Annotated in this window: 77 protein-coding genes, 1 tRNA gene and 1 pseudogene (1 of these 79 running past the window's edge); 69 read left to right on the top strand and 10 right to left on the bottom strand. The window is 54.3% G+C overall.

What is annotated here, in order from left to right:
- The first annotated feature begins 171 nt into the window (after positions 1-171).
- The 9 genes and pseudogenes from ACI4OH_RS05945 (at position 172) to ACI4OH_RS05985 (ending at position 14216) form a co-directional block, all read left to right on the top strand.
- Positions 172-1452, top strand: coding sequence for an IS110 family RNA-guided transposase (locus ACI4OH_RS05945; RefSeq protein ID WP_435721414.1), 1281 nt, complete (start codon positions 172-174; stop codon positions 1450-1452).
- A 428-nt stretch (positions 1453-1880) separates the two neighbouring features.
- Complete coding sequence (locus tag ACI4OH_RS05950) at positions 1881-2519, top strand: IS607 family transposase (RefSeq protein WP_435721415.1); 639 nt, start codon at positions 1881-1883, stop codon at positions 2517-2519.
- Positions 2467-3723, top strand: coding sequence for an RNA-guided endonuclease InsQ/TnpB family protein (locus ACI4OH_RS05955; protein ID WP_435721416.1), 1257 nt, complete (start codon positions 2467-2469; stop codon positions 3721-3723). Before ACI4OH_RS05950 ends, ACI4OH_RS05955 begins: the two co-directional genes overlap by 53 nt.
- Positions 3724-3968: 245 nt before the next feature.
- Positions 3969-4604 (top strand): annotated as a pseudogene (locus ACI4OH_RS05960) (autotransporter outer membrane beta-barrel domain-containing protein); the annotation flags it as partial.
- 674 nt (positions 4605-5278) lie between these two features.
- Positions 5279-6145, top strand: a complete 867-nt coding sequence (locus ACI4OH_RS05965) for a MerR family transcriptional regulator (protein WP_435720980.1) — start codon at positions 5279-5281, stop codon at positions 6143-6145.
- Between the two features lie 229 nt (positions 6146-6374).
- A complete protein-coding gene (locus ACI4OH_RS05970; protein ID WP_435720981.1) occupies positions 6375-9803 on the top strand; it encodes an autotransporter outer membrane beta-barrel domain-containing protein in 3429 nt (1142 codons plus the stop codon).
- A gap of 401 nt (positions 9804-10204) precedes the next feature.
- Positions 10205-12529 carry an ESPR-type extended signal peptide-containing protein gene (locus ACI4OH_RS05975; RefSeq protein ID WP_439784390.1) on the top strand — a complete coding sequence of 775 codons (2325 nt, stop codon included), beginning with the start codon at positions 10205-10207 and terminating at the stop codon, positions 12527-12529.
- A gap of 216 nt (positions 12530-12745) precedes the next feature.
- A complete protein-coding gene (locus ACI4OH_RS05980) occupies positions 12746-13054 on the top strand; it encodes a UxaA family hydrolase (RefSeq protein WP_439784391.1) in 309 nt (102 codons plus the stop codon).
- Position 13055: 1 nt separating this feature from the next.
- On the top strand, positions 13056-14216 hold the full coding sequence (locus ACI4OH_RS05985; protein ID WP_439784392.1) for a UxaA family hydrolase: 1161 nt from the start codon (positions 13056-13058) through the stop codon (positions 14214-14216).
- A 126-nt stretch (positions 14217-14342) separates the two neighbouring features.
- On the opposite strand, the gene ACI4OH_RS05990 is transcribed toward ACI4OH_RS05985, so the two are convergent.
- Entirely contained in the window at positions 14343-15506 is a 1164-nt protein-coding gene (locus ACI4OH_RS05990; RefSeq protein ID WP_439784393.1) for an FprA family A-type flavoprotein, read from the bottom strand.
- A 233-nt stretch (positions 15507-15739) separates the two neighbouring features.
- On the opposite strand from ACI4OH_RS05990, the gene ACI4OH_RS05995 reads away from it, so the two are divergent.
- The 5 genes from ACI4OH_RS05995 (at position 15740) to nifJ (ending at position 25780) form a co-directional block, all read left to right on the top strand.
- Positions 15740-17017 carry an efflux RND transporter periplasmic adaptor subunit gene (locus tag ACI4OH_RS05995; RefSeq protein ID WP_439784394.1) on the top strand — a complete coding sequence of 426 codons (1278 nt, stop codon included), beginning with the start codon at positions 15740-15742 and terminating at the stop codon, positions 17015-17017.
- Positions 17014-20091: an efflux RND transporter permease subunit gene (locus ACI4OH_RS06000; protein ID WP_439784395.1), complete on the top strand. Its 3078-nt coding sequence runs from the start codon at positions 17014-17016 to the stop codon at positions 20089-20091. The genes ACI4OH_RS05995 and ACI4OH_RS06000 overlap by 4 nt, the downstream gene beginning before the upstream one ends.
- Positions 20092-20449: 358 nt before the next feature.
- Positions 20450-20526 (top strand) — tRNA-Pro (locus ACI4OH_RS06005).
- A 129-nt stretch (positions 20527-20655) separates the two neighbouring features.
- Positions 20656-22050: an amino acid permease gene (locus ACI4OH_RS06010; protein ID WP_432648242.1), complete on the top strand. Its 1395-nt coding sequence runs from the start codon at positions 20656-20658 to the stop codon at positions 22048-22050.
- Positions 22051-22255: 205 nt separating this feature from the next.
- Entirely contained in the window at positions 22256-25780 is a 3525-nt protein-coding gene (gene nifJ / locus ACI4OH_RS06015) for a pyruvate:ferredoxin (flavodoxin) oxidoreductase (RefSeq protein WP_439784396.1), read from the top strand.
- A 620-nt stretch (positions 25781-26400) separates the two neighbouring features.
- On the opposite strand, the gene ACI4OH_RS06020 is transcribed toward nifJ, so the two are convergent.
- Complete coding sequence (locus tag ACI4OH_RS06020; protein WP_432648213.1) at positions 26401-27192, bottom strand: ZIP family metal transporter; 792 nt, start codon at positions 27190-27192, stop codon at positions 26401-26403.
- 167 nt (positions 27193-27359) lie between these two features.
- Between ACI4OH_RS06020 and ACI4OH_RS06025 the strand changes: the two genes are divergently transcribed.
- The 5 genes from ACI4OH_RS06025 (at position 27360) to sdaAA (ending at position 33726) form a co-directional block, all read left to right on the top strand.
- Positions 27360-27977 (top strand): hypothetical protein, encoded by a 618-nt coding sequence (locus ACI4OH_RS06025; RefSeq protein WP_435720988.1) that lies wholly within the window; start codon positions 27360-27362, stop codon positions 27975-27977.
- 36 nt (positions 27978-28013) lie between these two features.
- Positions 28014-30929: an insulinase family protein gene (locus ACI4OH_RS06030; RefSeq protein WP_435720989.1), complete on the top strand. Its 2916-nt coding sequence runs from the start codon at positions 28014-28016 to the stop codon at positions 30927-30929.
- A gap of 189 nt (positions 30930-31118) precedes the next feature.
- The gene (gene dapA / locus ACI4OH_RS06035) at positions 31119-32006 is read left to right on the top strand and encodes a 4-hydroxy-tetrahydrodipicolinate synthase (RefSeq protein ID WP_435720990.1); all 888 of its coding nucleotides are present in this window, start codon (positions 31119-31121) and stop codon (positions 32004-32006) included.
- Positions 32007-32152: 146 nt separating this feature from the next.
- Positions 32153-32815, top strand: coding sequence for an L-serine ammonia-lyase, iron-sulfur-dependent subunit beta (gene sdaAB, locus ACI4OH_RS06040; RefSeq protein ID WP_439784397.1), 663 nt, complete (start codon positions 32153-32155; stop codon positions 32813-32815).
- Between the two features lie 32 nt (positions 32816-32847).
- Positions 32848-33726, top strand: a complete 879-nt coding sequence (gene sdaAA / locus ACI4OH_RS06045; protein ID WP_295633642.1) for an L-serine ammonia-lyase, iron-sulfur-dependent, subunit alpha — start codon at positions 32848-32850, stop codon at positions 33724-33726.
- A gap of 2110 nt (positions 33727-35836) precedes the next feature.
- Here the strand turns inward: sdaAA and ACI4OH_RS06050 are convergent.
- Positions 35837-36763 carry an HNH endonuclease gene (locus tag ACI4OH_RS06050; protein WP_439784398.1) on the bottom strand — a complete coding sequence of 309 codons (927 nt, stop codon included), beginning with the start codon at positions 36761-36763 and terminating at the stop codon, positions 35837-35839.
- 206 nt (positions 36764-36969) lie between these two features.
- On the opposite strand from ACI4OH_RS06050, the gene ACI4OH_RS06055 reads away from it, so the two are divergent.
- From ACI4OH_RS06055 to ACI4OH_RS06070, 4 genes are read left to right on the top strand one after another with little or no spacing between them, the layout of a single operon-like run.
- Positions 36970-37200: a hypothetical protein gene (locus tag ACI4OH_RS06055; protein WP_295713764.1), complete on the top strand. Its 231-nt coding sequence runs from the start codon at positions 36970-36972 to the stop codon at positions 37198-37200.
- Positions 37194-39050 (top strand): hypothetical protein, encoded by a 1857-nt coding sequence (locus tag ACI4OH_RS06060; RefSeq protein ID WP_439784399.1) that lies wholly within the window; start codon positions 37194-37196, stop codon positions 39048-39050. The genes ACI4OH_RS06055 and ACI4OH_RS06060 overlap by 7 nt, the downstream gene beginning before the upstream one ends.
- The gene (locus ACI4OH_RS06065) at positions 39037-39930 is read left to right on the top strand and encodes a hypothetical protein (RefSeq protein ID WP_439784400.1); all 894 of its coding nucleotides are present in this window, start codon (positions 39037-39039) and stop codon (positions 39928-39930) included. The genes ACI4OH_RS06060 and ACI4OH_RS06065 overlap by 14 nt, the downstream gene beginning before the upstream one ends.
- On the top strand, positions 39927-40757 hold the full coding sequence (locus ACI4OH_RS06070) for a DUF6339 family protein (protein ID WP_295713756.1): 831 nt from the start codon (positions 39927-39929) through the stop codon (positions 40755-40757). Before ACI4OH_RS06065 ends, ACI4OH_RS06070 begins: the two co-directional genes overlap by 4 nt.
- Positions 40758-40781: 24 nt before the next feature.
- Here ACI4OH_RS06070 and ACI4OH_RS06075 read toward each other — a convergent pair whose 3' ends face one another.
- Positions 40782-41339, bottom strand: a complete 558-nt coding sequence (locus ACI4OH_RS06075; protein ID WP_439784401.1) for a gamma carbonic anhydrase family protein — start codon at positions 41337-41339, stop codon at positions 40782-40784.
- Positions 41340-41424: 85 nt separating this feature from the next.
- Positions 41425-42276 carry a transglycosylase domain-containing protein gene (locus ACI4OH_RS06080; RefSeq protein ID WP_439784402.1) on the bottom strand — a complete coding sequence of 284 codons (852 nt, stop codon included), beginning with the start codon at positions 42274-42276 and terminating at the stop codon, positions 41425-41427.
- A 201-nt stretch (positions 42277-42477) separates the two neighbouring features.
- Here ACI4OH_RS06080 and argC point away from each other — a divergent pair, with 201 nt between their 5' ends.
- From argC to argH, 7 genes are all read left to right on the top strand, one after another.
- A complete protein-coding gene (argC, locus tag ACI4OH_RS06085; protein ID WP_439784403.1) occupies positions 42478-43512 on the top strand; it encodes an N-acetyl-gamma-glutamyl-phosphate reductase in 1035 nt (344 codons plus the stop codon).
- A gap of 65 nt (positions 43513-43577) precedes the next feature.
- The gene (gene argJ, locus ACI4OH_RS06090; RefSeq protein WP_435721002.1) at positions 43578-44789 is read left to right on the top strand and encodes a bifunctional glutamate N-acetyltransferase/amino-acid acetyltransferase ArgJ; all 1212 of its coding nucleotides are present in this window, start codon (positions 43578-43580) and stop codon (positions 44787-44789) included.
- A gap of 81 nt (positions 44790-44870) precedes the next feature.
- On the top strand, positions 44871-45758 hold the full coding sequence (gene argB / locus ACI4OH_RS06095) for an acetylglutamate kinase (protein WP_432647661.1): 888 nt from the start codon (positions 44871-44873) through the stop codon (positions 45756-45758).
- A 52-nt stretch (positions 45759-45810) separates the two neighbouring features.
- Positions 45811-47019, top strand: a complete 1209-nt coding sequence (locus tag ACI4OH_RS06100) for an acetylornithine transaminase (RefSeq protein WP_435721003.1) — start codon at positions 45811-45813, stop codon at positions 47017-47019.
- Positions 47020-47264: 245 nt separating this feature from the next.
- On the top strand, positions 47265-48197 hold the full coding sequence (gene argF / locus ACI4OH_RS06105; RefSeq protein ID WP_435721004.1) for an ornithine carbamoyltransferase: 933 nt from the start codon (positions 47265-47267) through the stop codon (positions 48195-48197).
- A 95-nt stretch (positions 48198-48292) separates the two neighbouring features.
- On the top strand, positions 48293-49501 hold the full coding sequence (locus tag ACI4OH_RS06110; RefSeq protein WP_432647658.1) for an argininosuccinate synthase: 1209 nt from the start codon (positions 48293-48295) through the stop codon (positions 49499-49501).
- The gene (gene argH, locus ACI4OH_RS06115) at positions 49501-50928 is read left to right on the top strand and encodes an argininosuccinate lyase (protein WP_432647657.1); all 1428 of its coding nucleotides are present in this window, start codon (positions 49501-49503) and stop codon (positions 50926-50928) included. The genes ACI4OH_RS06110 and argH overlap by 1 nt, the downstream gene beginning before the upstream one ends.
- Before the next feature lie 100 nt (positions 50929-51028).
- Here argH and ACI4OH_RS06120 read toward each other — a convergent pair whose 3' ends face one another.
- Entirely contained in the window at positions 51029-52213 is a 1185-nt protein-coding gene (locus ACI4OH_RS06120) for an SGNH/GDSL hydrolase family protein (protein WP_435721009.1), read from the bottom strand.
- Positions 52214-52474: 261 nt separating this feature from the next.
- On the opposite strand from ACI4OH_RS06120, the gene ACI4OH_RS06125 reads away from it, so the two are divergent.
- The 20 genes from ACI4OH_RS06125 (at position 52475) to ACI4OH_RS06220 (ending at position 89824) form a co-directional block, all read left to right on the top strand.
- Positions 52475-54328, top strand: a complete 1854-nt coding sequence (locus ACI4OH_RS06125) for an acyltransferase family protein (RefSeq protein WP_435721011.1) — start codon at positions 52475-52477, stop codon at positions 54326-54328.
- Between the two features lie 128 nt (positions 54329-54456).
- Positions 54457-55071, top strand: a complete 615-nt coding sequence (locus tag ACI4OH_RS06130; RefSeq protein ID WP_435721013.1) for a hypothetical protein — start codon at positions 54457-54459, stop codon at positions 55069-55071.
- 112 nt (positions 55072-55183) lie between these two features.
- Positions 55184-55432: a hypothetical protein gene (locus ACI4OH_RS06135; protein ID WP_432648110.1), complete on the top strand. Its 249-nt coding sequence runs from the start codon at positions 55184-55186 to the stop codon at positions 55430-55432.
- Between the two features lie 39 nt (positions 55433-55471).
- On the top strand, positions 55472-56302 hold the full coding sequence (locus ACI4OH_RS06140) for an HAD family hydrolase (protein ID WP_435721014.1): 831 nt from the start codon (positions 55472-55474) through the stop codon (positions 56300-56302).
- Between the two features lie 91 nt (positions 56303-56393).
- Positions 56394-57395 (top strand): ComEC/Rec2 family competence protein, encoded by a 1002-nt coding sequence (locus tag ACI4OH_RS06145; RefSeq protein WP_435721244.1) that lies wholly within the window; start codon positions 56394-56396, stop codon positions 57393-57395.
- The gene (locus ACI4OH_RS06150; protein ID WP_435721015.1) at positions 57392-57604 is read left to right on the top strand and encodes a DUF3006 domain-containing protein; all 213 of its coding nucleotides are present in this window, start codon (positions 57392-57394) and stop codon (positions 57602-57604) included. The genes ACI4OH_RS06145 and ACI4OH_RS06150 overlap by 4 nt, the downstream gene beginning before the upstream one ends.
- 73 nt (positions 57605-57677) lie before the next feature.
- Entirely contained in the window at positions 57678-58751 is a 1074-nt protein-coding gene (locus tag ACI4OH_RS06155; protein ID WP_435721016.1) for an N-acetylmuramoyl-L-alanine amidase family protein, read from the top strand.
- Between the two features lie 119 nt (positions 58752-58870).
- Positions 58871-59470: a GerMN domain-containing protein gene (locus ACI4OH_RS06160; protein WP_435721017.1), complete on the top strand. Its 600-nt coding sequence runs from the start codon at positions 58871-58873 to the stop codon at positions 59468-59470.
- 189 nt (positions 59471-59659) lie between these two features.
- On the top strand, positions 59660-60949 hold the full coding sequence (gene tig / locus ACI4OH_RS06165; RefSeq protein ID WP_432647967.1) for a trigger factor: 1290 nt from the start codon (positions 59660-59662) through the stop codon (positions 60947-60949).
- Positions 60950-60973: 24 nt separating this feature from the next.
- Entirely contained in the window at positions 60974-61597 is a 624-nt protein-coding gene (gene clpP, locus ACI4OH_RS06170) for an ATP-dependent Clp endopeptidase proteolytic subunit ClpP (protein WP_432647966.1), read from the top strand.
- Between the two features lie 11 nt (positions 61598-61608).
- Positions 61609-62889 carry an ATP-dependent Clp protease ATP-binding subunit ClpX gene (clpX, locus tag ACI4OH_RS06175; protein WP_439784404.1) on the top strand — a complete coding sequence of 427 codons (1281 nt, stop codon included), beginning with the start codon at positions 61609-61611 and terminating at the stop codon, positions 62887-62889.
- Between the two features lie 76 nt (positions 62890-62965).
- Positions 62966-65392 (top strand): endopeptidase La, encoded by a 2427-nt coding sequence (gene lon, locus ACI4OH_RS06180; protein WP_439784405.1) that lies wholly within the window; start codon positions 62966-62968, stop codon positions 65390-65392.
- Between the two features lie 13 nt (positions 65393-65405).
- The gene (gene yihA / locus ACI4OH_RS06185; protein ID WP_435721245.1) at positions 65406-66056 is read left to right on the top strand and encodes a ribosome biogenesis GTP-binding protein YihA/YsxC; all 651 of its coding nucleotides are present in this window, start codon (positions 65406-65408) and stop codon (positions 66054-66056) included.
- A 114-nt stretch (positions 66057-66170) separates the two neighbouring features.
- The gene (gene ahbA / locus ACI4OH_RS06190; RefSeq protein WP_435721019.1) at positions 66171-66626 is read left to right on the top strand and encodes a siroheme decarboxylase subunit alpha; all 456 of its coding nucleotides are present in this window, start codon (positions 66171-66173) and stop codon (positions 66624-66626) included.
- Positions 66627-66691: 65 nt separating this feature from the next.
- Complete coding sequence (gene ahbB / locus ACI4OH_RS06195; RefSeq protein WP_435721020.1) at positions 66692-67177, top strand: siroheme decarboxylase subunit beta; 486 nt, start codon at positions 66692-66694, stop codon at positions 67175-67177.
- Positions 67178-67327: 150 nt separating this feature from the next.
- A complete protein-coding gene (locus tag ACI4OH_RS06200) occupies positions 67328-68515 on the top strand; it encodes a pyridoxal phosphate-dependent aminotransferase (RefSeq protein WP_435721021.1) in 1188 nt (395 codons plus the stop codon).
- Positions 68516-68792: 277 nt separating this feature from the next.
- The gene (locus ACI4OH_RS06205; RefSeq protein WP_432647961.1) at positions 68793-69323 is read left to right on the top strand and encodes a CYTH domain-containing protein; all 531 of its coding nucleotides are present in this window, start codon (positions 68793-68795) and stop codon (positions 69321-69323) included.
- A 342-nt stretch (positions 69324-69665) separates the two neighbouring features.
- Positions 69666-71348, top strand: a complete 1683-nt coding sequence (locus ACI4OH_RS06210; protein ID WP_435721022.1) for a ShlB/FhaC/HecB family hemolysin secretion/activation protein — start codon at positions 69666-69668, stop codon at positions 71346-71348.
- Positions 71349-71362: 14 nt separating this feature from the next.
- Positions 71363-89353: a leukotoxin LktA family filamentous adhesin gene (locus ACI4OH_RS06215; protein ID WP_439784406.1), complete on the top strand. Its 17991-nt coding sequence runs from the start codon at positions 71363-71365 to the stop codon at positions 89351-89353.
- A 39-nt stretch (positions 89354-89392) separates the two neighbouring features.
- Positions 89393-89824, top strand: coding sequence for a YbjN domain-containing protein (locus ACI4OH_RS06220; RefSeq protein ID WP_435721025.1), 432 nt, complete (start codon positions 89393-89395; stop codon positions 89822-89824).
- 106 nt (positions 89825-89930) lie between these two features.
- On the opposite strand, the gene ACI4OH_RS06225 is transcribed toward ACI4OH_RS06220, so the two are convergent.
- A complete protein-coding gene (locus tag ACI4OH_RS06225; RefSeq protein WP_439784407.1) occupies positions 89931-91358 on the bottom strand; it encodes a radical SAM protein in 1428 nt (475 codons plus the stop codon).
- Between the two features lie 265 nt (positions 91359-91623).
- Positions 91624-91974: a winged helix-turn-helix transcriptional regulator gene (locus ACI4OH_RS06230; protein WP_432647076.1), complete on the bottom strand. Its 351-nt coding sequence runs from the start codon at positions 91972-91974 to the stop codon at positions 91624-91626.
- Positions 91975-92181: 207 nt separating this feature from the next.
- Here ACI4OH_RS06230 and ygiD point away from each other — a divergent pair, with 207 nt between their 5' ends.
- The 3 genes from ygiD (at position 92182) to ACI4OH_RS06245 (ending at position 94604) form a co-directional block, all read left to right on the top strand.
- Positions 92182-92958, top strand: coding sequence for a 4,5-DOPA-extradiol-dioxygenase (gene ygiD, locus ACI4OH_RS06235; protein ID WP_435721027.1), 777 nt, complete (start codon positions 92182-92184; stop codon positions 92956-92958).
- A 174-nt stretch (positions 92959-93132) separates the two neighbouring features.
- Complete coding sequence (locus ACI4OH_RS06240) at positions 93133-94170, top strand: alpha/beta hydrolase fold domain-containing protein (RefSeq protein ID WP_435721028.1); 1038 nt, start codon at positions 93133-93135, stop codon at positions 94168-94170.
- Between the two features lie 11 nt (positions 94171-94181).
- Positions 94182-94604, top strand: coding sequence for a MarR family winged helix-turn-helix transcriptional regulator (locus ACI4OH_RS06245; RefSeq protein WP_435721029.1), 423 nt, complete (start codon positions 94182-94184; stop codon positions 94602-94604).
- Between the two features lie 75 nt (positions 94605-94679).
- Here ACI4OH_RS06245 and ACI4OH_RS06250 read toward each other — a convergent pair whose 3' ends face one another.
- The gene (locus ACI4OH_RS06250; protein ID WP_439784408.1) at positions 94680-95711 is read right to left on the bottom strand and encodes an aldo/keto reductase; all 1032 of its coding nucleotides are present in this window, start codon (positions 95709-95711) and stop codon (positions 94680-94682) included.
- A gap of 187 nt (positions 95712-95898) precedes the next feature.
- On the opposite strand from ACI4OH_RS06250, the gene ACI4OH_RS06255 reads away from it, so the two are divergent.
- From ACI4OH_RS06255 to ACI4OH_RS06310, 12 genes are all read left to right on the top strand, one after another.
- Positions 95899-97110: an MFS transporter gene (locus tag ACI4OH_RS06255; protein WP_432647081.1), complete on the top strand. Its 1212-nt coding sequence runs from the start codon at positions 95899-95901 to the stop codon at positions 97108-97110.
- Between the two features lie 160 nt (positions 97111-97270).
- The gene (gene rimP / locus ACI4OH_RS06260) at positions 97271-97723 is read left to right on the top strand and encodes a ribosome maturation factor RimP (RefSeq protein WP_432647082.1); all 453 of its coding nucleotides are present in this window, start codon (positions 97271-97273) and stop codon (positions 97721-97723) included.
- Between the two features lie 48 nt (positions 97724-97771).
- Entirely contained in the window at positions 97772-98908 is a 1137-nt protein-coding gene (nusA, locus tag ACI4OH_RS06265; RefSeq protein WP_435721031.1) for a transcription termination factor NusA, read from the top strand.
- A gap of 9 nt (positions 98909-98917) precedes the next feature.
- A complete protein-coding gene (rnpM, locus tag ACI4OH_RS06270) occupies positions 98918-99196 on the top strand; it encodes an RNase P modulator RnpM (RefSeq protein WP_432647579.1) in 279 nt (92 codons plus the stop codon).
- Between the two features lie 3 nt (positions 99197-99199).
- Positions 99200-99517, top strand: coding sequence for a L7Ae/L30e/S12e/Gadd45 family ribosomal protein (locus ACI4OH_RS06275; RefSeq protein ID WP_435721032.1), 318 nt, complete (start codon positions 99200-99202; stop codon positions 99515-99517).
- A gap of 28 nt (positions 99518-99545) precedes the next feature.
- Entirely contained in the window at positions 99546-102041 is a 2496-nt protein-coding gene (gene infB, locus ACI4OH_RS06280) for a translation initiation factor IF-2 (RefSeq protein WP_435721033.1), read from the top strand.
- 61 nt (positions 102042-102102) lie between these two features.
- Positions 102103-102510: a 30S ribosome-binding factor RbfA gene (gene rbfA, locus ACI4OH_RS06285; RefSeq protein WP_432647582.1), complete on the top strand. Its 408-nt coding sequence runs from the start codon at positions 102103-102105 to the stop codon at positions 102508-102510.
- Position 102511: 1 nt separating this feature from the next.
- The gene (locus ACI4OH_RS06290; RefSeq protein ID WP_439784409.1) at positions 102512-103465 is read left to right on the top strand and encodes a DHH family phosphoesterase; all 954 of its coding nucleotides are present in this window, start codon (positions 102512-102514) and stop codon (positions 103463-103465) included.
- On the top strand, positions 103465-104367 hold the full coding sequence (gene truB / locus ACI4OH_RS06295; RefSeq protein WP_439784410.1) for a tRNA pseudouridine(55) synthase TruB: 903 nt from the start codon (positions 103465-103467) through the stop codon (positions 104365-104367). Before ACI4OH_RS06290 ends, truB begins: the two co-directional genes overlap by 1 nt.
- Positions 104368-104400: 33 nt before the next feature.
- Positions 104401-105333 (top strand): bifunctional riboflavin kinase/FAD synthetase, encoded by a 933-nt coding sequence (locus ACI4OH_RS06300; RefSeq protein WP_432647585.1) that lies wholly within the window; start codon positions 104401-104403, stop codon positions 105331-105333.
- Positions 105334-105469: 136 nt separating this feature from the next.
- Entirely contained in the window at positions 105470-105748 is a 279-nt protein-coding gene (rpsO, locus tag ACI4OH_RS06305) for a 30S ribosomal protein S15 (protein WP_432647586.1), read from the top strand.
- A 117-nt stretch (positions 105749-105865) separates the two neighbouring features.
- Positions 105866-107935 (top strand): polyribonucleotide nucleotidyltransferase, encoded by a 2070-nt coding sequence (locus ACI4OH_RS06310; protein WP_439784411.1) that lies wholly within the window; start codon positions 105866-105868, stop codon positions 107933-107935.
- A gap of 60 nt (positions 107936-107995) precedes the next feature.
- On the opposite strand, the gene ACI4OH_RS06315 is transcribed toward ACI4OH_RS06310, so the two are convergent.
- Positions 107996-108979 carry a site-specific integrase gene (locus ACI4OH_RS06315; protein WP_435721038.1) on the bottom strand — a complete coding sequence of 328 codons (984 nt, stop codon included), beginning with the start codon at positions 108977-108979 and terminating at the stop codon, positions 107996-107998.
- Between the two features lie 563 nt (positions 108980-109542).
- On the opposite strand from ACI4OH_RS06315, the gene ACI4OH_RS06320 reads away from it, so the two are divergent.
- The 4 genes from ACI4OH_RS06320 to ACI4OH_RS06335 all read left to right on the top strand — a co-directional run.
- Positions 109543-110994: an SGNH/GDSL hydrolase family protein gene (locus ACI4OH_RS06320; RefSeq protein WP_435721039.1), complete on the top strand. Its 1452-nt coding sequence runs from the start codon at positions 109543-109545 to the stop codon at positions 110992-110994.
- Between the two features lie 120 nt (positions 110995-111114).
- Complete coding sequence (locus tag ACI4OH_RS06325) at positions 111115-111804, top strand: hypothetical protein (protein WP_435721040.1); 690 nt, start codon at positions 111115-111117, stop codon at positions 111802-111804.
- 52 nt (positions 111805-111856) lie between these two features.
- Positions 111857-112546 (top strand): winged helix-turn-helix domain-containing protein, encoded by a 690-nt coding sequence (locus ACI4OH_RS06330; RefSeq protein WP_435721041.1) that lies wholly within the window; start codon positions 111857-111859, stop codon positions 112544-112546.
- A gap of 284 nt (positions 112547-112830) precedes the next feature.
- On the top strand, positions 112831-115343 hold the 5' portion of the coding sequence (locus tag ACI4OH_RS06335; RefSeq protein ID WP_439784412.1) for an ESPR-type extended signal peptide-containing protein. 8431 nt of this gene lie beyond the right edge of the window; 2513 of the gene's 10944 nt are visible here — the first part of the coding sequence; it begins with the start codon at positions 112831-112833; the stop codon falls past the right edge of the window.

Below are 115343 nucleotides of genomic sequence, written 5' to 3' on the forward strand. Positions count from 1 at the left end.
AAATAATAAAATTGAGAAATTTATTAAAATATGTTAAATTATATGATATAAGGAGCATTCCCGTTAAGATCAAATTCCAGGTTTGAGCAAAAAAGAAAACTCCCCTAAACTAGAGATATACACCGGGTCGTCAAAGCGCCCTAAAAAAATCTAGTTAGGAGAGTTTCCAATATGAATTGTACACAGAATCTCAAGATTAGTCAAATCAATAAAAGCACTTTAGTCGTCGGCATCGACATCGGATGCACCACGCATTACGCACGTACCTTCGACTGGCGCGGCAGAGAAATCGGCCGTGTGCTTAAATTCTACAATTGCCGGGATCAGTTCGAGCGTTTTCTCCGCTATATACGCGGATTGGCGCGTGAGAACGGCAAGACCAACATTCTCGTAGGAATGGAACCAACCGGCCATTACTGGTTTGCCTTGGGGCAGTTTCTCGAGGAACACAATATCACGCTTTGCATGGTCAATCCATATCATGTGAAGCAGACCAAGGAACTGGACGACAATAATCAGACAAAGAACGACCAGAAAGATCCTAAGGTCATTGCCAAGCTCGTCATTTCAGGGCGTTACAGTTATCCGTATGTCCCGAAAGGCATTTATGCGGATCTTCGCATCCTGAATACCATGCAGCTGAATTTAAATAAGGAACTTATCCGGTACAAAAATCAGCTGGCGAGGTGGTTCAATGTCTGGTTTCCGGAGTATCAGGAAGTTTTCAAGAATGTCGGGGCAAAAAGCAGCCTGCTGTTGCTTGAGAAGGTTTGCACGCCAGACGCTATCGAGGCGCTGGGCGCAGAGGGAATCAACGCAATCTGGCGGGAAAAGATCCGCGCGGTAGGTATGAAACGTGCTCAAAGACTGGTAGACGCCGCCAAAAGCAGCATCGGCCAGAAAGACGGACGCCGCTCGGCGGCATTTCAAATGAAAATGCTGCTGTCGGACTACCGCAAGGTACACAATCAACTGGAAGAGGTTATGGCAGAACTGGAAATGCTGTGTCAGCAGATTCCGGCAACCAAGCAGATGCTGGCCATCAAAGGGATTGGCGTCAGGACGGTTGTAGGATTTCTGGCTGAAGTGGGAGATATTAGACGTTTTCAATCACCGAAGCAAATCCAAAAGCTGGCAGGACTCGCTTTGAAAGAGAACAGCTCGGGAAAGCATCGGGGAGAAACCACCATCAGCAGGCGCGGCCGCGCCCGCCTCAGGACAGTTCTCTTTACCGCAGCAATCTCGCTTATCAGTAAAAACGAGGCTTATCAGAAGATACATCAACATTTCACGCAGCGGCTTCATAATCCGCTGAAAAAGAAACAGTCTGTCGTAGCTATTGGCTGCAAACTCATACGGATTTTCTACACATTGCTCAGTAAGGACGTCGCTTACGACGAAGAAAAGATGCTGAAAGATATTGTCTGGGAAAACGAATTGTTAGCAGCATAAGGGAACGCTCAAATATCTCTGTTTTCGGGTAAAACGTCCACCGTAAGGTGCCAGGAAGTAGAGCAGCACAACTGAAAGAGAAGAATCGGTAGCCAGATTTATTTCCATTAGAGCGCATAGCGACTCAGCAAAGGAGCATAATGGCACCCAGATATGGATAAGCGGAACGAAGGAATTTAGGACTCTGCCATGCAGATGATCCTGTTAGACATGGGAGGTACGTTGCCATAAAACGAAGGGGATTTTATCGGTCTTTGAAAAATCAAGGCAATGACGTTAGCTTTGCTGCGCCAAAAATCCCACTTACGCCGTGCAAATACGCCATTCATCCATATACGCAAGTTCTTCAATAAATATGCTGCTACGAAAAGCTGCGAAAACAGGAGATATTTGAAGAAATCTTAAGATTATATAGGGAGGTGAGTTGGATGCTTTCCAAAGATGTTCTTCGCATTCTTCAAGTATCGAGGCCGACTTTAACGAAATATGTCAAGACTGGTATCATCCGTGTCCATGTGATGCCAAATGGCCATTATGATTATAATGAACAGGATGTTTATAAATTTCTCAATAAGGACGTCAAACGCAGGACTTATATTTATGCCCGGGTATCCACCAAGAAGCAAAAGAAGGACCTTGAAAATCAACTGCAAATGCTGAAAGAGTTCTGCTTTGCTAACGGCTATACCATCAACGGTGTCTTTTCGGATATTGCCAGTGGCATCAGTTTTGAGCACCGGAAGAATTTTTTCAAGATGCTTGACGACGTGCTGGCAGGACGCGTAGAACGTGTTGTCATTACTTATAAAGATCGTCTGTCACGAGTAGGATATGAATTATTCTATTATCTATTTCAGAAATATAACTGCGACATCGTCGTTATGAACGAAGTCGGCTCAGAAGAACTTGACTCACAGGAAGTATTTGGAGAGATTGTCAGCTTGCTTCATTGTTATTCCATGAAGCTCTATTCCAGCCGCGGAAGACTGAATAAAATCAAGGAGGCGCTTGAAGATGAGCCGGCGAGCGGAACGCCATCGACTGAAAAAGAGCACCCCGTATTATGAAAAAATCCGGCAGTTCTGCCATTTGGCCAAGAATTTATACAACCATGGCAATTATCTGATTCGGAAGGAATTCATTGAAAACAGAAAATGGCTGCGTTATGGTGAGCTGGATGTTCTCTTGAAAAAAGATACGGAATATCCGGATTACCGTGCCATGCCGACGGCCCAATCTGCCCAGCAGACGCTTCGCCTGCTTGACCGAAATTGGAAATCCTTTTTCGCGGCCATCAAGGACTGGAAAGTACATCCCGAGAAATACAAGGGGCGTCCGAAGCTGCCAGCTTATAAGCGGAAAGATGGCCTTTCCTTGCTGATTATGACAAATCAGAACTGCAAGTTACGGGATGGATCTATTCAGTTTCCCCGGGTTTTCGGTGATTTTAAAGTCAAGCCTGTTTTCACGCAGCAGGAACATGCTGTCTTTCAGCAGGTGCGTTTTGTGCCAAGCGGCGACAGCATCATGATGGAAATCATTTATGATCTGCCCGATGTGCCACAGAAACAGGATAATGGCCGTTATGCATCGATTGATATCGGTGTCGACAATCTGGCGGCGATGGTCTTGAACGTCGGTCAGGCCCCATTCCTTTTCAAGGGGACGCCGCTGAAAGCCATCAATCAATATTACAATAAAAATCTGGCGAGAATGCGAAGTATCTGTGAGCGGATGAATGGACGCCATTCATCGAAGCGAATCACGCAGCTCACGGCAAAGCGGAATCGCAAGATCGAAGATTATCTGCATAAGGCCAGCAGGAAAGTCATTGAAATCTGTGACAGACACGATATTTCTATCTTGGTGATTGGTCAGAATAAAGGTTGGAAGCAGGAAGTATCCCTTGGCAAAAAGACGAATCAGCATTTCGTGCAGATTCCTTTTGCCAAATTCATTCAGATGCTGCAGTATAAGGCCGAATCGGCAGGCATCCAGGTCGTTATGACGGAAGAAAGCTATACCAGTGGTACATCCTTCCTTGACAACGAATGCCCAATAAAAGAATTCTACAATAAGAGCAGACGTGTGCATCGCGGCCTTTTTCGTGCTAACGACGGCCAAACAATCAATGCTGATGTCAATGGAGCTTTTCAAATTATGAAAAAAGTATTCCCGAACGTGAAGGCCGACGGGATAGAGGGCGCAGCGTCACGCCCAACTGTAGTAACATTTTTGATGAAAGAAAAGCACGGCCTTCGTCGTGCTTGACTTGAGAAACTGCGAACAGTAAAATTTATTAAAAATTTTATCTATAATGGATTTGATTTATAATAAATGTGACGTGACAGTGTCAGCCGCTGGGGAGCGGCTGAGGCCGCGGAAGGGGACTCCATCACGGTCAATGAAGTCAATGGCTGGGGCTCATCGGAGAAGGATCCGGTCCATCTGAAAGTCGGCACAAAGGATACGCAAAATGTCACCGTCCATAATTATTCTGCCGGGGAGTCGGACTTTCCTACACGCAGGGCAAGGGCAGCTATCTCGGCGGTTACAGCGATGTGACGGGCTGGGGTCTCGGCCTTTACGATACACGTGCCAAGAGTGACGGACAGTACCTTGACTTTGCCTTGCGGGGAACGCATCTGGAGGGAGAGCTTCACGGGGCTTACAGTCATGGCGAGAATCTCGACAATAACGGTTACACTTTTAGCATGGAATACGGCTGGAAGCATTCGTTCACGCCAAATAAGCAGGGCTGGTTTGTCGAGCCTCAGGCACAGATGACATTCGGCTGGCTCGATGGCGCGGACCTGACTTTGGCAAACGGCGTGCATTACCACGAAAACAACATCAAAAGCGCGGTCGGCAGGGCCGGGCTGCGCATCGGCTATGAAGGTGAGCAGGCCCAGTTCTTCGCCAAGGCCGACTGGTTCCACGAATTCGGCGGCAGCAGTCAGCTGCATCTTGCTGATGATGAAGGTCAGCTGCATCTCGATACCGACTATGGCGACAATTGGTTCGAATACGGCCTCGGCCTGACGGCGAACCTGACGAAGAACAGTCAGCTCTATGCCGACATCGAAAAGAGCAGCACGGGCTCCTACCATAAAAAATGGGGCTGGGATGCCGGCGTCCGCTGGAACTTCTAAAACAAAATCGATAGGGAAAACGCAAAACATGCAGGCACAGACACCTGCATGTTTTTTTTCATCGAAATAATGGATAAGACATCATCGCAATCGTTTTAGCATAGTGGTATTGCATATGTTATAGGATTTGCATATAATATATGGATGAAAAAACAAAAAGATTTCAAAAAAATGACATCATACAGGTACCTGTATATCGAATTCTTCTTGTTTTTTTTCGCAATTCTTGTGCTATAGCATAAAAGATAATAAAAAATAAATCATCTTCCAGATAAAAAGCTGTTAAAGTCATGTATTTGTCTGATTCTGAGGAATCGGCGGCAGCAGATTGACTCTAACCTTAGGACAGGGTTTATTCTGAAAGAGAAGTTAAACTAAGGGTTCATTTTTAAAAATAAATAGTTTTTAAACAACAACTCTGCAGCTGCTGCAGGAGCAGGCTGTCATGAACATAACAGAAGGCATCAAAATGGAAGAAAGAAAGGAACTTAGATTATGTATACCGTGGAAACACAAAAAGAACAAATGTGTGCGGGGGGGGGGTACTGACTTCATGAAATGTGCTGTCAGGATGCGCCGCCCCCGCCTCAGCACATGGTCGCAGCGCTTGCAACATTTGCATTCGAAGAATGCTGAGACTGGAACTTTTGTCATTTGATTGGGGAGGAATTACCATGAAAAATAATCGCTTATCCATCGGCCAGATGGCCAAACTGAACCACACGACGCTGGCTACGCTTCGTCTTTACGATAAAATGGGGCTGCTGTCACCGGCTTACACCAATCCGGAGACGGGCTACCGCTACTACGATGTCACGCAGTGCGCGACGTTCCATATGATTCAGAACAACAAGAACCTCAACATGAGCCTGAAGGAAATCAAGGCCATTCTCGACAAGAGTGACTTTCATTTTCTGCTGAAACTCTACCACGAAAAGATGGCAGCACTCGACAAGGAGTTCGAGGAACTCGAACGCAAACGCCGCACGCTGAAGAAAATCGCGGACTGGGCGGACTTTTATCAGCACCGTCCGCCTGTCGGCACCTTTTCCCTGCTTTATATGCCAGAACACTGCCTCTACAAGATGCCGGCCGACCGCAATTATTTTCAGGAGGATTTTGGCAGCTTCATCTACGGCTTGTCGCAGCTGGAGTCGCTCATGCAGAAAAATAATTTCCCGCTCGTGTATCTCTACACGGCCTTTATCTCGATGAAGCAGGACGAATTCCAGCAGGGCACTTATCGCGCGGAGGCGATCGGCATCCTGCTCGGCGAGGAATACCGGACGTGTCCGAACGTGGAAGTCAAAGAGAGCCGCATGAATGCCTGCGTCTACTTCGACGACTTCACCAAAGTGCACGAATACCTCGCCAAACTGAACAAATACTGCGAGCAGCAGCACTATAAAATCATCGGTGACGCCAGCTGCCGCATCGTCGGCACCCTCGACGTCCACGACTTCCGCCATCCGTCCGAGTACCTGTGCCTTCAGGTCCCGGTCGAAACACAGAGTGATCTTGACGTAAAAGCGAAGAACTGAATCCGTCCATCCTCACGGCAGAAAAACTGGCCTGATTCAAAGCATAAATAAGAAAAATAACAAAAGAGCAGTTTCCCTTTTGCGGGATGCTGCCCTTTTTTGTTTGTTTGCGGTCGATTCGCAATTGCAAAATGAAAGACGCCGCGTTGTTTGACCCTCATGCGGCAACAGGTCGTACGCTTAAATTAGCTTTAAGGCGACTTTAACATAAATGAGGGGGCGTTTGCGCATGAAACGCAGCGTGAAAATGAGGATTTTAGCGGGCATCGGTTTGATGGCCGTCACAGCGTGCTGGAGCGGGACGGAGGTCTATGCGGCGTATGACTCGGCCACGAATACGGATACGCTGACGAACAGTACTATCAGCGCCCATCCGGCGGTCCCTTTTAAAGAGGGCGATCTTTCTTCTTATGACCATCCTGACCGGAACCTGGTCATCAACTGGATCGACAATTCCCGTGCTGACGGTTCCGCCATCCGGAATGCCAATGTCAACGCAAAAAACATTGCCATCAATGCCGATTTTGAAGGGAATGAATGGACCGATAAGGGCATCATCAGCGATGGTAATTTTGAAACCCACGTTACGGCCAGTGGCGATATCACCATCAGGACTCATAATGATGCCGTACATACTGAAAATTACAATGGTAAGATGACGATCGATGGGTTCAAAAACCTGAATATCACCACTACGGGTGTCGGCTTTGGTGTCATGGATGCCGGCAACGGCGTTTTCATCAATGGCGGAGCGGGAAGTACGGTAAATATTTCCGCTCTGACAGGGGATCGTCCTGCCATTGGCGCTTCTTTAAATACCGAATTAGCTTATTGGGATCCTCAATACGCCATGGGCACAGGTATCACCATCAATGCAGATAAAATTATCCTTTCTTCCCCCAATGCCTCTGTTTTTGCCGGAATCGGCGAGAATCATGATTTTAAAGTCAATCTGAATGCGAAGACAGTGGATTTGACAGGTGGAATTTTTGCAGAGGGAGGAAGTACGGTATCCATCAACCCGGATATTGATGGAGTGGTCAAAATCACTTCTACGAAAGAGAACAATAGCAGCATTTCAGCCTCCAGTGATTATACTACAGGGAAAGTTACGAATGTCATCATCAATGGGAATAAAGGCGGCACAGCCCAGGTTTTAGGTGAAATCGAAGCAGATGATGCATGCGTTACTATCAATATGACCGGTGCGGGTTCTTATATCAAATCTACAGCAACCGGGAATACCAGTGAAGATAGTCTGGCGAAAGATGTGCTCCTTGCCAATGGAGACAACGCCAAGATTAAATTGGATTTTAGCGGTAACAATTCGCTGATTCGCGGAGATATGACTGCATCTACGGGTGGAGACTTGGATATCAAGGCATCGGGTAATAATTTCTCTATAGCTCGCACTTATACTTGGGATGAGCCTTTCCGCCACGGTGTCATACAGGCGGACAGAAAGGGAACAGCAAATCTCGTACTCACCGGCAATCATAATCGAATCGATGGCAGCTTAAAGGCATATTATAATGGCCAGATCAATCTGAAGATGTCAGGAGATGATGCCGTCTTCAATGGGAATATGTGGACAGAAATTGATACTCCTAAGGAATCGCCGCAACATTCACGTGATGACAATGCAGCTATTCATGCCGAATTTTCCGGTAAAAATGCCCAGATAAAAGGTGATATTGTATCGAGAGAAGGCCATAGCCAAATTACAGCCGGTTTTTCAGGAGAAAATGGGAGATTGACAGGGGATGCAAAGGCAATCGGTACTTTTACGATGAGTTACGACAGCCGTTATCCTAACAAACGTTTTTATACGCTCACTGACGATACCGTAACTAACCTCAACATGACTGGTGTGCATACTTCTCAGATTGGTAATCTGGTTGCAGAGGGAAACAACACATTGAATGCCAATTATACGGGACTGGGTTCCAGCCTTACGGGTAATGCTGATAACAAAGGCATCATGAACCTGACTTTCGATAATCAGTCCTCGATGACTGGCAATATGGCCAACGACACGATGAAATATGATGATGACAAAGGAACCTCCTTTGCTGGCCAGCTCAAAGCTGACTTCAACAACGGCTCTCATTGGACCGGTAATTTGACGAATAATTCTGGTACGACGAATGTCGGCTTTAATAATGATTCACTATGGACCGGCAATCTTTCCAGCACGTCTGGCACGGCTGCCATCAATCTGAACAATGGCAGTGTCTGGAACGGCGCTTCGTCTGGCAATGGCGATATTAATCTTACGAATGCTTCCCTTTGGAACGTGACGAAGGACAGCACGGCAAACAGTGTCAATCCTGATGGCAGCAGCGTGATTTCTCTTGCCGGTGCGGCGAAGAAGCTCGAAACGCAAAAGCTCGGGGGCACGGGCGGCACATTCCTGATGGACCTTTCCTATAAGAATAATGATGTCAACACCTACCGCAATGGCGGCGGTGACTTTGTCGTGGCACATGGCGGCACGGGCAGTGCCTACAACGTTTCCCTGACAAATAACAGCAGCGTCAATGGCATGACCGACGGCAGCAAGCTTTATTTTGCTTCGACTGCCGCGGATTCCTCGACGTTCCGCATGAATCAGTCCGTTCAGGTGGCAAACTACAACAAGATTTACAATAAGAACCTCATTGTCAAGAAAGAAACGGAAAACAGCGATTCTGACTTTAAGGGCTATGACGACTGGTTTCTGACGCCGGACAGTTCGAAGGGGAATGGCGGCAATACGATTAACCCCAATGGCATCGTGCCGGGCTCGGCTGCGAATGAGGCGTTTGCGCTCTGGCGCGATGACGACACGCTGCTCAAACGCCTCGGCGAACTCCGTTATCAGCAGCAGGACGAAGGCGTCTGGGCGCGCATGGTCAACAAACACCTCGAACGCGACGGCCATCATGCGTTCCACGGCAACTATAAGACCCTGCAGGTCGGCTACGACAAGAAAAAGACTACGGAGAGCGACGGCAATTGGTACTACGGCGGTGCCATCTCGCACCTCTGGGGCAATACGGGCTACACGGATGGCTATGGCTCCGAAAAATCCACGGACCTTTCGCTTTACGCCACGAACATCCGCCCGCACGGCCATTACCTTGACCTCATCGGCAGAGTCGGCCGCATCGACTCCGACTACAACACGAGTTACCGCGACCACGGCAAATTCGAGAACTGGGGCACAAGCATTGGCGCGGAATACGGCCGCAAAAAAATGCTTGACGGCGGCTGGAGCATTGAACCGCAGGCCCAGCTCACATATCATTACCTCTGGGGTGACGACTACACGACAGGCAACGGCGCGAAAGTCAGTCAGGACAACGCCGACAGCCTCGTCGGACGTCTCGGCTTCGTCCTCGGCAAGGACTTCAACGTCGGCACGCCAAATGTCGGCCGCGTTTACCTCAAAGCTTCCGTCCTGCACGACTTCCTCGGCAGCACAGGCAGCAGCATAACCGACGACCTCACCTACCGCGATGACGACGACCTCGGCGACACCTGGTACATCGCCGGCATCGGCACGAATATCCACTTCGGCAAAGATAACGAATTCTACTTCGACGCCGAACGAAACTTTAACGCTGATGTCAACATGAAATACCGCTTTAACGCCGGTCTTCGCTTTGGGTTTTAATAAGGTTTGAACATATTTGCTCGAGCCAGGCAATATCTTATAAAAAATTGTATAGATTATGAACAAGCAGCCGCTTTACAGACCATACTTTGTAAAACGGCTGCTTTGTTTATATGTCATCTAAAGACATGAACTAAAAATGAAACGTTTTATATTTGCGATAACCTTATCTCATGATACCGATAGAATAAAGAGATTGATTGACTTTATGTATTATAAATATTTTAATAATGTTTTGTACGAGTACACATGTGCACATATTATGGATAAAATAGTAAAAATAAAATGATATATTAATTGGCAATACATTAAGCCATCGTCATTGTTGTAATTTGACTCTCATCCAACGGCATGCCATATGCTTGATTTGTCTACAAGTCGTTTTTTAAGGGGGATGCCAGATGAACAAAGTTTATAAAGTCATCTACAGCAAGGCACGCCAATGCTATATCGTCGTGTCCGAACTGGCAAGAAATCATCATAAATCCGTCTCGAGCAACGGAGCTGTTGTCGGTAGCAACAAACTTAGTCGACTTCTCGTCGCTGCTCTTGCAGCTGGAACATTGACGTGGGGAATTTTGCCAAGTGACACATTTGCTGCAGATCCGGCCATCGTGACGGATGCAAAAGGGAATATCCTGAGTACGGATGCTAAAACAAAAGATGAAATTGCCGAAGATTCTGATAGTTTCCCACAAGGGAGTGGACAGAGCATTGCCATTGGCAAGGATGCCTATGCTTTCATGCAGGGTGGTAGTAAAGCACAAATGATGCTCTTCGGGGAAAAGAAAGCGACCGGCTCCATTGCCATTGGTGAAGGCGCCCAGGCCTTGTCTCAGGCCATTGCTATTGGCAACAGAGTTTATACAGGAGACTTGGGAGATGTAACCCTTTCAAAGTATAACAATGCTCTGAGTGGCGCCGGTGTTGGGTCTGTCCTTTTGGGCAGCAACAGCTATACCGGTGGTACCCTGAGTACCCTCATGGGTGACTATTCCATTATGTCGACGTCTTATCCCAACGGCAACAGCGCTGCTTATACGCAAAATGCAGGCGCTGTATCTATCGGCGCGCTGAACAGCATCGAATCCGCTACCTCTACAAATCCCACTTCCGGTATTGCTGACAGCATCGTCGGTCTGGCCAACCGGACCCAGAACGCCAATGGGGCGTTGGTTTATGGTGCCGGCAACGAAATTACCAATTCTATTGCAACGGCTGCTGCACCTAGCTTTGCTTCTTCTGCTAAAAAAGCCGCAAACGATTTAAGAGAATCTGTCAAAAACAATCCTGGCGGGGCTGCGCTGGCCATTGGCGGCGGCAATAAAATCGACAGGTCCATCCGGACACAGGTCATGGGCGTCAACAATGAAGTGACCGGCAGCTTGTATCACGAAGATGCGCAATACATCGATATTTTTGGGCATAAATTTGAAACCAGCCCCGAAGTCAATGAATATAGCAGCCAGTACAACATGGTAGATGGCTACAATAACAAAGTTTCCAATACCAACAATGCTTATGTTATTGGTACGAACAATACAATTTTAGGCAAGACTTTCTCGGCAGATACGAAAGATGGTACTTTGAGCAAAGCTGACCGCACCAAAGCCAAGGAAAGTGACAACCTGGTCATCATCGGTGACAATCACACCATGGGTAAGGATGTGAAGAACAACATTGTCATCGGTACTTCTGATAAAGCCCTCACCACTAGTGTTTCCAACGCTGTCCTGTTGGGGCACAATGCCGATGTCCAGAACGATGGTGGCGTGGCTGTGGGTGACAGTTCTGTTGCCTCTACTGACAAGGGTGCCGTGGGCTACGACTTGAAGGGCGAAGACCACAGCAGTGATACCACCGGTACCTGGAAATCCACGGCTGCCGCTGTTTCCGTAGGTGATACGACCAAAAATCTAACTCGCCAGATTACAGGCGTAGCGGCGGGCTCGAGTGATACCGATGCGGTCAATGTTGCTCAGTTGAAAAAAGCTATTTCAAGTGCTGCTGGAACGGTAAAGGATACCCGCAATACGGTAAAAGCTGGCGAAAATGTCACCTTAGATACCAAAGGAAATGATGATAGCGGTTATGAATACACGGTCAATGTCAAAGCAGACGGCAAGGTGGCATCTGGCGATACGAAGCTAATCAGCGGTGATACGGTGTACAATGAGACTCGCGTTCAGCAGGATGGCACGTATGTGAAGAAGGATAAGACCGCAGGCGAGAACCTGACGGCTCTCGATAATCAGGTCGCAAACAACACGCAGAACATCACGAATGTCAATGGCCGCGTCAATGACCTCGACAGCAAAGTCAACAAGGTCGGTGCTGGTGCGGCAGCTCTTGCGGCCCTGCATCCTCTTGACTTTGACCCGGATGACAAGTGGGATTTTGCGGTCGGCTACGGTAATTACCGCGATGCGAACAGCGTGGCGGTCGGCGCGTTCTACCGTCCGGATGAGGACACGATGTTCAGCCTCGGCACGAACTTTGGCAATGGCGAGAATATGATTAACGCCGGCATCAGCTTCAAGTTTGGCCAGAAGGGCAAGACCTCGAACAATCGTCTCGTGATTAACAAGGAAGTCACGGAACTGCGCGCGACGGTTTCCCGTCAGGACGAACAGCTCAAGAAGCAGGACAGCGAAATCAAAGAGCTCAAGGCCATGGTCAGCAAGCTTCTCGCCGATAAAGAAAATAAGGCAGAAGCTGCAAAATAAAATATTTTTGCGTAAGGCAAAGACGCGCAAAGGTCACATGGGAATTCCGTGTGGCCTTTTTTGTCATTTTTGACTGTCATGAAGGAAATGGATAGGGCTGAGGCGAAGTATGCTGAGTATGGGAAAAACCGATTGGTCTATCGGATTAGACGGCTTTTCTTTAAGCCAGAATCGTTTATGATGGAATTATTATGAGTCATCAGGAGAGTGAAAGAAATGGAGAGAAAAGCGGTTCTTTTGGATTTGAAGGACAATGTCGCGACCTGTACGGGCGAGGTCCGGACGGGGGACACGGTGGTGGCCGTGGGCGATGAGAAGGCTGAGGTTGTGGCGGCCGAGGATATTCCGATTTGGCATAAGATTGCGCTGCGGCCGATTGCGAAGGGCGAGGCTGTCATCAAGTACGGCGAGATGATTGGCGAGGCCGATCGAGATATCGCAAAAGGCGGCTGGGTGTCGCATGAAAATATCCACAGTGTGCCGCGCGATTATGCGAGTGAGTATATCTTGAAAGGGGATGCCTGAGATGGAATTTTATGGTTACCGCAGAAAAGAAGGCCGTCCGGGCATCCGCAATCATGTGCTGATTCTGCCGACCTGTGCCTGCGGCAGTGAGAGCTGCCGCATTGTCGCTTCGCAGGTGCGCGGGGCAGTCAACATCGTCTTTAACACGGGCTGCAGCGATGTCGCGGCGAATACGGCCATGAGCCAGAAGGTCCTGACGGGCTTTGCGCTCAATCCGAATGTCTACGGCGTCGTCATCATCGGCCTTGGCTGCGAGACAGTGCCGCATGCAAAGCTGCGCGAAAAAATCCAGGCCCTGACGTCAAAGCCAGTCGTATCTTTCGGCATTCAGGAAGAGGGCGGCACGCTCAAGACGATTGAAAAGGCCGTGCGGGCGGCAAGGGAGATGGCTGCGGAAGCCGGCATGCAGCAAAAGGAGCGCTTTGACATTTCAGAACTCCTAATGGGCATTGAGTGCGGCGGCAGCGATGCGACTTCGGGCATTGCCTCGAATCCGGCCGTGGGCAATCTCAGCGACCGACTCGTCGACCTTGGGGCTTCGACCATCATGAGCGAATCGATTGAATGGATTGGCGGGGAGCACGTGCTCGCGCGCCGCGCAGCCACGCCGGAGATTCACGACCAGATTATCCGCGTCTGCGAGGCTTACGAAAAGCATCTTCTCGCGGCCGGTCAGGACTGCCGTGCGGGCCAGCCGACGCCAGGAAATAAGGCCGGGGGCCTGTCGACCATTGACGAGAAAAGCCTTGGCTGCATCCGCAAGGGCGGTACACGTCCGATTGTTGAAGTATTGGAACAGGCGGAGCGTCCGACGAAACAGGGAGCCATTGTCATGGACACGGCCGGCTACGATATTTCTTCGGTGACGTCGATGGTGGCGGCGGGCTGTCAGGTTGTCATTTTCACGACGGGACGCGGCACGCCGACGGGCAATGCCATTGTGCCGGTTTTCAAGGTCACGGCCAACGCCCATACGTACAGCTGGATGGAAGACAATATGGACGCGGACCTTTCGCCAATCCTGAGCGGCGAAAAGACGATTGCTGAATCCGGCGCGATGCTGCTCGAGAACATCCACGACGTGGCCAATGGCCGCCTGACGAAGGCCGAGACCTACGGCTTCTCGGATATTGCCGTCGACCATGTCTGCCGTTTCGTTTAATATCGAAGCTATAAAAAGCCAGCCGCGCTGCTGTTTTCCTTTTCGGAGCAGCGGCGCGGCTGGCTTTTTCTTTTCTTTATTTGTTTATGTGCTGTTTAACTGCTTCCTATATATTAAGGAAGGAAATCAGCAGATGGAGTGGACGGCTTCGCGGAGTTTCTCTGCGGATTCTTTGTCCGGCGTGTTCAGAAGGCGCTGTTTGTCGAGAACGATTTCGCAGCCGGCGGCTTTGAGTTCGTCTTCGACAAGGCCGATGCTCTGGCCGCCCCAGCCGTAGGAGCCGAAGGCGAAGGCTTTGTGGCCTTTGGCCGTGAGGCCCTTGAGATAGCAGAGGAAGGAGGCAATGGTCGGCAGCATCTGGTTGTTGATGGTCGGCGAGCCGACGGCGAGGTATTCGCTCGTGAGGATATCCGTCATGATGTCGGACAGGGCGTTGGCCTTGATGTCATAGAATGTCGCCGGCACGCTTTTTTCCTCGAAGGCCTCGGTAATCGTGCGGGCCATCTTTTCCGTGGAATGCCACATCGTATCGAAGACGACGACGGCGCGCTTTTCGAGGACACCTGTCGACCATTTCTCGTAGAGGTCGTGGATTTCCTTGATATGGGAACGCCAGATGATGCCGTGGCCCGTCGCGATCATCTCGATGTCGAGGTTCTTGAGGTCCTTGAGGGCTTTCTGTGCCTGACGGCCATAGAGCATGAGGATGTTGGCGTAGTATTTCTTGGCCTCGTAGAAGAGCGTGCCGAGGTCGTTCTCATCGTCGAAGCGCTGGCTCGAAGCGAGATGCTGGCCAAAGGCGTCGTTCGAGAAGAGGATTTTTTCCTCAGGGCAGTAGGTGACCATGCTGTCCGGCCAATGCAGCATCGGCGTCGGCACGAACTGCAGCGTGCGTTTGCCGAGCGAAAGCGTGTCGCCGGCCTTGACGCCTTCGTACGGCAGCTCACCGTAGCGCGACTTCAGGCCTTTGAGGCCGTTCGGGATACTCGTGATGACTTTGGCATTCGGGCAGTGGGCCATCATGAAGGGCAGCGAACCCGAATGATCCGGCTCGACGTGGTTCGAGATGATGTAGTCGATTTTTGCCGGGTCGATGACGGACGAAACGCGCTCAAGGAGTTCTTCTTTAAACGGTTCCTTGACCGTATCAATCAAAGTGACTTTTTCATCGAGAATCAGATAAGCATTGTAGCTTGAGCCGCGGCTCGTCTCGTAGCCGTGGAAGCTGCGCATGGACCAGTCAATGGCGCCGACCCAGTAAATATCATCACGGATTTTAACTGCTTGCATGTTGATACCTCTTTCTTATGTTTATGACAAGTTCGCGACAGGCGAAAAGTTTGGCATAAATTTTCACATTATGCCTTTATTTTATATCGACTTCGCGCTCTTGTAAATATCGATTGTCACAATCCGGAAAATGATGTATCCTAAAATAAATTCATCTTTATTCGAATCGTTTTATATTTTCATCTGTAATGTGTAATAATTTGTAATGTGTAATAAAGGAAGGGAATAAGAATATGCGTCATCGATTTGCGCAGCTGGATAAAAGGCAGGTGCTTGCGGCAGGAGCTGTCTGCCTCGTACTTCTCGCTCTCGCGCTGCACACGTATTTTGGCAATGGCAGCCAGCAGAAAAAGAATGTCTCGCACGGCAAGCCGGTCGTGAAGGTCGTCACGGTCAATCGGGCCGATATGATGCGCCACATCGACCTTTCGGGGCAGACGGTCGCCGATGCCAATATCCCACTTGCGCCGAAGTACACGGGCCGCGTCACGGCCGTCAATGTCAAGCTCGGCGACGAGGTCAAAAAGGGCGAGGTCCTCGTGGTGCAGGACACGGGCGACCTTGACATCTCGATTGCCCAGAATGCGGCGGCTGCGGGCGCGGCACAGGCCGACGCGCGCGAGGCCACGGCGTCATATGATGCCAATTACCTCAAGGCGCGCAACGACCTTGAACTCGAGCAGAGCAAATACGAGCGCAATCAGTATCTTTTCTCGATTGGCGCGATTTCGCAGGACACACTCGACAAGGTCAAGCAGGAATACCTCGCGTCGAAGGCCGCGTTTGACATCCTCGCGGACCAGGTGCAGGGCGGCAGTGCCGCGAGCGTCGAATCGAAGCAGTATACGGCCGAAAAGTCAGAGCGCGCGACCGATGCTCTGCGCCATCAGCGAGAGGATATGTATTTAAGGGCCCCGCGTGACGGCATCATCGGCTACCGCAATGTCGAAGTCGGTGCGATTGTCTCGGCCGGCACGAAGGTCCTGTCGCTCGTCGACAACAGTCATATGAATGTCGACTGCACGCTTTCGGAAAACGACGCGGCCATCCTGAAGACGGGGCTGGCCGTCAAAGTCACGATTGACGCCATGGGCACGGACTACGACGGCGAAATCGTCTACGTGAGTCCGGCCATGGACGAATCGAGCAAGACGTATCAGGTGCGCATCGAGCTCGCGGACTCTGCCGACGACATCAAGGCCGGTCTCTTTGCCCATACGGCCATCGACATCCTGCAGCGCCGCGCGACCCTCTGCGTGCCAAAAGAAGCCGTGCTCTCGCGCAATGGCAAACAAACTGTCTTTGTCGTACGCCCTGACGGCACGGTCGAGGAGCGCGAAGTCAAAATCGGCCTGATGAACGATGCCGAGGAAGAGATTCTCGATGGCATTGAAGACGGCGATACGGTCGTCGTGACAAATCAGGACAAGCTGCAGGACGGCAAGTCCGTGGAGACGGAGCCGTATGAGGATGCGGACAAGTCGGATAAGTCAGATGGAGAAGAATCATGAATATCACGCGTTTATCCATCAAACGGCCCGTCGGCATCTCGATGATCGTGGCTTTTTTCGTTGTGCTCGGCCTTTACAGCTACTACCGCATCGGCGTGGAGCTGCTGCCGGCCCTCAATACGCCGTATGTCACGGTTACGGTCAAATATCCGGGGGCCAGTGCGGAGTCTGTCGAGCAGGAAGTCGTCAAGCCCGTCGAGGATGCTTTGGCGTCTGTTTCGGGCGTCAAGAAAATCACCTCGACCGCGAGCTACGAACGGGCGCGTGTGACGCTGGAACTCAATTTCGACACGAATGCCGACACGGCGGCCATCGACGCGAGCAAAAAAGTCGATGCCATCAAGAACAAACTGCCCGACGAGGCCGACTCACCCGTTGTCGTCAAGCGCGATTTAAACGCGACGCCGATTGTTGAGCTCGCGGTGCTGTCGAATCACAGTCTGGCCGACACGTATGCCGAGACCGACAATGTCTTTTCGGAAGTCCTGCAGCAGGCTGAAGGTGTCTCTGAAGTCGAGCTTCACGGCGGCCGCGATAAGGAAGTCGCCATCGATGTCGACCGCGACAAGATGGCCGCGTATAAATTGACCCTCGCGAAGATTTCCTCGGCCATCAAGAACGAAAATCAGCTCGTGCCGTCGGGCTCCGTCTTTACGGAGACGACAAAGTCCGACGTCCGCGTTGTCGCACAGTTCAAGAAGGCCTCGGATATCGAGAAAATCCAGGTCCAGAACACGGAAGGCAAGATGATTCCGCTGACTGCTGTCGCGACGGTCAAAGAAGGCGATGCCCGCGCGGAGCGCTACGGCCGCCTCAACGGCGAAGACGCCATCAATGTCCTGATTTATAAGAACAGCGATGCCAACGTCGTCGAGACCGCGGGCAATATCATGAAGAGCGTGGAAAAACTGCGCAAGACGTACCCCGACTATCAGTTTGTCGTCGTCTCGAACGATGCCGACTACGTGCAGAATTCCCTGCACAGCACGATGAATACGCTGATTGAGGGTCTGATTACGACGGGCCTTGTGCTGTTTTTCTTCCTGCGCGGCTGGCGTTCGACCGCGGCCGTCATGATTGCCATCCCGACTTCTTTGATTTCGACCTTTTTCGTCATGTACCTCTTCGGCTTCACCTTCAACATGATGTCGCTGATGGGCATGACGCTCTGTGTCGGCATCCTCGTCGATGACTCGATTGTCGTGCTCGAAAATATCGTGCGCCATCTGAAAATGGGCGAAAAGCCCGACGCGGCGGCGGAGAAGGGGCGTACGGAAATCGGCATGGCCGCGATTGCCATCACGCTCTGCGACGCCGCGGTTTTCATGCCGATTGCGTTCATGCAGGGCATGACGGGACAGTATTTCCGGCAGTTTGGCCTGACCATTGTCTTTGCGGGACTCTTCTCGCTGTTCGTCTCGTTCACCCTGACGCCGATGCTGGCTTCGCGCTTTTTCCGCAAAGGCTGGCATCCGGGCACGAGCCGTGTCTGGCAGTTTATGGACAATCTCGACAAAAAAGCACAGGATGCTTATGTCGCCGTTCTCGGCTGGAGCCTGCATCATCAGAAAAAACTGCTGCTCTCGATTCTCGCGGTGTTCGCGGCCGTCATTTCCCTCGTGCCGCTCGGCGCCGTCGGCATGGAGTACATGCCCCAGACCGATGAATCGAGCTTTACCGTGAACATTCAGGCTCCGGTCGGCGCGTCGCCTGAAGAGACGAACCGCGTGGCCAAAAAGATTGAAGGAAAACTCGCCGAACTGCCGGAAGTCAAATACTACATGACACAGGCGGGCGGCAGTACGGCCTACGAAGGCCGCATCAAGGTCAAACTCGTCGACCGCAAGGACCGCAGCCGCAGTGTCTGGCAGGTCGCCAACGACGTGCGCGAATTCGCCGCCGATATCAAGACCGCCGATGTGCGCGTCGCCGAGACGCAGACCAATGTCGCCGGTATCGCGGGCGGCGGCGGTGCGAGAAACGGCGGCGGTGCCCTGCAGATTGAACTGCGCAGCAGTAATCCGGACGACCTAGATGCCGCGGCCGAAAAGGCCATCAAGGTTTTGCAAAGCGACGTCAAGGGCATCACAGATGTCAACTCGTCCTATGTCGAAGGCATGCCGGAGCTGCGTCTGACCGTCAACCGCGAAAAATTAAAGGCCTACGGCACGTCCCTGCAGGACGTCGATACGGCCTTTTCCTCGGCCATCTCGGGCCTTTCGGCCGGCGAGCTCAAAAATGATGCAATGAATGGCGGTCAGGACACGGACATCAAAGTCCGCTTTAAGGACGCCGCGAGCTACAAAGCCTCCGACGTCGCGCGCGTGCCGCTCTCGGCCTCGGGCAAACTCATCTACCTCGGCGATGTTGCCGACATCAAGAACGGCAGGGGTCCCGTGAGCATCCGCCGCGTCGATAAACAGCGCTCCGTCGCCATCGGCGCAAACCTCAGCGGCCGCCCAATCGGCGACGTTACGAAGGATGTCAAAAAGGCCCTCAAAAAGGCCAATCTCGGCGACGACGTGACCTACCAGTTCAAGGGACAGGCCACAAAGATGAACGACACCTTCTCGGAGCTGCTTTCCGCGCTGTTTTTAGCCCTCGTCCTCATCTACATGCTGCTCGCCGTGCTCTACGAATCCGTCATCACGCCGTTCATCCGCATGTTCTCGCTGCCCCTCGGCCTCATTGGCTCGATTCTCCTGCTCTTCCTCACGCACAACACCTTGAATCTCTTCTCGATGATCGGTATCCTCGTCATGGACGGCATCGTCGCCAAAAACGGCACCCTGCTGATTGACTACACCCTGACCCTCATGGACAGGGGCAAGACTGCCCTCGAAGCCGTCATCGAAGCCGGCCGCGTCCGACTCAAGCCAATCTTCATGACGACGATTACCATGATGGTCGGCATGACCCCAATGGCCCTCTCCCTGACCCCGGGCTCCGAGTCCCGCGTCTCCATGGCCTGGGTCATCATCGGCGGCCTCCTGACCTCCACGGTATTCACACTTATCGTTATCCCGATTATTTTTCTTTTCTTTGCAAGACACACGAAGTCTAAACGTCTTTAAAAGAAAGATAGAGGTCACCCACGCGGAGAGCAAAGCGATTCCGCGCTCTTCTGTGCGAAGAAACCATGCGAAAAAGAGAAGGGGAGTACTACCTAGGCCGGAGGGCCCTATTTCGCCTGCAGGAGCGCAGTGATTGCCCGTAGGGATGGGGGCCAGACCGAGCCTGACGAGACACTGCGATGTAAGAACGCCGCAGCAGGCGGCGAAACACCTAAATATGCTAGCCAATCATGGCCTGCATTTAACGGAGCGACGAAGCCGAAATAGGGCCCTCCGGCCCTTCATCGATGTAAACTAGAATTTTTTTCGAAAAAAGCTTGCATCCCCCGCGTACTTCCTGTATAATAATTTCTGTTGTCGGGATGTGGCACAGTTTGGTAGCGCGCTTCGTTCGGGACGAAGAGGCCGCAGGTTCGAATCCTGTCATCCCGACCATTTATATAGGAAGTAAAAAGATCCGTCCGCTGTGACGGGTCTTTTTTGTATCTTTATATACCTTGCTGTAAACTCCTTTTAATGCTAAAATGTATATTTGTAAACCTCGGAAAGAAGGAGTGGATTCATTTGAACATTTTTCGTACCAAAAGCATTGCGGAATATCAGGAAGATGCCTCGAAATCGCATTTGAAACGTGCGATGGGCTCTCTTGATGTCACGCTTTTGGGCATCGGCGTCATCGTCGGCACGGGCATCTTCGTCCTGACGGGCGTGGCCGCGGCCAAATACGCGGGGCCGGCCCTCATGCTGTCATTCCTCATCGCGAGTATCGCCTGCGGCTTCGTCAGCATGGCGTACTCGGAGCTCGCCTCGATGGTGCCGGTCGCCGGCAGTGCCTATGCCTACGCCTATACCTCAGTCGGCGAATTTTTCGCGTGGCTCGTCGGCTGGAACCTCGTGCTCGAGTATTCCGTCGGTGCCAGTGCCGTCGCGGGCGGCTGGTCGGCCTATGTCGTCGGCCTTTTAAAGACCGCGGGCATCGAGCTGCCGGCGGCCTGGACTTCGGTGCCGGCTGACGGCGGCATCGTCAATCTGCCGGCCGTGCTCATCACGCTTTTCCTGACGTTCCTCTTGGTGCGCGGCGTGCGCGAAAGCGTCCGCGTCAACAAGATTCTCGTCGGCGTCAAGCTCGCGGCCATTTTCCTCTTCCTGTTCCTCGCGGCACCGTCTGTTGACCCGGCCAATTGGGAACCGTTCATGCCATTTGGTTTCCAGGGCGTTTCGGCCGGTGCTGCTGTCATCGTCTTTGCTTATCTCGGCGTTGACTCCATTGCGACGGCAGCGGAGGAGACGAAGAATCCGGCTCACGACATGCCGACTGGCATTATCGCATCTCTTGTCATCTGCACGGTTCTTTACATCGCCGTGACGGCCGTCATGACGGGCAATGTTCCGTACACGGAACTCGACAACGCGGAGCCTGTGGCCTTCGTCCTGCGTCAGCTTGGCTACCGCTTCGGCTCGGCCCTCGTCGGCACGGGCGCCATCGCGGGCCTCACGACGGTCCTGCTCGTCATGATGTACGCGCAGACGCGTGCTTTTTACGCGATGAGCCGCGACGGACTCATTCCAAAGTCCATCTGCAAGGTCCATTCGCGCTACGCAACGCCGCACCGCATCACGCTGATTGTCGGCATCGCCGTAGCGCTCATCAGCGGCTTTACGCCGATTAACGTCATCGCCGAGATGTGCAGTGTCGGCACGCTGTTTGCCTTCATCGTCTCGTCGGTCGGCGTCATGGTCATGCGCAAAAAATATCCGGACCTCGCGCGTCCGTTCCGCTGCCCGGCCATTTACGTCGTCGGCACGATGGCCATCCTGAGCTGCGCGTACATCATGTACAACCTCTCGTCGATGACCTGGGAGCGTTTCTGGGTATGGAGTGCTGTAGGCGTCCTGATTTATTTCCTCTACGGCGCGCGCCACAGCCGCGAGAACACGCAGCGGAATGGGGCAGAGTAACAGCGGGAATGTATTCTTGCTGTACAATTGACCTTATGCAGACCGATGTGAGGAATATTTCTTTACATTTTTTTACATAGCACATATAATAAAGCTTGATGGCATGTCCCTAATGCCACCAGGCTTTTCTATTATTCGTTATTTATGATAGAAAATTACCTATCTATAAATTAAAATCCAACATCAGAGGGGAGTATAACAAAACATGAGCAAAAAGATGAAAACCATGGACGGCAACACAGCTGCCGCCTACATCTCCTATGCTTTCACCGACGTTGCCGCGATCTACCCGATCACGCCGTCTTCGCCGATGGCCGAGCATGTAGATGAAATGGCTGCCAAGGGCGCCAAAAATCTTTTCGGCCAGAAAGTCAAGGTCATCGAGCTGCAGTCGGAGGCCGGCGCCGCAGGTGCTGTTCACGGCTCGCTGCAGGCCGGTGCACTGACGACGACGTACACCGCTTCTCAGGGCTTCCTGCTGATGATCCCGAATCTTTATAAGGTAGCCGGCGAACTGCTGCCGGGCGTTTTCCACGTTTCGGCCCGCGCACTCGCTGCCAATTCCCTGAATATTTTCGGCGACCATCAGGACGTCATGGCTGCCCGCCAGACTGGCTGCGCCATGCTCGCTGAGGCCAGCGTTCAGGAGGTCATGGACCTCTCGGCTGTCGCTCATCTCGTAGCCATCAAGGGCCGCGTGCCTTTCATCAACTTCTTTGATGGTTTCCGCACGTCGCACGAGATTCAGAAAATCGAAGTCGTCGACTACGATGACCTCGCTAAACTGCTCGACTGGGATGCCGTCAAGGCTTTCCGCCGCCGTTCCCTGAACCCGGATCATCCGGTCCTGCGCGGCTCGGCCACGAACCCGGATATCTACTTCCAGTCGCGTGAAGCTGCCAACAGCTACTACGACGCTCTGCCGGCCCTCGTCGAAGAGGCTATGGCTGACCTTGCCAAAGTCACGGGCCGCGAGCATCATCTCTTTGATTACTATGGTGCCAAAGATGCAGACCGCGTCATCATCGCCATGGGCTCCGTCTGCCAGACGGTACAGGAAACGGTCGATTATCTCAACAGCAAAGGCGAGAAAGTCGGTCTCCTGAACGTCCATCTCTATCGTCCGTTCTCCATCGAGCACTTCTTCAAGTTCCTGCCGAAGACGATTCAGAAAGTCGCCGTCCTCGACCACACGAAGGAACCGGGCTCCCTCGGCGAGCCGCTTTACCTCGATGTCAAGGCTGCGTTCTATCATTCCGATATGCATCCGACAATTATCGGCGGCCGCTTCGGCCTCGGCGGCAAGGACACGACGCCGGACCAGATTTTCGCGGTATTCGAAGAGCTCAAAAAGGACGCTCCGAAAGACGGCTTCACGATCGGCATCGACGACGATGTCACGCATACGAGCCTGACGCCGGCCCTTTCCGATGTCGACCTGACGCCGGAAGGCACGACGGCCTGCAAGTTCTGGGGCCTCGGCTCCGATGGTACGGTCGGTGCCAACAAGAGCGCCATCAAGATCATCGGTGATAAGACGGATATGTATGCACAGGCATACTTCGCTTATGACTCGAAAAAGTCGGGCGGCATCACGATGTCGCATCTGCGCTTCGGCAAATCCCCGATTACGAGCCCGTACCTCATCAACAAAGCCGACTTCATTTCCTGCTCGCAGCAGTCTTATGTTTATAAATATGACCTGCTCGCAGGCCTCAAGCAGGGCGGCAAGTTCCTGCTGAACACGGTCTGGAGCGATGAAGAGCTCACGAAGCACCTGCCGGCAGCCATGAAACGCTACATCGCGAAGAACAACATCGAGTTCTACACGGTCAACGCTGTGGCCATCGCCAAGGGCCTCGGCCTCGGCGGCCGCTTCAACATGGTCATGCAGTCCGCGTTCTTCAAGATCACGAATATCATTCCGATCGACAAGGCTGTGGAATACCTCAAGGAAGCCATTGTCACGTCGTATGGCAGAAAAGGCCAGAAGATTGTCGACATGAACAACGGCGCTGTCGACCAGGGTATCGAAGCCCTGCACCGCGTCAATGTACCGGCAGAGTGGGCTGACGCTCAGGATGAGCCGGAAGCAAAACGCGACCTGCCGGAGTTCATCACGGAAGTTCAGGAAGTCATGAACCGTCAGGAAGGCGACAAACTGCCGGTCTCGAAATTCGCCGGCGACCGCGCCGACGGCACGTATCCGCTCGGCGGCGCTGCTTACGAGAAGCGCGGCACGGCCATCAATGTGCCGGTCTGGAACACGGAGAAATGCATTGGCTGCAACAAGTGCTCCTATGTCTGCCCGCACGCTTCGATCCGTCCGGTCCTCACAACCGACGAAGAGCGCGACGCAGCTCCTGAGGGCTTCCCGTCCAAGGATGTCCGCACGGTCAAGAACTACCACTTCACGGTAGCCGTCTCCACGATGGACTGCCTCGGCTGCGGCAACTGCGCTCAGGTCTGCCCGGTCAAGGCCCTCGACATGACGCCGCTTGACGATGAGCTCAAGGCAAAACAGGCTTACTTCGACTACGGTGTCGACACGACGAAAGTCGCACCGAAGAAGAACCCGATGAAGAAGGAAACGGTCATTGGCTCGCAGTTTGAGCAGCCGCTGCTCGAGTTCTCGGGTGCCTGCGCCGGCTGCGGCGAGACGCCGTATGCCAAACTCATCACGCAGCTCTTCGGCGACCGCATGATGATCGCCAACGCCACGGGCTGCACGTCCATCTGGGGCGGTAGTGCTCCGGCTATGCCGTACACGACGAACGCCAAGGGCCACGGCCCGGCTTGGGACAACTCGCTGTTCGAGGATAATGCAGAGTTCGGTCTCGGCATGTTCCTCGGCACGGAGTCCGTACGCAACGGCCTCGCTGACGACGCGAAGAAGGCCCTCGAAGCCGGCCTCGGCAGTGCCGACCTGCAGGCTGCCCTGAATGAATGGGTTGAGAACCTCAACAACGGCAACGGCACGCGCGACCGCGCTGACCGACTCGAAGCTCTGCTCGCCGTAGAAAAGGGCGATGACGAGCTCCTGAACAAGCTCTACGAGAACCGCGACTACTTCGTCAAACGTTCGCAGTGGATCTTCGGCGGCGACGGCTGGGCTTACGATATCGGCTACGGCGGCGTCGACCATGTCCTCGCTTCGGGCGCCGATGTCAATGTCTTCGTCTTCGATACGGAGGTTTACTCCAACACGGGCGGCCAGGCCTCCAAGGCTACGCCGGCCGCAGCCATTGCACAGTTCGCTGCCACGGGCAAGAAGACGCGCAAAAAGGACCTCGGCATGATGGCCAGAACCTATGGCTATGTCTATGTTGCTCAGGTCGCTATGGGCGCTGACCAGAATCAGCTGCTCAAGGCCATCACGGAAGCAGAGGCATATCCGGGCCCGTCCCTCATCATCGCGTATGCACCGTGCATCAACCACGGCATCCGCAAGGGCATGGGCTGCAGCCAGCTCGAGGAAAAACTCGCTGTCGAGTGCGGCTATTGGGCAAATTACCGTTACAATCCGCAGCTCGTCGGCACGGACAAGAATCCGTTCAGCCTCGATTCGAAGGCTCCGGACTTCTCGAAGTTCCAGGAGTTCCTGATGGGCGAGAACCGCTACATCAACCTCAAGCGCTCCTTCCCGGAAGCTGCCGATGCACTCTTCGAGAAGACGCAGCATGATGCGGAAATCCGCTACAACAACTACAAAACGCTCGCAGGCAAATAATACTTGCCACGGCGCGTAAAGGCATAAAAAGAGACCTGTCTCACAGCGAGGCAGGTCTTTTTGCGTACAAGTTAAGTTTTTTAGTTTTTAAAAGGAAGTTCGTGGAAGAAAGACGGAGAGGACTGTCCAACGTTCCGCGTGGCCGGCTGCTAAACTTATTTTTTGCCCTTCAATTAATCCTTACGAAGGAGCTAAACGCGCTCCGCTTGAACGACGCTCCTTCGCAAGGGTTCTGGTCGGCAAAAAATAAGTTCTTCACGCAGGCGGCCAAAGCTCCACTTATGGCCAGCCCTCTCCTTACTTTCTCTGCACCAAGGCCCATAACCTAAAGTGACAGACAGCAAAAGATGAAAGGTAGAAATGAACTGAGGCGGGGGGACCCTATTCCGCCTGCAGGAGCGCAATGACTGCCGGCAGGCTGGGACCCAAATTTGTTTTTCTAAATACAGTGATGTGAGAACGCCGCGGCAGGCGGCGAAAAAACGAAGCAGGAAAAATCCTGCATGGGTCCCATTTAATGGAGCGACGAAGCCGAAATAGGGTCCCCCCGCCCCTTGCTGAAAGTATCTTTGGGCCGTCCTCCCCGTCTTTTTTGTGAGAAGTATCTTTGGGCCGTCTTTTTATCCTAAGATTGTGTCGAGCGCCATCATCAGTGTGAAGCCCACGGCGAAGGCGATGACGCCGATGTTGGAGTGGTGGCCGGCGCTCATTTCGGGGATGAGTTCTTCGACGACGACGTAGAGCATGGCGCCGGCGGCGAAGGCGAGCAGGTAGGGCAGCACAGGCACGACGAAGCTTGCTGCGACAATGGTCAAAGCGCCGCCAATTGGTTCGACGATGCCGGAGAGCGTGCCGAGGATGAAGGCCCGATGATGACCTTCGCCATTGGCTGCCAGCGGCAGCGAGATAATCGCGCCTTCGGGGAAGTTCTGGATGGCGATGCCGAGAGACAGCGCGAGGGCCGCGCCAATTGAGATTTCGGAGCCGCCCGTGAGCCAGCCGGCCAAGACGACGCCGACGGCCATGCCCTCGGGGATGTTATGAAGCGTCACGGCGAGGACGAGTTTGAGATTTTTCGACAGCGGACTCTCAGGGCCTTCGGCTTCCTCCGTGCCATCGCTGTTCTGATGAAGATGCGGGATGATGTGGTCGAGCAAGAGCAGAAAGAGCGTGCCGGCCCAGAAACCAGCAACAGCTGGCAAAGATGCATAAGCCCCCAGTTCGCTGCTTTCCTCCATGGCCGGAATCAAAAGACTCCAGACAGAAGCCGCGACCATGATGCCCGCCGCGAAGCCTGTAAAGGCCTTCTGCACGCGGTGGTCGAGCTCGCCGCGCAAGAGATACACACAGGCTGCGCCGAGCGTGGTGCCGATAAACGGGATGGCAAGTCCCTGAATGATTTCAATAGGCATGAAACATTCCCCCTTATAATATGATTTCTTTTGATATGATTTCTTTCCTTCATTAATTATACAGGATGGACAGGCAAAGGGAAAGAGGGAGAAAAGGGGAAGGATTGAGGGGAAATACCCATATGTGGTATAATATTGCTATGTGTTTCAAGCGGAGAGTGTGAGTCATGCCAAATCATAAAGAGAAGAAAACGAGGAATATTTTCACCGAGAAAACGGGCCTTGAGCAGGAAATCGTGCTCTTAAAGCAGAATCTTGATGAACAGGCGGCAAAATTAAAGGAATGCCGCAAGGAAATCGAGGACGCCATTGTCGCGCGCATCCGTTATCAGGAAGAAATCAAGGAACTGCGCGAGGAAAACAGGAACCTCAAAAAGAGACTCGCAGCCTACGAGCCGGAAATCCTTGCCGAAGAAGAAAAATCAGCGGGGGATGAGTCCGCGGCAGCAGAGCAGGCTGAAGAGACGGCAGAAGACGCCGACGGCCTGAGCCCTGCCGAGCGCGAGTTTTTTGAGACCTTCCGCATTTATGTGGTCGGCGGCACGGACAAGTGGCAGAAGAAAGCAGCCGAGGTTTTCCCAATGCTGCATTTTCTCGGCAATGAGAAGAATTTCGACCCGATGGCCCTGGCACAGGCGGACTACGTCGTCATCAACACGAACGCCGTCTCGCATGCCTGTACGGAGAAGGCCAAAAACGCCGCGCCAAAGTCGGCCGCCATCATCATGACGTCAAACAACAACCTGAACTTGCTGCGGCAGAAGCTGCTGGCCACGATGAGCTGAAAAATACCCATATACCCATATATAGGAGGATTTTTTATGGAAGAAAACACGATCATCCATGGTTTTAAATTACTCAAAAAAGACGAAGTCGCCGAGGTCGCTTCGACGGCTTATACCTTTGAACATGTGAAGAGCGGCGCGCGCCTGTTCTTCCTCAAGAATGACGATGACAACAAGGTCTTTTCAATTTCGTTCCGCACGCCGCCCGTCGATGATACGGGCGTGGCGCATATTGTCGAGCATTCGACGCTCTGCGGTTCGCGCAAATACCCGCTGAAGGAGCCGTTTGTCGAGCTCGTCAAGGGTTCCTTAAATACCTTCCTCAATGCCATGACGTATCCCGACAAGACGATGTATCCGGTCGCGAGCCGCAACGACAAGGATTTCCAGAACCTTATGGACGTCTACCTCGATGCCGTTTTTTACCCGAATATGCGCACAAATCCGCAGGTGCTCATGCAGGAGGGCTGGCATTACGAGATTGAAAAGCCCGAGGAACCCCTGCGCTACAGCGGTGTTGTCTACAATGAAATGAAGGGCGCTTTATCTTCGCCTGACGATTTGCTCGAAAGCCGCATCATGCATTCGCTGTACCCCGACACGACGTACGGCCATGAGTCGGGCGGCGACCCTGAGGCCATTCCGGACCTCACGCAGGAAAAATTCATCGCGTTCCATCAGAAATACTACCATCCGTCGAACAGCTACATCTACCTCTACGGCGACATGGACATCGAAGAAAAGCTCGCTTACCTCGACGGGGAGTATCTTTCCCACTTCGACCGCATCCCCGTGCCGTCGAAAATCGACCGCCAGCAGGAATTCGGCAGCCTGAAGCGCGAGACTGTGCCGTATCCGGTAAGCGCCGACGAAGGCACGGAAGAAAAGACGTTCCTCACGCTGAACTGGACGACAGGGGAGTCGCTTGACCCGAAGACCATGATGGGCCTTGAAATTCTCGAGCACGCCCTGCTGCGCACGCCGGCCGCACCTCTCAGAAAAGCTCTCGTCGACGCCAAGCTCGGCAAGGATGTCGACTCGATTTTCGAAAACGACATGCTGCAGCCGTTCTTCAGCATCATCATCAACAATTCAGAGGCAGACCGGCTCGACAAATTCTACCATCTGGCCATGACGAAGCTGCAGCAGCTCGCCGAAAACGGCATCGACCGCGAGCTTCTCGAAGCTTCCATCAACCTTATGGAATTCCGCCTGCGCGAAGCCGACTTCGGCTCGGCACCGAAGGGCTTGATTTACGGCATCCGCATCATGAAGAGCTGGCTCTACGGCGGCGACCCCGAGACGTATCTGCGCTATGAGGATTTGCTGCAGCAGATGAAAGAGGGCCTCACGAGCCGTTACTTTGAATCCCTCATTGAGGAATACTTCCTCGCGAACCCGCACCGCAGCCTTCTCGCGATGGTGCCGGACACGGAGCTCGCCGCCCGCCGCGAACAGGAGCAGGCGGAGAAACTCGCCAAGAAGAAGGCCTCGCTGAGCAAAGAGGAAATCGAGAAAATCATTGCCTCGACGCGCGCCCTCAAGGAGCGCCAGCAGAGCCCCGAGACGGAAGAGGCCTTAAAGACCATCCCCGTGCTCAAACTTTCGGATATCCGCAAAAAGTCGTATCCGCTGCCGCTCGACGTGCGCGAATTCGATGGCACGAAGGTGCTGTTCAGCGATGTCAACACGAACGGCATTGCTTATCTGAACCTTTACTTCGATGTCAGCAGCGTCGCGGAGGAAGAACTGCCGTATCTCTATCTCCTCAGTGAATTCATCGGCATGGTCGACACGAAGGAGCACACGTATGCCGAGCTCGCGAACCTGCGCAATCTGCACACGGGCGGCATGACGTCGGACGTCGTCGTCTACACGAAGAAGGACGAGCCCGACTCGATGGCGCCGAAACTCCGCATCAAGGCCAAGGCCCTCGTCAAGAAGCTGCCGGAGCTCATGAGCCTTCTGCAGGAAATCATGACGGAGAGCCAGTTCACGGACGAAAAGCGCCTGCGTGAGCTCATTGAACAGGAAGAGGCTTCGATTGAACTCAATCTGCAGCGTTCGGCAAATCAGATCATCGTTTCGCGTCTCGCTGCTTATCTTTCAAAGGCCGGACGCTACGCCGATGAAGGAGGCCTGCCGTTCTATCCGTTCCTCAAAGAATTTGCCGAGGACTTTGCTGGCAGCCTCAAGAAAATGCAGAATGTCTTCAAGACCCTGCTGCCGAAGGTCTTCAACCGTCAGAACCTCATCCTCAGCGTCACGCTGCAGGAAAAGGAGTACGAAGCCTTCACAAAGGCCTTTGCGCCGCTGCAGCAGGCCTTGTCCGACGAGAAATTCCCGGCAGCTGCCTACAATTGGGACATCAAGCCTTTAAACGAGGGCCTGACTTCCTCAAGCCGCGTTCAGTATGTCGGCAAGGCCGCGAACTTCCTGCGCCTCGGCTATCATTTCACGGGCAGCATGGCCGTCCTTGAAACCCTTTTGCGCTACGACTATTTCTGGACGAAAATCCGCGTGCAGGGCGGTGCCTACGGCGCGTTTACGGGCTTCAACCGCAACGGCTTCATGTACTTCGGTTCGTACCGCGACCCGAACCTCAAGGAGACCCTCGCTGTCTTCGACGGCACGGCCGACTATGCCGCCAATTTTGAAGCGTCGGAGCGCGAGATGGACAAATTCATCATCGGCACGATGAGCGGCGTCGATACGCCGATGACCCCGATGATGAAGGGCGACGCGGCCGCGACCTGCTATCTGCGCGGCATCACCGAGGCCGACCGCCAGCAGCGCCGCGATGAAATCCTCGCGACGCGCCAGCAGGACATTCGTGCGCTCGCACCGCTCATCGACGCCTGCATGAAAGAAAATGTCCTCTGCGTTTTCGGCAATGACGAGAAGATTGCCGAGGCCAAGGATGTCTTCGGGGCCATCAAACCCGCACTTTAAGCCATTTTGAGGGCTGCGGCAGGCATAAATGCAAGACAATTGTCCATTCAGGGAAACGTTGACTTTCCTGCGTGGACATGGGATAATGAAAGGGACATCATAAATTTAGTCAATGAATCCATGACTTCAGGGGCTGTGGGCAAAGCCAGGAGCTTAGCGGCATGGATTGCACGACAGGAGGCTTTTCTGATGAAGAAGACAATTTTCAAGGGTGCAGGTGTTGCCATCATCACGCCGTTTACGGAAGATGGTGTCAACTTTGAAGAACTCAGCCGTATCATTGAGGACCAGATCAAGGGCGGCACGGACGCAATCGTCATCACGGGCACGAGCGGTGAATCGGCCACGATGACGGATGAAGAGCATAAAGCAGCCATCAAATGCGCTGTCGACACGGTCAAGGGCCGTATCCCGGTCATTGCCGGCACGGGCTCGAACGAGACGTCTTATGCCATCCAGCTTTCCCAGTACGCAGAGAAAGTCGGCGCTGACGCCGTTCTCGTAGTTACGCCGTACTACAACAAATGCACGCAGAAAGGCCTGATTGCTCATTACAAGGCCATCGCTGAGAGCATCAACATCCCAATCGTGCTTTACGATGTACCGTCGCGCACGGGCGTCGGCATCCAGATTCCGACGTATGTCGAACTCTCCAAGATTCCGAACATCGTCGCTGTCAAAGAGGCCAATGGCGACCTCTCGAAGATCCTGCGCCTGCGCGCTGCCTGCGGCGACAACCTCGACGTTTACTCGGGCAACGACGACCAGATCGTGCCGATCCTTTCGCTCGGCGGCAAGGGCGTCATTTCCGTCCTTTCGAACGTCGCTCCGCGTGAGACGCACGATATGTGCCAGCTCTATTTCGACGGCAAGGCAGAGGAAGCCGGCAAGATGCAGGTTGCGTACACGGACCTCATCGATGCCCTGTTCTGCGAAGTCAACCCGATTCCTGTCAAAGTCGCCATGCGCAAGCTCGGTTATGCCGCAGGTCCGCTGCGCATGCCGCTCTGCGAGATGGAGCCGGCTCATGAGAAACAGCTCGAGGATGCTCTGCGCAACCACGGCCTGATTAAATAAGCCGCTTCACGCTGACGCGCAGTGCGTAAATTGAAATAGAAAAGTCTATCTGCAAAGCCTTTGGAACCACAAAGAGGTGTCTTTTGTCCGTTCCGAAGGCTTTGTGTTGTTATATATTATATAGAAGAAAATACGAGGAAAAATTTATGCATGGTGTTTTTGACATAGTCGGGCCGGTCATGATCGGTCCGTCGAGCTCGCATACGGCCGGGGCCGTGCGTCTCGGCCTGATGGCGCGCAAGATTTTAGGCGAACCGGCCGTCCGCGCCGACATCAATCTGCACGGCTCTTTCGCACAGACGTACCGCGGCCACGGCACGGACAAGGCCCTGATTGCAGGCATTTTGGGCTTTACGCCCGACGATGAACGCATCCGCGAGGCCCTGACGATTGCGAAAAAACAGGGGCTTGACTATCACTTTCAGAAAGTCCAGCTTGAGCAGGCCCATCCAAACACGGCGGTCATCCACCTCATTGGGGTGACGGGCCGCACAGCACGTGTGCGCGGTTCGTCGGTCGGCGGCGGCAACATCCGCATCACGAATATCGACGGCTACGAAGTCGAGCTTACGGGCATGTACCCCGCGCTCATCACGATTCATCACGACCGGCCGGGTGTCATCACGAAAGTCACGCAGGTGCTCGCGCGCTACGAGGTTAATATCGCCTTTATGCGCGTCTCACGCCACAGCCGTGGCGAAATGGCCATGATGATTCTGGAGCTCGACGAGCCGCTGTCGGACGAGGTGCTCGACGAATGCCGCGAGGTCTACGAAGTGGAGCATGCCTTCGCGATTCCGGCCATCTGACGCTATTTTAGAAAGAGAGTTTCGAGAGTCTTATGATTCAATTCAACTTTAATACCATTGCCGAGCTCATCGAGGCTGCCGAGACGCAGCGTCTGCCCATGCACGAAATCGTGCTGGCCCGCGAGATGCACGCTGCGCAGCGCACGCGCGAGGATATCCTTTCGGAGATGCAGCACAACTGGCAGGTCATGCAGGAGTCGATTGCGCGCGGCATCAAGAATACGGAAAAATCGGTCAGCGGCATGACGGGCGGCGACGCGAAAAAGCTCTATGCCTACCGTGAAAAAGGCTATCTTGGCGAATCTGCACTGGCGGCTGCGGCATATGCCGTAGGCATCAGTGAGGTCAATGCGGTCATGGGCCGCATCGTCGCGTGCCCGACGGCAGGCTCGTGTGGCATCGTGCCGGCGGCGCTCTACGCGGCGAAAAAACAGCGCGGCTTTGGGGATGAGGATATTGTCAAGGCCCTGCTGACGGCCGCAGGCATCGGCATGGTCGTCGACCAGAACGCCTCGATTGCCGGCGCTTCGGGCGGCTGTCAGGCGGAATGCGGCACAGCCGCGGGCATGGCGGCAGGAGCACTCGTCGAGCTCGCGGGCGGCACGCCGGCGAGGATTGGCGACGCCGTGGCCCTTGCCATCAAAAATCTTCTGGGGCTCGTCTGCGACCCCGTGGCAGGACTCGTCGAGGTGCCCTGCGTCAAACGCAACGGCTTCGCGACGGTCACGGCCCTGACCGCAGCCGACATGAGCCTGGCCGGCGTCAAGAGCGTCATTCCTGTCGACGAAGTCATCACCGCCATGAACGAAATCGGCCACGCCCTGCCAAAATCCCTGCGCGAAACCAGCGAAGCAGGGCTCGCGGTGACGCCGACGGCCAAGAAAATTGAGAAACGCGTGTATCCGGATTGAAGGGTGACAGCGTGGAAGAAAGGCGGAGAGGGCTGACCAACGCTCCGCATGGCCGGCTGCTAAACTTATTTTTTGCCTTTTAATGTATCCTTGCAGGGAGCTAAACGCGCTTTGCTTGAACGACGCTCCCTTGCAAGGGTCCTGGTCGGCAAAAAATAAGTTCTTAACGCAGGCGTCCAAGCTCTACTTATGGCCAGCCCTCTCCTTACTTCCTGGCGTCTGCAGGCGAAAATCATTTCCCCACCCAAAGTTACATGGAAGAACAATTTACATCGATGGCCAGCTCTCTCCTGGCTTTTTGTGTCGAAGTTTATTTTCACGTCGAGGCCGCACGTAAAAAAACCGTCCCCGCAGGGGAAGGTGGCGCGCAGCGCCGGAAGGGGTGTCGGGAGAATTGACTTGCAGGGGTGCAGCTTAAATGATATAATAATTATAGAAAGAAAAAGGCCACCGTAAGCGGTGCCCTCTGGTTAGTCAAAAAATGACCGCACTAGTTGGAAGCATTGGCGGTCATTTTTTTGTGCTTTTATCCTTGCCAAGGGTATAACCCAAGGAAAAACAAGCAATAGCAAGTCCGAGAATATTGCAAACGATATCGTAAACAGTACTTCCGTCCATGCGACATCCCTCCTTTCAGTTGGAATCATCTGCATGTGCAGAAGTCAAACCGTGGAGGGCATACAAAATCCCTCTATTCCAGAAAAACGGATTAGAGGGCAACCGCCTACCGTTGGTGGCCATCAGCGTTACATGGTAATGCTGATAAGATATTCTATCATGGAACATGTGGAGAAGACAAGGCATAAAATTTGGCCTTGTCTTTTGCTTTATGGCTGGAGAAAATGCGTGAAAGGCGGAGAGGGCTGGCAGGGAGTGACATATCGCAGGGGCGGGGAAACAATTTTCGGCTTCGGCGCTCTGCAAAAATGAGCCCCATGGAAGAAAGTCGGCAAAGAAAATTCGCCGCCTGCCGCGGCGTTCTGACAATGAGCAGCCAAGGGCGTAATTCTTAGGGCTCATCCCTGCGGGCAGATGCTCGCGCCTGCAGGCGAAAATCATTTCCCCGCCCAAAGTTACATAAAAGGACAATGTACATCGAAGGCCAGCCCTCTCCTGACTTTTTCGCGTCGAAGTTCATCTTTTCGCCAAGAGGCCGCACGTTAAAAAGCCGTCCCCGCAGGGGAAGGCGGCGCGCAGCGCCGGAAGGGGTGTCGGAAGAATGAACTTGCGAAGTGGCAGACCAAATGATATAATAAATGTAGAAAGAAAAAAGGCCACCGTAAGCGGTGCCCTCTAGTAAGTCAAAGAATGACCGCGTAGTTTGGGAAGATGGCGGTCATTTTTTTGTGCCTTTATCCTTACCAAGGGTATAACCCAGGGAAAAACAAGCAATGGCAAGTCCGAGAATATTGCAAACGATATCGTAAACAGTACTTCCGTCCATGCGACATCCCTCCTTTCAGTTGGAATCATCTGCATGTGCAGAAGTCAAACCGTGGAGGGCATACAAAATCCCTCTATTCCAGAAAAACGGATTAGAGGGCAACCGCCTACCGTTGGTGGCCATCAGCGTTACATGGTAATGCTGATAAGATATTCTATCATGGAACATGTGGAGAAGACAAGGCATAAAATTTGGCCTTGTCTTTTGCTTTATGGCTGGAGAAAATGCGTGAAAGGCGGAGAGGGCTGGCAGGGAGTGACATATCGCAGGGGCGGGGAAACAATTTTCGGCTTCGGCGCTCTGCAAAAATGAGCCCCATGGAAGAAAGTCGGCAAAGAAAATTCGCCGCCTGCCGCGGCGTTCTGACAATGAGCAGCCAAGGGCGTAATTCTTAGGGCTCATCCCTGCGGGCAGATGCTCGCGCCTGCAGGCGAAAATCATTTCCCCGCCCAAAGTTACATGGAAGAACAATTTGCATCGATGGCCAGCCCTCTCCTGACTTTTTCGCGTCGAAGCTTATTTTCACGTTGAGGCCGCACTCTGAAAAGCCTGCCCCACAGGGGAAGGTGGCGCGCAGCGCCGGAAGGGGTGTCGGAGATAAAGTGATTACAGACGAAAATTCCTGTCCAAAGCTAAATTTGCGTTGGGCAGGGATTTTTTTATGACTTATTGCTTGCGATTCTCGGCGATAATCTTTTTTAATTCTTCAAGTGACAAGGTGTGGTGCGGATCGCGGTGAATCATGCGGTGGCAGTTGCTGCAGAGGCAGATGAGGTCGGTTTCAGGGTTGACTTCCATTTCGCCATTGACTTCGTGCAATGGTTTGACATGATGGACTTCGATGAAGTCTTTGCCTTGTTCGCCATAGAATTTCTCAAAGTCAAAGCCACAGGCCATACATTTTGTACCGTGGATTTTTATCGCGGCGAGTCGGTTCTTGGGGCTGCGTTCGTATTTTGTCGAGTAGACGTAGGTCTTGCGGCCTTCGCGGATGGATTTGCCGTCGGGCTGTTCTTCTGAGGTATCTTGAAGTTCATTCTTATCAGCGGCGATTGTTTCAGGATGAAGAAAACTGAGCTGATAATGCGCATCATCCTGACGATAGAAACGGGCGGACTGTTTTTTCGTGCTCTGCCCCAGAGGGGCGAGTTTTTTCTGTAGTTCTGTACTCCAGAAGATGCGTACGCGGCCGAGCTTATGACGTTCTCGTTCCAGATGGGCTTGGTAGTCATGGCCATGGTAAGTCAGAATGATTTCGCGGCGTGTGCTGCGTTCCATGTCTTCTGCGCCAAAGAACCAAAATAAATCATAGGGAATTGTCGCGCCTTTGTATTTCCAGAACGACAAGTCGCAGTCTTTGAGCAGGACCTGTTCGCTGACGAGTTCCCAAGAATGATAGCGGCCGCGCTCATGACGGCTGTGAATAGCCTGATCGTAGAGCTGTTTGGACTCATTCTCATCAGGGATATCCATATGCCAGCGATAATCGTCAAATGAAGGTCCGTCGATGGCAAAATTGGGCTGTGTCATTGGGGAAACGGCGAATGGTTCCAGATGATGCAGGTAATTCTTCATTGCGTCCAGTAAAATCACATCTGTTCCTCCTTCCTGATAGTCATGGTGTTACTATTTCTTTCGCTGTCAGTCTTAAAATTCCTGCTAATTAAAAAATACCATATAAATACTTATATTGCCAATTATATACAATTATCTTGAAATATAGCGTATATGAGATTATAATATAATTATAATCTCATATACGCTATTACTTTGATTAAGAATATGAGGGAGAGGTACCCATGGCTGTGACAAATGAGATGAAACGAAGGGAACGTTTTTTATCCGTAGCAGAGAAACGCACGAACCGGATTCTGGAGGATCTTCGGCTGCTGGGGAACTGCGCGAATAAGTCAAATTACAGTTATACACCGGAAGAAGTCGAGAAGATGTTTCACAGCATAGAGGAAGAAGTCGACCATGTAAAGATGTTATTCCGACTGAATGAGGGAAAGAAGGAATTTAAATGGTGATAGACGGCAGAGCACATTGGCATTTTGTCAACAATAACAATGGGCCGGAAGATGGCATCAATGATTCTGCTATTGAAACCTTTTCCGGCAATCCGTTTGAATCGCTCGTAAGAGAGAGCATCCAGAATTCGCTTGACCAGCAGTGCGACGAAAGTCAGCCGGTCTCGATGGAGTTCTCGACTTTTCAGGTTAGCCCCACCGAATTGCCGGGGGTTGAGGAAATGAAGTCAATCCTCACAAGATGCGTGGATTATTGGCAGAAGGATAAAAGTGCGGTTGACTTTTTTGGGCAGGCCAGAGATATGCTTGATCAAGATATACAGGTCATGCGCATCAGTGATTTCAATACGACAGGTCTTGTCGGCGCAGAAAACGGCAGAAAAGGTACTCCTTGGTATAACTTAATTAAAGCACGCGGTACGTCTGTAAAGGATAATTCTTCGGCGGGCAGTTTTGGCATCGGCAAGGCTGCACCGTTTGCCTGCTCGTATCTGCGCACTGCGTTTTATGCTTCTCGTGTCGATGCGATTGATTCTTATATCGGTGTATCGCATTTGGCATCGTTTGAAGATACGGATGAGCGCGGTAATTCGTATACGACAGTCGGTACGGGCTATTATTCGGATTCCGCTGTCAATAATGCCATTTTGAAGCCTTTTCATTTAGGCGACTTCCAGCGTGATGAAAATGGCCTTGATATTTATGTCATTGGTCTGGAGCAGGATAAGCATCTGGAAGCAACCATGAAACTGGCGGTTTTGAAGTACTTTCTCATTACCATTTGGGAAGGCCGTTTGCGTGTCATAATCAACGGACAGGAAATCAATAAGGACAATCTGGGCCAGTATATCAGTGCCTTGGATGTGAAGAAGGAAAAAGACATTCGGGAGTATTATGACCTTTTGAATGCGCAGAAAAATTACGATGATGATATTCTCGAGATTCCACTCAACAGCGAGGAATATGGCAAAGAATTCGGCTTTGAAGATGGAGAATGTACGCTCCTTTTGAAGCGTGGTGACAATCTGAACCGCAAAATCATGATGACGCGTAAAACGGGTATGTGCCTGTTTGAAAAGGATCGAATCAGCAGCAGTATTTCGTTCACGGGCATCCTGCGCATCACTGGAGAGAATATGAACAAGAAGTTCAAGGATATGGAAGTCCCTTCACACGATGACTGGCAGCCAAAACGCTGTAAAGTGCATACGAGACAGTACGAAGAAATATGGACAGGTTTGAAACAGTACCTCAAAGCACAGGTCCTGAAACATTTTGGGACAAAGTCCACAGATACAATTGCGGCTTATGGCATGGATGAATTCTTCAACAATGAACAGAATCATGGCATTGAAGCAGAATTGACGAAACGCGCTCCTAAGGTTGCAAAAGTCAAGAAAACGAAGGTCCAGAAGAAGGAAAAAAGGGAATTGAAGCTTACACCTGATGATCAGGATGGTTCGTCAGTATCCGTACAGCTCCCAAAGAAACATAAAAAAGAGCCCAAGAAGATTGATCAGCGTGACCCACGCGGCCTTGCCTATAAATTCCGCAAGGATGTCCGCATGTGGCTGGGGGCAAAGTCAGTCGGAGAGGGGAGATATTCTGTCCGTTTCCAGTCTCCGGCAAGGGCAGCGTATGGCAAAGTTCGTTTTATCGGTGTGGCTGAGCATGGAAATTATGCCTTGAATCCCGAATCGGTACAATGCGAGCCGGAAAAGACTATCCTGCTTGACGAAAATAATCTGTATCTGCAGGGCATGAAGAAAGGCGACACGGTCGAAGTGAATTTCCAGATTCCGTATCATAAACCTATCATGATGGAGGTGGAATATTATGAAGCTAAGTAAGCATCTGACACCCTATCCCATTCTGAATCATGAAGATGATGACTACGTCAAGGGCAGCTTTGACTCAGTCGTGGAAGATGACTTGGAATTTGGCATGTTCACACTGCGTATCAAATATCTGCTGGACGAACCGGAACTGGCTAAACTCATCAAGGAAGGCAAAGCCTGTTTTTTGACGCATATAGAATGTACATTGACGGGCTACCGCCATTTCGTCGAGTCGCGGGAAGATGGAACAAGCGTGACAATTCCTACCTCTGAACTTGCAGATCAGGTGGAAATCAGCAGCTTCGTTGTCGCGGTGAAGGATATTGATGATTATAAGAATCCAGCGTTCAATGAACTCGGCTACGGCAAGAATGCATCGTTTCATATTGATGCAACAAATGTATTAGCTATCGGGGCGACGACGTATCAGCTGGATATAAAGCGCGGTCAGCAGGCTTATGAGTCCATCGGTGATATTATTGCGCTGAAAGCGATTGATTCGCCTAAGGATGATTTAAAAGTCAGCTTGGATCAGGACTGCATTTTCATTCAAGTCAATCGCGATATCTTCAATTTGTATGACCAGTATAAGAGTGCGAAGAAGTATACGATGATCAGCCTTCTGATTATGCCGGCTTTGACAAAAGCTCTCATCGAGATGCATAACAACGAGCAGACAGAAGATGGGACGGAAGGTCTTGAGTCGTATCAATGGTATCAGGTGATTCAGGATACATTGACTGCCAATGGCATCAGTGTGGCTGATATTTCGCTTGATCCGGGGGATACGAATTATGCCGGTGATCTGGCAGAGCGCATTTTCAGGATGCCGCTCTTGAAGGCTATGCAGGAATTAGCGGATCCAGAGGAAGAAGAGGCGGATGAAGAATGAAACTGCAATACATAACGGATGATGGTCTAGCTGACCTGAAAGGAAATTTCAAGCAGAATTTTTCGCTGTATTATCTGCCCAAAGATGGTGCGTATTTTCAGCAGCGTTTGGACGAAAAAGGCTGGCTTCAGGATACTGCAGTGGAAATCCGTCCTTTTGCACAGGATTTGCAGGTGACTTCGACTGCAGTTGATGATTTTCGGGAGAAAAAAGAAGCAGAAAAAGCAGATGACATTCACAATGCCATCTGCATTCATAAGGCGATGGTGAGTCTGCCGCCTTATCTGGCTGTTGACGAACATATCTGGGCAGCACTCACACATACAGTATTATTTGATTTTATCACGAGAAAACGCGCGGATATCTGGGAAGAGAAGAAAGTCGAGAAACAAAAGAAGGATATGTACAATTCGTTCTTCACGTTCACGCATAACGGCAAACGGCGCGGAACCTTTGTAAACTGCATTGCCAGTTTGTGGTGGGGCGCGCAGATGGTCTATGACAAGGGTCATAGGGAAGACCCTTACTGGCTGGTTCCTGACATCGCCCTTACAGGCTATCCCAGTACAATCGTGCTTTTTTCATCGAGCCGCATCATGACTAATAAGAACATCAGCCTTGGTTTGTTCCATGTGGTGCATGCTCTTCGCCAACAAGGTGTAAAAATCTCACGTCAGGATATAGTGGCGGGCATTCGCTACTTGAATCTTCTGGGTGGCATGTCTATTATTGACATGAAGCCGGAAAAAGAAATCGAAGAATTGATGCGGTCCTTTTATGAGGATTGGTTCGCTGAACAGGAGAAACATAAATTCTCGTTGACCTGAGAAAAAGTCGGCAAAGCTTTTCTATCAGATGATATTTTCCCCATGGTACGTTTCGCCGCCAAGCTCCGGTGCGAGGCCGTAGCCGACGGACCAGAGGGTTTTGTATTTGACGGCTTGGGCGTGGATGGCGGCGGCGCGGTCGATGGCCTTTTTGACCTTTCCAGGGATGCCGGTGACAAGGGAGTTGGGCGGGATGACGGCGTTTTCTTTGACGAGGGCGCCGGCGGCGATGATGGAGCCACTGCCGATGGTGGCTCCTGAGAGAACTGTGGCGTTCATGCCGATGAGGACGTTGTCTTCGACGGTGCAGGCGTGGACGATGGCGCCGTGGCCGATGGTTACGAAACGGCCGATGATGCACGGGCCGTTATCTTCGACGTGCAGGCAGGCCGTGTCCTGTACATTGGAGTAGGCGCCGATGCGGATAAAGCCGACGTCGCCGCGCACGACGGCCGCGGGCCAGATGCTCGCGTATTTTGCGACTTCGACGTCGCCGAGTACGACGGCACCGGGGGCGAGGAAGGCTTCGTCATCGATTTTCGGGGTGTGGCCCTGATAGGCCGTGCTGCTTAATGTGTACATAGGGGTTCCTTTCTATTATATAGAAGAAAAATGCGAAATGCATATAAGATGCAAAGAAAGACAAGACGCGGGGGTCTTGTCTTTTTTAGTGCGCTAAGTAAATGGGCTTGATTTTTGCGTCTTCGGCAATGCCCTTGTCGATGTAGCCGCAGTTCACCATGGCGTCGAGAACGACGAACTGGCGTTTTTTGGCCATCATGAAGTCGACGTACGGAGAGTAGAGGGACGGGGCGTTCGGGAGTCCTGCTAGCATGGCGGCTTCGGGCAGCTGCAGGTCGCGCGGTTTTTTGCCGAAGTAGCCTTCGGCGGCCGGTCCGATGCCGTAGTAGCTCGAGCCGTAGTAGATGGTGTTGAGGTACATTTCGAGGATTTCGTCCTTGGAGTAGCACCATTCCATGTCGAGGGCCAGCACGAATTCTTCGGCTTTGCGGCCAAAGGACTGTTCGTGGGAGAGAAAGAGGTTTTTGACGAGCTGCTGCGTGATGGTGCTCGCACCTTCTTCAATCTCGCCCGACTGCAGGTTGACGAGTGCTGCGCGCAGGATGCCTTCAAAGTCAAAGCCGTGATGGCTGTAAAAACGCTTGTCCTCGACGGCGACCACGGCCTGCTGCATGGAGTCGGGGATGTCTTCGAGCTTGACGTAATGGGGGTCGTGCTTGTTGACGCGGCTATTGACGGCGCGCTGCAGGAAGAGGACGCGCGAAAGGCGCTCGGACATTTTTGGATTTTCGGTTACGTTGTCACCCATTTCGTTGGCGGGGACGCTCTGCGTCGGCCGCGGCAGGAAGCCGCTGGCGTTTTGCCACGTATGGGCGGAGAAAATCGCGCTGCCTCCCGAGAGGAAAAAAGCGGCGCAAAAGATGATAATCAGTAAAAAAAGAAAGCGGATCAGCCGTTTCGGCGACCGCCGTCGTCTTCTCGTTGCCAAAAAAAACACTCCTTTGTCTTCCTATTATAACATGAGCCGTGTTTTTCGTCAGCTCAGCAGGGGGCCTTGGGCGCATTTTTCGGTTTTTGTAAGTTTTTTGTAAAAAACCGTGTAAATTTGTAAATTAGGGGTTGCAATATTATACATGGTAGTTGTATAATTATAACCATCAATCAAGAGAGAAGTCATTCCCGGAGGAGGAATTCAGATATGAAAGTCAGTGTCCTAGGTGCAACGGGATATGCGGGAGCGGAGCTTCTGCGCATCCTTTACAATCATCCAAAGGCTGAGGTCGTGCACATCACGTCGGAGAGCCATACGGATGAAAATATCACGGAGCTTTATCCGCATCTGCGAGGCCTTTACGATATGAAGCTCGAGAGCATGAAGGATATCGAGGCCATTGGCAAGGACAGTGACTTCGTCTTTATCGGTCTGCCGCATGGCCACGCGATGAAGGTGGGCAAGGCCCTTGAGAAGCTGCCCGTACGCATCATCGACCTCGGCGCCGATTACCGCTTCCGCGATACGTCGGTCTATGAGGCCTGGTACCATGTGCCGCACACGCATCCGGATGCCAAGAGGGTTTACGGGCTTGCCGAGCTCTACCGCGAGGAAATCCGCGATGCCAAGATCATCGGCAATGCCGGCTGCTTCACGACGGCGAGCATCCTTGCGCTTGCACCTCTTGCCCGTCAGCATCTCATCGATGTCAATACGATTATCGTCGATGCAAAGTCGGGTGTGTCGGGGGCAGGCCGTTCGCCGAAACAGGCCAACCACTTCCCGGAGCTCTACGATAATTTCCGTGCTTACAACGTGGCTCATCACCGACATACACCGGAAATCGAGCAGGCCGTCACGGACCTTTCGGGCGAAAAGACGGTCATCAACTTCACGCCGCATCTCGTGCCGATGTCGCGCGGCATTCTCGCCACGTGCTATGCGAGCCTCAAGGCTGATGTCACGCCGGAACTCGTCGATGCCGCATTCGAGAAGGCTTACAGCAAGGAACATTTCATCCGTCTGCTTGGCCGCGGCGGCTATCCGTCGACGAAGGAAGTCCGCGGCTCGAATTTCTGTGATATCGCTTGGCACATCGACGAACGCACGCACCGCGTGATTGTGCTCTCGGCCATTGACAACCTCGTCAAGGGCGCTGCCGGTCAGGCCGTGCAGAACTTCAACATCGCCTGCGGCTTTGATGAAAAGACGGGCCTTGACTTTGTGCCGATGTACCCATAATGCTCATAAATACACATAAGAAATCTCTCATATACAGTTGATAAATGCTAAGGAGGAAATCCACCATGGTCAATGAATTTGCAAATACGGCGGGCGTTACGTTCCCGCAGGGCTTTAAGGCCGCCGGTGTCAAAGCCGGCATCAAGAAGAGCGGCAACCTCGATGTCGCTGTGATTTACACGGAGAAAGAAGCCGTCGTCGCCGGTACGTTCACGCAGAACGCGGTCGCCGCAGCTCCTGTCTACGCTTCGAAGGCCGTCGTCGCTACCGGCACGGCACATGCCATTGTCGCCAATGCCGGCTGCGCTAATGCCTGCACGGGGGAACAGGGCGATAAGGACGCAAAGAAGACGCAGAAAATCGCCGCACAGGCGCTTGGCTGCGACCCTCTCGACGTCATCGTCGCTTCGACGGGCGTCATCGGCGTCAACCTGCCGATGGATAAGATGGAAAAAGGCGTGAACGAAGCCATCAAGGAGCTGTCAGAGAACGGCAGCAGCAATGCCAGCCACGCCATCATGACGACGGATACACATCCGAAGACAGCAGCTCTGGAAATCACGCTCGGCGGCAAGAACGTCCGCTTCGGCGTCATCGCGAAGGGCTCGGGCATGATTCAGCCGAACATGGCCACGATGCTCTGCTTCATCACGACGGATGCTGCGATTGACGGCAAGCTCGCCCAGAAGGCCCTGTCCGAAGTTGTCAACACGTCCTTCAATATGATTTCGATTGACGGCGATATGAGCACGAACGATATGGTCATCGTCATGGCCAACGGTGCTGCCGGCAACGAGAAGATCACGACGGAAAATGAAGATTACGAGACGTTCAAGGCCACGCTCGACAAGCTCTGCAAGGAATTTGCCAAGGAGATTGCCGATGACGGCGAGGGCGCGACGAAGTTCCTGACGATTCATGTCACGGGCACGAAGACTTTTGCAGATGCCAAGCAGATTGGCATGAGCGTCGCCAAGAGCCCGCTGGTCAAGACGGCGTTCTTCGGTGCTGACCCGAACTGGGGCCGTGTCATCTGTGCCGTCGGTTATGCCGGCGTGCCGATGGACCCCGAGAAAACCGTAGTCAAGTTCGGTGACATTCCGGTCTATGCACATGGTGTCGGTGCCGAGCACGATGATGAAGCTCTGGCAGACGTCATGGCCCAGCATGATATCACGATCAGCATTGACATGGGCGAAGGCGGGGAAGAGGCAACGGTCTGGACCTGCGACTTCTCTTACGAATACGTCAAGATCAACGGGGAGTATCACACCTAATAGGTACCCGCTGACTTCGAATCAGGGAATATATCGGGAGAATCGGGATATTCAATACGTTCAGGAAGGATGCTTTATAATATGACATTTACAGCCAAGGACAAAGCTGCCATCCTTGTCGAGGCTTTGCCGTACATCCAGGAGTTCTACGGCAAGACCATCGTCATAAAATACGGCGGCAACGCGATGATCAACGAAGACCTCAAGGAAAAAGTCATGCAGGATGTCGCTTTGATGAAATATGTCGGCATTCGTCCGGTCATTGTGCATGGCGGCGGTCCGGAGATCACGGGCTTTTTGAAGAAAGTCGGCAAGCAGTCGTCTTTTGTCGCCGGACTGCGCGTGACGGATGCAGAGACGGTCGAGATCGCCGAAATGGTGCTCGACGGCAAGGTCAATTCGGAAATTGTCAATCTGCTCAACGGACGCGGCGTGCGCGCCGTCGGGCTGTCGGGCAAGGACGCAGGGCTCATTCAGGCACAGAAGAAGCTCGCGACGGTCTACGAGGGTGACGAGAAGAAAAAAGTCGATATCGGCTATGTCGGCTCCGTGACGAAAATCAACGAGACGCTGATTGAGGACCTGCTCGACCAGGACTACGTGCCGGTCATCGCGCCAATCGGCGTCGGCGAGCACGGCGAAAGCTATAATATCAATGCCGACTATGTCGCGGCGGAAATCGCCGGTGCGCTGCACGCCGAGAAGCTCCTGCTGCTGACGGATGTCGAGGGCATCTACAAAGATTTCAACGACAAGTCGTCGTTCATCTCGACCCTGAACATGCACGAGGCCCGTCAGTACATCAAAGAGGGCATCATCAAGGGCGGCATGATCCCGAAAGTCGAGGCCTGCCTGACTTCTCTCGAAAAGGGCACGGGCAAGACGCATATCATCGACGGCCGCCTCGACCACTCGATTATCCTCGAGATCTTCACCTCACAGGGTATTGGCACACAGGTTGTGCATTGAGGCATTGAGGCATTAAGGCATACTCAGATAGAACAAGGACGTGAATATATATATGAAGGAAACGGATCAGGAAATATTCCAGAAAGACGCGCAGGATTATCTGCCGGTCTTCAATCGCTACAAGATTGTTCTTGACCATGGCGAAGGCGCGTATGTCTGGGATAACAACGGCAAGAAGTACCTCGACTTTTTAGGGGGCATTGCCGTCAATGTGCTCGGCCATGACTATAAACCTCTGGTCAAGGCCATCTCCGACCAGGCTGCCAAGCTCATTCATGTGTCAAATCTCTATTACACGCAGCCGCAGGCCGATGCTGCCGCGAAGCTCGTCAAGCTCAGCGGCCTCGATAAGGCGTTCTTCGGCAACTCCGGTGCAGAGGCCAATGAAGGTGCCATCAAGATTGCGCGCAAATACGCCCATCAGATCTCACCGGACAAATCCCAGATCATCACGGCCTGGGACAGCTTCCACGGCCGCACGATCGCGACGCTGACAGCTACGGGCCAGCCGAAGTATCATGAAGGCTTTGGTCCTCTGCCGGACGGCTTTGACTACGTGCATTACAATGACATCGAAGAGCTCGAAAGCATGATGAGCGACAAGACGGCTGCAGTCATGCTCGAGACGATTCAGGGCGAGGGCGGCGTCTACACGCCGGAGAAGGACTACTTGAAGAAAGTCCGCGCGCTCTGCGACAAATACGGTGCTCTGCTGATTTTCGATGAGATTCAGGCCGGCATCGGCCGCAGCGGCAAATTCTTCGCCTATGAGAAATACGGCGTCAAGCCGGATATCGTCACCCTGGCCAAAGGTCTCGCGGGCGGCGTGCCCATCGGCGCGTTCATCGTGACGGATGAAGTGGCCAAGGCATTCCATGCCGGCGACCACGGTACGACTTTTGGCGGCAATCCGTTGGCCTGCGCGGCAGCCAATGTCGTGCTCGACACGGTGCCGAAGGAAGAGTTCCTCGCTCATGTCGAGGAAGTCGGCAGTTACTTCAAGCAGCAGCTCCAGGAACTCCAGAAAAAACATCCGTCACTCATCACGGATGTCCGCGGCACGGGCCTGATCCTCGGCGCGGAGCTCAGTTCTGCGGAGCACGGCCGCGATATCGTCAACGACTGCCTCGCCGAAGGTGCCATCATCAACTGCACGGCCGGCAAGGTCCTGCGCTTTATCCCGCCGCTCATCATCACGAAGCAGCAGGTCGACACGGTCGTCCTGACGCTCGACGATGTACTGAACAAGTACGACAAATAAAAAATACTGCTAAACAAGAAAAAACAGCGAAAAGTAAGAATTACGGCGCCATTTCGGGCGCCGTTTTTCTATTATGCAAAAAAAGTTGAATATAAATGCAAAAAAAATGCATACCTACACTTCACAAGCGGACGATTATGCGGTATAATATAAACCATAGTTAAGAAAACGATATTTCGCGACTATGATTTCACTTTTATTTTTACTTTTATCGTTCCAGTAGTTCCACTATGGGAGGTCATCAAATGCTGAAAGGAAAAGATTTGTTATCCATCCACGAGCTTTCCGTGGATGAGGTACAGGAAATCCTGGCGCTCGCCAAGGAGCTCAAAGCAAAGCAGAAAGCCGGTGTCCCGCATAAAATTCTCGCGGGCAAGACGCTCGGCATGATTTTTGAGAAGTCCTCGACGCGAACGCGAGTATCCTTCGAGACGGGCATGTACCAGCTCGGCGGTCAGGCTCTTTTCCTTTCCAACCGCGACCTGCAGCTGGGACGAGGCGAGCCAATCCGCGATACGGCCCGCGTGCTCTCGCGCTACCTTGACGGCATCATGATCCGCACGTTCGGTCATGACAGAGTCGAGGAGCTCGCCAAATGGGCTGACATTCCGGTCATCAACGCTTTGACGGATCTTCTTCATCCGTGCCAGGTGCTCACCGACCTTTTGACGATTGAGGAGTACAAGGGCAAGAACCTCAAAGGCCTGAAGATGGCTTATGTTGGCGATGGCAACAACATGACGAACTCCTTCCTCTATGGCTGTGCCAAGGTCGGCATGACGTTCGTCGCTGCTACGCCGGAAAATTACCGTCCGAACGCCGAGGTTTACAAGAATGCACTCGAGGATGCCAAGGAGACGGGCGCGGAGCTCAGTCTTGTGACGGACCCGCACGAAGCCGTCAAGGATGCCGATATCGTCGTGACGGATACCTGGGCCAGCATGGGTCAGGAAGCCGAGCACGAAGAGCGCAAGAAGATCTTTGCACCGTATCAGGTCAACAAAGAGCTCCTGAAGGGCGCCGACAAACGCGTCATCGTCATGCACTGCCTGCCGGCTTACCGCGGCGAGGAGATCACGGAAGAGGTCCTCGAGGCCAACGCCAACGTCATCTTTGACGAAGCGGAGAACCGCCTGCACACGCAGAAGGCTATCATGGCTCTCTTGATGGCAGACTGAGCAGCTTAAAGTATTAGTGAATCAATGAATTTGTGAATTACCTTCCTTAATATAGTAGATATGGGGAAGGAGATATAGGAAAAGAGGTTATTATCATGGCTAAAGTCAACAAAGTCGTACTCGCATATTCCGGCGGTCTCGATACCTCCGTTATCATCCCTTGGCTCAAAGAGCATTATGATGGCTGCGAAGTCATTGCCTGCTGCGCCGATGTCGGTCAGGGCGATGAGCTCGATGTCGTCCATGACAAGGCACTGGCTTCCGGTGCTTCGAAGGTCTACATTGCCGACCTGAAGGAAGAATTCCTCAAAGAGTATGTCTGGCCGACGCTCAAGGCCGGTGCTGTTTACGAGGACAAGTACCTGCTCGGCACGTCGTTTGCACGTCCGGTCATTGCGAAGAAACTCGTTGAAATCGCCAAGAAAGAGGGCGCTGACGCCATTGCTCACGGCGCAACGGGCAAAGGCAACGACCAGGTCCGTTTCGAACTGACGGTCAAGGCTCTCGCACCGAACATGAAGATCATCGCTCCGTGGCGTGAATGGGACCTCGATTCGCGTTCCGCTGAGCTCGAATATGCTAAGAAGCACAACATTCCAATTTCCACGGGTGCTAAGACGTACTCGATGGACCGCAACATCTGGCATCTTTCCCATGAGGGTGCAGACCTCGAGGATCCGGCAAACGAGCCGCATGACAGCATGTTCCTGATCTCGAAGGCTCCGCAGGAAGCTCCGGACAAACCGGAATACGTCACGATTGACTTCGAGAAAGGCGAGCCAGTTGCCGTCAACGGCGAGAAACTCGGCCCTGTTGAACTGCTGACGAAACTCAACGAAATCGGTGCACGCAACGGCGTTGGCATCACGGATATCTGCGAGAACCGTCTGGTCGGCATGAAGTCCCGCGGCGTCTATGAGAACCCGGGCGGAGCCATCCTCTACTATGCACATCGTGAGCTCGAGTATCTCTGCCTCGACCGCATGACGTTCCACTTCAAACAGCACATTGCCATCCGTTACGGCGAGCTCGTCTATGACGGCATGTGGTTCTGCCAGCTCCGCGAAGCTCTCGCTGCTTTCGTCGACAGCACGCAGCAGACGGTCACGGGCACGGTCAAGGTCAAACTCTACAAGGGCAACATCATCTCCGCTGGCTCCAAGAGCCCGTATTCCCTCTACAGCAAGGAATATGTCACGTTCGAGCATGACGATGTTTACAACCAGGCCGATGCTACGGGCTTCATCAACCTCTTTGGCCTGCCGCTCAAGGTACGCGCCCTGATGCAGGAGAAGAACAAGTAATGAGCAAGGCTATGTGGGGAGGCCGTTTCTCCAAATCAACGGATGAAATGATCAACGAGTTCCAGGCCTCCATTAATTTCGATAAGCGCATGTACCACGAGGATATCGCTGGTTCCATCGCGCATGCGACGATGCTCGCGAAATGCGGCATCATCAGCGAAGAGGACCGCGATAAGATCATCGCGGGTCTCAAGGATATCCTGAAGCAGATTGAGGAGGGCAATTTCCAGTTCTCCGTCGACCTCGAAGATATCCACATGAACATCGAGAAACGCCTGACCGACGCCATCGGCGAAGCCGGCGGCCGCCTGCATACGGCGCGCAGCCGCAACGACCAGGTCGCACTTGACACGCATATGTACATCCGCCGCGAAGTCGTCGCCGTGCAGAAGGAAATCGAAAATCTGCAGCGCGCGCTCGTCGAGACGGCCGAAAAGTACAGCGATGTCATCATGCCGGGCTACACGCACTTGCAGCGCGCCCAGCCAATCCTCTTTTCGCATCATCTGCTCGCGTACTTTGGCATGCTCTCGCGTGACTTTGCCCGCTTCGAAGGCGTTTACAAGCGCGCGGACATCATGCCTTTGGGCGCCGGTGCTCTTGCCGGCACGACGTTCCCGATTGACCGTGAATTCGTGCAGAAACAGCTCAACTTCGAGAATATCTACACGAACAGCATGGATGCCGTCAGCGACCGCGACTACATCATGGAGTTCCTCGCTGCCGCTTCCATCCTCATGGTTCATCTGTCGCGCCTGTCGGAGGAGACAATCCTCTGGTGCAGCCGCGAGTTCCACTTCGTCGAGCTCGACGACGCACACTGCACGGGCTCCTCGATGATGCCGCAGAAGAAGAATCCGGATGTCTCCGAGCTCGTCCGCGGCAAGACGGGCCGCGTCATCGGCCATCTCATGGCCATGCTGACGACCGTCAAGGGCCTGCCGCTTGCCTACAACAAGGACCTGCAGGAAGACAAAGAAGGCATTTTTGACGCCATCGATACCGTCAAATTCAGCCTCGCCGTCTACGCGCAGCTGATTCGCGGCATGAAAGTCCGCAAGGAAGTCATGAAGAAGGCCGTTACGGAGGATTTCTCGAACGCGACCGACCTCGCCGACTACCTCGTCAAGAAGGGCATGCCGTTTAGAAAGGCCCATGCCGTTTCCGGACAGGCCGTGCATGACTGCATCGAGAAGGGCATCTACCTCGAGGACATGAGTCTTGAAGACTTCAAGAAGCTCTCGCCGCTCTTTGGTGAGGACATCAAGGAAGCCATCAGCCCCGAGACCTGCGTCAAAAACCGCAATTCGCTCGGCGGCACCTCGTACAAGCAGGTGGACATGCAGCTTGCCGCTGCCAAAGACCTGCTGAGCACGGAAGAAAAGATTTCCGACAAGGCTGCTGACAAGCAGATTCAGGTCAAATAAAACCTCTTTTCTCCAACAAAAATCCCTGATTCCATTCAATTGAAAGATTGAAAGGCGGAATCAGGGATTTTGTTTGTTTCCAATTCGTTTGTCAATTTGTTCAGGGGAAAAGAATTTTTGTGATTTGTGGGGCAAGGAAGGCCGCGAGCTTGGCAGAGCCTGCTTTGGTAGGATGCGTGCCGTCGCCGACGAAATCTTCGGCCTGCAGCAGGGGCTGCGGGATATTGAGGGGAATATAGGTGACAGGCAGGCCCTCGGCCGCGGCCTTTTGGCTGGCTTCTGCAATCCAGAGGCCAGCGAGCGGCGTAATCATGCTCGGTACGGGCTCCAGGCAGATAAGCGGAGCTTTGGGATTCATTTCGTGTACGGTATGAATGAGGTCAAGATAAGCTTTGACGTATTCCTGATGATAGGGGCGGCGCTTTTTGTCGCTGAAGTCATTTGTACCCATGGCGATGATGACGGCATCGACGGGGAGCTTTTCACTTTGCCAGAGAGTATTTTCCTTGACTTTTCTGCCGCCAAAGAAGGTCCAGCGGTATCGTTCTGCGGTATGGAGCCCCTTGTCGGGCCACGCGGCGCCCCAGTTGTGCACGACGCCCTCGCCGGATTTGGCGAGCACGCTGTAGTCGGCGTGGAGCAGGCGCGCGAGCTGCGGGGCAAAGGACATGGAGCCGTCTTCAATGTCGGCGTCATTTTTGCCGTGCTTTTTGCCGTCGTTGCGGAAACCGGCCGTGATGGAGTCGCCGATAAATTCAAGGCGCATTTTTTTCGTCGTGCTGAGACGGGGATTTGGCGATAAAGCCGGGAAAATTGACTTTGCCGCTGGTGCTGCTTTGGCAACAGCTGAGCCGCTTGAGTCGGTTAAATCGGTTAAGTCAGTCGAGTCAGTCGAGTCAGTCGAGTCGGTGACAAGGCCGTCAAAATGGCTGATGCCGTACAGGCCTTCGGTCGCGCGTTCAAGGCGCAGGGTATGGCGTCCGTCGGGCAGATTTTTGGCGAGCAGAGTTGGCTGGCCCTGCGCGGCACGGATTTTTTTCGGCTGCTGACCGTCAATCGTGATAAGCCAGCGGTTTTTCTCGTCGTGCAGTTTGGCGCTGACTTCCGTGCCGGTGAAATCTGCTTCGATATAGACGGCTCCCTGCGCCGCGGCGCGGCTGCCGTCTTTTTCCGCCTGCCAGCGGCCTTCGTAATGAAGGGCAGGGGAGTCTGCCGGAATTTCTGCGGCAAGGGCAGCAGCAGGCAGCAGCAGGCCTGCCGTGCAGAAGAGCATGATTTTCTTCAACAGGTTGTTTCGTTCCTTTTTCCGGGATTTTCCGAACTGTATCATCGTGCGTTGTTGTTCCTTCCTATTATAATAGATGTTCGTTCGCGTTTTCTTGCTTGTTTTTCATTTTGCGGCTTGCTTTTTCTCTCATAGTATTCTATATTATAAATTATATGTGTGAAGGCGCACGAAAACAAGTGCGCAGAAAATTTTCACAATAAAGAAAAATAAATGACATAAGATGCTAATAGATATGATAGATAATAGGGGTTGATTTTAGTGGCTTTATTTGGGAGGCCAACAGCCGGCAGGAAGCATATTGAGGGACTCGATGTACTGCGCACGCTGGCAATTGTCGGTGTCACGCTGTTTCACATGTTTCCGGACGGACTGCCCGGCGGCTATCTCGGCGTCTCGCTTTTCTTCGTGCTCACGGGCTTTTTGCTTGCCTATACGAGCAAGAGAAGCTGGCTTGAACACCGTTTCCGCGTCAAAAATTATTACTGGAAGCGCATCAAGCGCATCTATCCGTCGCTTTTAATCGTGCTTTTGACGACGATTGGTATTTTCTCGTTTGTCCTGCCGAAGGCCGTGGCAGCCGTCCGGCCGGAGTTTTTCTCCATCGTCTTTGGTTACAACAACTGGTGGCAGATTGCGCAGAACGCCGATTATTTCACGCGCCTGACGAATGCCTCGCCGTTTACGCATCTATGGTTCATGGGCATCGAGCTGCAGTATTACCTCATCTGGCCGGTGCTGTTTGCCCTTTACGCATTTCTTGATATTCTTGTCGGGCGCAGGGCAGGACTGGCCGTCATGGCGGTGCTGGCTCTCGGCTCGGCCGCCGTTATGCCGCTGATGTATGAGCCAAATATGGACGTCACGCGTCTTTATTATGGTACGGATACGCGTATTTACGCGCTGCTCTTCGGTGCCGTGCTCGGCCTTTGGTGGGTCGACAGGCCCGCGGGGCGTCTCTCTTCGTGGCAGACCGTGCTCTGTTATCTTGGCTGGCCTCTGCTGCTCGGCGTGACGATTGCCTCGTACTTCCTGCTGGACGGGCAGAATTCCTTCACGTATCAGGGCGGCATGCTGCTCATGACCGTTGTCTTCTGCCTGCTTTTGCTGCTGACGGCTGACAGCCGCCTGCTCATCGGCACGATGCTCGAGAGTCCCGCGCTTAAATGGCTCGGCTGGTTCGGCAAGCGGAGCTACGGCATTTATCTTTGGCAGTATCCGGTCATTTACCTCTTCGCGAAGATGGGCTGGATTCAGCTGCCGTATTACGCCGTACTCGAAATCGCCGCCATTCTGCTCCTGACCATCTGGTCGGACGCCCTTGCGAGTGTCATCACGACGCGCCGCCTGCCGGCCTTCAACGGCCATCATGTGGCCATGGCCTGCGCTTTTCTGCTGGCCTTTACGGTGCCGGGGCTGACATTTATGGGCTTTGGCAGCCATGCTGTCGTCGTCTCCGCTGAGCAGAAAGTCAGCGATACCGGAGAGCTGCAGGCAAGACTCGCGGCCAACAAGGCTGAAGAGCAGCAGGCAAATGATGCGGCCGCAGCTCAGACTGCTCCTGCAGCAGCCGATGGCAATGTCGATGACGCCAATGTCGACCTTTCGGGCGTGGCCTGCATCGGCGACTCCGTCATGCTCGGTTCCTCGGGGGATCTGCGCAAGGTGCTGCCGGGCTGCTACATCGACGCCGAGGTCTCGCGCTATGTCGGCGGCGGCCTGGACGCGGCGAAGGAACTCGATGCACAGGGACGTCTCGGCAAAAACGTCGTCATCGCGCTCGGCACGAACGGCCCGATTGCCGGCTACGAGAAATACGAAGTCCAGACGCGTGCTCTCTTAGAGTATCTCGGCCCCGACCGCCATATCTTCTGGGTCAATGTCTACTGTCCGGAACTCTCGTGGCAGCAGACGAACAACGATTACCTCGCGAACATGGTTCAGGAACATCCGAATGTCACGATTGTCGACTGGTACAGCCTGATTGCCCAGCATCCGGACTGGCTGTCGGGAGACGGCATCCACCCGAATGACCAGGGCACGGAGGCCTATGCAAAGCTCGTGCACGATACGATGGTCCGGACGCTTGCTGCTGACCATGACGCAGAGTCGTGAAACCGTGAAGACTGAAACATAAAATTGAAAAATAAAGGGGAAGGAAAGCTCATTATTTCAGGGGCTTTCCTTTACTTTTCAGAATCGCCGCTTATACTTTAAGCTAGATTTTAAAAGGAGTGATACTTATGCTGATGCTGATTCTTGTCCTTGGCGTCAACCTCGTCATCAGTTTTCTCAATGCGCGCAATGTCGGCCGCGTTTGGGCCGAATCAAAGGCTGTCGGCGGCTGGATTCGCCTGCTCGCCTGGTGCGGTGCCATCCAGTCGGCTGCGGGCTTTACGTTTGTCTACGCCGTAGTCGTCGGCTACATCGCCGTGAGCACGGGCTATCTGCCGCCCGCGATGCTCGGTGTCATGATGAACCTCATCTACCTCATGATCATCGTGCCGCTCATTGGCTCGGGCATTTTCATCACGATTCAGTCGTGGATTGCCTTTGCCCGCGACAAGTCGCTGTCGAATCTCGGTGTCGCAGGCTGGAACACCTTTGCTCAGGCTTACAACACGTACAACGCCATCCAGAGCTTTGGCCCGGCACTCGACAGTGTCCAGCAGGGGCTCGGCGGCCTGTTCTCGGGTGATGAGGACAGCGACAACTCGACGGCCCGCGTCATCCTGCTCGTCGCCATCGTGCTTCTCGCCGGTGTCCTGACGACTTCGGTCATCGTGCGCCGCTATGAGGCGAGCCTGCCGGTTTCGGAGGAAATCCGCCGCGGCACGCGCGACCTTGAGTACCGTTAAGCCATAAAATTTCATGTAACGGATTTTTCATCGAGGTTCCAAAACACTTGAATCCGACTCCAATCTCGAGTAGTATAGAAACAAGAATACACTAGAGATTGGGGTTTTTCATTTGTCTAAGAATCATATGAATAAAAATCTGCCGAAGCGCACAAATCAGCCGCAGGCCGGGGGGCCGAACAGCTGGCTCAAGCAGGCCATCAAGCCGATGGACATCATGATTGGCATTGCAGCCGTCTACATCTTTTATGCGACGGACTTTGACAACATGTCGACGTTTGACTTGATTTTCATCGTGACATTTGCCATCTGGTTCGTCCTGACGCTGGCGCGCTGTGTCATTTATTATCGGAAGTCCTGATATTTTTATCGTTCTTTTGGGGATTTAGGGGGAATGTCTGTGGAACAGCAGAACGAGCAGAACAAACAGAACAAACATAAAAAAGCCGTGTTCTTCGATATCGACGGCACGCTCATCAACATCATGACGGGGCAGACGCATATCGCGGAGCCCGTCAAAAAGGCCATCCGCGCCCTGCGCGCAGCGGGAAACTGCACGTTCATCGCGAGCGGCCGGCCCTATGTATATCTTGACCCGGAGCTCACACAGGAAGGGCTGTTCGACGGCTATGTGCTCATGAACGGCGCAGTCGTGCTGCTCGGCGACAAAGTCGTCTACAAGCAGCCGCTGCCGAAAAAGACGGTCGAGGAGATCACCGCACTTTCCGAGGAGCACGATGTCGAATACATTCTCGAGGGCACGCAGAATGTCTATCTGAAGCCCGAGTACAAGCTCACGGAAAACTTTTACCGCAGCATCGATGTCGACGTGACAAAATTCGTGCGCCATTACGACCTCAAGAAAATCGATGTGGCCAAGATGGAGTTTGCGTCGGAGGATGCGGGCGGCCACGGCCTCTTTGACAAACTTCTCGCATGGCCGGGGCTTACGGGCCTCATGGACCCGTACCATAAGAAGAATATGGAGCTCTATGCAGCGGATGTAACGAAAGGCTCGGGCATTCTGCATGCCCTGTCGTATCTCGGCATCCCCGTCAAAGACAGCTTTGCCTTTGGCGACGGGCTCAACGATATCGAGATGATGGAGACGGTCGGCACGAGCCTTGTCATGGGCAACGCGCGGCCGCAGCTCAAGGAAATCGCCGACCACGTCGTGCCGTCCGTCGACGACAACGGTGTGGCTGCCGGCATCCAGCAGTATCTGCTCTGATGCTCCTGCAAAAGCCTGAGCAGCATTTTAGTACATAAAGAAATTTGGTTTATTTGGTTTAGGGGGAACGATTTTGAGAAAGAAAATTGGCATGATTCTTGGCATCGTCATGCTGGCTGTGGCGGTCCTCGCCGGCTGCGGCAGCCAGACGTCATCCTCGTCCTCGTCTTCTTCATCGGCGGCCAGTGCGAAGTCTTCGTCAACGGCACAGGCGGGCAAGGATGTCACGATCAAGATGCTCAACGTCGGACAGGGGGATTCGATTCTCATTCAGACAGCCGAGCAGACGGTGCTCATCGATACGAGTGATGTCGATGAACGCGACAAATTCAAGCGCGAGCTCGACAAGGCCGGCGTCAAGAAAATCGACAAGGTCATCCTGACGCATCCTCATGCCGACCACATCGGCGGCATGGACGTGCTTTTAAAGGATTATCAGGTCGGCGAGGTCTACGACAACGGCCAGCCGTCCACGTCCAAGGTTTATCTCGGCTACATGAAACAGCTCAAAGCCAAGGGTATCAAGCGTCAGGCACTCAAGGCCGGCGATGTGCTCGATTTTGGCGGCGGCGTTTCGTTCAAGGTGTTCTATCCGACGCAGGAGCTCATCGACAAGGGCAGTCAGAAGGGCTACAAGCATGACCCGAACAACGAATCCGTTGTCGGCAAGCTCATCTACGGCGACTTCTCGATGCTGTTCACGGGCGATGCCGAGCAGCCGGTCGAGGAACAGCTCTTAAAGACGAATGCAGCGGACCTCAAGAGCACGATTTTGAAGTCCCCGCACCACGGCAGCAGCACGGGCTCTTCCGTGCCGTACCTCAAGGCCGTCTGGCCTGACGCTGTCCTGATTTCCTGCGGCGTGAACAACGATTACGGCCATCCGCACACGGACGTGCTCGCGCGCTATCTCGGCAAGAGCACCTACACAGACCGCCGCGACGGCTCGCAGAAGAAGACAAAGCTCGTCAAGAACGACAAGGGACAGACCTATAAGGGCAAAGTCTACGAGACCGACAAGAACGGCACGATTACTGTGACGACGAATGGCAAGGATTACAGCATCAAGGCAGAGGAAGGTGACGCACAATGACGATTTCCGCCTATGTTGACCGCTTTGAAGGCGACCTCGCCGTACTTTATCTCGGCGAAGACGACAATATGAAGAAAGTCAATTTCCCCAAGAGTTATCTGCCGGAGGGCGTCGGCGAGGGCGACTACCTGCGCCTCGACATCACTTATGACAAAGAAACCACGGAAAAAGCCGAGCAGGAAGCACTTGACCTGCTCAAAGACGATTGACAATTACTGACGATTATTGATGATTGACGAAATTCCCGATATCCCGTTTCTAACGTTTAAGGAGGAACTCTTTTTGTTCAGCAGAATATGCCGCATAGCAGCGGTATTTGCTATGCTCATTTCGTTTGCGGCTCTCTTCATGCCGCAGAACACCGAAGCTGCCAAACGCGAGGCCGTGCACAGCCTCAATTATTTCCAGTCGTATGAGACGACGGTCGACGGCCGCAAGGCCCTGCGCATCGAAATCGGCATGGACCGCGACAACGTGACGTACGATGTCACGACGCGTCCTTACCTGCAGAAGCAGCTCGTCATCGACCTCTCGAATACGGTGCCGGGCAAACTCAAGGCGAACTACGCGCCCAAGAGCAAGCTTTCCAAGGGCGTCCATATCCATGAGCTCGAAGCGCGTCATACGCAGGTGCTCATCGACTGTGCGAATCCGGTGCTTGACGGCAGCTATGCCGTCCATGCCGAGCCGGCCGACCGCAAGGCGAAAAAACCGTACCGCCTTGTCATTGACCTCTTCGCCTCGGGCGGTGTAAACAGCTCGTCTGAGCGTGTTGACGGCGTTCAGGGTCATTCCATCGTCATCGACCCGGGCCACGGCGGCAGCGATACGGGTGCCGTCGGTCCGACGGGCGTGACGGAAGCCTCGGTTACCCTCGGCGTCTCGAAGGACCTGCGCACGATTCTTGAAAATTCCGGTGCGCGCGTCACGATGACGCGTGACAGCGACCGCGATGTCTACGGCCCGTTCGCGACGGACCGTCAGGAGCTGCAGGCCCGCGTCAACGTCGGCGAATACACGCCGGGCGCAGAAATCTTCGTCTCGATTCACTGCAACGCCTTCTCAAATCCGGCATCGAACGGCATGGAGACGTACTATTATGCAGGTTCTTCCAAGGGCGAACGCCTCGCGACGCTCGTCAACGAGGAACTCGACAAAGCCGAAGGCCTGTTCAACCGCGGCGTCAAGACGGCAAACTTCTACGTCATCAAGCATTCGAGCATGCCGGCCACACTTGCCGAACTCGCCTTCATCACGAACCCGCACGAAGAACAGCTGCTCGCCAACAGCCAGTACCAGATGAAGCTCGCGACAGCTATCGCGCGTGCCATCGGCCGTTATTTCAGCGGCAACTGAGCAAAATCAGCAGGAAAAGTTGCTTACAACGCAGAATTCTTCCTACAATAACTAATAACAGCGAATGATGCTGAATAATGCTACGGATGCAATCGAAACAGAATAGGAGATGAAGCAGAATGAAAAAGTATTTGCGGTATATGCTGATGGGCATTGCCATTCTCGCTCTCGTCGTCGTGGCGGGCTGTGGCGGCAACTCGAACGGCAAAGGAGCAGCCGACAATGGCTCGTCCTCGTCCGTGCAGGCAGAAAACACGGCGCCGGCAAGCTCGGCAAGCTCGTCTTCGGGCGCGCAGAAGAAAGACCAGAAACTCACGATCAAGGTCTATTACCCGAACGACCAGGGCACGAAGCTCATCGCCGTCAAGCGCACGGTAACGCTCGACCAGCAGGAAAAATACACGGCAGCCATGGAATCCCTGATGGAAGGCACGACGGAGAAGGGCCAGACGAACATCATCCCAAAACAGGCCAAACTCAAGAGCGTCAAAGTCGAGAACGGCACGGCCACGGTTGACTTCTCGCAGGAACTCAAAAAGAACTTCGTCGGCGGCTCGACCGGTGAGACCATGCTCGTCGGCTCCATCGTCGACACCCTGACGGAATTCCCGGAAGTCAAGCAAGTCCAGATCCTCATCGAGGGCAAAAAAGTCGAAACCCTCGGCGGCCACATGGACCTCACCCAGCCGCTCACGCGCATGACGGATTTGCTCAAATAAGCTCTGCGTCAATCTTTATACAGTAAAATATTGATTTTTTGACTTTATGAGCCGCAAGTGCGCAGAAATCCTTGTATTTCTGCGCACTTTATGTTATGATAAAATCCATATGGCATGTTTTTGTGGCTGACCAAGCCGGAACTGGCCAATCAATATGCAATTAAATGATACAGGAGGTCATTTTACACAATGAAAGTTACGGTAGAAAATGGAGAGAACCAGCAGGTCACTCTGACGATTGAAGTCGAGGCAGCAGAAGTCAACAAGGCCGTTGAGCAGGCTTGCAAGCGCCTTGCAAACCGCGTCAATATCCCGGGTTTCCGCAAGGGCAAGGCTCCGCGCATGATCGTTGAGCGTCACGTTGGCAAGGATGCTGTCCTGCAGGAAGCTTTCGATATCGTTGCTCCGAAGGCCCTCAACAATGCTTTTGATGAGCAGAAGATCGAGCCGGTAACGCGTCCGAATGTTGACATCGTTACGCTCGAAGAGGGCAAGGACCTCGTCTTCAAGGCTACGGTTACGCCGCGTCCGGAAGTTAAACTCGGCGAATACAAGGGCCTTAAAGTAGAGAAGGCTGCCGTCAACATCACGGATGAGGATGTTGAGAAACAGCTCAAGACGTTCCAGGACCGTCAGGGCAAGCTCGTTGACGCTCCGGAAGGTGCAGAAGTCAAAGACGGCGACTTCACGACGCTCGATTTCAAGGGTTTTGTCGATGGCGAAGCTTTCGACGGCGGCGAAGGCAAGGATTATCCGCTGCAGATTGGTTCCAAGAGCTTCATCCCGGGCTTTGAGGATCAGCTCATCGGCGCTAAGATCGGTGAAGAGCGTGACGTCAACGTCAAGTTCCCGGAAGAGTACCATGCCAAAGAGCTCGCTGGCAAAGACGCTACGTTCAAATGCACGATCCGCAGCATCAAGACGAAAGAGCTGCCGGCTATCGATGACGAACTCGCTAAGAAAGTCAGCAAGTTCCAGACTCTTGACGAGCTCAAGGCTGACATCCGCAAGAACCTCGAAGAGAACGCAGAGCGCACGGCTGAGAACGACCAGAAGAGCGCTGCCATCGAGATGGCTACGAACAACATCACGGTTGACATCCCGGCTGTCATGATTGACAACCGCGTAACGGCCATGATTCAGGAAATGGCTATGCGCCTTGAGCAGCAGGGCATGAAGCTCGAGCAGTACCTGCAGTACGCCGGCACGGACATCGCCAAGATCCGCGAACAGTATCGCGAGACGGCTGAGAAGAACGTCAAGACGGATCTCATGCTCGAGGAAGTTGCCAAAGCTGAGAACATTAAAGTAGAAGGTAAAGATCTGGATGCTGAGGTCGCTGCTATGGCAGCTGCTTATGGCGCTACGCCGCAGCAGGTCCAGAAAATCATCAAAGAACAGGGCCGCATCGGCGATCTGGCTGCATCCGTACTCCGCAAGAAGACGGCACAGTTCATCATCGACAACATCGCTGAATAATCGCCCTGATATGGGGGTATACCTATGAGTTATGTACCAATGGTCGTAGAGCGTTCCAACACGGGTGAGCGCGCGTATGATATCTATTCGCGTCTTTTAAAGGACCGCATCATCTTTTTGGGCGGGCCGATTGACGACGCTGTCGCCAATACGGTCGTTGCACAGCTCTTGTTCCTTGAATCCGAAGATCCGGACAAGGACATCCATCTGTACATCAACAGCCCGGGCGGTGTCGTCACGGCAGGTCTGGCTATCTATGATACGATGCAGTACATCAAGCCGGATGTTTCGACGATTTGCATTGGTCAGGCTGCGAGCATGGGCGCACTGCTCCTTACGGCAGGTGCCAAAGGCAAGCGCTATGCGCTGCCGAATGCCCGCATCATGATTCATCAGCCGCTTGGCGGCGCACAGGGCCAGTCGACGGATATCCAGATTCAGGCGCGCGAGATTCAGCGCATCCGTGAAGTCATCAACGATATCCTCGTAGAGTCGACGGGCAAGGACCGCGAGACGGTCGTTGCCGATACGGAACGCGATAACTTCATGACGGCTGCAGAAGCCAAGGCTTATGGCCTCGTCGACGAAGTGATCACTCGTCCGGCAGGCTCTTCCAAGAAGGGTAAGAAGTCAGAAGCCAAGGCGTAAGAGGTGAGGTCATGTTGAAGTTTGGGGATGAAAAAGGCCAGCTCAAGTGCTCGTTCTGCGGCAAGACGCAGGACCAGGTGCGCAAGCTGGTAGCCGGTCCTGGTGTTTACATCTGTGATGAATGCATCGAGCTCTGCAACGAAATCATCGAAGAGGAATTCAACGACGATGTCGAGGTCGAGCTCAAGGACGTCCCAAAACCGAAGGACATCCGTGCAATCCTTGACCAGTACGTCATTGGACAGGACGAGGCTAAAAAGACCTTGTCCGTGGCTGTCTACAACCATTATAAACGCATCAATATGGGTCAGGGCAAAGCAGCGGAGGATGTGGAACTTGCAAAATCCAACATCCTCATGATTGGCCCGACGGGCAGCGGCAAGACGCTTTTGGCGCAGTCGCTCGCACGTATTCTCAACGTGCCGTTTGCCATCGCGGACGCGACGGCGCTGACGGAAGCCGGTTATGTCGGTGAAGACGTTGAGAATATCCTGTTGAAGCTCATTCAGGCCGCCGACTACGATGTCGAGAAGGCCGAGCGCGGCATCATCTACATCGATGAAATCGATAAGATTGCGCGCAAATCCGAGAATCCGTCCATCACGCGCGATGTGTCGGGCGAGGGCGTCCAGCAGGCGCTTTTAAAGATTCTCGAAGGAACGACGGCTTCCGTACCGCCGCAGGGCGGCCGCAAGCATCCACATCAGGAGCTCATCCAGATTGACACGACGAATATTCTCTTTATCTGCGGCGGTGCCTTTGACGGCATCGACAAGGTCATTGAGTCGCGTCTCGGTCAGAAGCAGATGGGCTTTGGTGCGCCGATTAAGTCGAAGCGCCAGAAGAGCATCGGTGATACGCTGCGCAAAGTGCTGCCGGAGGACCTCTTAAAAAGCGGCCTGATTCCGGAGTTCATCGGCCGTCTGCCTGTCGTCGTGACACTCGACGCGCTCGATGAAAACGCACTCGTGAACATCCTGACCCAGCCGAAGAACGCTCTCGTCAAGCAGTATCAGAAGCTCCTCGAACTCGACGGAGTCAAGCTGACGTTTGACGACGACGCCCTGCGCCAGATTGCCAAAGAGGCACTGAAGCGCAAGACAGGGGCCCGCGGCCTGCGCTCCATCATCGAGGGCATCATGCGCAATGTCATGTATGAAGTCCCCTCGATTGAAGGCGTGACGGCCTGCCGGGTGACGAAGGATGTCGTCACATCCAAGAAAGATCCGATCCTGACCATCGACGAAAAGGCGAAGGCCAAGAGTAAGGACGGAAAAGAAGAATCTGCCTGAGGCGGATTTTAGCAAGGCGCTGCCAAGGCAGCGCCTTGTATTTTATATAGATTTATTTGTTAAAGGAGGGAAAGATATGCCGGAAAAGAAGACATTGCCGCTTTTGCCGCTGCGCGGCATGGTGGTATTTCCCTATATGATCATTCATCTCGACGTCGGCCGTGAACGGTCGCTCGCGGCTCTCGAAAAAGCCATGGTCGGCGACCGCCGCATTATGCTGACGGCGCAGCGCGATGCCGACCAGGATGACCCGAAGCGCGAGGATATTTACCCGATTGGCACGGTCGTCTCCATCAGCCAGCTCATCAAGATGCCGGGAGGCACCGTCCGCGTGCTCGTCGAGGGCGAGAAACGCGCGGCCATCGAGGAATACCGTTCCCTGGATGATTACGACGAGGTCGATGTCGAGGTCTACACGGACCCGATTGATACATCCCTGCCGATGGAAGCCGCGACGCGTGCGGTCATCCACGAATTTGAAGAATGGGTCAAGATTTCGAGGAAGATTCCGGAGGAGACATTGGTCTCCGTTGCCATCATCGACGATGCCGGCCGTCTGGCTGACCTCATCGCGAGCCATTTGAACCTCAAGCTCGAGGTGCGTCAGGAGCTCATTGACTGCATCGATGTCAAGGAACGCCTGAAGAAACTCTACGAGGTCCTCGCGCGCGAGCTCGAAATCCTGCACATGGAGCAGAAAATCAACGTCAAGGTCCGCCAGAAGATGGACAAGATGCAGCGCGACTATTATCTGCGCGAACAGATGAAGGTCATTCGCAAGGAACTCGGCGACAAGGACGACATGGCCTCGGACATCGAGCTTTACCGCGAAAAACTAAGCGAGGGCAAATATCCGGACGAAGTCAAGAAGGCCGTGGAGCGCGAGCTGCATCGCCTTGAGAGCATGAACAGCATGAACACGGAGACAAGCGTCATCCGCAATTATGTCGAATGGCTCTTGGAGCTGCCGTGGGAAAAGGAATCGAAAGATACCGTCAGCATTGAGAAGGCCGCGAAAATCCTCGACCATGACCATTACGGCCTGAAGAAAGTTAAGGACCGCATCCTCGACTTCCTCGCCGTGCATCAGCTGGCAAAAGACAAGAGTGCGCCGATTCTCTGCCTCGTCGGTCCGCCGGGCGTCGGCAAGACGTCGCTGGCAGCCTCTGTCGCGAGAGCCACGGGGCGCAAATTCATCCGCGCCTCGCTCGGCGGCGTGCGCGATGAAGCCGAAATCCGCGGCCACCGCCGCACGTATGTCGGGGCCATGCCGGGCCGCATCATCGAAGGCATCCGCAACGCGGGCACGCGCAATCCGGTCTTTCTGTTGGATGAGGTCGACAAACTCTCGATGGATTACCACGGCGACCCGTCGTCGGCGCTTCTTGAGGTCCTCGACCCCGCTCAGAACAAGACGTTCAGCGACCATTTCATCGATATCCCGTTTGACCTTTCGAAGGTCTTCTGGATTGTCACGGCCAATGACCTCGGCAATATTCCGCGTCCGCTGCGCGACCGCATGGAAATCATCACGCTTTCGAGCTACACGGAATACGAGAAACTCGAAATTGCCAAGCGCTATCTCGTCGCGCGCCAGCGTGAAGAAAACGGCCTGACGGGCAAAGATGTCCACTTTGGCGCGGGCGTACTGCAGGAAATCATCGAGTACTACACGCGCGAGTCGGGTGTGCGCGAGCTCGAACGCCTGATTGGCCAGGTCTGCCGCAAGGCCGCACGCAAAATCGTCGAAGGTGCAGACAGGCCCATCCGCGTGACGAAGCACAATCTGCCGGACTTCCTCGGCCGTCTCAAATACCTCGAGACGAAGGCCGAGAAGGAGCCGCAGGTCGGCGTGGTCACGGGTATGGCCTGGACTGAAGTCGGCGGCGACATCCTGCCGACCGAAGTCACAGTCCTCAAGGGCAAGGGCAAACTCATCCTCACGGGCCAGCTCGGCGACGTCATGCAGGAATCGGCACAGGCCGGACTTTCCTACATCCGCAGCCGTGCCGACAAACTCGGCCTGCCCGAGGATTTCTACGAAAAAGATGATATCCACATCCATTTACCGGAAGGCGCCGTGCCGAAAGACGGTCCGTCGGCCGGCATCACGATGGCCACGGCCATGATTTCGGCCCTGACGGGCCGCAAAGTCCGCAGCGATGTCGCCATGACGGGGGAAATCACCCTGCGCGGCAACGTCCTGCCGATTGGCGGCCTCAAGGAAAAGGTGCTCGCAGCTTACCGCGAGGGCATGAAGACCATCATCCTGCCGCAGGAAAATGTCCGCGACATCGAGGACATCCCGAAGCCCGTGCGCGACAAACTCGAATTCGTGCCGGTCAAGCACATGGACGAAGTCCTGAAAGTCGCTTTGCTGCCGAGAGAAGATAACGAAGATAAAGAAACTCCAGAAGAGAAAAAAGCGGCCAAAACAGAGGCAAAAGAATCCGCAGAAAGTGCGGAGCAGGCAGATACAGCAAACAAAGAGGAAAGGGGCTGAGCTTATGCCGGAAATGCCAGAAAAAAAGGCGGTCGAAAGTGTCATCATCACGCAGGGCAAGTACATTGCCTCGGCTGTCAAAAAAGACCAGTACCCTGAGCGCGAACTGCCGGAGGTCGTCTTCATCGGGCGTTCCAATGTCGGCAAATCCTCGCTGATTAACTCTTTGACGCGTATCCGCGGCCTGGCGCGCGTTTCTTCCCAGCCGGGCAAGACGCAGACCATCAACTTCTTCGAGCTCACGGCCAAAATTCTCGACAAGGAGACGAACGAAGAAGCCATCCGCAAGGATTTTTACCTCGTCGACCTGCCGGGCTACGGCTATGCCAAGACGGGCAAGGAACGCCGCAAAATCTGGAAAAAATTCATCGACGAATACCTGTTGACCTCGCCGCAGCTGCAGTTTGTCTGTCAGCTTATCGATATCCGCCATGAGCCCATGGCCTCCGATATCGAGATGTTCAACTGGCTCGTCGGGAACAATATTCCGGTGCTCATCGTGGCGACAAAGGCCGACAAGCTCGGCAAAAACGCCCGCCAGAAGAATATCGCGGCCATCCGCCGCGCGCTCGGCGTCAAGGAGCTCTCCATCCTGCCGTATTCTTCCGTAAAAAATGAAGGGCGTTCAGATTTACTTGACGTCATACGGGATATTCTAGTATAATAAAGATAACGAAAGATGAATTGGATTCACGTTTCGCGTGAGTCCAATTTTTTTTAGAGCTGTGTACTTATATTATAGGAAGAAACGAGCAATTATATCATGGGGGAGAGCATCATGGAGCTGACATCGTTTGACAAGTCTTTGCTGAATCTGCTGCAGGGCAATCTGCCCGTCTGCAGCCGTCCGTTTGCGGCACTCGCTGAAAAACTCGGCACGACGGAAGAGCACGTGCTCGAACGTCTGCAGGTCCTGAAAAAAGAGGGGTATCTGCGCCGCATCGGCACGTTCTTCAATTCTGCGCGTCTCGGCTACAAGGGCACGCTCGTGGCCCTGCGCGTCGACCCGGACAAGATGAAGGCTGTCGCCGAGGCCATCAACCGCTATCCGGGGGCCACGCACAATTATGAGCGTGAGGGCCGCTACAATCTCTGGTTCACGCTGCTGACGCCGGCACTGGACAAGGAACGGGAAATCCTCAAGGAAGTCAAGGCTCTGCCAGGCGTGGAGAGCATGCTGAACCTCAAGGCTCAGAAAAAGTATAAGATCAACGTACAGTTTAAATTGGCCTGAGACGCAGCAGCTGCGGTCAGAAAGCAGAATCTGCAAATTTAAGAGAAGGGGAGTGTCAGCCTTTTATGGCAGAAGATACGGCAATGAATGAACTCGATAAAAAAATAGTCTGTGCCCTGCAGGGGGATTTTCCGCTCGTCGCAGAGCCGTATAAGGTACTGGCCGAAGAGGTCGGCATCAGCGAAGAACTCTTCCTCGAGCGCGTCAAGGCTTTGTCCGCGGAAAAGAAAATCCGCAAAATGGGCGCCGTGCTGCGCCACCGCGAAGTCGGCTTTTCGTCAAATGTCCTCGTCGCCTGGGAAGTGGACCCAAAGAGGCTTGACGAAGTCGCAAAGAAAATGGCGGAGTCACCGTCTGTATCCCACTGCTACGACCGCACGACGGCACCGGACTGGCCGTATAATCTCTACACCATGGTGCACGGCCACAGCCGCGAGGAATGCGAGAGCATCGTTGCAGGTCTGGCAAAAGAAACGCATGTCGAGAACCGCGCCATGCTCTACACGAAACATGAATGGAAAAAGGTTTCGATGAGGTACTTTCAGGAATAAAAGCATAACGATATTGAGAAAGGGCTGTCCTGCGGGGCAGCTCTTTTTTTTATCTTCATTTTGTGGTAAAATGTTAACTATGTTCAAGTCGGGAAGAACTATGTTTTTCCTATTTTACGATAACAATAACAGGGAAAAGGTGAATATCCTATGGTTTCTGAAAAAATGTATGAACTCGGCACAAAAAAGTCGACAATCCGCACGATTTTTGAATTCGGCCGCAAGCGCGCAGCCGAAGTAGGCGAGGAAAATATCTTTGACTTCAGTCTCGGCAATCCGAACGTGCCGACGCCGGAGTTTGTCAAGGACGCGGCCATCGACATCCTGCAGACGATGCCGCCCGAGGCCGTTCATGGCTATACGATTGCACCGGGCAATCCGCAGGTCCGCGAGACGCTCGCGCAGAGCATCAACGAACGCTTTGGCACGCATTTTGCCGGCAAGAACCTCTTTATGACGGCCGGTGCGGCTGCTGCCATCACAATCTGCTTCAAGGCCCTCTGTGAGGAAGGCGATGAATTTGTCACGTTCGCGCCGTTCTTCCCTGAATACCGCTGCTTTGTTGAGTCCGTCGGCGGCAAGCTCGTTGTCGTGCCGGCCCGCGTCGAGGATTTCCAGATTCAGTTCGACAAATTCGAGGCGCTTTTGACGCCGCACACGAAGGCCGTCATCGTCAACTCACCGAACAATCCGAGCGGTGCTGTTTACTCCGAAGAGACGATTAAGGAGCTCGCTTCCATCCTTACGCGCAAGGAAAAGGAATACGGCCATCCGATTTACATCATCTCCGATGAACCGTACCGCGAGATTGCCTATAAGGGCAACACGGTGCCGTACATTCCCCTTTATTACCGCGATACGCTCGTCTGCTACTCGTACAGCAAATCATTCTCGCTGCCGGGCGAACGCATTGGCTACATCGTCGTGCCGGATGAGCTTGAGGGCTCTGACGTCGTCTACGGTGCCATTGCCGGTGCTGCGCGCGTGCTCACACACGTCAACGCTCCGTCCCTCTGGCAGCTCGTCGTGGCCCGCTGTGCAGGCAAGCCGTCGGACATTTCGACGTACGAGAAAAATGGCAAAATGCTCTACGACGGCCTGATTGAGGCCGGCTTCACCTGTGTCAAGCCGCAGGGCGCGTTCTATCTTTTCCCGAAGGCACTTGAAGACGACGACTATGCGTTCTGTGAGCGCGCAAAGAAATACGACCTGCTGCTCGTACCGGGCACGGACTTTGGCTGCCCCGGTTATTTCCGCGCTGCCTACTGCATCAAGACGGATACAATCCGGCGTTCGCTGCCGCTGTTCAAGAAGCTGGCTGAGGAATACCGCCAGTAAGATGTCTCCTGCTTAGCTTCGGAGAAATCACTGCATATATTTTAAGGGAAAATGATTTTCTGACAGCAACAGGGAATCATTTTCTTTTTTTAAGAAAAATTAAGGAAAATATAAGGTGTTTTGTGTTAGAATATAAGACATGTTTGGGGAATATATAATACATATGTGTGACATATGCATGCGAAGGTGATAAGAGTATGGGTTTTGTTATTTTTCAGGTTGATGGCGCTTGCTGCAAAGCTGCCGGAGAGCTGCAAGGCAGAGGGGAGGCCCGCAGATGGAGATAGAACGCCAGTTTTTGATTGCGGTCATTCCCGTGCTGCCGCAGGAGTACGATTCCATCCTGCAGGGCTATGTATCCCTGCTGCCGGAAATCCGCATCCGGCAGGTCCGCAAACCGGACAACCAGGAATTTTTTTATTTGACGGTCAAACGCGGCAAGGGCCTCATGCGCGAGGAATGGGAGACCAAGATCTCTTCGCGCGAGTTTTCGCACCTTGTCGAGCGTCTCGAGCCCGACACGCTGTTCATTGAGAAACGGCGGTACTATCTGCCGCTTGATGATGGGCACGTCGCAGAGTTCCACCGCCATGAAGCCGCGCTCAAAGGGTTCAATTACGTTGAAGTGGAGTTTTCTTCCGAAGAAGAAGCAAACGCCTTTGAGCCGCCTGCATGGTTCGGACGCGAGGTCACGGAGGACCCGCGCTTTACCTACGGCCGTCTGGCCGCCGAAAACGGCATGGAATTAGCGAAAAAAATCATGGCTCAGCCGTATAACGACATTATGCCGGCAGAGGACGAAGAGTAAACGAATAGGGCTGCTGTCACAGCAGCATAAAGAAGAAAACCAGTTCTGAGATTTAAATCCTTGAAGTCTCAGGACTGGTTTTTTTTATTTTTTTACATTTGTAAAGGGATTTTAATGACAAATTTTATACATTTAAGGACGCATTTTACATGTTCGGTCTTGTTCTATTACGTTTTTCGGCAGGCCTTCATTTTTCTGCGATTGTAATATGTTATAATTAATTATAGCAGAAGAAGAATACGATTAAACTTGATGAAGAAATAAGAGCAAAAACGATATACGCAATACGGAGAAAGGGGCCCCGTTATGAGAGTCATGAAAGTTATGAGAGGATCTAAACGTTTGATTCGGCAAAAACACGGCCTTTGTCTGGCCGTTTCCCTGACGCTTTGTTCCCTGCCATGGATGACGGCCATGGCTTTTGCGGCACCTGCCGAGGGGAGCAGTGCACCGCCCTCGGTGCGTCCGGCGGGCTACAATGATTCCGGTGCGCAGCTCAGCCGCACGCGTTCGTACCTTGCTTATCAGCAGGCGAAGGAAAGACTGGCCAAGGAGCATGAAGGGGCCGTCCTTTCGGGACAGAACGATGCGGAGACGCAGCCGGGGGAGGACACCACCTTTACGCTCAAAAAAATTGAGATGACATCATCGGCCATCCTGACAGATGAAGAGCTTCAGTCCATTGAGCATCCGTATATTAATCAAAATATTTCCATAAAAGACCTCTATGCCATCCTCAGTGAAATCAATGCCCTCTATCAGAAAAAAGGATACATCACCTGCCGGGCCTTTCTCGGCGAACAGACCATCCATGACGGCGTCGTGCACATTGAGCTTTTGGAAGGGAAAACAGGAGAAGTCCGGCTCGAGGGAAATGACACGACGCGTCCCGATTATATCCGGAAGAGAATTTCCCTGCCGGAAGGCGGGATTGCCAATGTCCGTGAACTCAATAAGGAAATCCTGCGCTTCAACGCCACAAATGACGCCCAGCTGCACATCGCCCTGAAAGCCGGCACTAAGACCGGCACGACGGATTATATCATCACGGCGCGCGAGCCGCAGCAGCAGGTATTTGGCGTGGTCGCAGACAATGCGGGCTCGAAGTCGAGCGGCCTTTACCGCGGCGGTGTATTCTGGCAGGACCGCAGCCTGACTGGGAACCGCGATACCCTGTTCCTGAGTTCGATGTTCTCCCAGGGCACGAAATCGTTTGCCGCCGGCTATACGGCACCGATGAACCATCAGGGCAGCAAGATTGGCCTGAACTACAGCACGAACAGCGTGCATATCACGGATGGCCTTTTGGAGCCGCTTGAAGTCCGCGGCCATTCGTATGCCTATGACTTTTTCATGACGCATCCAGTCGTCACGAGTGAGACCGTGCGTTCGGAAATCGGGCTCGACTACGGCTATCAGCATTCGCGTACGGATTTTCTCGGCAATCCCTGGGTCGACGACACGGTGCAGACGCTGCAGGTCTTCTACGACCAGCTCGACTACGGCCGCTCAACCATCTGGTACCAGAAGCACGGCTATGCCATCGGCAAGTACCAGGATATCAATGGCGGGAACCGCGACTTCGGCAAATACAATTTCAACGGGCTTTTCCGCAAGCATTTTGACCACGGCCAGTCATGGAATATCCGTTTGGAAGGACAGCTCTCGAGCACGCAGTACCTGCCATCGGCCGATATGTTCTACATCGGCGGCCTCTACAGCGTCCGCGGCTATACGGAAAGCCTGCTCGGCGGGGATGGCGGCTTCTCGGGAAGCCTCGAATACGGCGTGCCCATCTCGAAGGACAAGCGCTATGAAACATTCTTCTTCCTCGATGGCGGCCGCGTCTGGGGCTCGAGTGCCTTCGGCGACCGCAGCCTTGTCGGTGCAGGCTTTGGCCTGCGCGGCAGTTTGAATGAACACGCTTATCTCAACGTCAGTCTGGGGTTCCCTCTGATTCGCACCATCAACGAGGAAGAGCAGAGCAGGGCCCGCGTCCATTTTTCGTTTAACAGTCAATTTTGACGGAGGATGCCATTATGAGCTACAATCGACAGTTCCAGCGCCGGAATGACCGCAATGAAATGAAAATGAAAATAAAAACGAGCGCGAAACGAAATGATACTCCCCTGACCCGCAAAGTCGTCGCAGCCGTTACGGCCCTCGGCTTTTTTGCCACGCCGTTTTCGGCGCCTGTGGCCCTGGCCGGCAAAATCACGGATTCGAGCGGGCATGATTATACGCCCAACAACAATGTATATGACATCTACGCCCAGAAATACAACAGCGATGGCAAGAACATCGCAGTGAACCAGTTCCAGAAATTCCAGCTCGATGCCAATAAGATTGCCAATATGTACTTCCGCACGGCAAAGGATGCAACAGAAGCAGCGAACCTGCTGAACTTCGTCGATACGCGCATCGACATCAACGGCACCTTGAACGCCATCCGCAACAAGCAGATTGGCGGCAATCTTTTCTTCCTGAGCCCCGAGGGCATGGTCGTGGGCAAGGGCGGCGTCATCAATACGGGCTCGCTCTATGTGATGGCTCCTTCCCTGACTCAGGATTATATGGATGCGGACCAGAGATCGTATAACATCTTAAAAGGAAATTTTGCAACAGGTGCTTACGGGAATACGGAACTTGAGGCCATCAAGAACGGGTCTGCCAATATCCGCATCAATCCCAGCGGCACCATCAGCGTGCTCGGCAAGATCAATGCCACAGATGAGGTGAAACTCTATGCCGGCAAGGTAGCTGTGGGCAAAAATCTGACTAAAGATACCATTGACGATACGGCTGCCGGCGGCATCGAAAAAGGAGCTGCCATCAATACGGGCATTACGGACTTCTCGCAGGTGGTGAAACTGACTGCGGAACAGCAGAAAGCGGCCGGACTGGATAAGCTTACGGCCACCCGGAACGGCAGCGGGGACGTGGTCCTCTCTGCCCGCTCCGACGCGGCCAACAGCCTGGACCAGGCATTTAATGACCTGGTGAATACTACCGGACTTTTGAAGAGCACGGACATCAACATCCCCAAGACCATTACGGCCAGCGTGGAAAACTATGGCACTGTGACGGCAAAAGGCGACGCCGCCCTGACCGCCAAAGCCACCAACGGCTATTTCAAGGAAGGGGACGAAACGTATTCCAGCAATGCCAGCGGCTTCGCCCAGACCGTGGCCAAAGTGGATGTACAGGGAAATGTGACGGCAGACGGCGCCGCAACGATGACGGCCACTGCCGACAATACCTATGTGGACAGCGGCAATTCCGTAACGGATCAGGCAGGCTCTTTCCTCAGTTATGCCACGCCAGTGGGTGCCAATGTGATGCTGCTCAAAAATGAAGCGAGCGTCACGGTAGGAAAAGATGCTGAAGTGACAGGCGCTTCTGTTAAGGCTGAGGCAGATGCCAATCTCGACGGTACAGCCGGCGTTGTGGCTTCCGGCAAGAAATACATCAAAAAAGTACCAAGTGCCATTCCTTCCACAGGGGTGAGCTATGCCCAGGTGGATAACAAGGCCACCGTCCAGATTGACGGCAAGGTGAAGGCCACGGGGAAAAATACCACAGACAGTGATAACAAAAAGCAAGAAGCCCTGCAGGTACAGGCCAAGGCCACTTCGTCCGTGACCAACAGTGCCAATGCGATTGTGAGCGCGGGTATGCTCGGAGCCGGTTCTTCCAGCGTTGTGGCCGCCGTGGCGGTGACGAACAGCGACAACAATGCCCAGATTAAAGTAAACGGCACGGCCGAAGCTGCAGAGGGCAGCGTGAAGATGGATGCCGCTGCTGAGCAGAGCCTCAATACATCGGCCGCAGCCCAGGCCCCGGATTCCACCGTAGGCGCGGCGGCCGTGGATGTCATGGTCCATGATGGCGATGCTTCCGTCAACGTGCAGGGCACGGTCAAGGGAAAAGAGGATGTGACCCTGACGGCCACGAACCATACGGCGGAAAATACCCACAGCGCCAACAACAACCTGGGACAGGGCAAATTCAAGGCCCAGCTCATGAAGGGCGTCATGAAGGCCGCCGACGTACAGGGCATCGTGGGCAAGGTCAAGGAAAATCCTCTGGTGAAGGACGCGTTGAGCAAGGCTTCCAAGAGTACGGACACGGCTGCGTCAAGCGGCTCCACAAGCTCCAAATCCCTGACGGATGCCCTTGGCAATACCCTGTCTGTCGGTGCGGCCATCACCGTGGCCGACGAAACGACCACGGCCAAGGTAAGTTTCGGCAAAAATTCTGTGACAGAAGCCACGAATGGCTCCCTCTCGGCAACGGCCAGCAATACGGTCTATGACACCTTACTGACCGCGAATGGCGTCACCAACAGTTTTAAGAATAAAGACAGCGATTCCGATACGGTGACCATCGCTGTGGGAACCGTGTTTGGCGGCATGAAGAATTCGGCCAGCGTCACGGTAGAAGACGGGACTAAAGACAAAAAGGCCCAGCTGAAGGCCGGCACAGACCTCTCCCTTACGACCACTTCCCGCATGGACTACAACCGGGTGACGGAGATTAAGAAGGGGCTCGATGAAAGCATCGCGGCCGTCAAATCGGCAGCTGCAGATATGAAGAACTGGGAAGAGATGGGCCAGCTTCCTGAACTCAAAGAACTCTATGATGAGCTGGTGACCTTGGAAGAGACCTTCGAGGGGATCAGCAAGACTTTCTATACGAACTATCTGAAGCATGCTCCGGACGGAACGAACCTCACAGCGGATGGGACAATCAACGAAGTGACGAACCTGGCGGCCACCAGCTGGAATCTGTACAACCAGTTTATGGAACTGCAGAACAAGGCTATGACTCTCTACCAGGATATCCAGGCCCAGGATCCGCTGCGCGCGGTCAAGGAAGAAGTACAGACGAAAATCACGAACCTGCTGACCAGCCCGATGGATGTGGTCAGTGCGTCCATGGAATATCTGAGCCCCAACAACTATGCCAATATCGCAGCCACGGCCTCGGCCAAGGGCGGCGAGGATACGGCAGCAGCCACGGCGGCTTCCGTCACCGTTTCGGATTTCAACTTCGACAGTCAGGTACAGGTGGGTAAAAATGCCCAGCTGACGGCCGGCGATACCCTGAACCTCAAAGCCGACGAAGCCATCAAAGATGTGACCATGACGGGCAAGAGCAAATTCTGGAAGAACGATGCGGCCACGGGCAAGTCGGACGGCGTGGGCCTTGGCGGCAGTTTCAATTATCAGGATTTTGACAACAACACGCTTGTCCAGGTGGGCAAAGGCGCGAGCCTGACCGCCGGAGATATGGCCCTTAAGAGCTCCTCCAACGTGTTCCATACGGGCGTCATGCTGTCTGCCGGCAAGGCGGACGGCTCGGCCATCAATGGCATGATGGCCCTGACAAGCAGCGACAGCTCGAACAAGGTGTTGGTGGATAAAGACGCCCTTTTGAAGGCCGTGAAGGATGATGCCAAGAATCACAAAGGCAGCATTGCCATCACGGGCTACAACAATACAAATGTAAATAATGCCATCCTGTCTTTGGCGGCTGGCAGCGGTGCGGCTGCAGCCGGCATGGCCGCGGCCGTGAACAACATTGATGTGACCAACCGGGCCGCCGTGGAAAATCTTTCCCCGGGCGATGATGACGACGACAAGGGCCAGATTGAAGCCGCTTCCCTCGATGTCAATGCGGAAACCACGGGCCTTTTAAACGCCGTCAGTGTGGCCGGCGGCGTGACCTCTGCAGGCACGGAGCCGGAAAAAGGCAAGACGGAAACGGGCGGCATGAGCAGCGTGGGCAACCTGTTCGGCAAGGTGACGAACCCTGTGGGGACCGTCACCTCGGCTGTGGGAACCGTCTCCAATAAGGTAAAAGACGCCATCACCTGGGTCAACACCGGCGGCAAGAGCCAGGGCGGCACAAAGACCCCTGTGCCCACGAAGTCGGACACGGCGCCTTCCTTCAGCCTGGCCGGGGCCGGAAGCCTTTCCCTGAATCTCGTGGACGATACCACGCAGGCCGTGGTGGATGGAGCCACGGTGAAACTGAATAACGACGGGGCCATGAACGTAGGTGCCCGTGATACGGCCTATGTAGGAGCCTACAGCGGCGGTGCGGCCATTTCCCTGCGCAAGGGCAAGAGCAATAAAGAGAGCACCAACGTGGCGTTCAGCGGCGCCGTGGGCATGAATTCTATCGACAACACCATTGAGGCCGCCGTAAAGAACAGCACCATTACGGGCGTGAAAAATCTTGACATCGAAGCCCTGAGCGGCGGCACGTCCGTGGCAGCCGGCACAGCCCTGGCCCTCACGAAGAGCAGTCAGCCCGGCAACAACTTTGCCGGCGGGGCTTCGGCTTCGGTGAATCTGATTGACAAGAATGTCAAGGCTTTGTCGGAAAACAACACGGTGACCGGCAAAGCGGCCACGGAAAAAGCAAAAGTCGATGTGACAGCCTACGAAAGCGACCTGCAGGTCACGGGCGGTGTCAATGCCGACGTGGCTATTGGCGGCGGTAACGCGGCTGGCGGCAGCCTGACCATAGCGAACATCAAGAACAATCTCGAAGCCGGCATTCACGGCGGTACGTATACCAACATCGGGGATGCCAAGGTACAGGGCCTGCTGGCTACCAAACAGATTTCGGCGGCCATTTCTGCCGGCGTAGCCGTGGGCGGCGGAGACAAGAATACGGACAACGCCTTCACGGGGGCCATGCTCTACAACGGACTGCACAATACGGTCAGTGCGAATATTTCGAATACTGCCAATATCACGGCGGATTCCATCGCCGTAAAGGCGCACGATACCACGAGCGGCTCGGATGAGGCCAAAGCGTACCAGGATAAGCTCGGGAATTACAAAGATAAAGAAACCATGCTCCAGAATGCGGGCATCGATACGGACGGTTCTTCCTATTATAAGACCTCCGACAGCAGCAATGGCCTGGATATGGCCGGAGAAACAGTGGATTTTGACGGCAATAAGGGCAGCCTGAGTGTGGGCGCCGCCTTTGTCGTGACCGGCTCCAAGGACAACGCGGCCGGCGCGGCCGTGAACGTGGCCAATCTCGACAATAATTTTACGGCCAAAATCGATGGTTCGGCCCTGACGGCAGATAGCATTACCGCTCAGGCTGAGGCAGACAGTTTGGCCGTGAACGTGACGGCCGGTGTGGCCGCCGGGGCCAAGGACTTCGGCGGGATGGGCAGCGTGACCTGGCAGGATCAGAATAATGCGATTCAGGCCCAGGTGACGGATTCTTCCCTGACCGCGGACAAGCTGAACGTGAATGCTTCCAACAATACTCAGGCTGTGAACGTGGCCGGCTCCGTGGCCTACGGCAAGACAGCAGGCATCGGCGCAGCCCTGGCCTATAATGGCCTGGACAATCACATCGGTGCCTACCTGGCCGGCGGCAGCGTAACGGCGAAAACGCCTGCTGCCGGTGTGAGTGTGGACGTCGAAGGTAAAAATACAGGAAAGATTTATGGTCTCGGGGCAGCCGTAGCCGCCAGCCAGAAGACAGCGGTAAATGGCACCGTCGTCGTGAACCACGGCGGCAGTGACACGGAAGCTGCTATTGGTGAAGTGCGCGCCGAAGGCGGGACGAATACGGCAAAAGCGACTGCGGTCTCTAGTGCCAAAGCCGTGACGGTAAAAGCCGAAAGCGACGATGTGCGGGTAGCGGCTGCCGGCAGTGTCAGCGGCAGCGGCAAAGTGGCCCTTGGCGGCGCCGTGGCCTACAACGATGTGGGCGGCGCGTCCACGAGTACGGCAAAAGCCAGCCAGAAGACCCGCGCAGCTATGACGAAGACTACGCTGACCAACGTGACCGGCGGAACTGCGTCCGTCGAGGCCGTCGATGGCTCGAAAATGACCACGGCAGCCTTTGGCGTCGGCGGTGCCGGCAAGGTGGCCGTCCAGGGCGCAGCAGCTACGGCTCTTGTAAACAAGGCCGTGACGGCCGAAGTGCAGGATTTCACGGTCGACAAAGACGCGGACAAAGGGGCCACTTTGTCGGTCAAGGCGGACAGCCAGAGCACGATCAGCAGCTTGGCCGTCGTCGGTGCCGGCGGCGGTGACTTTGCCGGCGGCGCCGGTGTCAGCGTGAACCGGATCAATCAGGATACGAAGGCCTCCATGAGCGGCAGCACAGTAAAAGACAAACATACCACCGTGCAGGCAGCCGGGAATTCGGCCATTACTTCCGTGGGTATCGGCGCGGCCGTGGCCGGTAAGGCAGCCCTGGCCGGCAACATTGCCGTAAACCAGATCGGTAATGATGTGAAAGCGGCCGTGACGGGCAGCACCCTGACGAGCAGCGGCAATATCGGCGTGCTGGCAGACGGCAAAGAAACCCTGACGAACTTTGCCGGAACCGTGAGCGGCGCGGCCGGAAATGCCGGACTCGGCATGGGCGTCAGCTACAATGCCATCACGGGCGATACGGAAAGCACCGTAGCGGGCAGCACGCTGGAGGCCAAAGGCCAGGAAAATGAGACAGTCGGCGACAAGCAGAAAGGCGTGGCCGTGACGGCTGCCGGTACGCATAACCTGCAGAGTGTGGCCCTGACGGCCGGCCTGGCAGGTTCCGACAATGTGGCCGTGGGCGCGGCCGGCACCGTGACGGTCAACAATATCGGCGGCACGACCCGGGCGGCGGTGACCGATACGGACATCAATAAAAATCTCGACAACAGCACGGCTGATGACGTGGCCGTGAAAGCCCAGGATGTGACGAAGAGTGAAAGCCATGTCGGCTCCCTTGCTGTGGGCATCGGCGCCGATGGCGGCGCCGGCGTCAGCGCGGCTTCGGATACCCTGATTTTGAGCCGTAAGACGGCCGCGGAACTCAGCGGCACGAAGCCGAAAAGAGCGACGACTGTCAACGGCCGGAACATTTCCGTAACCGCGGACCAGCAGTCTACGGTCGTCACCAACGCCGACGGCGTAGCCGGTGCCGGCGGTGTTTACGGGGCAGGTGCAGTCGCAGCAACGGCAGCGGCCACCAAACTGGACGGCTCCGTCTCGGCCACGATGAAAAATATCACCAGCAAGAACCATGGCCTGGAAATCTCGGCCAAGCACGACCATAAGACCACCCTCGTCAGTGCTTCGGCGGCGCTGTCGGCGGCTATGGTTTCCGGCGCCGTCGGTGCCGGCGTGGGTGTCGTGAACGATGACTTTACCACGAATGCAGAACTTATGGACAGCGATGTCAAGGCGGACAAGGCGGAAGGCCAGATAGGTTCTGGTTCCGTGAAAGTGGCAGCCGACAGCAGCACCTCTGTCACGACGGTCGTGGCTGGTGTGGCCGGTTCCATGGGTGCGGCCGCTGCGACGATTTCTGTCAACAATTTGAACAGCCAAACTTCGGCTGTGGTCAAAGACAGCCTCGTCAGTGCCGAGCAGGATTTCACCGTGGATGCCCATAACAAGGTGAATACGAAGTTCAACGCGGCCACGATCGGTGCGGGCGGCGCCGCCATTGCCACGGGCGTGGGCGTCAACACCATCGGCACGTCTACACTTGCCAAGGTGGAGGGCAGCACCGTAAATGCCAAGACGGCAGACATCAAGGCCCGGGAAGAACTGGATGTGGACCAGAATATCGTAGGCGCTACTGTAGGAGGCATGGGCCTCAATGCTAACGTGATGGTGACCTCCATCGGCACCAAACTGGCCGATACCTATGGCAGCAGCGCGGACAAGGGGGCTTCCTTTGATACCGCCGCTGTGCTGCAAAAGGCCAATACGGCCCTGGATTCCCAGCAGACGGCTACTACCGATGACACCACGGCCAGCAGCAAGGTGGTCAAGGACACCCTCCACAATACGGATACGGGTGTCGAGAGCAAAGATGCTTCTGGCGTAAGTGCATCTTCGGGCAAGAGCGATGCCAAAGGCACGCAGGCAGCGGTGACGGATTCTGCCATCACCACTGAGGATACGCTTGCTCTCAGTGCCAATCGTCAGACCGATGCGAAAATCACGGCGGCTGCGGCCAGCGTCTCGGGCTCTTTCGGACTCAGTGCCACCGTGGCCGTTTTGGACGCGAAGAAAGATGCCGGCGTCAGCATCAGCGGCAGTACGCTGCAGGCAGAAAATGTTCTTTCTGCAGAGGCTAATCAGAGCGGCAAGACAAGCATCGATGCTTATCAGGCCAATATCGCCGGCGTGGCGGCTGTCAGCGCCGCTTATGCCCAGAGCAGTTCCAGCGGCGCGACAAAAGTCGAAACCGTGGATTCTACGCTGACTTCCGACAGCAAAGATATCACCATGAAGGCAGCAGACGCCTCTCAGACGGCTTCGTCGGTCTACGGCGCGACGGCAGGCCTCGTGACGGCCGGAGCCCTTGTCTCCAAAGCCGATAACACGAGTGATACGAATCTTGCCATCAAGGGAAGTACGCTGAATATGGCTCAGGGAACGGCTGACCTGCAGGCCGATAAGGCCAATGTCGTGACGGCCAAAACGTACGGCGGTTCCTTCGGCCTTGTCGGTGCCAACGGCGTCGTCGCCCTGGCAAGCGATGAGGGTTCAAGCAAGATTCTCGTCAGCCAGAGCGGCAGCGGGAAAAACAGCACCTTTGCAGGTCAGACTGTAAATTTGCAGGCCACGACCCGTCCGGCCGTCACGGCGGAAACGGGCAGTCTCTCCGTCGCCCTTCTCGGCAGCGCCAGTGCGTCTGCGGCAACGGCCTCGGCAAAAGGCGGGGCCAGTGTCCAGGCAGATGACGGCACGACCTTTGATGTGGACAAGGCCGAAATCGCGGCCAGCGCCGAAAGTCAGAATGGAGAAAACAACAGCGAAGCCAAGGTCAAGGGCTTTGCAGCAGCCGGCCGCGGCACGGCCGTCGTCAATGCGGCAAAAGCCAATATGGACATCGATACGGATGTGACGCTGGGCAAAGTTTCCTTCAAAAAAGATAAGGGCACGGCTCTTAGCGTGACTTCGGCCAATACGACGCAGACCGCAGCCGATGCCCGCGGCATCACCGTCGGCGGCCTTTTTGCCAGCGGCACGAATCTGGCCTATACGGGAAGTGGTACGGAAAAAGACGCCAATACCTCGACGATTACTTTGACTGGAGACAAGACGCAGCTGAGGTCCCTGTCCGTCAATGCCAGCGGCACGACGCACAATGTGACCACGGCCGACGGCAGCGGCGGCGGTATGGTCAGCGGCGACCTGGCCGGTGCTGTGGACAACAAGACATATACCAATAGTAAAGTCACCCTCAAAGGCAGCTGGGATGTGGCCGGCGACGTGGACATCCAGTCGGCTCAGACGGATCATATGGACCTCAATGCTGACGCCACGAAGGCAGCCGTCGTCGGAGCCAGTGCCACCAAGGCGGACAACACGGCCAATGGTGCTGCTGATGTCGTATTGACGGGCAGTCAGGTCACCAGCGGCGGCACGCTCACGGCCAAGGCGGACAGCAAGGCTGACTTCGGCCAGAATAAGGCGTATGCCGTTGAAGGCAGCGGCTACGGCGGTGTCGCGGTGCAGGGCGCCAAGCTCAATAACACGGTGAGCCGCACGTCTACCGTAGATGTCAGCAATGCTTCTCTTACGAGCAGCGGCAGCCAGACCCTGGCAGCAGAGGCAGGCGGCAAAATCAATGCGGCCGGCTATATCAAAGCAGCCGGCGCCGGCGCGGCTACCTGGGTGGATGTGGACAACAACCTGACCAGCCGGAATACCATCACGACCGATGGGAAGACCTCCCTGCGCACGGATGCGGCGGACAGTGATATCACCCTCGCGGCTGCGGACGACTGGGATGTGACGGCCAAAGGTGTGGCTGATACCCAGGGCGGTGCCGTCGGTGGTGCTTCGTCGGATGTCAAGAACACCCTGCAGCGGACGAACAAAGTTGATGTCCAGGGCAAAGTCTACAGTCTGGGTGATGTCAATCTCTACGCAGGCAAAGACGCGAACGGCGCCATGGACAACCTGGACCTTAATGTCGAATCGGAAGCCTACAACAAGACGGCACTCTCTGTCGCTGTCCCGAAATTCAAGGATACCCTGACTCAGGCCAACCAGGTCATTGTCGGCAAGGACGCGGAAATCGCCGGTGTCCGTCACGTCAATGCCTATGCCGATGAAGCCGGCAAATACCTGCGCGAACAGTCCGTGAAGTACACCTGGTATCACAGCGATGCCAATGAAAACTTCACGAGCACGTCCGTGGGCAAGAAGTCCGACAGCATCAACGACAAGACGGATAACTATGTACAGATTGACGGCAAGGTGACGGCCGGCGCCCAGAACAAACAGAAAATCGTCATCGGCGGCTCGGGCCAGACGGTCATCCTCGACAAGGATGAACTGGCTGCTGTCAAAGCCGTCAAGGGACAGGAAAATGCCGTCCAGAGACCGACGATTGACGCTTCGAGCGGCATCGACACGTCGAAGATCCGTTATGCGCGCATCGATTATGCCAATGCCCTGATGACACGCTACTATGAACTGGCTAAATTGATCAGCCAGTACAGTGACAGCAAGGACCTGACGGCTCTGAAAGGCTACCAGGATGAGCAGACGCGCATCTATAATGAACTCAACGACCTCGGCCTTCTTTCCGAGGTAACCGGCCCGGACAACAAGACCTATCTGGTGCCTGTCCAGGGCCTTACGGTGGATACTATCGTCCTGCCGGATATCGTCGCTTCGGGCGGCAATATCACGGTGGAAGCAGGCAGCCTGAAGGGCGCCGGTACGCTGAAAGCCCAGGGCAGTCCGGAAGTCACCGTGGAGAACCATACGAATCTTTATATGAAAGTGGGAGATGTCAAGGCCGTCAATCCGGGCGGTGAAATCCATTACAACGGCCAGTCGCTGGCCAAGGACGCTGCTGCTGTTATTAAGAGTGGCAATCAGGACAAGGCTGCGGCCGTCAACCTGATGGTCAGCACCGATGCTGCCACCAGTGCCGGCGGCACGGTCACCATAAAGAGCGACTACGGCACGGCCGCCATCAAGGCGAAAATCGATGAAGTCGATGCCGATAATAATCCGACAGGCAAAAAAGTCGATGCCGAGCTCGTCCCGAAGGCCGATATCGAAATCAACGGCAATGTTGAAGCGGAAAACGGCGTCGTCACGGTAGAAGATAAGAACTACAATATTCTCCTGCAGGGCGAAGGCAGCCGCACGGCGGAAGTCAACGGCAAGGAAATCCACCTGACGGCCGGCAAGAGCATCAGCCAGGGCTTTACCCAGGGCATCGTCAACATCGGCGGCAACCCGGAAGAGTTGTACAAAGACAAGTATTTCAACAGCGAAGTCAATGAATTCAACAATGCTTATGGTTATGAAAATACATCCCGGGTCCATCGGGAAGACCGGACGCACGATGATGTACTCAACGGCAGCGGTTCGCGCATTGCCGGCGACAACATCTACATTAACGCGTCGGACATCAACGTCAACGGCCTGATTCAGAGCGGCTACGGCAAATACGAAGTCACCATTGACAGCGGCGTAACGCCGAAAGTCCAGCGTCTGCAGCACACCTGGAGACTTCTGGGCGGGCGGGATCTGTCGGACAATGTCGTTACGACCGGCACCTATTATCTTGTGCAGAAGGGCGGCAAGGTCCTGCAGACAGACGGTACCTATAAGTACCAGCCCGATGTCTACTACAATCCGTCGACGCAAAAACTCGTCATCCCCGATATTGATGCCCACGGCGGCAAGATTTATCTGAATGGCCGCATCTCCAGCACGGGCAATGGTAAAATCGTGGCCCTCGACGGTGCCTATGACATCAGTGTGACCAACAACACGAATACGGCTCTGCAGGTGGGCAAGCTCATCAGCAACAAGAGCGACGGCCTGATCAGCATAGCCGACTCCGCCAAGAACCAGGTCACGGAATACACCCGCGGCAGCACGGTGGTCAAGGACCTGACAAAATGGGATAAGACCACCGGTGACTGGAAGGTCCTCAGCAAGAGCGGGGCATCTTCTGTATACAATCCGCAGCAGAATCTGCGCTACAACTGGACCAGCGGCCAGAAGGTCACGACGAAGAAACATTATAAACATGATCATAAAGCCGGCCTCTGGGGAGCTGTCACGACGCTGAATGAAACAGAACTGGCTAAGTATGAACAGGAAATCACGCCGCAGGATATGGGGCATAATACCTTTACCAATGACAACGGCGTCTATATCGACACGAGCAGTCTCACAAATAAGGACAAACAGTATGTCTTTGTCTACGACAATGTGGTCCTGAACAATGACCGGACGCAGCCGGTCGTCACCAAGCGCTGGAAGACGGGCTTTTTGGGCTGGTTCCATTGGGAACGCACCGAATGGGATACCAATACGGGCACGGCCCAGCAGTATGTGGGCAGCGTCAAAGCGGACCACGGCATTAATATCGGCTTCCTCGGCAATCAGAATGGCAATTCGGCCATCAATGTGACGAGCAAGTCCGGTGTCACGCTGGCCGGCAAGATTCAGTCCAGCCAGAGCGGTACAGGTTCGACCATCGCCATCACTTCGCAGGAAGGTGCCATCAACCAGAATGGCGGCCTGCTCAAGGGTGACAATGTAAAGCTCAGTGCCAAAAACGGCCTGACGAATATTGCCGTCGAATCCCTTGGTGATACGGTACAGCTCGACGCGGTCAACACGGGCAGCGGCAATATGAACATCACCGTTGACGGTGCCTATGGCAAGGCGGGCCATGTCAATCTCGTTCAGGCGAAGAACGCAAATGGCGACGTCAGCCTGACTGTTTTGGGCAATCTGACCCAGAGCGGCACGGCTGCGGCAGTCGAGGGCAATCGCATTGACCTCGTGAGCCGGCAGGGAAGCATCGGCACGGATGCGGCAGCTTTGAAGGTGAAAACACCGGATATCGCTGATGACGCGCTGAACCCGCTTTCGAGCAGCGTCAACGTCACGGCCAAGAGCAATATCCATGTGGCAGAGGACAGCGACCTGCGCGTCGGCACCATCAAATCGACGGAAGGCGATGTGAAACTGACTGCGACGGGCAGCATCATCGATGCCCTGCCCAGCGGCGATACCATCGACCGCGGCAATACGGCAGCCCTCGTCCAGGGCTGGAAAGACCTAGGCCTGATCGAAGGCGATGGCCAGTACAAACAGAAACAGGCAGCAGACGTGGCTGAATACAAGGCCGGCGTCCAGTCTGAAATGGAACAGTATCTGAAGCTGAAGACTGCTTATGAAAATAATGAAAAAGCAGCCAAAAACGATGCCAACTATCAGGCTTTGAAAGAACGTTACGGCGATTATACGAGTGCTGACGACTACCTGGCAGGCAGCGAGACAGCCAAAAATCATCTGGCTGAGCTGCAGAAGGCCGGTGCGGGCTGGAGCGAAAATGAACTGCTCTATGCTATCAGCGACGCCATCGTCAATAAGCAGCAGGGCAGCACGGACACGGAGCTCAAGCAGGCCAACATCTCCGGCCGCAACATCACGCTCCAGGCTAAAAACGTCGGCTCGGACAAAGCGGCCGAAGATGTTCTGGTCAAGGATATTACCACGGATGCACGTCTCGATGACCTCAAGAAAGTCGTCAATGCCAATGTTTCGGATGTGGGCTATACCGCAAATGACAAGGGCGAGAAGGTGTTCCGCATCTACGGCAAGGTGCCGGTCGGCATCGAAGCCAAAGGTGAACTGAATGTCCAGTCCGACGGCAATATCTACGTGGCCGGCCGCACGTCCGGCGAGAACAAGGATACGGTCCTGAAGCTGGGCAAGGTAACGACCAACACGGGCGATATCCGCGTCCTTGGCAAAGCCGGCGTGACCAACTCCCTGACGGATGGCAGTGTCAACCTGAAGGGCAAGGACCTCATCCTCGAAGGCGGCAGTGCCGACATCGGTACGGTGGACAAGAAAATCGCCGTCGACCTGACGGGCAGCCTGTCTGCTCTGACGGATGGCAGCATGTATATGAGCAGCGTGGGCACCAATAATCTGCAGCTCACCGGCCTCTATGCCGGCAAAGATATGGTGCTCGATTCCAAGAAGGACATCATCATGAGTCCGAGTGCTTCTGAGCAGGCCTACCTCAATGCAGGCAGACTGCTTGACCTGAAGGCAGAGGGCGGCATTGGTGCAAAAGACAGCGCCATCCGCATCCTCGGCAATGGTGCCGCCGTCAACGCAGAGGCGAAAAATGGCGACATCTATCTGGCCGGCAAAAACAAGGCCGGAGAGACCGAAGGACTCCTGCTGCTCGGCAGCCTGAAGACTGTTCCTGGTCATACGGTTTCGGTAACTTCTGAGACCAGTCTGAGTCTCGGCCAGGATGACGAGGCATCGCCAATCGACAGCCAGGTGACGGCAGACACGGTGAACCTGTCCAGCGACAGGGACATCGACTTGGTCAAAGGCAGCTTGAAGGCGGCAAAGGCCATGGGCCTCAAGGCCGGCGGCCATATCAGCCAGACGGCGGCCCACAACATCGCAGCGCCGACAGCCAGTCTCGATGCCCAGAGTGGCATCGACCTCAACAGCGGTGCCGAACTGGATAATAATAAAGTCTTCAACGATTTCCAGACGGTCAGCGTGAAGAATGGTTCTGACCAGAGCGATGTTACGCTGGGCAATGGCGGCAGCAAAGATTTGACGGTTTCCTTCCTTAATAATACGCAGGCGAAAAACGTTGCCGTCCGCAATTACAAAAATGGTGCCGGTAATAACATGACCGTCAATGGGCCGTTGACAGCCACAGAAGGCATCAGCCTCGTCAACGACGAAGGCGACCTGAAGACCACAGGTGTACTGACAGTCGGCAGCGGCAGACTCCATGAAGATGCAGTCGGAGCTGTAGAAAACGAAGACATCTTGACCGGTGAGAAGATCGTTATGAACTCCACCGCAGGCATACTCAACAAAAAGAGTTTGATTTCTGACAATCAGGTGGAATTGACGGCGGTCAATGACATCGTCAATCAGGGCATCGTACAGGCCGGCACATATGTAAACATGACTTCCAACACGGGCTCCATCACCAATGCAGGCAGTGTCGAAGCCAAGAATGGCGGCGTCACGATGAATGCCAAGACGGACTTGCACAATGAGGATACCGTGAAAGCAGCGCAGGATGTCAGCCTGCAGTCCGGCACATCCATGACAAATGGCGGCGCTGTGACAGCTAATCAGGATATCACTATGAATGCGGGTACGACCCTGACCAACAGCGATCTTGCTGCAACAACAGGCAAAGTCGACCTGACATCGGCCGAAGCAATGCAGAATAAAGGCAGTGTCACGGCCGGTACGACGGTAGGCATGACCTCGACGAATGACAGCATCACGAATGAAGGTGCTGTCGAAGCTAAGGGCACCGACGTCACGATGAATGCTCATACGGATCTGCACAATGCGGATACCGTAAAAGCAGCGCAGGATGTCAGCCTGACTTCCGGCCAGGCCATGGCGAATGACAAGGCAGTTACGGCTGTCCGCGACATCACCATGAATGCCGGCACGACGCTGAATAACGGCGGCGACCTGACATCCACGAATGGTGCCATCAGCCTGACGGCTCAGAAGGGACTCCAGCAGAGCGGCAATGCCATGGCCGGTAGCAGCATCACGATGGAAAATCAGCAAGACGGCGACCTTGTCGTTACTGGCGATGTCCAAAGTGGCACTGCAACGATCATTAAGAATAACAATGGTGCCATCACGGTTGGTACGCAGGATAAGAAAGGCAGTGTCACAGCCGGCACAACGGCGTCCCTTAAGACGGCGAATGGCCCGGTTACGGTTTACGGTGATGTAGAAGGGAAGAAAGGAGCGATAGTCAAGACAGGACAGACTGGAAATATTGATATCGAAGGCAGCCTTAAAGCCAGCGAAAGCGGCGATGCTGAGGCACTTGCCAAAGATGGCAGTATCAAAGTCAACGGCCAGGTCGAGGCGGCGAATGGCAATGCCAAAATCCAGACGGAAAAGGGCACGGTCAGCGTAGCCGGCGCGATGACGGCCAGCGATGATGTGATGGCGCAGTCGCATGATGGCGATGTTACAGTCGACGGTACGATGACGGCAGGTCACGACCTCATAGCCAAGAGCAGCAAGGGTGATGTCCTTGTCAAAGGTCAGATGGATGCCGGAAATGACGCGACGGCGCAGTCCGACAACGGCAATGTTACGGTCGAAGGCCAGATGAAAGCGAACAACAATCTTCTGGCACAATCGACGAACGGTGATGCGACCATCAAGGGCGGCCTGATCAGCGGCAAAGCGACAAAAGCTTCGGCCGCAAATGGCAGCGTCCATATTGACGGCGATGTCCAGAGCGGCACTTCTGCGGAAATCACAGCTCAGGATGGCAATGTCGGTATTACGGGCCAGGTCACGGGCAATACGTCGGTACTGGCACAGGCCGCAAACGGCGATGTCACCATTGGCGGCAGCGTTACGGGCGGCACATCCGTCACGGCGCAGGCTACGGAAGGCAATGTCTCCATCGATGGCTCGGTTGAGTCGAAGACGGGCGACACGGTCCTTTCGGCGACGGACAGCAGGAAGCTTGATGAAAAAGGCAATGTCAGCGTCAAGGGCAGTCTGAAAGCGGCAGCTGATGCTTTGCTAAAGGCGGAAAATGGCGACATTAAAGTCGGCGGTCAGGCGACGGCAGGGAAAAATCTCCGCGCCGCAGTCTCTGGGTCCGGCAATATCGTCTTTGCTGGCACGGCTGAGGCAGCTGACAATCTGACTGCCGAGACGCAGCAGGGCGATATCACCTTCCAGGGCAGTGTACAGAGCGGTCAGGATTTGACTGCCAAGACAGCAGAAAAAGGCAATATCACCTTCCAGGGCAATGCGCAGAGCGGTCAGGACCTGATTGCCGGGACGGCCGAAGAAGGCAGCATTACCTTTGACGGTGCGGTAAGTGCCGGCCGTGACCTCGTGGCCGATGCGGAAAAGACTGGCTCCATCACGCTGCGTCGCGATGCTGCAGCAGACCGCAATGTTGACTTCCATACGAATGACGGCAATATCCTCTTTGCAGGCAGCGATGCAGGCAAGACAGAAGATATCCATCTGACGGCAGAGCAGGGCGATGTGAACATCCAGGTAACGGGTACAGGCGCCATCAAAGACGAACACACTGCCAGCAATGGCGACCGCGGTTTTGTCAACGCGACAAATGGCAACGTCAAAATCAAGCATGAAGGCACGGGCGATGTTGATCTCTACGGCCTCTATGCGAAAAAGGACGCTGCTGTCGAGCTCAAGAACGGCAGTCTCTACCTCGATAACATCGATGGCAATCTCGTGGCCATGTTTGTCCGCAATCCGTCTAAGACAATGGATGTCAGGCACGTCACGGCCGGTACAGAAATTGCCGTTTCGGGCTCGGACCTCGGTGTCGACGATATCATGCAGAGGGAAGGTTCTGACGGCGTGCTGACCATTACGCCAAACGGCGCGCGCGATGATATGCCGATTGAGAACCTTCGCATTGGTGATATCAAGAGCACGGGCGGCATCCGCTTCAACCATCTCTGGCTCAGAAATGGCAGTGTCAAAGTCAGCAAAGGCAAATTCCTGATCGACAAGCTGTATGTCCTGGATAAGGCCACGTTCAGCAATGGCGTCATGACGACGAATGTCTTCGGCACGGCACCTGTTTACGATAAAGCCGTCACGAGTGCGTATTGGGTCAATACGCGTCTCAATCGGCCGCAGGATGCCCTGCAGAACTGGCTGAGTTCCGCGCCTGACGCGGGCCGCTGGATGTTCCTGCGGTTCTACGGACAGGGAGATACGCAGCTTAGCAATGGCAATCTGCTTGACCTTGCCGACCACTATCATGTCTACCGTGAACGCTACACGGAAACCGATTGGATGCGTATGCTGCTGGATTCGGACCGTTATGCATTCTACCGCACGTATTATCATCCGGCGCTCTCGTATCACGACCGCTACGACCTTGTTGACCCGTCGGCATACATTTTTGCAGGGACAAAGAATATGACGCCGGCTGTCACGGTTGAGAGTGAAGCCTGAAAATAAGAGCAGGATGTTATAGGAGAAAAGGAGTATTTTATGAACAAAAAAGCAGAAGCATTCAAAGCCTATGTGGAAGAAAAGCATCCGCATGCATTCCAGCTTGAGGAAATCCCGGACGATGCCTATGAGACGGCCGTTTTTCGCTCCTTTGCAGAAATTAGCGGCAGCCGCCTGCCGGTAGCTGTCATCCTCGATACGAGCATCTATGCGATGATTCGCATTCTCATAGTACCGCATGCTGTACATGAAGGAAAGCGTGAGGAACTGTTAGAACAGCTCAACGCGTACAACAAGAAGTACAAGACGTGCAAGTATTATCTTGACGATGAAGAAAATATCGTACTCGATACCTGCATTCTCTGCGGTGAAGACACGGTGGACGGCGATCTCGTCTACACGATGTTCAGTGTTTTGCTGAAAGAGCTTGAGGAAGATTATCCGGAGCTTATGAAGCTTGTCTGGGCGTGAGTGACAAATCGATAGAATCGACCCTATATAATAGTAAGAAATGAAAAAAGCCAGCTTTCGGAATCTGTTCATGCAGAATCCAGAAGCTGGCTTTTTGTTGAATTGCTCAATTGCTGAGCGATTCTTCGGCTTCTTTTTCATTTTTTTCCTGAGCCTTTTTCTCTTCAATCTCATCCCAGAGTTTGTCGGCCTCAGGCTGCCATGCTTTGGCGTAGGCCTGACATTTTGCGCAGAGGTGCAGGGCCGATTCCGGCGACTGGAGGTCTGTCGATTTGGCACCGCTCTTTGCGACCATAGCAGCGAGGAACTGCGGGTTTTCGAGCATCGGGCAGGGGCGCAGATGGTTCGTGTTGAACGGCTGTTTCTCCTGATATTCGCGGAAAAGCGGCTGCTGCAGGCATTCGAGCAGGCTCTTGTCCTTGATGTTGGCACTCGAGTAGTGGATGAAGACACACGGTTCGACATCGCCATTCGGGTTGATGTGGCAGTATTCGCGGGCACCGGCTACGCAGCCATCGATGAACTGGCCGTCGTTCTGGAAGTCCATGGCAAAGATCGGTTTGCCGCCCTTGACGCTGCGGATTTCGCGGACGCGGTGCACCATGTAGGCGCGCTGTTCCGGCGTCGGCAGCAGGTCGAGCGAGGCGTCATTGCCAACGGGCATGTAGTGGAAGTACCAGGTGAACCAGGCACCTTTGTCGATGAGCATGTCAAGGAATTTATCCGACGTGACGGTGGCGATGTTCTTGCTCGTATAGCAGATGGACGTGCCGAAGACGATGCCGTGTTCGCGCAAGAGGTCCATGGCGTGCATGACTTTGTCGAAGTCGCCCTTGCCGCGGCGGCTGTCGTTGACTTCGCGGAAGCCCTCGATACTGATGGAGAAACTCAGGTTGCCGACTTCCGTGACCTCTTTGCAGAAATCTTCATCAATCAAGGTGCCGTTCGTGAAGGCGTGGAACTCGCAGTCCGGATGCTCGCGGCAGAGGCGGATGATATCATGCTTGCGTACGAGCGGTTCGCCGCCCGTCATCAGGTAGAAGTGGCAGCCGAGCTCTTTGCCTTCCGTGACAATTTTATTCATCGTATCGTACGAAAGGTTCAGCGTATGGCCGTATTCTGCAGCCCAGCAGCCGACACAATGCATATTGCAGGCACTCGTCGGGTCGAACAGGATGGCCCACGGAATATTGCAGTGGTATTTTTCCTTGGCAGCGTTGCGGGCGCGCAGACCGTAGAAGCCCGACTCAAAGCCGAGGTCCATGACGGCCGTTTTGACAATGTTCGGATTGAGCGTATCCAAAGCCTGGTTGACAAAATGCATCCACTTGCCGTCCTCTGCAATCAGGCGGCGTGCGTCTTCAAACGATTCTTTCTCAAAAAGGTCACCAAACAAATGCTCAAGCAGATAAGAAAGACGCGTCAACGTTTTTTTGCGGTCCTCTGGATCATGTTCCGTCATGATGTGGTCGACAAGGGCCTCAACCTCTTTCCTCGCGAGGCTGTGAACGATGTGATTTGTTACCTTAGTCATCACCAGTCAACTCCTTACACGCAAAACAGATAAAATCAAAGCTTTGCGAAAGAAGCGAAGGGGAAGCAGCGCTGTTTCTTGTTCGTTTTTTTCGTATAACTATATTATACTCCGATTAGTCAAAAAGTCGATGGTAAAAAGTCAAAAAATTAAAATTTTGGAGCCCTGCACAAATCTTTTGTACAAAACTCCAAAACAGAAAGATTATCAATTTTATTGTCTTTATCTTTATAATCAAGCGAGCGTCCGTGTCAATCCCTGTCCATTAGTGACGGTTGGCATGCAGATAGTCGATGTAGGCATTGCCCCAGTCGCGGATGCTGGCGAGGACGGGGGCGAATCGCTGCCCAATTTCTGTCAGGCTGTACTCGACGCGCGGCGGGACTTCGGGATAGACCGTACGGCTCACGATGCCCTCGCGTTCGAGGTATTTGAGCTGGGATGACAGCGTGGCGTGCGTGATCTGCAGCTCGCGTTCGAGTTCATTGAAGCGGCGCGTGCCCTGACTGAGTTCATGCAGTACGAGGATGGCCCATTTGCCCTGCAGGATTTTCTGCGAGGTTACAAAGGGGCAGACGCCAAAGAGCTCTTTTGTCTGTGTTGCCTGTTTTGTCATGATGGTTCCCCCATTATTCTCTCAATGTGCCAGTATCTTGGACTTTTGGCTGTTTGCTTGTTCCTGATATTACAGCAATACGCAAGTATTTCATACTTAGTCGCGAAAAATATCGTTCTTGTCATTATTGTAACGTATCCTTATAATATAGACAAGAGAGTAAGTACAAAAAATATACTTTTATGAAAAATAAAGGGGAGATACGCGATGAAGAGAATGCCAGCGATTTTTGTCGGCCACGGCAGTCCGATGATTGCCTTAGACCATAATGAACTGACGGAGACATATGGAAAACTAGGTCAGGCCGTTCTGGAAAAATTTGGCCGCCCGAAGGCTATTCTGATGATTTCGGCGCATTGGTACACGCGCGGCACGCTTGTGCAGAGTGCGGCAAAGCCGCGTCAGGTCTACGATATGTACGGTTTTCCAGAGGAACTCTATCAGCTGAAGTATGAGCCTTCGGGCTCGGCAGAGCTTACGAAAGAAGTGCAGAACATTCTCGGCGATGCTGTCGAAGTCGATGACAGCTGGGGCATTGACCACGGCACATGGAGCGTGCTCGTCCATATTTTCCCGCAGGCCGACATTCCCGTCGTGCAGCTCTCCGTCAACGGCCTTTTGAGCGACGAAGAGTCGTATGCCCTCGGCGAAAAGCTCGCCGTGCTGCGCGGCAAAGGCTATCTCGTCATGGGCAGCGGCAATGTCGTGCACAATCTGCGCGAAGTCGAGTGGGAAAATCCCCAGGGCTCGGCTGCTGCGGACCGCTTTGACGCGTATATCAAAGAGGCCGTCGAAAAACGCGATGATGAGAAAGTCATTTTCTATCATCAGCATCCAGACGCTTCGTACGCCGCGCCGACGCCCGACCATTATCTGCCGCTCCTCTATATCCTGGGGGCGAGCAGGGGCGAAAAGCCGTACGTATTCAACAACGTGCGCAATCTCGGCTCGATGGCCCTGACAGGCTATGCCTTTGGGCTTTGATATTTTGATACTATGATTTGCTGAAGACCCTCGTACGGTGATGTATCGTGCGGGAGTCTTTTTTTGCAGGGATTTGACAATGATACGATATCGTATTATACTAAAACCCATGAACGATACGTTAGCGTATTATTTCGGATCCTGTAGAGAAAATAAAAATGAGGTGCATATTGTATGAAGGGAAAAAAGAAATGGATGTCGCGCATGTTTTCGCTGGCTCTGCTCGGCTGCCTGGTGACGGGCGGGCAGGGGTTCGCGGCACCGGCTCCTGCCGCGAAAGTCAATGTCGACTCGTCCACGGCGAATCTGCCCAATAAAGTACAGAGCGAACGTCTGAAAGTCGACGTCAAGACGCCGCTGATTAACGAGATTTCGAATGTCGTCTACGAGCAGGTGCCGATGCGCGGCTATCCGAATGTCGCGATGAAGATGGATATTCTGCAGCCAAAAAGCAAGGAAAAACTGCCGGCCATCGTTTTTGTGACGGGCGGCGGCTTCATCAATGCCAATAAGGATAACGGTCTGCAGCTGCGCATGCATCTTGCCGAGTCCGGCTATGTCGTTTCGTCCATCGAATACCGCGTGGCGCCGACGGCGCGTTTCCCGGAGCCCCTCGAAGATGTCAAGGCGTCCATCCGCTACCTCAAGGCCAATGCGGATAAGTTCGGCATTGACCCCGACCGCGTCGGCATTGTCGGCGGCAGCGCGGGCGGCTACCTCACGGCCATGGCCGGCACGACGAGCGGCACGAAGACATTTGACAAGGGGGAGAACCTGGGTGTCGACAGCTCGGTTAAGGCTGCGGTCGACCTCTACGGCCTTTCGGACCTCACGCGCATTGGCGACGACTACGATGAAAATGTCAGGAAGGCGCATGCGTCGGCCGGGGCGACGGAAGCCCTCTGGGTCAACGGTTCGCCTGTATTCGGCGGCAAGGACGGCGGCATTCTAGAAAGCCGCGAAGCTGCGGAAAAGGCCAATCCGATTCACTACATCACGAAGAACAGCGCGCCGATGCTTTTGATGCACGGCACGGCCGATACGGTCGTCTCGCCGAGTCAGACGGACCTTTTGTTCCAGGCTCTGCAGAAAGAGGGCATTCCGTCGAAGCGCTATCTCGTCGAAGGGGCGGCCCATGGCGGCATTTACTGGAATCAGCAAGAAGTCCTCGACATCATCACGGACTTTTTTGACGGCTATCTGAAGAAATAAGGCAGGCACGCATGATTTTAGATAAAATGCTTGGCTACGCCATCTGCCGCGTGGCCCGCAAAATCCACTACCGCATCGACGAAATGTTTACGGCCTACGGCATCACGGTGGAGCAGTGGAGCGCACTCAAGACCATCGAGGAGCACGAGCAGGAGAATTTCTGTCAGAAGGACCTTGCCAAAAAGCTCGAGAAAAATCAAAATACCATCAAGACACTGGTGGCGCATCTGAGCAAAAAGGATTTTATCGAACGCTGCCCGGACCCCGATGACAGGCGCAATATGCTGCTGTTTACGACGAAAAAGGGACGGCAGCTCATCGAGGAGCTCTCGGCCCTCGACCAAAAGGCCAATCTTGAACTGCTGGAGGGACTGAGTGCCCGCGAGCGCGAAGATTTGAAACGGATTCTGGCTAAGCTCGAAAAAAATCTGTAAGCAAAAACAGCTTCGTCAAATGACGGAGCTGCTTTTTTCAAACGTTATTTTTAGGATTTTGGAATTGTCGGGTATTCAGCGAATCAGGCCCTGCACGCCGGGGGCGAGGGAGATTTTATTGATGAGCGCAAGCTCTTCTTCGCTAAATGAGGTGTTTTCGATGGCCTTGATGTTGTCGAGAATCTGCGCAGGCTTCGAGGCACCGATGAGGACGGTCGTGATGTCATCGTCCTTGAGGTCCCAGGCCAAAGCCATTTCGGCAAGCGTCTGACCGCGCTTTTCGGCAATTTCATTTAGCGCGCGGATGGCCGTGAGCTTTTCGGGCGTCAGGGATTTTTCCTTGAGGAAACGGCCGTCGCGGTGAATGCGGCTGTCCTCGGGGATGCCGTGCAGATAACGATTTGTCAGGAGGCCCTGACAGAGCGGGCTGAACGCGACAATGCCGAGGCCGAGGGCAGCCGACGTCTTTTTGAGGCCGTTTGCCTCAATCGTGCGGTCGAAAATCGAATAGCGGTTCTGATTGACGATAAAAGGCACTTTGAGCTCCCGCAGAATGGCCGTGGCCTTTTCGAGTGTCGGCCCGTCGTAATTGGAGAGACCGACATAAAGCGCCTTGCCGCTCCTGACAATCTGGCCGAGTGCGCCCATCGTCTCTTCAAGCGGTGTATGCGGGTCCATGCGGTGATGGTAGAAAATATCGACATAGTCGAGATGCATGCGCCTGAGGCTCTGGTCGAGGCTCGCAATTAAATATTTGCGGCTGCCCCAGTTGCCGTACGGCCCCGGCCACATATCGTAGCCCGCCTTTGTCGCGATGACGAGTTCGTCGCGGTAGGGGCGAAAGAGGTCGTCATAGAGCCTGCCAAAATTTTCTTCGGCACTGCCGTAAGCCGGCCCGTAATTATTCGCGAGGTCAAAATACGTAATGCCGTGGTCAAAGGCCGTCGTACAGAGAGCGCGCATATTGTCATAGGCTGCCGTATCGCCAAAATTATGCCAGAAACCCAGAGCGAGTCTGGGCAGGCAAAGCCCGCTCTGCCCGCAGTGCGGGTACTCCATCCTGTCGTAGCGCGAAGATGCTGCGGTATAAGTCTTTCGAACATCCATATATAGATGCCTCCCTTTTGTAGTCACTATCTGATTGATTCGTGGGAACAGCCGGATATTCCTGCTGTATCGCTTGATAAATATGTTCAAAGGCCTATAATAGATATTTATGTAGAGACATTGAGAAAATAAAAATAGAGAAATAAAAAACACGCTATATTGCTATATATTTAAGAAGGAAGATTGCATGCAGAGAGAAAAATTGTGGACGCCGGAATTTTTGGGCATGGGAGGGAGCAACCTGTTTCTCTTCATGTCCCAGTACATCATGGTCGCGGCCCTGCCGATTTTCATCATGGATACCCTGGGCGGCGGGGATATGGAGGCCGGCATGGCCATGACGGCCTTCCAGATTGGCGCGGTCTCCTGCCGGCCGTTCGCGGGCAAGCTCATCGACGCCGTCAACAAGCAGCGCCTGATGTTTTTTGCGACCATTGCCTTTTTCCTCGTGATGCTCGCTTTCAACTGGCTGCACTCTCTGCAGTCCATCTACGCGCTGCGCCTGCTGCACGGCTGCATTTTTGCCATCGCGACGACGGCCGCTGCGGCCATGGCCGCGCTCATACTGCCGGCTTCGCGCAAGGGCGAGGGCATCGGCTATTTTGCCATGTCAACGAATCTTGCAATGGTTGTAGGCCCCTTAGTCGGTCTTCTGCTCATCGGCAATTTTGGCGGCACGGCTCTTTTCCTCTTTGTGACGGGCCTTGCCGTGCTGACTTTTTTTGCGGCCAACGCCAAAAAACTGCCGCCTGACGTCATAAGTCCCGTGCCGCGCCACAAAAAGGGCTTTCATCTGACGGATTTCATCGAACCGCGCTCTCTGGCACCGGCCTTTTTAGGCGGCCTCGTCTTTTTCGCCTACGGCGGCGTGCTGACCTTTATCCCGCTTTACGCCAAAAGCCTTGGCCTGCAGGCGGAGACGAGTATTTTCTTCATGGTGTTTGCCTTTGTCATCATCCTGACGCGCCCGATTATCGGCCGTCTCTTCGACGAGAAGGGGCCGGACTGGACGGTCTATCCGGGCTTTGTCTTTTTCGCTTTGGGCATGATTTTCTTCAGTCAGGTTGAGACGCTTGTGGGGCTCTTAGGCTCTGCTGCCGTGCTCGGCATCGGCTTTGGCGCGCTTTCCCCGGCTTTCCAGACGCTTGCCGTGCAGCGCGCGCCGTCTTCGCGTGCCGGCGTCGCGACGGCCACGTATTTCTGGTTCCTTGACATCAGCGTGGGCCTTGCGGCAGCGTTTCTTGCCATCGTGGCCGCGCATTTTGGCTACGCCTTCATGTACGGCGCGGTCAGCACGGCCGTCATCGTCATCACGGCCGTCTGCTACTTCTTCTGGAGCCGCAGTCTGCCGAAAAAGGCAAATAGGGCGCAAAAAACGCAGAAAACGGAAAAGATGTGACTTTTTTCGCGATGCCATTTACAAGCCGTATCTTTTATGTTATCATGAAATAGTTAATTTAAGGTTGTTTTATGAAGAGTGGGTGCAAGCCCACTCTTTAATCTTATGTGCGAAAGGGAATGGGACAGTTGTCCCAGAGACTAAACTTGGGGGTGGATGTATGGCTAAACAGCAGGTCGAAGATGCCGTAGAGGCAATTGTACAGGAGCTGCTTAAGGGACAGGACACGATTGAGTTCGTCGATGTCGAGTACGTCAAGGAGCATGACTGGTATCTGCGCGTCTATATCGATAAGGAAGGCGGCATTGACATCGAGGATTGTCAGGCACTGAGCGAAAAGCTTGAGGAAGAGCTTGACAAGCGCGACGTCGTGCCGGATTCGTATATTTTGGAGGTTTCGTCACCGGGCATTGACCGCATTCTGCGCAAGCCGCGCGACTTTGCGCGCGAGCAGGGCAAGAAAGTCGACGTGACGCTCTACGCGCCGCGCGACGGCAAAAAGCTCATCGTGGGCGAGCTCACGGGCTTTGACGGCGAGGCCATCGAACTTGACGGCGCGGACAAGATTCCTTTGAAGGACGCCGCGCAGATCCGCCTGCACATCGATTTCTAACATTATAAATAAAGGGGCTTGCCCCCGTTCATTTGGGAGGATATAACTTTGGCAAGAAAAACGACGAAAGCGAAAGATAATGGTCAGGAATTCCTGACGACGCTTAGGGAACTCGGCAAGGAGAAGGGCATCGACGAAGAGGTGCTCTTCGAGGCCATCGAGGCTGCCCTGATCTCGGCCTATAAGCGCAATTTTGGCTCGGCACAGAATGTCCGCGTCACGCTTTCCAGAGAAACGGGCGCTTATCACGTCTATGCAATCAAGACGGTCGTCGAGGACCCTGTGGACGAAATCACGGAGATTTCGCTCGCACAGGCCCGCACGATTAAGCCGGACTATGAAGTCGGCGACGTCATCGAAATCGAAGTCACGCCGGCCAACTTCGGCCGCATCGCTGCGCAGACGGCAAAACAGGTCGTCGTCCAGCGCATCCGCGAGGCAGAGCGCGGCATCATCTATGAGGAATTCATGAGCCGTGAAGGCGACATCCTCACGGGCCTTGTCGAACGCGTCGAGAACCACAACGTCTACATCGACCTCGGCAAGACGGAAGCCGTGCTGACGCCGGCTGAACAGATCCCGACGGAGACGTATCAGCATGGCGACCGCATCAAGGCATATGTCGTCGAAGTCAAAAAGACGAACAAGGGACCGCAGATCGTCGTTTCGCGCACGCATCCGGGTCTCTTAAAGCGCCTGTTTGAGCTCGAAGTGCCAGAGATTCAGGAAGGCATTGTCGAGATCAAGTCCGTCGCCCGCGAGCCGGGCAACCGCTCGAAGATTGCCGTCTACTCGAAAGACGAAAATGTCGATCCGGTCGGCTCCTGCGTCGGCCATCGCGGCATGCGCGTCCAGTCGATTGTCGATGAACTCGGCAGCGAGAAAATCGATATCGTCAAATGGAGCGAGGATCCGGCGAAGTTCATTGCCAACGCCCTGAGCCCTGCCAAAGTTGTTTCCGTCGCCGTCAACGAAGCCGAAAAAGTTTCGCGCGTCGTCGTGCCGGACTATCAGCTCTCGCTTGCCATCGGCAAGGAAGGTCAGAACGCCCGCCTCGCCGCCAAGCTCACGGGCTGGAAGATTGACATCAAGAGCGAGTCGCAGGCTGCTGACGAAGAGCTCGATGAAAACATGCATGAAGTCGAAGTCACGGGGGATGAGTCCTTCACGGCTGAGGTGGAATAAGGTGGAATCATGAAGGTAAAGAAGATCCCACAGCGGCTTTGCCTGGGCTGCCAGGAAAGCCATCCAAAAAAAGATATGGTGCGCATCGTGCGCAGCCCCGAAGGCGAGTATTCCGTGGATTTCACGGGCAAGAAGCCGGGCCGCGGCGCGTACATCTGCCGCCAGCGCGAATGCTTTGACAAGGCCAAGAAAAGCCACGGCCTCGAGCGTTCGTTCAAAGCGCCGATTGAGGCTTCTGTCTACGATCTCCTCGAACAGGAATTGTTCGGGGGCAAAGATGAGGGCTGACATATGGCTGTTACCAAAGAGCAGCGCATCATGAATCTTTTGAGCATGGCCCAGCGCGCACGCCGGATTGTCTCCGGTGCGTTTGCGGTGGAGCAGGCTCTGAAGGCCCGTCAGGCCGTGCTCGTCCTGATGGCGGCAGATGCTTCTGCAGAATCCAAGAAAAATTACCAGATCTTAGCAGATCGATACAAGGTTCCCTATCTTGAGGGGCTTGACCGTGCCATGCTCGGTCAGTGTCTCGGCAAGGAGTACCGCGCAGTCGCAGCACTTCTCGATGAAGGTTTCGCGAAAAAACTGTGCGAGTTGATGAAGGAGCCATGAGTATGAAATAATAACCGGGGGTGGATTAATGTCCAAATACAGAGTTTTTGAGCTCGCCAAAGAGTTCAACACGGATAGCAAAGTAATTCTCGATATCCTCAAACGCAATAAATTCAAGGCCACGAATAATTTCTCAGGTGTCGGCGAAGAAGAGCGCACGGCCGTCAAGAATGCCCTGAGCAATAAGGGCGGCAAGGCCAAAGAAAGCAAGCCGCAGGCACCGGCTGCCCATGCAGCAGCTAATCCGGCCGAGAAAAAGACGGCCCAGAAGCCGGCTGAAAAGACACAGGCCGTAAAGCCGAATGCCAATAACAACAATAATAATGGCAATAACGGCAATAATGCACACCGCCATGAGGCTGCACACAATAACCGCGATAACCGCGACAGCCGCAATAACAATGGCAACAACGGCAATAACAATCGTGCTGCCGCTTCTGCAAACCGTCCGGCTCACAGCAACAACAATAACGGCAATAACGGCAATGGCGGCAATAATAACCGCAGTGACCGCAATAACGGCCGCAATGGCAATAATGGCGGCAATAACAGCCGCAACGACCGCCGCAATGGCCGCAATGAGCGCAATAACAGCCGCAATGACCGCAGCAACCGCTTCGGCGGACGCAATGACCGCCGCGGCAAGGGCCGCAACAATAAGCGCCAGCAGGCACCAAAGGTCGAAATCGCGCATCCGAAGCACATCAAGCTGCCGGAGACGATTGCCGTCAAGGACCTCGCTTCCAAGATGAGCTACACGGCTGCCGAAGTCGTCAAGAAGCTCTTCATGATGGGCGTCATGGCGACCATCAATCAGGAAATCGACTTCGATACGGCTGCTCTCGTCGCTTCGGAATTCGGCGTGACGTGTGAGGAACTGCCGCCAGAGGTAGACCCGACGGAAATTCCGGAAATCGAGGATGACCCGAAATCGCTGAAGCTCCGCCCGCCAGTCGTCACGGTCATGGGCCATGTCGACCACGGCAAGACGTCGCTTCTCGACTGCATCCGCAATACGCACGTCCAGACGCATGAGGCCGGCGGCATCACGCAGCACATCGGTGCTTATCAGGTCAACTGCAAGGGCAAGAAAATCGTCTTCCTCGACACGCCGGGTCATGAGGCTTTCACGGCCATGCGTGCCCGCGGCGCCCAGATCACGGATATCGCCGTCCTCGTCGTCGCTGCCGACGATGGCGTTATGCCGCAGACGATTGAGGCAATCCACCACGCAAAATCGGCTGGCGTGCCGATCATCGTTGCCATCAACAAGATCGATAAGCCGGGTGCCAATCCGGACCACGTCAAGCAGGAACTCATGGAGCAGGGTCTCGTGCCGGAGGAATACGGCGGAGACACGATCATGGTGCCAGTTTCGGCGAAGAAGCAGATCGGCATTGACGACCTCCTGGAGATGATTCTGCTCGTTGCCGAGGTCAAAGAGCTCAAGGCCAACCCGAACCGCGATGCCCGCGGCGTCATCGTCGAGGCCAAGCTCGATAAAGGCCGCGGCCCTGTCGCCACGGTCCTCGTTCAGAACGGTACGCTGCGCATTGGCGACTCCGTTGTCTGCGGCACGACGTACGGCAAGATCCGCGCCATGGTCAACGACCGCGGCGAGAACGTCAAGAAAGCCGGCCCGTCCGTACCAGTCGAGATCCTCGGCCTCAACGATGTGCCGGAAGCCGGCGATATCCTCGCCGTGCTCGAGGAGAAGCAGGCCCGTTCGATTGCCGAAGCACGCATCGAGCGCCAGCGCAACAACCTCATCAAGAGCAAGAAGGTCTCGCTTGACGACCTCTTCCATCAGATTCAGGAAGGCGACATCAAGGACCTCAATATTGTCATCAAGGCCGATGTTCAGGGCTCCGTCGAGGCTCTGTCGAGCTCGCTCTTAAAGCTCAACAAGAACGATGAAGTCCGTGTATCCATCGTCCATTCGGGCGTCGGCGCTGTCAACGAGTCCGATGTCATGCTGGCTTCGGCTTCCAACGCCCTGATTATCGCGTTCAATGTCCGCCCGGATGCCAATGCCCGCAAACTTGCGGACACGGAGAACATCGACATCCGCACGTACCGCGTCATCTACGATGCCATCAACGACGTCAAGGATGCCATGAGCGGCATGCTGAAGCCGAAGTACAAGGAAGTCATTCAGGGCCGCGTCGAGATTCGTCAGGTCATGAAGTTCTCGAAGGCCGTCGTAGCAGGCTCCTACGTACTCGAAGGCAAGATTTGCAACAATTCCAAGATCCGCATCATCCGCGACAACATCGAGATTTTCGATGGCGAGATCGACTCGCTGCGCCGCTTCAAGGATGAGGTCAAGGAAGTCAACGCAGGCTATGAGTGCGGCATCTCGGTGGTCAACTTCCGCGACTTCAAGGAAGGCGACATCATCGAGGCTTACACGATGGAAGAAGTCGCCACGACGATTGCCGATGCCAACAAGGCTGCCGCTAAGAAGCGCGAAGAGCAGGCAAAAGCCGCTGCAGCCAAGGCCAAGGAAGAGAAAAAAGACTGATTGATACGGATAACATTACGATAAAAGAGATAAAAGATACGATAAAAAAGGAGGGGAAGCCATGAGCCAGCTTCGCGTAGAAAAAGTACAGGAGCTCATGAAGCAGGAGGTCTCGGAGATCATTCTGCGGGAACTCAAGGACCCGCGCATCGGGTTCGTGACGGTCACGTCCGTCGAATGCACGGGCGACCTTCGGGAAGCCAAGATTTATGTCAGCCTGATGGGCAGTGAACAGCAGGTCAAGGACTGCTGGGCGGGACTCCAGAGCTCGCTCGGCTTCGTCCGCCGCGAAATCGGCAAGAGAATCCGCCTGCGCTTCACGCCGGAAATCTCGTTTGTCATTGATAAATCCCTCGATTACAGCGCTCATATCCAGGAGCTGCTGCTGAAAATCGAGGCCGAGGACAAGGCAAAAGAGCAGGCAAAGCCTGCAGAAGAAGCAGACGACAAACAGAAAGAAGAACATTGACATGATTGTAACATTGAGTGAAACGGCAGCCATCCTCGCCAGTGCTCAGCGTGTTGTCATCACGGCCCATGAGAATCCCGACGGCGATGCCATCGGGTCAAGTCTCGGGCTCATGCACATGCTGCGCAGCTTAGGCAAGGAAGCCTGCGTTCTGCTCGATGATGATATCCCGGCCATCTTTTCGGTGCTGCCGGGATATGATATTATTAGGAGACCGGACGAGAAAGAGCCCGTCGAAGCGGACCTTCTCGTCGTGCTCGACACCTCGACGGACCGCACGGGCTGTACGCTCGCGGCCGTCAAGGCAGAGCACCTTTTAAATATCGATCATCATCAGACGAATGATAATTCAGCAGAATACACTTATGTCGCCCCAGGCAGGGCGGCAACCGCCGAAATCATCTATGACCTCACGCGCGAACTGCCGGTCAAGCTGACGAAGGATATGGCCATGTGCATCTACACGGGCCTGGCGACGGATTCGGGCTTTTTCCGCTTCTCGAATACGACCTCGCATACGATGCGGGCCGCGGCGGAGATGCTCGACCATGGCGTGACGCCAAATGTCATCTCGGAAGCGCTGGAACAGAAGCCGTATCAGACGGTGCGCGACATCGGCGAGGCCATTGAAATGGCTGAACTCTTCGCGGACGGCCACGCGGCCGGCATCTTCCTCGACGAGGCGACGACGGCGCGCATGAAGTCGACGGAATCCTTTATCGGCATGATCCGCGTCATCGAAGGCGTGGACATCGCTGTTGTCATGAAGGCCAAGGAAAAGGAGCTCTGCCGCGTCAGCATGCGCTCGAAAGGCATTGACGTCAGCAAAATTGCCCTGCAGTTCGGCGGCGGCGGTCATACGCGCGCAGCCGGCTGCACGCTCCTGATGCCGTTTGAAGATGCCAAGCGCACCATCTGCGAGGCCATTTCGAAGGCCATCTGGGAGAATAAATAATGGCAGAGAAAAAAGCAGATGGCTTCCTTAATATATTGAAGCCGCCGGGCATGTCCTCGCACGATGTCATCGGCGCTGTGCGCAAAGTCCTAAAGATGAAGCGCGTCGGCCATGCCGGCACGCTCGACCCTGCGGCGGCCGGCGTTCTGCCAATTGCCACGGGGCAGGCGGCAAGGCTCATCGAGTACCTCGAACTCGCCGACAAGACGTACCGCGCGGAGCTGACGTTTGGCTTGGCGACGGACAGCGGCGACGATACGGGCGAAGTGACTGAAAGCGTCACGGATTTTACGATGCCGTCTAAGGAAGAAGTCATGGCAGCCCTGCAGAAATTTACGGGCGTCATTCGGCAGACGCCGCCTGCGCACTCGGCCATCAAAATCAATGGCAAAAGGGCCTGCGACCTTTTGCGTCAGGGCGTCGCGGTCGAAATTCCGTCGCGCGAAGTGACCATCCATGCCATAGACCTCATTGCCTACAAGCCCGGGAAGAAGAAAATCCTCATCGATGTCAAGTGTTCCAAAGGCACGTATATAAGGAGCCTCTGCCTTGACATTGGCGCGGCCCTCGGCCTGCCGGCCGTCATGAGCTTTCTCGTGCGCAGCCGTGTCGGCGATTTTTCGCTGACGGAGGCGCTGACGCTCGAAGAACTTCAGGAGAGAGGGGCAGAGGCCATCCTGCCGCCCGCGGAATTTTTGAATCACCTCGAGCGCTATGACCTCGACCCGAGCCGCGAAAAGGCCTTCTGCAACGGCCTCGGCACGGGCGAACGCCGCCGTGTGCCAAAGTCCGACACGCTGCGCGTCTACTGCGCGGGGGATTTTCTCGGCATCGGCCGCTATGACCGCAAAACGCAGGAAGTCATACCTGCCAAGGTCATTTTGCGTCAGGCCGGCCATTAAAGGCCTTTAGCCAAATATCAAGGAGGGCAATTTATGCAGTTTTATTCCAGGCTCACCGCTCTCAAACAGGAATATCCGCGCCTCGTCGTCGTGCTCGGCATGTTCGACGGCGTGCACATCGGCCATCGAAGCATCATCAGGCGGGCCGTGGAGCTCGCGCGCGAACACAATGGCAAATGCCTTGTCTTCACGTTCAGCAATCATCCGCTGTCCGTCGTCGCGCCGCAGTCGCTGCCGCCGCAGATTGCGAATAATCTGCTCAAAAAGCAGCTGATGGCGGAGCTCGGCGTCGATATTCTCATGGCCATCCCGTTCACGAAGGACCTCGCACGCCGTACGCCGGAAGAATTCATGGAGCTTCTGCGCGACTATTTCGCGCCGCGCGTCGTCGTGACGGGACCGAATTACACTTTTGGCAGCCGCGGCAAGGGCACACACCGCCTTTTGCAGCGTGCGGGCAGGGACTACGGCTTCCGCGCAGAGATTTGTCCGGCCGTACTTTTAGGCGGACGCCCTGTCAGCAGCACACGCATCCGCGCTCTGATTGACGAGGGAAACTTAAATGAGGCGGAAATCTGCCTCGGACGGCCGTTTACCGTGCTCGACCGCGTCATTCACGGCGACCGGCGCGGCCGCACGCTGGGCTTCCCGACGGCGAATCTCGCGATTCCCGATGCTCAGGTCATGCTGCCAAACGGCGTCTATGCCGCCAAAGTCATCCATGACGGCAGCATGTATGCGGGCCTTGCCAATATCGGCAACAACCCGACCTTTGAGGGCTGCAACCGCCGCATCGAGGTCAATATTCAGGATTTTTCGGAGGATATCTACGACCAGCTCATCGAGGTCCAGTTCCTGCAGAAAATCCGCGATGAAGAGAAATTTGCCTCGGTCGATGAACTCGTCGCGCAGATGCACAAGGACCGCGAGCGTGCCAAAGAAATCTGGCGCCGCACAGTGCAATAAAAGGCTTTACAAGCCCTGACGGCCTATGATATAATACCAGAAGTGCCAATTGGCAAAACCTCAGCCCAGATGGCGAAGAACTCCGACGTCTTCCTGGCTGATGGAGATTTACGATTTATTAGGAGGAAAACAAAACATGCTGACTCAGGAAGCAAAACAGGAAATCATGCAGAAGTATGCCGTTCATGAAGGTGACACGGGTTCGCCGGAAGTACAGATCGCTGTTCTTTCCGCTCGTATCGACTATCTGACGGAGCATCTCAAGCAGCATAAGAAGGACCATCATTCCCGTCGCGGTCTGCTGAAGATGGTCGGCCATCGCCGCCGCCTGCTCAGCTACCTCTACAAGACGGATATCGAGCGTTATCGTTCGATCATCTCGAAGCTTGGTCTGCGTTCCACGGTTGAGCGTTGATCGCTGACAAGCATCAGGAATGAGCCTGAAGCGGAAAGCGGGAGCAATCCCGCTTTTTTTTCTGGAAAATTTGACTAGGGCTTATATATAATGAAGGAAAGATTCAAGGAGGTACATATGAATCGCTTTGAGATGGAACTCGCCGGCCGTCCGCTTGTCATCGAGAACGGCAAGATGGCCAAGCAGGCGAATGGTGCCGTACTCGTGCGTTACGGCGATACGGTCGTGCTCGTGACGGCTACGGCTTCGGCCGAGCCGCGCGAGGGCGTGGACTTTTTCCCGCTGACGGTCGACTATGAAGAGAAGATGTACGCTGCCGGCAAGATTCCGGGCGGCTTCATCAAGCGCGAAGGCCGCCCGTCGAGCGAGGCCGTGCTGCGCGCACGCCTGATTGACCGCCCGATTCGTCCGCTGTTCCCGAAGGGCTTCCGCAATGACGTACAGATTGTCGCGACGGTCCTTTCCGTCGAGCAGGACAATGAGCCGGAGCTTGCGGCCATGCTCGGTGCTTCGTGCGCCCTGACGGTTTCCGATATCCCGTTTATGGGACCGATTGCCGGTGTGCGCGTCGGCCGCGTCAACGACGAATTCGTCATCAACCCGACGGAAGAGCAGCGCAAGGTCTCGACGTTGAACCTCACGGTTGCAGGCTCCCACGACGCCGTCATGATGGTCGAAGCCGGTGCCAACGAGCTGCCGGAAGATGTCATCCTCGATGCCATCCTGTTCGGCCATGAGGAAATCAAGCGCCTCGTCGAGTTCCAGCAGGGCATTCAGGCCACGTGCGGCAAGGAAAAAATGCAGCCGAAGCTCTTCCTCGTACCGGAAGAAATGGAAGAGGGCATCCGCGCTTATGCCAAGGAACGTCTCGACGCTGCTGTCCGCAATCCGGACAAGCTCGACCGCGATGCGCATATCGCCGACATCGCCGCCGATACGATGGAGCATTTCCTCGAACTCTACCCGGAGATGGACAAGGAAATCGGCATTGCCTTCCATGACCTCGAAAAATCCGTCGTGCGTCATATGATCACGCACGAGAAAATTCGTCCGGACGGCCGCGAAGTCGAAGAAGTCCGTCCGGTATCGTGCGAAGTCGGCCTGCTGCCGCGCACGCATGGCTCCGGCCTCTTTACGCGCGGTCAGACGCAGATTCTCACGGTCACGACGCTCGGCGCCCTCGGTGATGAGCAGGTCATCGATGGCCTTGGCCCTGAGACGACGAAGCATTACATCCATCATTACAACTTCCCGGGCTACAGCGTCGGCGAAGCCCGCCCGATGCGCAGCCCAGGCCGCCGCGAAATCGGCCATGGCGCCCTTGCGGAGCGCGCACTCGTGCCGGTCATCCCGTCCATCGAGGAGTTCCCGTACACGATTCGCCTCGTTTCCGAGGTCCTCGAGTCGAACGGTTCGAGCTCCATGGGTTCCGTCTGCGGCAGCACCCTGTCCCTCATGAATGCCGGCGTGCCCATTAAGCGCCCGGTCTCCGGCGTCGCCATGGGCCTCGTCAAGGAAGGGGACAAGTACACGATCCTCACCGACATTCAGGGCATGGAAGATGCCCTCGGCGACATGGATTTCAAAGTTGCCGGCACGACGGAAGGCATCACGGCCATCCAGATGGATATCAAGGTCGACGGCCTCTCGCGTGAGATTCTGTCTTCCGCCCTGCAGCAGGCAAAACGCGGCCGCGCGTTCATCCTCGGCAAGATGCTCGAATGCATCGACAAGCCGGCTGCGGACCTCTCGCCGTACGCACCGCGCGTCGAGACGATGAAAATCAAGGTTGACAAGATTCGCGACGTCATCGGCACGGGCGGCAAAGTCGTCAAGAAAATCATCGACGAGACCGGCGTACAGATTGACATCCACGAGGACGGCAATATCTTCATCACTTCGGCCGATGCAGAGGGCATGAATAAGGCCAAGGCCATGATTGAAGACATCGTGCGCGAAGTCGAAGTCGGACAGGTCTACACGGGCCGCGTCACGCGCCTGATGAAATTCGGCGCCTTCGTCGAGATCCTGCCGGGCAAGGAAGGCCTCTGCCACATCTCGCAGCTCGCCAAGCACCGCGTCGAAAAAGTCGAAGACGTCGTGCAGGTCGGCGACCAGCTGCAGGTCAAAGTCACGGAAATCGATGACAAGGGCCGCATCAATCTCAGCCATAAAGCCGTGCTTTAATCTGCAAGTTGCGGCTGTACATAAAAAGCGTTCTTCTCTTTGCGGGGAAGAACGCTTTTTTCATTTCTTGAACATCTTGTTCAGCGGATTTTCCTTGAAGATATTGCCCTGTTCGATGTAGCGGTGCACCATTTTTTCTGAATGATGACGCGTCTGCCGCATAATCGTCAGGGCGTCGACATCGTGCTGGGCCGCGCTTGTCGCAAAGCCGCGCCGGAGGCTGTGGCCCGCGAAGCTCGCGGGATTGAGCCCGGCAAGGCCCGCGTATTTCTTGACAATCAAGGCAACGGATTTATCCGTGAGCTGCGACTGACGCAGCGTATGGCTGCGCGTGAACGGCCGGAAGAGGGGGCCTGTATGGATGTCAGCGGCCGCAAGCCAGGCCCGGACGGCCCGCACGGCGCAGATTTCGGGGTCCGGTGCGTACGGCACGGCAATCTGCGCGCCGCGTCCTAATTGGTCGCTCTTTGACTGCGGCACGAGAATCACGAGGCCCTGCGACGTAAACGTCAGGTGCTCAATTTGGATGGCCACGAGCTCCGAGCGGCGGAACGCGCCGGCAAAGCCAAGGAAAATCAAAGCCCTGTCGCGCAAAGCGACGATGTCATCGCCAAAACAGTCCGCGAGCAGATACAGCGTCTCCATGAGAATCGGCGCCTTGCCCTGCTGGAATGTGCCCTTCTCGCGCCGAATCGCTTCCATCGCCGCGCGCACGAGATTGTCCTTTGCCGGATTGTTTTTGCCCTCGTAGCCGGCGGCCAGGTGATTCTCTGAAATCGCCGTCACGCGCCGCGCCACGGTATTGGCCTTGGCATCATCGGCGAGGTCATTGAGATAATTGACAATCGTCTCCGGCCGCGCCGGCAGATCCCGCTCATGATGATACGCGCACCAGTCCGAAAAATCACTCCAGTCCGCTGCATACGCCTTCAGCGTATTGTCCGCCTTCGACTTCACGAGACGGGCCTTGGCCTTTTCTGAAAGATGCGCATTCGTCTCAATGCGCTGATTCTTGAGCAGATAAAAATTCTTCTTGGGAGTCATGTATGTTCATCCTTTGTTGGTTGATGGTTATTTCTTATGATTTCGTCAGCAGATTTTAGATTACCGCGGCTTTTCGTGCAAACTTGGCGCCGGCGGGGGCTGCCTGACGCTCCGCGTGGCCGCTGGCTAAATTTATTTTTTGTCTTTTAAGGCATCCTTCGCAAGAGCTAAACGCACTTCGTTTGGACGACGCTCTTTCGAAGGGTTCTGGCGGACAAAAAATAAATTCTTCACGCCAGAGGCCAAAGCTCCGCTTACAGGCAGCCCCCGCCGGCTCACGTCCTCTTTTTGCTTGTGGAAGATTGACTTTTGTCAACCTTCCACAAGCAGTACGATACATTTTCATTGATGTTGGCGGTGCTGGATTGTAAGGCAGGAGAAGGGCGGCCCAATAAGTGAAGCTTCAGCCTGCTGCGCGGAACGTTTGGGCTGCCCTTCTCCTGCCGCCTTATTTGTACTACCTTTGTATACTTCACTTTTCCCTTCTATTATATGATGGAACTATGTTATAATGCAATTATTCCTAAATGCTGTATAATAAAGAAAGAAGGAAGGTGACTTCCATGAAATTTATGAAACGACGTTATGAACGCAAGTTAAGAGAAAAGATGAAATCGCATAAACATGTTACTGGCCTTTTGCTGGGGCTTTTGTGCCTGTTTGTGGTTCTTGGCGGGCTTTTGCTGACGACGCGGCAGGAGGCTTCTTCGCAGCTTTTGACGCCGCCGCCCGCAGGGCTCAGTGCGACGACAGCGGAGACGCCCATGTCGTATTCGCCGATTCTCACGTGGCAGACGGATGATGAGGCCGTCATGTACGAGATTGAGTTTTTTACGAAGAAGCCGGAGCATATCTCGAATTCAAAAATCTCGTCGCAGGCCGTTTTCCGCACGCGCAGTGTCTATCAGAATGCCTACAATGCTCCGCTTGAGGAATTTGCCGCCGACCAGCTCGGAAATCCAAATGAGCCGATTTACTGGCGCGTGCGCGCGATTGACTTCAACGGCACGCCGTATACGCCTTTTTCCGAGCTCGTGCCTCTCTACACCTCGCCGAGCCTGCCGCGCATGAATGCACCGGTGCTCACGGCGGAATACGGCGGCGAGAAGGGGGAGACGCTGCTTTATCCGGTTTATACGTGGATTGGACAGGCCAATGCGGCGAGCTACGAGGTCGATATTTACGCGGAAAATCCGGAGGTCAATCCCGAGGCTGAGCCCATCGAGACGCTGACAACGGATATGGCCGAAATCTACGACCCGCAGCCGCATTACGGCGATGCGCCTTTTTATTGGCGCGTGCGTTCGTTTGACGGCGCGGGGGAGCCCTTGGGTACCTGGTCCGAGGTGCGTTCGTTCCGCACGAATCCTGCTGACAACTGGCAGGTGGCCGTACTCGGCGACAGCATCAGCCACGGCGGTGGCCATTATTCGTACAGCCCTGCCGTCTTCTCGTTCAGCTGGCTCCATTATCTCGACTTCCCGAGCATCAATCTCTCGGAGAGCGGCGATACGAGCGGCATGACGGCCGAGCGCTTTGACCGCGATGTCCTGCCGTTCCATCCGGAGTATCTGCTCATCATGACGGGCAGCAACAGCCTGCGGGCCGGCGAAGACACGGACGCGGTCATCGCTGATATCGAGTCCATTCGCCAGCGCTGCCTTGAAAACGGCATCAAGCCGATTCTCCTGACACTGCCGGCCATCAACCCCGACAACATCGACCATGTTTTTCAGGAGCCGACAGCAGACGACTGGGAAGAGCGCTTTGAGGCCGTCAACGCCTATATCCGCACACATACGTACATTGACATGGCCATGGCCATTCCGACAAAAGACGGCCAGCTGCCCACGCAGTACGCCCTCGACGGTCTGCATCCGGACGCCAATGGCAAGGCCCTGATGGGCGCGTACGTCAATTCGGTCTGGCCGGAGGTCAAGGCCGCTGCGGACGAGGAGATGCAGGAATACCTCGACGCGCAGGCAGCCGCAGGCTCGGACGCTGGCGCAGAATGACGAATCCGGCTGGAAACGAACATCTGGCCCCTCTGGATTTGTCATGGTATATGTATTATAATGAAATGAGGGAAAGACAGAAGCCTTTCCCTCATTTCTTGATTTTGGAGGAAATTTTGCATGAAAGCATATCATAATCTTTTGGCTCTGGCCGCCGCCGGAGTCATCCTGTTCTCGCATGGGAATGTCTTTGCGGACGCGGACAGCGAGGCCGCGCAGATGGCCGCTGTCCCGGGTGACAGCTCCATCGCGGATACTTCAGAGGTCACGCAGGCTGCTGAGAATACGGCCGGCACCGCTGCTGAGACTGCCTCCGATACCGCCGACGCTGCGGAGACCGCGGGGGATACGCAGTCCGATGCGAATGCAGGCATGCCGAACCCGATGGTTCCCTACAATAGTTACACGGAGATGGCACAGGCCCTTGACTTTCATCCGCTTTATTTCCCTTTGAGCTCAGGCCTTGAGCTGCAGCAGCGCTTTATCATCGGCGGCAATGTTGCCGACCTTCGCTATGCCTCGCGCTACGGCCAGCCGGAAAAACGCGCGCAGTTCACCGTGCGCACGGCCGTGGCCGACCCCGACAGCATGACGGCCGAGACGCTCAGCGGCGTTTACGGCGCAAACTGGCAGACGCAGACGATTGGCGGCACGTCCGTGCAGATTGCCGAAGTCAGCGATTCTTCATTTGCCGCCTACTGGACGAAAGACGGCTTTGTCTTCTCCGTCGGGGCCGAAAATGTCAACCGCTGGGATTTCCTGCGTCAGGTGCGCGACAATCTCATCGACCTGACCGAGCATTATTATTGACTTTTCACTTGTTCCGGAACCCTGACTTTTGCAGAGAGGAAAGGATGATAAAATGCAGATCCTTGTCGTAGATGATGAAGCTTCCATACGGGAGCTGCTCGCGTTCAATCTTAAGAAAAACGGCTACGAGGTCGAGACGGCCGCCGACGGCCGCGAAGCCCTCGCCAAGGCGCCCAAAGCCGACCTCGTGCTTCTCGACATCATGCTGCCCGAGATTGACGGCCTCGAAGTCTGCCGCCGTCTCAAGTCAAGTCCGCAGACAAATGGCATTCCCATCATCATGCTGACGGCCAAAGCCGAAGAAATCGACCGTGTGCTCGGGCTCGAGATGGGTGCCGATGACTATGTCGTCAAACCATTTTCCATGCGCGAGCTCATCGCGCGCGTCAAAGCCGTGCTGCGCCGCTCCCATCAGGACGACAAAGCAAAAGGGGAGGCACTCTCCATCGGCAGCCTGCGCATTGACTTTTCCTCGTATCAGGTCTGGCTGCACGATGAGCCCGTGGCCCTGACGCCAAAGGAATACGAGCTTTTGAAGCTCCTCGTGACAAATCCCGGCCGCGCCTTTTCACGCGATGAACTCTTAGAGCGCATCTGGGGCTACGAATACTACGGCGACACGCGCACAGTCGACGTCCACATCCGCCACCTGCGCGCCAAACTCGCCGCGGCCCCCGAAATCAGCGACGCCATCGAAACCGTCCGCGGCGTCGGCTATCGCTTCACCCGCAAAATTTCCTAATAAATAAACAGCCTTAAGAAGATGACTATTTTTGCAGTCATCTTCTTTTTTTTGACATAAAAGCAGGATTTTGCTCATAAAAGAACGAATTGTTCTATAAAGTTTGCTTAAAGACTCATTTGGTATGTATGGCAATATGCTTTTGCGTCAATAAGATTCTGATAGATACGTGACAGTTGGATAAAAATGTAAGAATTTCGTTTAAGAATCCCATTGATGAAAAAGATACAACTCGCATATAACCATTTGCAGGTGCATTTTGTTCCAAAGGTGGGGTTGATATTATGAATAAAATTTATAAGGTCATCTACAATCGCGCGCGCAACATGTATCAGGTCGTCTCTGAGATCGTGCACAGCCGGGGCAAGACACGAAGCCTGCAGAGCCGCGTCCGTCCCCAAAGCCTCGCCCGCCTCGTAGCCGCCACCCTGCTGGCCATGAGCATAGGACTGCCGGTCGGGTGGGCGGCAGATGGTGATAGTGCGGGTACCACCACGAGTGATACTACGACTGCGACAGCGACCTACATCAGCGACACCAATACTGCAGACGAAAACATCAAGGCACTGGATACCCAAGTAGCCAAGAATGCTGCGGATATCAGCACCAATAAGACTAATATAGCAACGAATACGGCTGATATTGCTACGAATAAGGAAAGTATCGCCGGCAACAAGACGGCTATCGATACCAATACAAAAAACATAGCAACGAATAAGACAGCTACGGAGACTAATGCAACCAATATTGCAGCGAATAAGACGGCTACCGAGACCAATGCGACGAATATAGCAGCAAACAAGACGGCTACCGAAACCAATGCGACGAATATAGCAGCCAATAAGACGTCTATTGAGAAGAATGCAACCGATATTACAACAAATGCCAATAATATTGCCACCAATAAATCCGATATCAGCAATCTCAAGAATTTGTCCAATATTACGGATGCCGGCAATACGGTCATCAAGAAGCAGGCCAAACAGGCGGTGAAAGTGGCTGCTACGGGCAATGCCACGGTCAGCACAACCGGCTCGGAAGATGATGGCAGCACTTTGACTTACACCATCAATGTGGCCAACAATGGTGCCATTTCCGTCGGAGATACGAATCTGGTTTCCGGCGACACCCTGTACACGGAACTGCGGCCGACGAGTGGCACTTATATCAGTGCAGGCAATACGACGGCTGCCAATTTGATTTCTTTGGATACAAATTTGGTCAACGTCGTCAATGCTTTGGGCTTGGACATCAATGATACGACTACAAGCTATACATCAAAAATGACTAGGTACTTTAAGGTCAATCCAGAAGTTACCACCAGTACAGATGGTACTAAGACTTATGCCACCGATGCTTCTGTAAATGGTACGAACTCTCTTGCCATCGGGCCAAGTGCCAAGGTGGATACGGCCGCTACGGCCACGGCTCTGGGCAATGGGGCCACGGTAAACAAAACGGCCACCAGCGGCCTGGCCATCGGCAATGGTGCCACCACCGGTGCAACTGAATACACAAAAGTGGTAAACGATACCACGTCCGTCACCGTTGCTGCGGCCGGTGGCGAAAACAGCGTGGCCATCGGCACTTCGGCCAGTGCAGCCGGCAATACGTCCATTGCCTTGGGCAATGGGGCATCCGTAACCAATGATACGGACGGCAACTATCAGGCCGTGGTCAAGTCCGACGACATCGCCATCGGTACGAAAGCTTCCACCGCCGCTTCTGATTCTTCCACGGCCATCGGCAAATCGGCCACTGTTTCTGAGAGCACCGATGCTGTAGCTATTGGCAGCTCCGCAACGGCTTCTTCCTCCAAGGATGCTTTAGTCCTGGGCAAGGAAGCCAAGGCCACCAGTGCCGCCGATTCCATTGCCATGGGTACCAGTGCAGCGGCCAACTCGGCAGATGTGGTGGTCATCGGCAGCAGCACCAGTGCCACCGGTGCCAATTCCGTAGTCATCGGCAAGAGCGCTCAAACCACCAGTGAAGGCGGCAATGCCATCGGCAGTTCCAGCACGGCATCCGGTCGTTCTACGGCCATCGGCCAGAGTGCAACCGCCAATAACTTTGATGCGTTGGCCATCGGCAATGGGGCAACGGCCAATGCAGACCGGTCCATTTCTTTGGGCTATAAGGCAGGCGTGGGTACGACGGAAGGGAAGGGCGAACCCCAGACTTCCGGCTCTCTGATTGCCATCGGTACGGAAGCCGGCAATGACGTAGCCGGTATGCAGAACATTGCTATCGGCTCCAGCGCCGGCAACAAGACGAAGAGCAACTACAACGTAGCCATCGGCTCCAGCGCCGGTTACAACATCAGTTATGCCGACGACAGTCTGAACCAGAATGGGTATAACGTATCCATCGGGTACCAGGCCAATTATCAAAGTTCGGCGGCTAATATTATGAATGCCATCTCTATCGGTGAAAAAACCAATGCGGAAAACTATGCGGTTGCGATTGGCGGGGAAGCCCAAGCTACAGGTACGAACTCTATGGCTTTAGGATATACGGCTCAAGCAGCAGGTACGGACTCCGTTTCCTTAGGGCGGAATGCTTCTTCTGCTGGCGGCAACGTGGCCATCGGTGCCGGTTCTGCGGCTCCGGCTGTTTCTACGCTGGGGACGGTACAGACTGATAGTAAGGGCAATAGTTATCTCTATAAAGCAACGACGAGTACTGGCTCCGATGGATCCACTACGACGACGTATACGGAATATAAGTCTGCCTTTACATATAAACCCTTGTCCGCTAATTCCACTTATGTTTCTGTAGGGGATTCGACGGGCACGAC

Origin of the sequence: Mitsuokella apri (genome assembly GCF_051886055.1) — a bacterium.
Classification (GTDB): Bacteria; Bacillota; Negativicutes; order Selenomonadales; family Selenomonadaceae; genus Mitsuokella.

What these genes read in the sequence shown, in the direction of transcription:
- ygiD (WP_435721027.1), top strand. Translation starts at nt 92,182, where the DNA reads ATGAAGAGAATGCCAGCGATTTTTGTCGGCCACGGCAGTCCGATGATT.
- ACI4OH_RS05955 (WP_435721416.1), top strand. Translation starts at nt 2,467, where the DNA reads ATGAGCCGGCGAGCGGAACGCCATCGACTGAAAAAGAGCACCCCGTAT.
- tig (WP_432647967.1), top strand. Translation starts at nt 59,660, where the DNA reads ATGAAAGTTACGGTAGAAAATGGAGAGAACCAGCAGGTCACTCTGACG.
- ACI4OH_RS06245 (WP_435721029.1), top strand. Translation starts at nt 94,182, where the DNA reads ATGATTTTAGATAAAATGCTTGGCTACGCCATCTGCCGCGTGGCCCGC.
- clpX (WP_439784404.1), top strand. Translation starts at nt 61,609, where the DNA reads ATGTTGAAGTTTGGGGATGAAAAAGGCCAGCTCAAGTGCTCGTTCTGC.
- ahbA (WP_435721019.1), top strand. Translation starts at nt 66,171, where the DNA reads ATGGAGCTGACATCGTTTGACAAGTCTTTGCTGAATCTGCTGCAGGGC.
- argF (WP_435721004.1), top strand. Translation starts at nt 47,265, where the DNA reads ATGCTGAAAGGAAAAGATTTGTTATCCATCCACGAGCTTTCCGTGGAT.
- nifJ (WP_439784396.1), top strand. Translation starts at nt 22,256, where the DNA reads ATGAGCAAAAAGATGAAAACCATGGACGGCAACACAGCTGCCGCCTAC.
- ACI4OH_RS05970 (WP_435720981.1), top strand. Translation starts at nt 6,375, where the DNA reads ATGAAACGCAGCGTGAAAATGAGGATTTTAGCGGGCATCGGTTTGATG.
- ACI4OH_RS05990 (WP_439784393.1), bottom strand. Translation starts at nt 15,506, where the DNA reads ATGCAAGCAGTTAAAATCCGTGATGATATTTACTGGGTCGGCGCCATT.
- ACI4OH_RS06065 (WP_439784400.1), top strand. Translation starts at nt 39,037, where the DNA reads ATGAAGCTAAGTAAGCATCTGACACCCTATCCCATTCTGAATCATGAA.
- ACI4OH_RS06130 (WP_435721013.1), top strand. Translation starts at nt 54,457, where the DNA reads ATGCTGATGCTGATTCTTGTCCTTGGCGTCAACCTCGTCATCAGTTTT.
- ACI4OH_RS06100 (WP_435721003.1), top strand. Translation starts at nt 45,811, where the DNA reads ATGAAGGAAACGGATCAGGAAATATTCCAGAAAGACGCGCAGGATTAT.
- ACI4OH_RS05985 (WP_439784392.1), top strand. Translation starts at nt 13,056, where the DNA reads ATGGAATTTTATGGTTACCGCAGAAAAGAAGGCCGTCCGGGCATCCGC.
- ACI4OH_RS06310 (WP_439784411.1), top strand. Translation starts at nt 105,866, where the DNA reads ATGAATCGCTTTGAGATGGAACTCGCCGGCCGTCCGCTTGTCATCGAG.
- rimP (WP_432647082.1), top strand. Translation starts at nt 97,271, where the DNA reads ATGGCTAAACAGCAGGTCGAAGATGCCGTAGAGGCAATTGTACAGGAG.
- ACI4OH_RS06325 (WP_435721040.1), top strand. Translation starts at nt 111,115, where the DNA reads ATGAAAGCATATCATAATCTTTTGGCTCTGGCCGCCGCCGGAGTCATC.
- ACI4OH_RS05945 (WP_435721414.1), top strand. Translation starts at nt 172, where the DNA reads ATGAATTGTACACAGAATCTCAAGATTAGTCAAATCAATAAAAGCACT.
- rnpM (WP_432647579.1), top strand. Translation starts at nt 98,918, where the DNA reads ATGAAGGTAAAGAAGATCCCACAGCGGCTTTGCCTGGGCTGCCAGGAA.
- infB (WP_435721033.1), top strand. Translation starts at nt 99,546, where the DNA reads ATGTCCAAATACAGAGTTTTTGAGCTCGCCAAAGAGTTCAACACGGAT.
- ACI4OH_RS05995 (WP_439784394.1), top strand. Translation starts at nt 15,740, where the DNA reads ATGCGTCATCGATTTGCGCAGCTGGATAAAAGGCAGGTGCTTGCGGCA.
- truB (WP_439784410.1), top strand. Translation starts at nt 103,465, where the DNA reads ATGGCAGAGAAAAAAGCAGATGGCTTCCTTAATATATTGAAGCCGCCG.
- ACI4OH_RS06240 (WP_435721028.1), top strand. Translation starts at nt 93,133, where the DNA reads ATGAAGGGAAAAAAGAAATGGATGTCGCGCATGTTTTCGCTGGCTCTG.
- rpsO (WP_432647586.1), top strand. Translation starts at nt 105,470, where the DNA reads ATGCTGACTCAGGAAGCAAAACAGGAAATCATGCAGAAGTATGCCGTT.
- ACI4OH_RS06300 (WP_432647585.1), top strand. Translation starts at nt 104,401, where the DNA reads ATGCAGTTTTATTCCAGGCTCACCGCTCTCAAACAGGAATATCCGCGC.
- ACI4OH_RS06110 (WP_432647658.1), top strand. Translation starts at nt 48,293, where the DNA reads ATGGCTAAAGTCAACAAAGTCGTACTCGCATATTCCGGCGGTCTCGAT.
- ACI4OH_RS06150 (WP_435721015.1), top strand. Translation starts at nt 57,392, where the DNA reads ATGACGATTTCCGCCTATGTTGACCGCTTTGAAGGCGACCTCGCCGTA.
- ACI4OH_RS05950 (WP_435721415.1), top strand. Translation starts at nt 1,881, where the DNA reads ATGCTTTCCAAAGATGTTCTTCGCATTCTTCAAGTATCGAGGCCGACT.
- ACI4OH_RS06255 (WP_432647081.1), top strand. Translation starts at nt 95,899, where the DNA reads ATGCAGAGAGAAAAATTGTGGACGCCGGAATTTTTGGGCATGGGAGGG.
- ACI4OH_RS06020 (WP_432648213.1), bottom strand. Translation starts at nt 27,192, where the DNA reads ATGCCTATTGAAATCATTCAGGGACTTGCCATCCCGTTTATCGGCACC.
- ACI4OH_RS06200 (WP_435721021.1), top strand. Translation starts at nt 67,328, where the DNA reads ATGGTTTCTGAAAAAATGTATGAACTCGGCACAAAAAAGTCGACAATC.
- sdaAA (WP_295633642.1), top strand. Translation starts at nt 32,848, where the DNA reads ATGATTCAATTCAACTTTAATACCATTGCCGAGCTCATCGAGGCTGCC.
- ACI4OH_RS06320 (WP_435721039.1), top strand. Translation starts at nt 109,543, where the DNA reads ATGAAATTTATGAAACGACGTTATGAACGCAAGTTAAGAGAAAAGATG.
- lon (WP_439784405.1), top strand. Translation starts at nt 62,966, where the DNA reads ATGCCGGAAAAGAAGACATTGCCGCTTTTGCCGCTGCGCGGCATGGTG.
- rbfA (WP_432647582.1), top strand. Translation starts at nt 102,103, where the DNA reads ATGAGCCAGCTTCGCGTAGAAAAAGTACAGGAGCTCATGAAGCAGGAG.
- argH (WP_432647657.1), top strand. Translation starts at nt 49,501, where the DNA reads ATGAGCAAGGCTATGTGGGGAGGCCGTTTCTCCAAATCAACGGATGAA.
- ACI4OH_RS06030 (WP_435720989.1), top strand. Translation starts at nt 28,014, where the DNA reads ATGGAAGAAAACACGATCATCCATGGTTTTAAATTACTCAAAAAAGAC.
- ACI4OH_RS06025 (WP_435720988.1), top strand. Translation starts at nt 27,360, where the DNA reads ATGCCAAATCATAAAGAGAAGAAAACGAGGAATATTTTCACCGAGAAA.
- ACI4OH_RS06000 (WP_439784395.1), top strand. Translation starts at nt 17,014, where the DNA reads ATGAATATCACGCGTTTATCCATCAAACGGCCCGTCGGCATCTCGATG.
- ACI4OH_RS06160 (WP_435721017.1), top strand. Translation starts at nt 58,871, where the DNA reads ATGAAAAAGTATTTGCGGTATATGCTGATGGGCATTGCCATTCTCGCT.
- ACI4OH_RS06145 (WP_435721244.1), top strand. Translation starts at nt 56,394, where the DNA reads ATGATTCTTGGCATCGTCATGCTGGCTGTGGCGGTCCTCGCCGGCTGC.
- ACI4OH_RS06225 (WP_439784407.1), bottom strand. Translation starts at nt 91,358, where the DNA reads ATGACTAAGGTAACAAATCACATCGTTCACAGCCTCGCGAGGAAAGAG.
- sdaAB (WP_439784397.1), top strand. Translation starts at nt 32,153, where the DNA reads ATGCATGGTGTTTTTGACATAGTCGGGCCGGTCATGATCGGTCCGTCG.
- yihA (WP_435721245.1), top strand. Translation starts at nt 65,406, where the DNA reads ATGCCAGAAAAAAAGGCGGTCGAAAGTGTCATCATCACGCAGGGCAAG.
- ACI4OH_RS06075 (WP_439784401.1), bottom strand. Translation starts at nt 41,339, where the DNA reads ATGTACACATTAAGCAGCACGGCCTATCAGGGCCACACCCCGAAAATC.
- ACI4OH_RS05975 (WP_439784390.1), top strand. Translation starts at nt 10,205, where the DNA reads ATGAACAAAGTTTATAAAGTCATCTACAGCAAGGCACGCCAATGCTAT.
- clpP (WP_432647966.1), top strand. Translation starts at nt 60,974, where the DNA reads ATGAGTTATGTACCAATGGTCGTAGAGCGTTCCAACACGGGTGAGCGC.
- argB (WP_432647661.1), top strand. Translation starts at nt 44,871, where the DNA reads ATGACATTTACAGCCAAGGACAAAGCTGCCATCCTTGTCGAGGCTTTG.
- ACI4OH_RS05980 (WP_439784391.1), top strand. Translation starts at nt 12,746, where the DNA reads ATGGAGAGAAAAGCGGTTCTTTTGGATTTGAAGGACAATGTCGCGACC.
- argJ (WP_435721002.1), top strand. Translation starts at nt 43,578, where the DNA reads ATGGTCAATGAATTTGCAAATACGGCGGGCGTTACGTTCCCGCAGGGC.
- ACI4OH_RS06220 (WP_435721025.1), top strand. Translation starts at nt 89,393, where the DNA reads ATGAACAAAAAAGCAGAAGCATTCAAAGCCTATGTGGAAGAAAAGCAT.
- ACI4OH_RS06070 (WP_295713756.1), top strand. Translation starts at nt 39,927, where the DNA reads ATGAAACTGCAATACATAACGGATGATGGTCTAGCTGACCTGAAAGGA.
- argC (WP_439784403.1), top strand. Translation starts at nt 42,478, where the DNA reads ATGAAAGTCAGTGTCCTAGGTGCAACGGGATATGCGGGAGCGGAGCTT.
- ACI4OH_RS06215 (WP_439784406.1), top strand. Translation starts at nt 71,363, where the DNA reads ATGAGCTACAATCGACAGTTCCAGCGCCGGAATGACCGCAATGAAATG.
- ACI4OH_RS06205 (WP_432647961.1), top strand. Translation starts at nt 68,793, where the DNA reads ATGGAGATAGAACGCCAGTTTTTGATTGCGGTCATTCCCGTGCTGCCG.
- ACI4OH_RS06230 (WP_432647076.1), bottom strand. Translation starts at nt 91,974, where the DNA reads ATGACAAAACAGGCAACACAGACAAAAGAGCTCTTTGGCGTCTGCCCC.
- ACI4OH_RS06055 (WP_295713764.1), top strand. Translation starts at nt 36,970, where the DNA reads ATGGCTGTGACAAATGAGATGAAACGAAGGGAACGTTTTTTATCCGTA.
- ACI4OH_RS05965 (WP_435720980.1), top strand. Translation starts at nt 5,279, where the DNA reads ATGAAAAATAATCGCTTATCCATCGGCCAGATGGCCAAACTGAACCAC.
- ACI4OH_RS06330 (WP_435721041.1), top strand. Translation starts at nt 111,857, where the DNA reads ATGCAGATCCTTGTCGTAGATGATGAAGCTTCCATACGGGAGCTGCTC.
- dapA (WP_435720990.1), top strand. Translation starts at nt 31,119, where the DNA reads ATGAAGAAGACAATTTTCAAGGGTGCAGGTGTTGCCATCATCACGCCG.
- ACI4OH_RS06315 (WP_435721038.1), bottom strand. Translation starts at nt 108,979, where the DNA reads ATGACTCCCAAGAAGAATTTTTATCTGCTCAAGAATCAGCGCATTGAG.
- ACI4OH_RS06060 (WP_439784399.1), top strand. Translation starts at nt 37,194, where the DNA reads ATGGTGATAGACGGCAGAGCACATTGGCATTTTGTCAACAATAACAAT.
- ACI4OH_RS06250 (WP_439784408.1), bottom strand. Translation starts at nt 95,711, where the DNA reads ATGGATGTTCGAAAGACTTATACCGCAGCATCTTCGCGCTACGACAGG.
- ACI4OH_RS06290 (WP_439784409.1), top strand. Translation starts at nt 102,512, where the DNA reads ATGATTGTAACATTGAGTGAAACGGCAGCCATCCTCGCCAGTGCTCAG.
- ACI4OH_RS06275 (WP_435721032.1), top strand. Translation starts at nt 99,200, where the DNA reads ATGGCTGTTACCAAAGAGCAGCGCATCATGAATCTTTTGAGCATGGCC.
- ahbB (WP_435721020.1), top strand. Translation starts at nt 66,692, where the DNA reads ATGGCAGAAGATACGGCAATGAATGAACTCGATAAAAAAATAGTCTGT.